The 115,343-nt window shown below is 36.6% G+C and carries 106 protein-coding genes (2 of these 106 only partly in view); 49 read left to right on the top strand and 57 right to left on the bottom strand.

Annotation, left to right across the window (positions count from 1 at the left end; translation table 11 throughout):
- On the top strand, positions 1–435 hold the 3' portion of the coding sequence (locus tag ACQVD9_RS01935; protein ID WP_264747225.1) for a universal stress protein. 498 nt of this gene lie to the left of the window's left edge; the window shows 435 of its 933 coding nt (coding positions 499–933); its start codon lies off the left edge, out of view; its stop codon occupies positions 433–435.
- Between the two features lie 98 nt (positions 436–533).
- Positions 534–1,985 (top strand): pyruvate kinase, encoded by a 1,452-nt coding sequence (pyk, locus tag ACQVD9_RS01930; protein ID WP_264747224.1) that lies wholly within the window; start codon positions 534–536, stop codon positions 1,983–1,985.
- 94 nt (positions 1,986–2,079) lie between these two features.
- Here the strand turns inward: pyk and ACQVD9_RS01925 are convergent, their stop codons facing one another.
- Together ACQVD9_RS01925 and ACQVD9_RS01920 are read right to left on the bottom strand one after the other, a co-directional pair.
- Positions 2,080–2,373 carry a hypothetical protein gene (locus ACQVD9_RS01925; RefSeq protein WP_264747223.1) on the bottom strand — a complete coding sequence of 98 codons (294 nt, stop codon included), beginning with the start codon at positions 2,371–2,373 and terminating at the stop codon, positions 2,080–2,082.
- A gap of 70 nt (positions 2,374–2,443) precedes the next feature.
- Positions 2,444–3,442: a sulfate ABC transporter substrate-binding protein gene (locus ACQVD9_RS01920; protein ID WP_264747222.1), complete on the bottom strand. Its 999-nt coding sequence runs from the start codon at positions 3,440–3,442 to the stop codon at positions 2,444–2,446.
- A gap of 199 nt (positions 3,443–3,641) precedes the next feature.
- Here ACQVD9_RS01920 and ACQVD9_RS01915 point away from each other — a divergent pair, with 199 nt between their 5' ends.
- The 9 genes from ACQVD9_RS01915 to ACQVD9_RS01875 all read left to right on the top strand — a co-directional run bounded on the left by ACQVD9_RS01915 (position 3,642) and on the right by ACQVD9_RS01875 (position 11,809).
- A complete protein-coding gene (locus ACQVD9_RS01915; RefSeq protein ID WP_264747221.1) occupies positions 3,642–4,442 on the top strand; it encodes a hypothetical protein in 801 nt (266 codons plus the stop codon).
- 229 nt (positions 4,443–4,671) lie between these two features.
- A complete protein-coding gene (locus tag ACQVD9_RS01910) occupies positions 4,672–6,864 on the top strand; it encodes a TonB-dependent receptor (protein ID WP_264747220.1) in 2,193 nt (730 codons plus the stop codon).
- Positions 6,864–7,670 (top strand): tetratricopeptide repeat protein, encoded by an 807-nt coding sequence (locus tag ACQVD9_RS01905; protein ID WP_264747219.1) that lies wholly within the window; start codon positions 6,864–6,866, stop codon positions 7,668–7,670. The genes ACQVD9_RS01910 and ACQVD9_RS01905 overlap by 1 nt, the downstream gene beginning before the upstream one ends.
- On the top strand, positions 7,651–8,331 hold the full coding sequence (locus tag ACQVD9_RS01900) for a Fe2+-dependent dioxygenase (RefSeq protein WP_264747218.1): 681 nt from the start codon (positions 7,651–7,653) through the stop codon (positions 8,329–8,331). The genes ACQVD9_RS01905 and ACQVD9_RS01900 overlap by 20 nt, the downstream gene beginning before the upstream one ends.
- Positions 8,332–8,448: 117 nt before the next feature.
- Positions 8,449–8,922, top strand: coding sequence for a peroxiredoxin (locus ACQVD9_RS01895; protein ID WP_264747217.1), 474 nt, complete (start codon positions 8,449–8,451; stop codon positions 8,920–8,922).
- Positions 8,923–9,159: 237 nt separating this feature from the next.
- Positions 9,160–9,786 (top strand): GTP cyclohydrolase II, encoded by a 627-nt coding sequence (gene ribA / locus ACQVD9_RS01890; protein ID WP_264747216.1) that lies wholly within the window; start codon positions 9,160–9,162, stop codon positions 9,784–9,786.
- 17 nt (positions 9,787–9,803) lie between these two features.
- Positions 9,804–10,625, top strand: coding sequence for a cobalamin-binding protein (locus tag ACQVD9_RS01885; protein WP_264747215.1), 822 nt, complete (start codon positions 9,804–9,806; stop codon positions 10,623–10,625).
- 215 nt (positions 10,626–10,840) lie between these two features.
- Complete coding sequence (locus tag ACQVD9_RS01880; RefSeq protein ID WP_264747214.1) at positions 10,841–11,245, top strand: DUF2388 domain-containing protein; 405 nt, start codon at positions 10,841–10,843, stop codon at positions 11,243–11,245.
- Between the two features lie 105 nt (positions 11,246–11,350).
- Positions 11,351–11,809, top strand: coding sequence for an RcnB family protein (locus ACQVD9_RS01875; RefSeq protein ID WP_264747213.1), 459 nt, complete (start codon positions 11,351–11,353; stop codon positions 11,807–11,809).
- Between the two features lie 25 nt (positions 11,810–11,834).
- Here ACQVD9_RS01875 and ACQVD9_RS01870 read toward each other — a convergent pair whose 3' ends face one another.
- From ACQVD9_RS01870 to mrcB, 4 genes are all read right to left on the bottom strand, one after another.
- Positions 11,835–12,236: an NUDIX hydrolase gene (locus ACQVD9_RS01870; protein WP_264747212.1), complete on the bottom strand. Its 402-nt coding sequence runs from the start codon at positions 12,234–12,236 to the stop codon at positions 11,835–11,837.
- 2 nt (positions 12,237–12,238) lie between these two features.
- Positions 12,239–14,248, bottom strand: a complete 2,010-nt coding sequence (gene rep / locus ACQVD9_RS01865) for a DNA helicase Rep (protein ID WP_264747211.1) — start codon at positions 14,246–14,248, stop codon at positions 12,239–12,241.
- Between the two features lie 74 nt (positions 14,249–14,322).
- Positions 14,323–14,946 (bottom strand): hypothetical protein, encoded by a 624-nt coding sequence (locus tag ACQVD9_RS01860; protein ID WP_264747210.1) that lies wholly within the window; start codon positions 14,944–14,946, stop codon positions 14,323–14,325.
- A 32-nt stretch (positions 14,947–14,978) separates the two neighbouring features.
- A complete protein-coding gene (mrcB, locus tag ACQVD9_RS01855; RefSeq protein ID WP_264747209.1) occupies positions 14,979–17,282 on the bottom strand; it encodes a penicillin-binding protein 1B in 2,304 nt (767 codons plus the stop codon).
- Positions 17,283–17,718: 436 nt separating this feature from the next.
- Here mrcB and ACQVD9_RS01850 point away from each other — a divergent pair, with 436 nt between their 5' ends.
- Positions 17,719–18,636 carry an AlgP family protein gene (locus ACQVD9_RS01850; protein ID WP_264747208.1) on the top strand — a complete coding sequence of 306 codons (918 nt, stop codon included), beginning with the start codon at positions 17,719–17,721 and terminating at the stop codon, positions 18,634–18,636.
- Positions 18,637–18,660: 24 nt separating this feature from the next.
- Positions 18,661–19,638 (top strand): NADPH:quinone reductase, encoded by a 978-nt coding sequence (locus ACQVD9_RS01845; RefSeq protein ID WP_264747207.1) that lies wholly within the window; start codon positions 18,661–18,663, stop codon positions 19,636–19,638.
- 170 nt (positions 19,639–19,808) lie between these two features.
- On the opposite strand, the gene tsaC is transcribed toward ACQVD9_RS01845, so the two are convergent.
- The 6 genes from tsaC to grpE form a co-directional block, all read right to left on the bottom strand.
- Complete coding sequence (gene tsaC, locus ACQVD9_RS01840; protein ID WP_264747206.1) at positions 19,809–20,360, bottom strand: L-threonylcarbamoyladenylate synthase type 1 TsaC; 552 nt, start codon at positions 20,358–20,360, stop codon at positions 19,809–19,811.
- Positions 20,360–21,424 carry a uroporphyrinogen decarboxylase gene (hemE, locus tag ACQVD9_RS01835; protein WP_264747205.1) on the bottom strand — a complete coding sequence of 355 codons (1,065 nt, stop codon included), beginning with the start codon at positions 21,422–21,424 and terminating at the stop codon, positions 20,360–20,362. Before hemE ends, tsaC begins: the two co-directional genes overlap by 1 nt.
- Positions 21,425–21,465: 41 nt before the next feature.
- Complete coding sequence (dapB, locus tag ACQVD9_RS01830) at positions 21,466–22,269, bottom strand: 4-hydroxy-tetrahydrodipicolinate reductase (protein ID WP_264747204.1); 804 nt, start codon at positions 22,267–22,269, stop codon at positions 21,466–21,468.
- Positions 22,270–22,278: 9 nt separating this feature from the next.
- Positions 22,279–23,403 (bottom strand): molecular chaperone DnaJ, encoded by a 1,125-nt coding sequence (dnaJ, locus tag ACQVD9_RS01825; RefSeq protein WP_264747203.1) that lies wholly within the window; start codon positions 23,401–23,403, stop codon positions 22,279–22,281.
- A gap of 186 nt (positions 23,404–23,589) precedes the next feature.
- Positions 23,590–25,509 (bottom strand): molecular chaperone DnaK, encoded by a 1,920-nt coding sequence (gene dnaK, locus ACQVD9_RS01820; protein WP_264747202.1) that lies wholly within the window; start codon positions 25,507–25,509, stop codon positions 23,590–23,592.
- Between the two features lie 121 nt (positions 25,510–25,630).
- Positions 25,631–26,173, bottom strand: a complete 543-nt coding sequence (gene grpE, locus ACQVD9_RS01815) for a nucleotide exchange factor GrpE (RefSeq protein WP_264747201.1) — start codon at positions 26,171–26,173, stop codon at positions 25,631–25,633.
- A 334-nt stretch (positions 26,174–26,507) separates the two neighbouring features.
- Here grpE and pyrG point away from each other — a divergent pair, with 334 nt between their 5' ends.
- The 3 genes from pyrG to eno are packed head-to-tail and all read left to right on the top strand — an operon-like array spanning position 26,508 to position 30,312.
- The gene (gene pyrG, locus ACQVD9_RS01810) at positions 26,508–28,139 is read left to right on the top strand and encodes a CTP synthase (protein ID WP_264747200.1); all 1,632 of its coding nucleotides are present in this window, start codon (positions 26,508–26,510) and stop codon (positions 28,137–28,139) included.
- Position 28,140: 1 nt separating this feature from the next.
- Positions 28,141–28,986 carry a 3-deoxy-8-phosphooctulonate synthase gene (kdsA, locus tag ACQVD9_RS01805; RefSeq protein WP_264747199.1) on the top strand — a complete coding sequence of 282 codons (846 nt, stop codon included), beginning with the start codon at positions 28,141–28,143 and terminating at the stop codon, positions 28,984–28,986.
- A gap of 36 nt (positions 28,987–29,022) precedes the next feature.
- Positions 29,023–30,312, top strand: a complete 1,290-nt coding sequence (eno, locus tag ACQVD9_RS01800) for a phosphopyruvate hydratase (RefSeq protein ID WP_264747198.1) — start codon at positions 29,023–29,025, stop codon at positions 30,310–30,312.
- Between the two features lie 45 nt (positions 30,313–30,357).
- On the opposite strand, the gene ACQVD9_RS01795 is transcribed toward eno, so the two are convergent.
- Both ACQVD9_RS01795 and ACQVD9_RS01790 read right to left on the bottom strand, forming a co-directional pair.
- Positions 30,358–31,248: a TraB/GumN family protein gene (locus tag ACQVD9_RS01795; RefSeq protein WP_264747197.1), complete on the bottom strand. Its 891-nt coding sequence runs from the start codon at positions 31,246–31,248 to the stop codon at positions 30,358–30,360.
- Between the two features lie 16 nt (positions 31,249–31,264).
- Positions 31,265–32,209 carry an ADP-ribosylglycohydrolase family protein gene (locus tag ACQVD9_RS01790; protein ID WP_264747196.1) on the bottom strand — a complete coding sequence of 315 codons (945 nt, stop codon included), beginning with the start codon at positions 32,207–32,209 and terminating at the stop codon, positions 31,265–31,267.
- A gap of 149 nt (positions 32,210–32,358) precedes the next feature.
- Between ACQVD9_RS01790 and ACQVD9_RS01785 the strand changes: the two genes are divergently transcribed.
- The 3 genes from ACQVD9_RS01785 to ACQVD9_RS01775 all read left to right on the top strand — a co-directional run bounded on the left by ACQVD9_RS01785 (position 32,359) and on the right by ACQVD9_RS01775 (position 34,235).
- Positions 32,359–32,805, top strand: a complete 447-nt coding sequence (locus ACQVD9_RS01785; RefSeq protein WP_319804743.1) for a phosphate-starvation-inducible protein PsiE — start codon at positions 32,359–32,361, stop codon at positions 32,803–32,805.
- 71 nt (positions 32,806–32,876) lie between these two features.
- Complete coding sequence (locus ACQVD9_RS01780; RefSeq protein ID WP_264747195.1) at positions 32,877–33,485, top strand: GNAT family N-acetyltransferase; 609 nt, start codon at positions 32,877–32,879, stop codon at positions 33,483–33,485.
- 57 nt (positions 33,486–33,542) lie between these two features.
- On the top strand, positions 33,543–34,235 hold the full coding sequence (locus tag ACQVD9_RS01775; protein WP_264747831.1) for an aspartate/glutamate racemase family protein: 693 nt from the start codon (positions 33,543–33,545) through the stop codon (positions 34,233–34,235).
- Between the two features lie 63 nt (positions 34,236–34,298).
- Here ACQVD9_RS01775 and ACQVD9_RS01770 read toward each other — a convergent pair whose 3' ends face one another.
- The 6 genes from ACQVD9_RS01770 to katE all read right to left on the bottom strand — a co-directional run bounded on the left by ACQVD9_RS01770 (position 34,299) and on the right by katE (position 39,841).
- Positions 34,299–35,030, bottom strand: coding sequence for a hypothetical protein (locus tag ACQVD9_RS01770; RefSeq protein ID WP_264747194.1), 732 nt, complete (start codon positions 35,028–35,030; stop codon positions 34,299–34,301).
- Complete coding sequence (locus tag ACQVD9_RS01765; protein WP_264747193.1) at positions 35,027–35,485, bottom strand: DUF1249 domain-containing protein; 459 nt, start codon at positions 35,483–35,485, stop codon at positions 35,027–35,029. The genes ACQVD9_RS01770 and ACQVD9_RS01765 overlap by 4 nt, the downstream gene beginning before the upstream one ends.
- On the bottom strand, positions 35,476–36,126 hold the full coding sequence (locus ACQVD9_RS01760) for an NUDIX domain-containing protein (RefSeq protein ID WP_264747192.1): 651 nt from the start codon (positions 36,124–36,126) through the stop codon (positions 35,476–35,478). The genes ACQVD9_RS01765 and ACQVD9_RS01760 overlap by 10 nt, the downstream gene beginning before the upstream one ends.
- Before the next feature lie 43 nt (positions 36,127–36,169).
- The gene (locus tag ACQVD9_RS01755; protein ID WP_264747191.1) at positions 36,170–36,745 is read right to left on the bottom strand and encodes a UbiX family flavin prenyltransferase; all 576 of its coding nucleotides are present in this window, start codon (positions 36,743–36,745) and stop codon (positions 36,170–36,172) included.
- Positions 36,746–36,824: 79 nt separating this feature from the next.
- Complete coding sequence (locus ACQVD9_RS01750) at positions 36,825–37,460, bottom strand: hypothetical protein (RefSeq protein WP_264747190.1); 636 nt, start codon at positions 37,458–37,460, stop codon at positions 36,825–36,827.
- Between the two features lie 140 nt (positions 37,461–37,600).
- On the bottom strand, positions 37,601–39,841 hold the full coding sequence (gene katE, locus ACQVD9_RS01745) for a catalase HPII (RefSeq protein ID WP_264747189.1): 2,241 nt from the start codon (positions 39,839–39,841) through the stop codon (positions 37,601–37,603).
- A gap of 307 nt (positions 39,842–40,148) precedes the next feature.
- Between katE and ACQVD9_RS01740 the strand changes: the two genes are divergently transcribed.
- Both ACQVD9_RS01740 and ACQVD9_RS01735 read left to right on the top strand, forming a co-directional pair.
- Positions 40,149–41,366 (top strand): aminotransferase class V-fold PLP-dependent enzyme, encoded by a 1,218-nt coding sequence (locus ACQVD9_RS01740; RefSeq protein WP_264747188.1) that lies wholly within the window; start codon positions 40,149–40,151, stop codon positions 41,364–41,366.
- Positions 41,363–41,764: a SufE family protein gene (locus tag ACQVD9_RS01735; RefSeq protein ID WP_264747187.1), complete on the top strand. Its 402-nt coding sequence runs from the start codon at positions 41,363–41,365 to the stop codon at positions 41,762–41,764. The genes ACQVD9_RS01740 and ACQVD9_RS01735 overlap by 4 nt, the downstream gene beginning before the upstream one ends.
- 58 nt (positions 41,765–41,822) lie before the next feature.
- Here the strand turns inward: ACQVD9_RS01735 and ACQVD9_RS01730 are convergent, their stop codons facing one another.
- The gene (locus ACQVD9_RS01730; protein ID WP_264747186.1) at positions 41,823–42,656 is read right to left on the bottom strand and encodes a Tim44 domain-containing protein; all 834 of its coding nucleotides are present in this window, start codon (positions 42,654–42,656) and stop codon (positions 41,823–41,825) included.
- A 157-nt stretch (positions 42,657–42,813) separates the two neighbouring features.
- Here ACQVD9_RS01730 and ACQVD9_RS01725 point away from each other — a divergent pair, with 157 nt between their 5' ends.
- Positions 42,814–43,242 (top strand): VOC family protein, encoded by a 429-nt coding sequence (locus ACQVD9_RS01725; protein ID WP_264747185.1) that lies wholly within the window; start codon positions 42,814–42,816, stop codon positions 43,240–43,242.
- Between the two features lie 9 nt (positions 43,243–43,251).
- Here the strand turns inward: ACQVD9_RS01725 and ACQVD9_RS01720 are convergent, their stop codons facing one another.
- A complete protein-coding gene (locus ACQVD9_RS01720; protein WP_264747184.1) occupies positions 43,252–43,410 on the bottom strand; it encodes a hypothetical protein in 159 nt (52 codons plus the stop codon).
- A 225-nt stretch (positions 43,411–43,635) separates the two neighbouring features.
- Between ACQVD9_RS01720 and ACQVD9_RS01715 the strand changes: the two genes are divergently transcribed.
- From ACQVD9_RS01715 to tcdA, 10 genes are all read left to right on the top strand, one after another.
- Positions 43,636–45,450 carry an extracellular solute-binding protein gene (locus ACQVD9_RS01715; RefSeq protein WP_264747183.1) on the top strand — a complete coding sequence of 605 codons (1,815 nt, stop codon included), beginning with the start codon at positions 43,636–43,638 and terminating at the stop codon, positions 45,448–45,450.
- Between the two features lie 16 nt (positions 45,451–45,466).
- Complete coding sequence (locus ACQVD9_RS01710) at positions 45,467–47,344, top strand: extracellular solute-binding protein (RefSeq protein ID WP_264747182.1); 1,878 nt, start codon at positions 45,467–45,469, stop codon at positions 47,342–47,344.
- A 3-nt stretch (positions 47,345–47,347) separates the two neighbouring features.
- Complete coding sequence (locus ACQVD9_RS01705) at positions 47,348–48,430, top strand: microcin C ABC transporter permease YejB (RefSeq protein WP_264747181.1); 1,083 nt, start codon at positions 47,348–47,350, stop codon at positions 48,428–48,430.
- Positions 48,431–48,440: 10 nt separating this feature from the next.
- Positions 48,441–49,640, top strand: a complete 1,200-nt coding sequence (locus tag ACQVD9_RS01700; RefSeq protein WP_264747830.1) for an ABC transporter permease — start codon at positions 48,441–48,443, stop codon at positions 49,638–49,640.
- Between the two features lie 5 nt (positions 49,641–49,645).
- The gene (locus ACQVD9_RS01695) at positions 49,646–51,274 is read left to right on the top strand and encodes an ABC transporter ATP-binding protein (protein WP_264747180.1); all 1,629 of its coding nucleotides are present in this window, start codon (positions 49,646–49,648) and stop codon (positions 51,272–51,274) included.
- Between the two features lie 3 nt (positions 51,275–51,277).
- Entirely contained in the window at positions 51,278–52,072 is a 795-nt protein-coding gene (fabI, locus tag ACQVD9_RS01690) for an enoyl-ACP reductase FabI (protein WP_264747179.1), read from the top strand.
- Between the two features lie 75 nt (positions 52,073–52,147).
- On the top strand, positions 52,148–53,896 hold the full coding sequence (locus ACQVD9_RS01685) for a DUF1302 domain-containing protein (RefSeq protein ID WP_264747178.1): 1,749 nt from the start codon (positions 52,148–52,150) through the stop codon (positions 53,894–53,896).
- A gap of 94 nt (positions 53,897–53,990) precedes the next feature.
- Positions 53,991–54,332 carry a DMT family protein gene (locus ACQVD9_RS01680; RefSeq protein ID WP_264747177.1) on the top strand — a complete coding sequence of 114 codons (342 nt, stop codon included), beginning with the start codon at positions 53,991–53,993 and terminating at the stop codon, positions 54,330–54,332.
- A gap of 88 nt (positions 54,333–54,420) precedes the next feature.
- A complete protein-coding gene (rnhB, locus tag ACQVD9_RS01675) occupies positions 54,421–55,038 on the top strand; it encodes a ribonuclease HII (RefSeq protein ID WP_264747176.1) in 618 nt (205 codons plus the stop codon).
- Positions 55,035–55,841, top strand: a complete 807-nt coding sequence (gene tcdA, locus ACQVD9_RS01670; protein WP_264747175.1) for a tRNA cyclic N6-threonylcarbamoyladenosine(37) synthase TcdA — start codon at positions 55,035–55,037, stop codon at positions 55,839–55,841. Before rnhB ends, tcdA begins: the two co-directional genes overlap by 4 nt.
- On the opposite strand, the gene lpxB is transcribed toward tcdA, so the two are convergent.
- From lpxB to ACQVD9_RS01580, 18 genes are all read right to left on the bottom strand, one after another.
- Positions 55,831–57,003 (bottom strand): lipid-A-disaccharide synthase, encoded by a 1,173-nt coding sequence (gene lpxB, locus ACQVD9_RS01665; RefSeq protein ID WP_264747174.1) that lies wholly within the window; start codon positions 57,001–57,003, stop codon positions 55,831–55,833. The two genes, tcdA and lpxB, sit on opposite strands and share 11 nt — an antisense overlap.
- On the bottom strand, positions 56,963–57,739 hold the full coding sequence (lpxA, locus tag ACQVD9_RS01660; protein WP_264747173.1) for an acyl-ACP--UDP-N-acetylglucosamine O-acyltransferase: 777 nt from the start codon (positions 57,737–57,739) through the stop codon (positions 56,963–56,965). The genes lpxB and lpxA overlap by 41 nt, the downstream gene beginning before the upstream one ends.
- Complete coding sequence (gene fabZ, locus ACQVD9_RS01655; protein ID WP_264747829.1) at positions 57,736–58,179, bottom strand: 3-hydroxyacyl-ACP dehydratase FabZ; 444 nt, start codon at positions 58,177–58,179, stop codon at positions 57,736–57,738. The genes lpxA and fabZ overlap by 4 nt, the downstream gene beginning before the upstream one ends.
- 59 nt (positions 58,180–58,238) lie before the next feature.
- Positions 58,239–59,285 (bottom strand): UDP-3-O-(3-hydroxymyristoyl)glucosamine N-acyltransferase, encoded by a 1,047-nt coding sequence (lpxD, locus tag ACQVD9_RS01650; protein WP_264747172.1) that lies wholly within the window; start codon positions 59,283–59,285, stop codon positions 58,239–58,241.
- An 11-nt stretch (positions 59,286–59,296) separates the two neighbouring features.
- Positions 59,297–59,800, bottom strand: coding sequence for an OmpH/Skp family outer membrane protein (locus ACQVD9_RS01645; protein ID WP_264747171.1), 504 nt, complete (start codon positions 59,798–59,800; stop codon positions 59,297–59,299).
- A 47-nt stretch (positions 59,801–59,847) separates the two neighbouring features.
- A complete protein-coding gene (gene bamA, locus ACQVD9_RS01640; protein ID WP_264747170.1) occupies positions 59,848–62,202 on the bottom strand; it encodes an outer membrane protein assembly factor BamA in 2,355 nt (784 codons plus the stop codon).
- Between the two features lie 58 nt (positions 62,203–62,260).
- On the bottom strand, positions 62,261–63,607 hold the full coding sequence (gene rseP, locus ACQVD9_RS01635; RefSeq protein ID WP_264747169.1) for an RIP metalloprotease RseP: 1,347 nt from the start codon (positions 63,605–63,607) through the stop codon (positions 62,261–62,263).
- A gap of 21 nt (positions 63,608–63,628) precedes the next feature.
- Positions 63,629–64,804, bottom strand: coding sequence for a 1-deoxy-D-xylulose-5-phosphate reductoisomerase (ispC, locus tag ACQVD9_RS01630; RefSeq protein WP_264747168.1), 1,176 nt, complete (start codon positions 64,802–64,804; stop codon positions 63,629–63,631).
- Between the two features lie 2 nt (positions 64,805–64,806).
- Positions 64,807–65,616 carry a phosphatidate cytidylyltransferase gene (locus ACQVD9_RS01625; protein WP_264747167.1) on the bottom strand — a complete coding sequence of 270 codons (810 nt, stop codon included), beginning with the start codon at positions 65,614–65,616 and terminating at the stop codon, positions 64,807–64,809.
- 3 nt (positions 65,617–65,619) lie between these two features.
- Entirely contained in the window at positions 65,620–66,369 is a 750-nt protein-coding gene (uppS, locus tag ACQVD9_RS01620; RefSeq protein WP_264747166.1) for an undecaprenyl pyrophosphate synthase, read from the bottom strand.
- 10 nt (positions 66,370–66,379) lie between these two features.
- Complete coding sequence (gene frr / locus ACQVD9_RS01615; protein ID WP_201092392.1) at positions 66,380–66,937, bottom strand: ribosome recycling factor; 558 nt, start codon at positions 66,935–66,937, stop codon at positions 66,380–66,382.
- Positions 66,927–67,676, bottom strand: a complete 750-nt coding sequence (gene pyrH, locus ACQVD9_RS01610; RefSeq protein ID WP_264747165.1) for a UMP kinase — start codon at positions 67,674–67,676, stop codon at positions 66,927–66,929. Before pyrH ends, frr begins: the two co-directional genes overlap by 11 nt.
- A 182-nt stretch (positions 67,677–67,858) precedes the next feature.
- Positions 67,859–68,734 carry a translation elongation factor Ts gene (gene tsf / locus ACQVD9_RS01605; RefSeq protein WP_264747164.1) on the bottom strand — a complete coding sequence of 292 codons (876 nt, stop codon included), beginning with the start codon at positions 68,732–68,734 and terminating at the stop codon, positions 67,859–67,861.
- A gap of 108 nt (positions 68,735–68,842) precedes the next feature.
- Entirely contained in the window at positions 68,843–69,583 is a 741-nt protein-coding gene (rpsB, locus tag ACQVD9_RS01600) for a 30S ribosomal protein S2 (RefSeq protein WP_264747163.1), read from the bottom strand.
- 227 nt (positions 69,584–69,810) lie between these two features.
- Positions 69,811–70,575: a transporter substrate-binding domain-containing protein gene (locus ACQVD9_RS01595; RefSeq protein WP_264747162.1), complete on the bottom strand. Its 765-nt coding sequence runs from the start codon at positions 70,573–70,575 to the stop codon at positions 69,811–69,813.
- A 161-nt stretch (positions 70,576–70,736) separates the two neighbouring features.
- Positions 70,737–73,598: an excinuclease ABC subunit UvrA gene (uvrA, locus tag ACQVD9_RS01590; RefSeq protein ID WP_264747161.1), complete on the bottom strand. Its 2,862-nt coding sequence runs from the start codon at positions 73,596–73,598 to the stop codon at positions 70,737–70,739.
- Positions 73,599–73,910: 312 nt separating this feature from the next.
- On the bottom strand, positions 73,911–75,470 hold the full coding sequence (locus ACQVD9_RS01585) for a bifunctional aminoglycoside phosphotransferase/ATP-binding protein (protein ID WP_264747160.1): 1,560 nt from the start codon (positions 75,468–75,470) through the stop codon (positions 73,911–73,913).
- Positions 75,471–75,581: 111 nt separating this feature from the next.
- Positions 75,582–76,001, bottom strand: coding sequence for an META domain-containing protein (locus ACQVD9_RS01580; RefSeq protein ID WP_264747159.1), 420 nt, complete (start codon positions 75,999–76,001; stop codon positions 75,582–75,584).
- 185 nt (positions 76,002–76,186) lie between these two features.
- On the opposite strand from ACQVD9_RS01580, the gene ACQVD9_RS01575 reads away from it, so the two are divergent.
- Positions 76,187–77,404, top strand: coding sequence for an argininosuccinate synthase (locus ACQVD9_RS01575; RefSeq protein WP_264747158.1), 1,218 nt, complete (start codon positions 76,187–76,189; stop codon positions 77,402–77,404).
- 169 nt (positions 77,405–77,573) lie between these two features.
- Positions 77,574–77,966 carry a lactoylglutathione lyase gene (gloA, locus tag ACQVD9_RS01570; protein WP_264747157.1) on the top strand — a complete coding sequence of 131 codons (393 nt, stop codon included), beginning with the start codon at positions 77,574–77,576 and terminating at the stop codon, positions 77,964–77,966.
- 44 nt (positions 77,967–78,010) lie between these two features.
- Here gloA and ACQVD9_RS01565 read toward each other — a convergent pair whose 3' ends face one another.
- Positions 78,011–78,184: a PA3496 family putative envelope integrity protein gene (locus ACQVD9_RS01565; RefSeq protein ID WP_413774174.1), complete on the bottom strand. Its 174-nt coding sequence runs from the start codon at positions 78,182–78,184 to the stop codon at positions 78,011–78,013.
- Between the two features lie 106 nt (positions 78,185–78,290).
- The gene (gene nth, locus ACQVD9_RS01560) at positions 78,291–78,929 is read right to left on the bottom strand and encodes an endonuclease III (RefSeq protein ID WP_264747155.1); all 639 of its coding nucleotides are present in this window, start codon (positions 78,927–78,929) and stop codon (positions 78,291–78,293) included.
- A gap of 230 nt (positions 78,930–79,159) precedes the next feature.
- On the opposite strand from nth, the gene ACQVD9_RS01555 reads away from it, so the two are divergent.
- On the top strand, positions 79,160–80,695 hold the full coding sequence (locus ACQVD9_RS01555; RefSeq protein WP_264747154.1) for a B12-binding domain-containing radical SAM protein: 1,536 nt from the start codon (positions 79,160–79,162) through the stop codon (positions 80,693–80,695).
- Here ACQVD9_RS01555 and ACQVD9_RS01550 read toward each other — a convergent pair.
- A complete protein-coding gene (locus ACQVD9_RS01550; RefSeq protein WP_264747153.1) occupies positions 80,692–81,645 on the bottom strand; it encodes a YbgA family protein in 954 nt (317 codons plus the stop codon). The genes ACQVD9_RS01555 and ACQVD9_RS01550 overlap by 4 nt on opposite strands.
- A 290-nt stretch (positions 81,646–81,935) precedes the next feature.
- Between ACQVD9_RS01550 and ACQVD9_RS01545 the strand changes: the two genes are divergently transcribed.
- Complete coding sequence (locus ACQVD9_RS01545) at positions 81,936–82,274, top strand: YegP family protein (RefSeq protein WP_264747152.1); 339 nt, start codon at positions 81,936–81,938, stop codon at positions 82,272–82,274.
- A gap of 148 nt (positions 82,275–82,422) precedes the next feature.
- Entirely contained in the window at positions 82,423–82,872 is a 450-nt protein-coding gene (locus ACQVD9_RS01540; protein WP_264747151.1) for a GNAT family N-acetyltransferase, read from the top strand.
- Positions 82,873–82,905: 33 nt separating this feature from the next.
- On the opposite strand, the gene ACQVD9_RS01535 is transcribed toward ACQVD9_RS01540, so the two are convergent.
- The 5 genes from ACQVD9_RS01535 to gpmI all read right to left on the bottom strand — a co-directional run bounded on the left by ACQVD9_RS01535 (position 82,906) and on the right by gpmI (position 91,308).
- Positions 82,906–85,215, bottom strand: coding sequence for a hypothetical protein (locus ACQVD9_RS01535; RefSeq protein ID WP_264747150.1), 2,310 nt, complete (start codon positions 85,213–85,215; stop codon positions 82,906–82,908).
- Positions 85,216–85,233: 18 nt separating this feature from the next.
- Positions 85,234–87,081 carry an ATP-binding protein gene (locus tag ACQVD9_RS01530; protein ID WP_264747149.1) on the bottom strand — a complete coding sequence of 616 codons (1,848 nt, stop codon included), beginning with the start codon at positions 87,079–87,081 and terminating at the stop codon, positions 85,234–85,236.
- A gap of 21 nt (positions 87,082–87,102) precedes the next feature.
- Positions 87,103–88,422: a S41 family peptidase gene (locus ACQVD9_RS01525; protein WP_264747148.1), complete on the bottom strand. Its 1,320-nt coding sequence runs from the start codon at positions 88,420–88,422 to the stop codon at positions 87,103–87,105.
- Between the two features lie 33 nt (positions 88,423–88,455).
- Positions 88,456–89,667, bottom strand: a complete 1,212-nt coding sequence (locus tag ACQVD9_RS01520) for a murein hydrolase activator EnvC family protein (protein WP_264747147.1) — start codon at positions 89,665–89,667, stop codon at positions 88,456–88,458.
- 105 nt (positions 89,668–89,772) lie between these two features.
- The gene (gpmI, locus tag ACQVD9_RS01515; RefSeq protein WP_264747146.1) at positions 89,773–91,308 is read right to left on the bottom strand and encodes a 2,3-bisphosphoglycerate-independent phosphoglycerate mutase; all 1,536 of its coding nucleotides are present in this window, start codon (positions 91,306–91,308) and stop codon (positions 89,773–89,775) included.
- A 204-nt stretch (positions 91,309–91,512) separates the two neighbouring features.
- On the opposite strand from gpmI, the gene ACQVD9_RS01510 reads away from it, so the two are divergent.
- The 3 genes from ACQVD9_RS01510 to ACQVD9_RS01500 all read left to right on the top strand — a co-directional run bounded on the left by ACQVD9_RS01510 (position 91,513) and on the right by ACQVD9_RS01500 (position 93,906).
- A complete protein-coding gene (locus ACQVD9_RS01510; RefSeq protein ID WP_264747145.1) occupies positions 91,513–92,115 on the top strand; it encodes a nitroreductase family protein in 603 nt (200 codons plus the stop codon).
- 78 nt (positions 92,116–92,193) lie between these two features.
- Positions 92,194–92,670 (top strand): SsrA-binding protein SmpB, encoded by a 477-nt coding sequence (gene smpB, locus ACQVD9_RS01505; RefSeq protein ID WP_264747144.1) that lies wholly within the window; start codon positions 92,194–92,196, stop codon positions 92,668–92,670.
- 42 nt (positions 92,671–92,712) lie between these two features.
- Entirely contained in the window at positions 92,713–93,906 is a 1,194-nt protein-coding gene (locus ACQVD9_RS01500) for an amino acid aminotransferase (RefSeq protein ID WP_264747143.1), read from the top strand.
- 78 nt (positions 93,907–93,984) lie between these two features.
- On the opposite strand, the gene adeC is transcribed toward ACQVD9_RS01500, so the two are convergent.
- From adeC to ACQVD9_RS01485, 3 genes are read right to left on the bottom strand one after another with little or no spacing between them, the layout of a single operon-like run.
- Positions 93,985–95,490 (bottom strand): AdeC/AdeK/OprM family multidrug efflux complex outer membrane factor, encoded by a 1,506-nt coding sequence (gene adeC / locus ACQVD9_RS01495; RefSeq protein WP_264747142.1) that lies wholly within the window; start codon positions 95,488–95,490, stop codon positions 93,985–93,987.
- A 5-nt stretch (positions 95,491–95,495) separates the two neighbouring features.
- The gene (locus ACQVD9_RS01490; protein WP_264747141.1) at positions 95,496–98,669 is read right to left on the bottom strand and encodes an efflux RND transporter permease subunit; all 3,174 of its coding nucleotides are present in this window, start codon (positions 98,667–98,669) and stop codon (positions 95,496–95,498) included.
- Positions 98,670–98,696: 27 nt separating this feature from the next.
- Complete coding sequence (locus ACQVD9_RS01485; RefSeq protein WP_264747140.1) at positions 98,697–99,845, bottom strand: efflux RND transporter periplasmic adaptor subunit; 1,149 nt, start codon at positions 99,843–99,845, stop codon at positions 98,697–98,699.
- Between the two features lie 383 nt (positions 99,846–100,228).
- Here ACQVD9_RS01485 and ACQVD9_RS01480 point away from each other — a divergent pair, with 383 nt between their 5' ends.
- The 7 genes from ACQVD9_RS01480 (at position 100,229) to ACQVD9_RS01450 (ending at position 108,381) form a co-directional block, all read left to right on the top strand.
- Positions 100,229–100,540 (top strand): DUF2782 domain-containing protein, encoded by a 312-nt coding sequence (locus ACQVD9_RS01480; RefSeq protein WP_264747139.1) that lies wholly within the window; start codon positions 100,229–100,231, stop codon positions 100,538–100,540.
- A 4-nt stretch (positions 100,541–100,544) separates the two neighbouring features.
- Positions 100,545–101,297, top strand: coding sequence for an RsiV family protein (locus ACQVD9_RS01475; RefSeq protein WP_264747138.1), 753 nt, complete (start codon positions 100,545–100,547; stop codon positions 101,295–101,297).
- Positions 101,298–101,325: 28 nt separating this feature from the next.
- Positions 101,326–103,371: an oligopeptidase A gene (gene prlC / locus ACQVD9_RS01470; protein WP_264747137.1), complete on the top strand. Its 2,046-nt coding sequence runs from the start codon at positions 101,326–101,328 to the stop codon at positions 103,369–103,371.
- Positions 103,371–103,628 carry a YheV family putative zinc ribbon protein gene (locus tag ACQVD9_RS01465; RefSeq protein WP_264747136.1) on the top strand — a complete coding sequence of 86 codons (258 nt, stop codon included), beginning with the start codon at positions 103,371–103,373 and terminating at the stop codon, positions 103,626–103,628. The genes prlC and ACQVD9_RS01465 overlap by 1 nt, the downstream gene beginning before the upstream one ends.
- A gap of 20 nt (positions 103,629–103,648) precedes the next feature.
- Complete coding sequence (locus ACQVD9_RS01460) at positions 103,649–104,506, top strand: DUF1444 domain-containing protein (protein WP_264747135.1); 858 nt, start codon at positions 103,649–103,651, stop codon at positions 104,504–104,506.
- A gap of 10 nt (positions 104,507–104,516) precedes the next feature.
- Positions 104,517–104,852, top strand: a complete 336-nt coding sequence (locus ACQVD9_RS01455) for a GlpM family protein (RefSeq protein ID WP_413774186.1) — start codon at positions 104,517–104,519, stop codon at positions 104,850–104,852.
- Positions 104,853–104,922: 70 nt separating this feature from the next.
- Entirely contained in the window at positions 104,923–108,381 is a 3,459-nt protein-coding gene (locus ACQVD9_RS01450; RefSeq protein WP_264747133.1) for a hybrid sensor histidine kinase/response regulator, read from the top strand.
- Positions 108,382–108,432: 51 nt separating this feature from the next.
- Here ACQVD9_RS01450 and ACQVD9_RS01445 read toward each other — a convergent pair whose 3' ends face one another.
- From ACQVD9_RS01445 to choX, 6 genes are all read right to left on the bottom strand, one after another.
- The gene (locus tag ACQVD9_RS01445) at positions 108,433–109,884 is read right to left on the bottom strand and encodes a glyceraldehyde-3-phosphate dehydrogenase (protein WP_264747132.1); all 1,452 of its coding nucleotides are present in this window, start codon (positions 109,882–109,884) and stop codon (positions 108,433–108,435) included.
- Positions 109,885–109,985: 101 nt separating this feature from the next.
- Positions 109,986–110,885 (bottom strand): aspartyl/asparaginyl beta-hydroxylase domain-containing protein, encoded by a 900-nt coding sequence (locus tag ACQVD9_RS01440; RefSeq protein ID WP_264747131.1) that lies wholly within the window; start codon positions 110,883–110,885, stop codon positions 109,986–109,988.
- A gap of 127 nt (positions 110,886–111,012) precedes the next feature.
- Positions 111,013–111,477 carry a hypothetical protein gene (locus tag ACQVD9_RS01435; protein WP_264747130.1) on the bottom strand — a complete coding sequence of 155 codons (465 nt, stop codon included), beginning with the start codon at positions 111,475–111,477 and terminating at the stop codon, positions 111,013–111,015.
- An 88-nt stretch (positions 111,478–111,565) separates the two neighbouring features.
- A complete protein-coding gene (dtd, locus tag ACQVD9_RS01430; protein WP_264747129.1) occupies positions 111,566–112,003 on the bottom strand; it encodes a D-aminoacyl-tRNA deacylase in 438 nt (145 codons plus the stop codon).
- Between the two features lie 11 nt (positions 112,004–112,014).
- Entirely contained in the window at positions 112,015–112,974 is a 960-nt protein-coding gene (gene pip, locus ACQVD9_RS01425; protein ID WP_264747128.1) for a prolyl aminopeptidase, read from the bottom strand.
- A gap of 26 nt (positions 112,975–113,000) precedes the next feature.
- Positions 113,001–113,960 carry a choline ABC transporter substrate-binding protein gene (gene choX, locus ACQVD9_RS01420; RefSeq protein ID WP_264747127.1) on the bottom strand — a complete coding sequence of 320 codons (960 nt, stop codon included), beginning with the start codon at positions 113,958–113,960 and terminating at the stop codon, positions 113,001–113,003.
- 157 nt (positions 113,961–114,117) lie between these two features.
- On the opposite strand from choX, the gene ACQVD9_RS01415 reads away from it, so the two are divergent.
- Both ACQVD9_RS01415 and thiE read left to right on the top strand, forming a co-directional pair.
- Positions 114,118–114,921, top strand: a complete 804-nt coding sequence (locus tag ACQVD9_RS01415; RefSeq protein WP_264747126.1) for a hydroxymethylpyrimidine/phosphomethylpyrimidine kinase — start codon at positions 114,118–114,120, stop codon at positions 114,919–114,921.
- On the top strand, positions 114,918–115,343 hold the 5' portion of the coding sequence (gene thiE / locus ACQVD9_RS01410; RefSeq protein ID WP_264747125.1) for a thiamine phosphate synthase. 204 nt of this gene lie beyond the right edge of the window; only the first 426 of its 630 coding nucleotides appear in the window; it begins with the start codon at positions 114,918–114,920; the stop codon falls past the right edge of the window. The genes ACQVD9_RS01415 and thiE overlap by 4 nt, the downstream gene beginning before the upstream one ends.

Raw genomic sequence — 115,343 nt, 5'->3', positions numbered from 1 at the left:
AAACCAGCCTATTTAGATAATGAGCTAATTACAATTTCTACAGAGCTTTCTAAGATTCTTGGAATGCCTGCCAATTATTTACATAGCTATGCAGCGATGCCTCGTCCACAATTGTTTGGTGGTGAGCAATCAAGAGCTTACGACCAATACTTAAAAGATTTTATTAAAGAACATACGGATGCTTTTGAAAATTTAATGAGCCACTACCCAGACATTGAAAAGAGTCAACAGCATTTATTAGAGGGTTTTGCCGAAGAAGTTATTCCTAATGTTGTTAAAGAAAAGCAAATAGGATTAATGATTATGGGGGCCGTTGCTCGTGGTAGTTTAGATAATTTGTTAATTGGTCATACTGCTGAACGTGTACTTGAGGCGATTGAATGTGACTTATTAGTAGTACATCCACAAGTTAATGGTGGCAAAACTGACGTGTAATATTCACTCTCTGTAACGAAGTAAATATTAGTTATTAATAATTGTGGTTTATAATAGAAAAAACTCTATTATAAACCACTTTTTTTAAGAAGGATTTTATGACTAATCGTCGTACTAAAATTGTTGCTACACTAGGCCCAGCTAGTAGCTCTCCTGAAATGTTAGAGCAACTTATTTTGGCTGGCATTGATGTCGCACGTCTTAATTTCTCACATGGCACACCAGAAGAACACAAAGCTAGGGCAGCATTAGTTCGTAGCTTAGCAAAGAAACATAATCGCTTTGTAGGGTTATTAGGTGATTTGCAAGGCCCTAAAATCCGTATTGCTAAATTTACAGATAAAAAAATTGAGCTAAAAGAAGGTGATACTTTCCGCTTCTCAGTAACACACCCAAGAGATGCTGGTACTAAAGAAGTAGTAGGTATCGATTACCCTGATTTGGTAAAAGACTGTAAAAAAGGTGATGAGCTATTATTAGATGATGGCCGTGTAGTAATGCAAGTTGAACAAGTCACTAAAGATGAATTAATTTGTAAAGTGCTAATTGGTGGTCCTTTATCAGATAATAAAGGTATTAATCGTCGTGGCGGTGGTCTCACAGCACCAGCGCTTACTGAGAAAGACAAAGCAGATATTAAACTAGCCGCAGAAATGGAGTTGGAATATATTGCTGTTTCATTCCCACGCGATGCTTCTGATATGGCCTATGCACGCCAATTAAAAGAAGAAGCAGGTAGCTCTGCATGGTTAATCGCTAAAATAGAACGTGCTGAAGCGGTGGTAGATGATGAGGCTTTAGATGGCTTAATTCTGGCCAGTGATGGTGTGATGGTAGCCCGTGGTGATCTTGGTGTTGAAATTGGTGATGCAGAATTAGTAGGCATTCAAAAGAAAATTATTCAGCATGCACGTCACAATAATAAAATCGTTATCACTGCTACTCAAATGATGGAGTCAATGATTAATAGCCCAATGCCTACCCGTGCGGAAGTATCAGATGTTGCTAATGCTGTATTGGACTATACGGATGCAGTTATGCTATCTGCTGAGAGTGCTGCAGGTAACTATCCCCTCGAAGCAGTAAAAGCAATGGCACGAATTTGTATAGGTGCTGAAAAAAGCCCAATTGCAAGAAAATCAAATCATCGTTTAGGTGAAACGTTTAATCGTTGGGATGAAAGTATTGCTCTTGCCGCTATTTATACGGCTAATCACTTCCCAGGTGTTAAAGCAATTATTAGTTTAACTGATAGTGGTTACACGCCATTAATTATGTCACGTATTCGCTCATCTATCCCTATTTTTGCCCTTTCACCCAAGGCTGAAACGCAAGGTAGAACCACTTTAATTAGAGGTGTACAACCCATTCCCTTTGATCCAGCAGCCTTACCAGAAGATAAGGTAAGTCAAGCCGCTGTAGATGAGTTGGTTAAACGTGGTGCAGTTCAAGATGGTGACTGGGTGATTTTAACAAGGGGCGATAGTTATACACGCCGTGATGGAACCAATACCATGAAAATTTATCGTGTGGGTGATTTAATCGTCTAAATTCTATTGCTATGTTATAGCCCTGCTAAAGGGCTATAACAGTTAAGCTACCCTCTTACTTTTAATGCTCTTCTTGTACTTTTTCTAACAATACTTACAAATTGAAGTATGTATTTAACATCGTCATTGTTACCATCATCATTAATAATAGAATAACAGCAATAATGGCACATAAAACAGTTAATGCTTTTTGCGTACTCGCATCTTGACTATCAATAAAAGGCGATACTTTAGATAATCCTAAACCACCTATAATCGCTAATACCGCCGCTAAGCCATATAATGCCATAGGTGAAGTAAGGTTAACCCCAAAGCCGATAGTCATACCCAAAATAAACCCAATAGCTCCACCAATAACAGCTAATGAAATAGCAAATATATTTCTCATCTTAATCCCATATACAAATAAGCTAGGTTAAACCTAGCTTATTTTAAATGTAAAACTCAAGCAATAAATATTATTGGGAATAAATTTGATCAAATATAGCTCCATCAGCAAAATGTTTTTTCTGAATTTCGTCCCAATTACCAAAGTTTTTCTCTACAGATAAAAATTCAACTTTAGGAAAACGATCAGAAAATTCAGCCAAGATAGCTTCATTTCTAGGACGTAAATAATTCTTAGCAGCTATACGTTGACCTTCATCAGACCACAGATAGTTTAAATAAGCTTCTGCTTGAGCCTTGGTCTTTTTCTTCTCAACCACTTTTTCTACAACCGCCACAGGCAATTCAGCTTCTGCTGAAACACTTGGATATACAACCTCAAAACTGCCTTTACCAAACTCTTTAGCAATCATTTCTGCTTCATTTTCAAAGGTAATTAATACATCACCTTGCTGGTTTTGCATAAAGGTTGAAGTAGCCGCACGTCCACCTGTATCTAAAACTAATACATGCTTAAATAAATCTTTCACAAAATCTTTTGCTTTCGCCTCATCACCACCCTGTTTAAGTATATAGCTCCAAGCAGAAAGATAAGTATAACGACCATTACCTGATGTCTTAGGATTTGGAACAATTACTTCCACTCCATCCTTAACTAAATCAGGCCAGTCTTTAATATTTTTAGGATTACCTTTACGTACAATAAATACAGTAGCAGAAGTAAAAGGTGCACTGTTATTAGGTAATAGTGTTTGCCAATTATCAGGTACTAAATTGCCATAGGTAACAAGCGCATTAATATCTGTTGCCATATTCATAGTAACCACATCAGCTCTTAAACCATCAATTACAGCACGTGCTTGTTTACTTGAGCCACCATGAGACATTTGAATTTTTACACGATCATCCTTATGTTGCTCATTCCAATACTTTTCAAATGCAGGATTATAATCTTTATAAAAATCGCGCATCACATCATAAGAGACATTTAACAACAGCTTATCAGCCCAGATATATCCATTAAAAGACATACCTAATAACAATAGTGAAGCCAGTAAAATTCGTTTCATAAATTACCTTATTAATATTTTTAACATGCAAATAAAACAATAACACTAAAAAACTTATTAGTTTCAGCTTAACACTTTTTTTATACTCTATAAAATTAACAGTTAGTGTAATTTGTTATTAATAAATAACTTGCTGAAATATAGAAAATACATAACAATTTTCACTATCCTTATTAAGATAAAACTTTGGGTATATTAAGTGAAACGCTATCTTGGTTATTTATTAATTATTAATTTGTTTATAACCACATGCCTTTTCTTTTACAGAAATGCATTACCTTCGCCCAGTGCACTTAATCCATTATTAAGAGGGGAACCTTTACAAACAGCCACCTCTAAACAACCCTTTTATGTAAACACTAAAGAATTTCGTTTTTATATAGACCCAGTTTATGAATATACACTGCATGGTCTTGTGGTTAGTAAATATAATGCCAGAAAAAAGTTTATGGCAAGAATTGATAAAGACTTAAATGTTTCTGATCTTTGCGTTATTTGGGGGGATAATGCTTTTCGAGGTGATTATAAGAAAATCACTTTTTGGAGCGGTGAATTTACTTGCTTTGCTAGGTTCGTAGGTAATAAAACTTATTATGCTGAATCCTTAGAGGAAGCAAAACAATTAGTGCAACAGGCCAGACAATCTTTTTTCTTTATCAATGAGCAGTTTTCTAACAATCATTTACTTACTGATAACCCTCAATTAGCTAAGCAGTTAAGAAATGTAAATATTGGCGATCAAATTTCTTTTTCGGGTTACCTTGTAAACTATGGTGCATCGCCCAATCAGATCTATCGTTATACAAGTACTGTTCGTACAGACACTGGCAATGGAGCCTGCGAAACTGTTTATGTAACCTCTTTTATGACATTACAAAAAAATAGTTATCGACAAGCGTTTAATTTATCTTTAATAAGCCTTTTCTGTATATCTATTATTTGGCTTGCTTATCAATTAACTCCTTTTACAACTAAAAATAATCCTGAACAAGATGATTAATAGTTTACTCTGTTCAAACTTGATATTACCTAGCAATTTTTTAAAAATAAAAACCTTAAATTTTAATAGCTTAAAATAAAATTGTATAAATTTATTGCATATCTAAATAAGAATCATTATATTTAGCATTTACAGATTAAGTGACTAATCATCTGATTTAACCTTAAGAAATACATTTCTTGTCGCTATAACGGTTTAGAAGCAACTAACATTAGAGTCCTTTCACACTATGAAAAAACACACAAAAACATCTCTGAGCTTAGCTATGGCATCAGCTAGTTTACCTTTGGTAACTTATGCAGATAATACAAATAATGCTATCGAACTTGATACTCTGACTATTGAAGGTCAACAAGAAACACCTTATCAAACAAAAAAACTATCTTCACCAAAATATACACAGCCATTACGAGATACTCCTCAGAGCATTACTGTAGTGCCTAAAGCAGTAATCGAACAACGTAATGCTATGTCTTTAGAAGATGCTTTATCAAATGTACCAGGTGTTACTTTTAACTCTGGTGAAGGTAATGGTGGTGTAGGTGATAGCATCAATATTCGTGGTTTCAATAGTGGTACTTATGGTGGCTCTAACGTTTACATTGATGGCATCCGTGATTCAGCCTTCTATACTCGTTCAGACATGTTTAATATTGAGCAAGTAGAAGTAATCAAAGGTTCTAGTTCTGCTGCTTGGGGGGCAGGAGTAATTGGTGGTGCTATTAATTTAGTTAATAAAACACCAAAATTAGAAGACTTTGCAACTATTAGTGGTGGTGTAGGTACAGCAGACTATAAACGTTTAACATTCGATGGCAATAAAGTTATTGATGCTGACTCAGGCACTGCTGCCCGTCTAAATATGGTTTGGCATAACTCAGGTATTGATGGTCGTGATTGGTTTGAAAGAGAACGCTGGGGTATTGCTCCATCTATATCTTTTGGTTTAAACACAAATACTCGTAATACTTTCTCTTATGAACATTTAACCGATAAAGGTAATTACGATTATGGTATTCCAACAACTAAATCTGGGAAAAGAGCTAGTAAAGTAAACGGTGTTAAATGGGATGGTTATTTTGGCTACCGCAACTTAGATAGAGAAGATATGCGCACTGATCGTGTAACATGGAAATTTGAACATGATTTCAATGATGCAGTTAGTTTCAATAACCAAGCCGTATGGTCACAGTTACAACGTACTTATACTGTTACAACACCTAGTGGGGCAAATGCTTCATTAAGGCGTCTACAAGGTGTTACTCGTTATACTGATACCCAAACACTTAGTAACCAATCCAATATTATCTGGAAATTTGATACTGCTGGCATTAAGCATACTTTTGTAGCAGGTATGGAACTTACTAAAGAAAACCTTGATTATAAATCAGGTGGTTTACGTTATGGCTCCGCAATGGTTCCTAACAATCCAATTAATCCAGCGCATCCACCTTCACAGTTTGCAGGTAACAAAGAAATTGCTTACACCAGCAAGATCGAAGCAGATGCTACCACCAAAGCATTCTATGTAATGGATACACTTAAATTTGGTGAGCATTGGCAATTGGATTTATCTGCTCGTCAAGACCACTACAAAGCTAGAATCACTGATACGAAAAGCCGTACTAATACAGGTGGTGTATTATCTGCTTGGACAGATGGACAAAATGACACTACTAATGAAAAGCTATTTAGCTATCGTACTGCTTTAATCTTTAAACCTGTTGAATACGGTAGCATTTATGCAAGTTTTAGTACTGCACAACAACCACAGTCTATTCGTATTGTTACCTCAGGTAGTTTAGGGGATGATCTATCTCCAACAAAAGGCAAAACCTATGAAATAGGTACTAAGTGGGATTTATTTGATGAACGCCTTTCTTTAACAGCTGCTATTTTTAGGACTAAATTGGATGCCACTGATTTCGACGATACAGTAGTACCTACTCAGACATATAGCTATAAACAAAAAACTGATGGTATCGAATTAGGTGTAGCAGGTAACATTACTAATCGTTGGTCTGTATTTGCTGGCTATGCTTATATGGATAGTGAAGTAGAAGGTCAAGAAGGTTGGGATGATGGTATTACCCTACCTAATACGCCACGTAACTCAGCTAACTTATGGACAACTTATCAGTTCCCGTATGATATTAGCTTCAGTTATGGTGTTCGCTATGTTGGAGAAAGGAGTATTCCTGGTGGTCGCGGAACAACCATGACTAATGCTTCTAAAACTGTTGTACCTAGTTACACTGTTCATGATGCAGCCATTGCATGGCAAGCTAATAAAAACCTTAACTTAAGGTTAAATATTAACAATATCTTCAACAAGCATTACTGGCGCCAATACAATGGTCGTGGTTTTGGTTTACCTGGCCCAGGACAAGGTGCACAGCTAACAGCTGAATATCGTTTCTAATGGCTGTTAACAACCTTATACAATTTTCCACAGAAACGCCACACCAAGCAGCCGGCTTGGTGTTGGCCATTGCAAAAACAGGAAATGCCAAAGCACAAGCGCAATTGGCGCAAATGCTACTTGATGGAAACGGCATTAAGAAAGATCATGTTTTAGCACTACAGTGGTTCAGCATTGCTGCTAAAAATGGCTACCTACAAGCCATTAATATGCTTGGCCGTTGCTATGAAAATGGTTGGGGTTGTACCATAAACTATACTAAGGCTGCTCAATACTACCAACTAGCTGCTGAAAAAGGGCTTAACTGGGGCATGTATAATTTTGCTAATCTCCTTATCAAAGGTAAAGGGATTACTAAGGATCTGTCTAAAGCATTTGATTTATATTATCAGGCAGCACAAACAGGGCATGCTAAATCCATGAATTTAGTAGGTCGATTCTATGAAGAAGGCTGGCTAGTAGCCACTGATTTAGATAAAGCCATCAACTGGTATAGACGCTCCGCTTCTGCTGGAGACTTTCGTGGCCAATGCAGTTACGCTTCTGTACTGACAGCACAAGGTAAAGTGGATGAAGCTGTTATCTGGTTAAGACAATCTATGCAAACAGCTACCCATGGCTTCTTACAGAAAATGGCTAGAGCCTTATGGCAATCACCCCATAAACCTTTACAAGAAATGGCTATAGAAATGTTTGCTCGTTGTGCTGAAGAAGGTGATCTATCAGATCAACAAGCCTACCAAGACATTCTTCAGAGACAATCTACTCAAACCAAGGAAAATCTATATGCTACTTCATATTCCTAATATCTTTTCTAAACAAGAAATTAGTTATATCCGCTCCCGTTTAGAACAAGCGAATTGGCAAAATGGTCAATTAACCGCAGGGCATATAGCTATTAATTGCAAGGATAACGAACAACTAGACGAAGAAGATCCATTTGCCATTGAACTAGGTGATGAAATTATTAAACGTCTAGGTAATCATCCTCTTTTTATTTCTGCTGCTTTACCTCATAAAGTTTTTCCGCCGATGTTTAATCGTTATAGTGGTGGCGGTACTTATGGATTTCATGTCGATAATGCTATTCGTAAGCCTAAAACCAGTCCTATCCGTGTAAGAACTGATGTATCCTCTACCTTATTTTTTAGTGAACCTGAAGAATATCAAGGTGGTGAATTAGTCATTCAAGATACTTATGGTGAACAACGAGTTAGATTACCAGCGGGTGACTTAGTGCTTTATCCTTCTACTAGTCTTCACCAAGTGACACCAGTTACTCAAGGTACTCGCTATGCTTCTTTTCTATGGACACAAAGCATGATTCGCTCTGATGAACAACGTCGTTTATTATTTGATATGGATATGGCTATTCAAGAGCTAACTAAAGATATACCTAATCATCCTGCAATAGTTAAACTGAGTGGCAACTACCATAACCTGTTGCGCCAATGGGCAGAAGTATAAAACTTACCCTTTATACACTTCTTGCAAAATAACAAGCTGTTAGTAGCCTAAACATTTTAGGCTATTTGCTTTATTATAAATTATCTTAGTCTCTATAAATAAATTTAAGGTAATTAAATGAGCACTCCACAACTAAATAAAGCCATTAAAGATTTTACTGCCGCTGTTACAGGTGAACCTAATACAATAAAACTTGCTGATTTTAAAGGGAAAAATGTTGTTATCTATTTCTACCCTAAAGATAACACTCCTGGTTGTACCACTGAGGGACAAAATTTCCGCGACCTTTATGCTGAGTTTCAAAAAGCTAATACGGTTATTTTTGGTGTTTCACGTGAAAGTATCAAATCTCATGAAAACTTCAAAGCAAAACAAGAATTTCCTTTTGAACTTATCAGCGACCCAGAAGAAGAGCTTTGTAAGTTATTTGATGTGATTAAACTAAAAAAACTCTATGGCAAAGAATACATGGGTATTGATCGCAGTACTTTTTTAATTGATAAAGAAGGCATTCTTCGTCAAGAATGGCGCAAAGTTAAAGTAGATGGCCATGCTGAAGAAGTATTAAAAGCAGCACAGGCACTTAAATAAAGAGATAAATTATAGTTACTGAGGAAAATGGTTACTTTCTCAGCAACTATAATGATACTATGGAAATAATATTTTTATGTTATGATTTATTTACTTATATAAAAATAATAGTGTAAAAAAACTTAAAAACCACGCTCTACTTATTAAACAAAATAAAACTTTTATTAAATTATCTTTACTAACCAGTATATAATACTAGATTACTGTCGGTATTTTTATTAACTTAGGAGCCTATTGGTGTCTGTCGTTTTTGTTGCATCCTCTTTACTACCAACACCTTTTGCAGTGTTTACAATGCATGGTTTTTTAGATGAAGAAACAGGCATTGAACACGTTGCACTAACCCTTGGTGATATCGCCAATGGAGAAGCTGTTTTAGGACGGATGCACTCTGAATGTTTAACGGGCGATGCCTTATTTAGCTTACGTTGTGACTGTGGTTTTCAACTAGAAGCAGCGATGAAGGCCATTGCTAAAGAAGGCCGTGGTGTATTACTTTATTTGCGCCAAGAAGGGCGTGGTATAGGCTTACTAAATAAAATTCGCGCCTACTCATTACAAGACAAGGGTGCTGATACAGTGGAAGCCAATGAACAGCTTGGTTTTCCTGCAGATATGCGGCAGTATGATATGTGCTTACCTATGCTTAATCATTTAGGCATAAAATCCATTCAATTAATGACTAACAATCCTAAAAAGATAGCAGCACTAAAAACTTTAGGTATTAATGTAGTCGAACGTAAACCCATAGAGTTTGGCAAAAACCGCTATAACCAAAACTACTTAGCCACCAAAGCAGACAAGATGGGACATTTATTAGGTCTACAACATCAACAAGAACAATCTGAAGATAGCACACGTTAATTGGTATCACTTAATTTATGCATAGACTAATAAAACTAATTACTATCATTTTTATAGTAAGCACCTGTTCTATTAGTTTTGCTGACTCACAAAAGCTACGTGTCATCAGCTTAACACCTTCTTTAACCGATATAGTTATTGAGTTAGAAGGTGCTGATTTATTGGTTGGGGTATCAGATTATGATAAACAACGTTTACCTATTTTAGAAAAAGCACAGCCTGTTGGTAATTTAGAAGGCTACTCCCTAGAAAAAATAATCAGCTTACAACCAGATGTTATTTTAATTTGGCCTACCAGTATTAAACCTTCACAACAACAACAGTTAATTTCTTTAGGCTATAAAATAGTTGAAACTAATCCTCACACGCTTGATGAGTTAGCCTTACAACTAGCCTCATTAGGTAAAAAAATTGGTAGAGAACAGCAAGGTAAAGAGTTGTCTGAAAAAATGCAAAATGAGCTTACTCAATTGCGTCAACGTTATCATCAAGCAAACCCTTTAAAAGTATTTTATCAGTTATGGGATAAACCCATTTATACCATAGGTAAAAACCAAATTATTGGTGATGCCCTTAAAGTTTGTGGTGCTGAAAATATTTTTGATAATGTTGATTTACCTGCTCCTCAGGTCAATATAGAAAGTGTTCTAGCAAAAAATCCACAAGTGATTATCGCTTCTCAACAATCACTACTTGATGCTTGGTTAGCTTGGCCACAGTTATCTGCTGTAAAAAATCATAAATTATTTATTTTTGATAATGATCGTATTGCTCGTCCTAGTTTTGCTATGCTAGAAGCCACTAAACAATTATGTTCATTATTAAATCAAGACCATTAAATAAGTCCCTATTAATCATTTTCATATAAATAATAACTAAACAATAAATTCTCTTCGTCTAAACAAACTCTATCTCACTCTTTACTTATCATCCAATAATTAGTCACTTGTTAAATCATATAAAACAATGTAAAGATTTAGTAAAATAACAGTAAATTTAAACATTAGTTTGAATAATTTTATTATCATACAACAAAAGGAGTTTGGAGATGATAATGAAAAATATTCTTTTAATCACTTTAATGTTTATACTTATTAGTCCATATAATGTTAATGCTAAAGATCATAATCGTAGGCACCCACCTAATCACCACCATAGACCACACGATAAAAATAAGCATGATAATAACGCTTCTGATGGTGGTGAAGCAGTTGCTATTCTATTAGTAGCCACATCTATTACCTTAACTAGTTATACCATTTACCAGTTACTTACAGAAGAAAAAGAAGATAACAAGCTTGTTTATAGTCAAGCAAAAGAAGATGCTGCCTTTTTTATTGCTACTGAAGGACAACAAACGGGGGTTTATTTAGAAAGTGCTTTTAAACTGTTACGTAATAACTCTGAGCTTTCCAATACTTCTGATATGGAATTAGCTAAAGCTATATTAATAATCTAAATAATCTTGAATTTAATCTAGTAAAATATACTTGCAATTTAAAGATATTGTTTACAATCAATTTATAGTATTTTTATGCCATCTAAACTTCCGTAGAAATTTACTATGAAAAAATCACACGCTCTTATTGTTTTTTTTACCAGTATAGCTCTTATTACATCCAGCACTATTACCTTAGCTAATCCAGGTAATGGTAAAGGTAATAGTGCTAATGCTCACAAAGCACATGGACATAAAAATTTTGATAAGAATAATGACCATAGTTTAATTAATATTGATATGGGTTCACCACAAATTACTATTGATACAGGTGGTATTCGTATTACTATAGGTGATAATAAAGCCTATTGGGGAAATGTAGATGCTTTACCGCCAGGCATTCAAAAAAGATTAGCTCAAGGTAAACCTCTTCCTCCAGGAATAGCCAAAAAACTGGATAACCGTCTAATAGCAAAACTACCTCACTATGAAGGCTATGAATGGATGAGAGCAGGAAAAGATCTATTATTAGTAGTAGCTGCTACAGGCATCATCTATGATGTACTACATGATGTGTTTGATTAATTAACCAAATATTTATGTATTGCTATTATCTTTTCCATAATGGCAATACATAAATATGCATTAAAGGCGCCATATTGATATCTGGAATATCATCATGCGTTATCCAACGCGCCTCTGCTATTTCGGCTGTAGCTGTTAAAGTAGGGCTATCAGGCAACTCTATTCTAAAAAGCTCAGCCTTAACAACAAAGCCTGGTTCATTGGCAGCAGGTGCTTCAAAACTATCAATAAACTTTGGCATTGTTAAAGGAATATCAAGCTGTAATTCTTCTTTTATTTCTCTTACTAATGTTTCGATAGGTTGTTCAGCTTGCTCTATCTTACCGCCCGGCTGCATAAATATTTCTGATCCTTGCTTACGTACCACCAATAATCGATTTAATGGATCTGTAATACATGCAGCAGCAATATAAATAATTTTATTCATTGTTACTTCTTCTTTAATAATTCACGAATATTAGATAATGCCGCATTACCTGTTTCTGCTTTTTGCTCAACAGGTGTATTTTCTAAGCCTTCGTAGCGTAACTCTTGTTGTGGCAATTCTGTTAAAAAACGACTGGGTAAACAATCAATAATCTCACCATATTGCCTACGTTTAGAAGCATAAGTAAGGGTTAAATATTGTTTAGCGCGCGTAATACCTACATAGGCTAAACGTCGCTCTTCTTCAATATTATCTGTTTCGATACTAGAACGATGAGGTAATAACTCCTCTTCCATACCCATTAAAAATACTAGAGGAAACTCTAATCCTTTAGAGGCATGTAAAGTCATTAATTGTACAGCATCATGCTGTTCTTCTTCTGCTTGGCGATCTAACATATCACGCATAACTAATCGTGAGATAGCTTCCTCAATGGTCATCTCACCATCTTCATCACGTTCAATAGTGTCTTTTAATGCCTCTATCAAAAACCAAACATTACCCATTCGCGCTTCGGCTACTTTATCATTAGACGCGTTTTGTCTTAGCCAATTTTCATAATCAATATCCATTACCATACTGCGCAGTACCATAATGGGATCACTCTGACTACATTGTTGACGAATATTATCCATCCACTGAGTAAAACGCTGTAAGCGCTCAACAAAACGTTGATCCAAACTATCTAATAAAGCACGATCACTGGCGGCAGCATATAAAGAAATATGCTGACTATTTGCATAATTACTTAACTTCTCTAGGGTGACTGTACCAATCTCTCGACGTGGCACATTAATCACTCGTAAAAAAGCATTATCATCATCAGGATTAACTAATAACCGTAAGTAAGACATAATGTCTCTTACTTCTTGACGAGCAAAAAAACTGGTTCCCCCTGTAATAACATAAGGAACTTTATGGTGTTGTAATTTCAACTCAATTAATCGTGATTGATAATTACCACGGTAGAGAATTGCAAATTGACCATAGGAACGTTGAGTTTTTAAAGCAATTGCCTGTATCTCTGTTGCTACTCGCTCTGCCTCTGCTTCTTCATTACGGCAACGTATTACTCTGATTAAATCACCATCCCCTTTATCGCTCCATAATTTTTTTTCAAACACATGAGGATTATTGATAATCAAGTGATTAGCACACCTTAAAATACGGCTAGTAGAACGATAATTTTGCTCTAACATAATCACTTTTAAAGAAGGAAAATCTTGTTTTAACTGCATTAGATTTTCAGGTTTAGCACCACGCCATGCATAAATGGATTGGTCATCATCTCCCACCACCGTAAACTGTGCACGGTCAGCCACTAATAATTTGATGAGCAAATATTGGCTAGCATTAGTATCTTGATATTCGTCTACCAATAAATAACGAACTTTATTACGCCAACGTTCTAACAACTCTTTGTTATTTTGAAACAGCTTAACAGGTAATAAAATAAGGTCATCAAAATCCACTGCATTATATGCTTTTAACAAACGCTGATAATGCATATAAAGATACGCCAACATTTGTTCTTGTGAATTACGAGCTTGTTCTATAGCTTGCTCAGGTAAGATTAAATTATTCTTCCAACGACTAATTTTGCTAACCGCTTCATCAACGCCATCATCACCTGCATATTCTTTATGCATCAGCTCTTTTAATAATGACTTAACATCCGTGTCATCAAAAATTGAAAAGCCAGCTTTATAGCCTAATATTTGATACTCTTTACGAATAATATTTAAACCCAAATTATGAAAGGTAGATACAGTAAGGCCACGCCCTTCCCCCTTACGAAGCAAACTACCTACTCGCTCCTTCATCTCCCTAGCTGCTTTATTAGTAAAAGTCACAGCAACAATATGATGGGCTTTAATTCCACACTGTTGAATAAGATAAGCTATTTTTCTAGTAATAACACTGGTTTTACCTGAGCCTGCTCCAGCCAATACTAACAAAGGCCCACTAATATAGTGAACAGCTTCACGTTGGCGTGGATTAAGTGATGACATAATAATTAGAAAGCTTAAGATGAAACAATTAAGGAGAGAATAAGGGGCATTAACTACCCCTTATCATATGATTATTAAACACGTGCTCTTTTTTGTTGACGAGCTTGATCAGCACCTGCTTGATCGCCTTGTTTCTCACGTGCCTGTGCAACTACTTCCCATAGATTTGAGCGTAATTCAGATTGATCAGAAGAAGTATAAGATAATGCCCTTCTAGCTAATTGTTCTGCTACTTCTGCATCACCTTGTTTTAAACGAATTACTGCTAAGGTATAAAGTACTCGTGGTTCACTTGGTGCAATACGTTGTGCACGCTCAGCACTTGCTGCTGCTTCATTAAGGTTACCAGCTTCTTGTTGTTGCCTTGCTGTTGTTAATAAAGCTAACACAGCACCATCTAAAGGTGCACTTCCAGAAGCATTATTATCTAAAGGAATCCCTGTTGGAACGCTATTAGTATCTTGTTGTGCTATAGGCTGAATAGGTTCATCCACTGCTTGAGGTACAGCTTGTGCGATGGCCTCATCACCTGTTTCTTTGGTAATAGGCGTAGTATTTTTTTCGAGAGGATTAGGCTTATTAGATAAAGGTGAACTTGCATCCACAACAGGGATAGAATGAGGTTGGTTAGTACCACACCCTACCAAAACAGCCATTGCACCTAATACTAACCATAATTTTTTTAGTTTAACTCTCATTTTTTAATCCTAAACATTAATAACCTAATATATTAATTTATCCAACCACGTATCCAATCAGTAGTAGAACCATCTGACTTAGTACATGATAACTCAGGCGCTGGTTCAGTCCCTTTTAAATAAGGCATTTGTACCGCATTAGGACACCCCTCTCCAGTACCTACTCCCGTATTAGCATCTACCCAAGCGTAAACCACATTCTGTGGTATAGGGGTTCTAAGTGAAGTAGGACGAGCCTCTTTCATAAAACTAGTCCATACCTGCAATGCCCCTGTAGCCCCCGTTAAAGATGTATTTGAATTATCATCTTTACCAAGCCAAACAGTTGCTAAAATATCTTGTCCAAAACCAGTAAACCAACTATCTTTAGATGAGTTAGTTGTCCCCGTTTTACCTGCTAAATTTGTAGCAGCAGGTATTTGATTATAAGCCGACCGTCCAGTTCCCTCACGCATATTACGTTGCATCGCATATTGTAATAAGTACATTACGCCTGTATCAAAACGTTGTTGTGTTTCAAATGGATAACGTCCTAATGGTTCGCCTTTTGCATTCAATACATTACGAATAGAACGGATAGGTGTATTATAACCACCACTTGCAATGGTTTGATACATGCCAGCCACATCCATTGGCGTCATTGAAGCTGAACCTAACAATATAGCTGGATAGGCTTGATAATCTGCAGCAACACCCAAACGCTTAATTGTTTTCAATACATTTGAAACTCCTATATCCATTCCTATTTTTACAGTAGAGACGTTATAAGAGTGAGCTAATGCTTGATAAAAGAACACATTACCATGATAGCTTCGATCAAAATTTTGTGGTGTCCACTCCTTACCACCCGCCAAAGGCACAGAATAAGGTTCATCTTGCACAACAGTGGTTAAAGTATATTTTTTACTTTCTAACGCAGTTAAATAAACAGCTGGTTTAATTTGTGAACCAATTGATCGAATTGCGTCAATGGCTCTATTAAACCCTACATAATTACGATCACGACTACCAATTAATCCTAACAACTCTCCAGTTGATGGATTTGTAATCACCATTGCTGCCTCTAAATTTTCCGCACGTTTACCTAAACGTTTTAAAGTAGCATCTAACGAACGTTCTGCTTTAATTTGAATAATAGGATCTAAACTTGTGAAAATACGTAAACCTTCACCTGTTAAATCCTCTTCATTGTAGTCTTCTCTTAATTGTCGTTTCACCAAATCAATAAAGGCTGGGAATGAACTGATACCTAACCGACCTTGAGGAATTACACCAAGTGGCGCTGCTTTAGCTTGTTTTGCTTCAGCCGCTGAAATAATATTTTGCTCTGCTAATACATCCAATACTACATTACGACGATCTGTTGCCAACTTTGGATTACGTCTAGGATTATAAACAGAGGGGCCTTTAACCATCCCTATTAACAATGCATACTGTGGTAACTTTAATTCATTAATTGGCTGCCCAAAAAAATACTGACTAGCTAAACCAAAACCATGAATGGAACGTTGCCCATCTTGTCCTAAAAATACTTCATTCAAATAGGCTTCTAAAATTTCTTTTTTATCATAGTGCACCTCTAATAATAAAGCCATTATCGCTTCATTAACTTTTCGTTTTAAGGTACGCTCATTGGTTAAATAAAAATTCTTAACTAATTGTTGGGTTAAAGTACTACCACCTTGCGTTAACTTTCCCTTAACAACATTCGTATAAACAGCCCGACCAATGCCTATCATCGAAATGCCATGATGTTTATAAAAACGTTTATCTTCTACAGCAACTAATGCTTCTACTAACTTTGGTGGAACTTGATCTAATTTAACTAAAATTCTATCTTCATTATGGGTAGGATAAACCCCACCTATCATCATAGGTTCTAACCTAATTAAAGGTACAACATTATTATTTTGATCCGTAATTTGATTAACATTATTACCATTAAAAGAAACATTAACTAACTTTGAAGGCTCTGCACCTTCATAAAATTGAAAGCCACGAATATAAACAGTTACTTGATTAGCATTGACATTAATTTGTCCAACATTAGTAACACTATCCGCCGTTCGATAACCCAATGCATTTAATTCTGTGAGAAAATCTTCTTTAGAAAGTTTTTGGCCTTTAAATAATTCTAATGGACGTGCGTATACCTTAGCAGGGATTGTCCAACGTTTACCCGAAAACTTATCTTGTACAACTGAATCAAGATAAATAATATAAGGTGAAACAATAACAATAGCCACTAAACTTAGCTTAAATAGCCAACTAAAAAAAACTAGCCAGAGACTACGTTTCTTAGTCTTTCTTGTTAACTTTTTTCTCACTTTCTTCATGCAAGTTATTATACTGATTTATCCAATGAACAGATAACTTTTTAACACCAAGAAAATGACTCAAATTATTATAGTTATAAATTGCTAGTAAAAGATTTATAAAAAATAACAAGGGGGGCTTCAGCCTGCCTAAACCAAAACCCCCAAATCGAGGATAAAAATAACAATACAAGTACTATGCCAAACCACACAAATAACAATTTATCAAATAAAATCAACCAATTATAAAAAATAACTTATTACTAATCACTTCATTATTTTACTGCACCGCTACAATACGCCCCAATCCAATGCTTCAAATAAAGATAGCGCACAAAAAGGGGCTTCCTTTCTTGTTGAAAAAAGTTACATAAATTTCATAAAATTACGCTATCATATATTGTAAAAGTTGGTAATAATGAGCCATACCAACTTATTGACACGGGAGCAACGTAAAATGCCATCATCAAAAAAACCAGTAAGAACCCCTCTACATTTACTTCATGATTTAACGGACTCATTAGTTAACCATTTACAAAAAGCCTGTGTACAAGCACAGCAAGAATCAGAAAAGACATTAACCAAGCTAGAAAAACAGCGCGTTAAAATACAAGAGAAACTATTAAAGGCTCAAGAAAAGCTAAAAAAAGTAACAGAATCTGGCAAGTCAAAAGCCAAAAGCAAAGCTAAAAAATCCTTAGCTGAGTTAGAAGCTATTCATAGTAAATTACAGGTTCAACAAAAAAATCTTTTAGACTACGTTAGCACATTAAAAAAAGATTCTGCTAAAAGCTTAGATTTAGCTCAAGGAGTCTCTAAAGTAAAAGAACGTGTTATTGCTTTATTAGAAAAACCTGCAACAACACCTACAAAAACAACTACTGCTAAAAAACCAGTAGCTAGAAAAACAACTACTCGTAAAACAACGACTACAGCAAAAGCTACAACAACCACTGCTGCAAAAAAACCAACTACCCCTAGAACGACGGCAACAGCGACTAAAGCTAAAACCACTAAACCTTCAGCTGCTAAACGCCCAGTAGCAGCGACTAAAGCAACTACTACTCGCTCTACCACAACAGCTAAAACGGCAAAAGCTACTCCAACTAAAACTACTGCAGCAAAAGTAACCGCCAAAAAAGTTACTGCTAGCAAAACAACTACTGTAGCTAAAAAGCCAACTGTAGCTAAAACTACTGCCGCGGCTAAAACACCAGCAACCAAAACAGTAGCAAAAAAACCAACCGCAGTTAAGAAACCTACAGTAGCTAAAGCGACAACTGCCGCTACCAAAAAACCAGTTACAGCTAAAAAACCAGCAGCAAGAAAAGCGCCTGTTGCTAAAAAACCAACAACGACAGGTAATGCTTCTTAATTCATAAAATTAACTGAGGTTATTATGGCAAAACGTATTCAAATATCTCAACATGGTGATGTGGATGTACTTGAATACGTTGATTTCGAACCGAGAGTACCTAAAGCTAATCAAGTTCAAATACGTAATCATGCCATAGGCCTAAATTTTATTGATACTTACTACCGCTCTGGTTTGTATAGTCCACCATCGCTCCCGTCTGGATTAGGTACAGAAGGAGCGGGAGAAGTTATTGCTATTGGTGACTCGGTTACCCACTGTAAAGTAGGTGATCGAGTTGCTTACTGTACAGGGCCACTAGGTGCTTACAGTGAAATCCATACACTTGCAGAATCCCATGTACTTCATTTACCTAATGATATTTCTTTTGAACAAGCAGCTGCTTGTTTATTAAAAGGATTAACAACTCAATACCTTTTATGCCAAACCTATCCTGTAAAAGAAGGGGATATTATTCTATTCCATGCAGCAGCTGGTGGGGTTGGTAGTATTGCATGTCAGTGGGCAAAGGCTATTGGTGCTAAACTAATTGGAACAGCAGGTTCTACAGCAAAAATAGAACGTGCCAAAGCATTAGGTGCATGGCAAGTTATTAATTACCATGAAGAAGATGTTGTACAACGAGTTAAAGAACTTACTAATAATGCTAAGTGTCCAGTTGTTTATGACAGCGTTGGCAAGGACATGTGGGAGAGATCGCTAGATTGTTTAGCACCACGCGGATTAATGGTGAGTTTTGGTAATTCATCTGGTGCTGTAACTGGCGTTAATTTGGGAATTCTTAATCAAAAAGGTGGCCTCTATGTCACCCGCCCTTCACTAGCTTGGTATGCAAATAGTCATGAAAAACTACAAGCAATGGCTAATGAGTTATTTGATTTAATTAGTAGCAAGAAAATAATAATAGATATTAATCAGCGTTTTCCTTTAGCTGATGTAGCTAAAGCACAACAACAATTAACAGCTAGAAAGACCACAGGCTCTACAATATTATTAGTGTAATTTCTATGCATGCGATAATAATAGCAACATAGCCTAACTATATTTTATAAAATTTTTTTTTACTGTATAAAAAGTAAGAAAGTATAATCTTCATGATATGAACCAATCAAAAATCTATTTTTATTAATTGGTGTTAACTCTAATAATATTTTTATACCAGCTATTACTACTTAGCGAACAATCTTACCAGTAATCAAATCTGTTATTTGGCTAGACTTTCTTTCCTTACCAAGTTCACCATTTAATACTGCATCCAACTGACCATGAAAGTACTTTTCTACCATAAGTCTATTTTGAGCACTAGGTTGACCTGCTAAGTTAGCAGAAGTAGAAACAATCGGCCCTGTTAGGTCACATAATGCTTTAACAAGAGGATGATTAGTTACCCTTAAAGCAACAGTTGTATGAGAACCTGTTATCCAATCAGGTACTCTACCGTGATGAGGAACTAACCATGTAAAAGGGCCAGGCCAACTTTGTTGTAATTTAGCTAATTGCTCTTTAGGCAAGTCATGCAAAATAAAATCAAACTGTTCAATTGTGCTAGCGATTAAGATTAACCCCTTTTCTACAGGACGCGCTTTAAGCTCTAACACTCTTAATGTTGCTTGCTCATCCCAAGGATCACAACCTAATCCCCACACACCTTCTGTAGGGTAGGCAATTACTCCACCTTGCTTAATCAAATGAGCAACTTGTTGTATTTGCCAATCACTTGCCATTATTTGTGATAACGAACCGAAAGATCATGTACGGCACTAATAAATACCGCAGCATTATCAGGATTTACTTCTGGTGTAATGCCATGCCCTAAATTAAATACATGCCCAGAACCATTACCATAACCAGCTAAAATACGCCCTACTTCCTCACAAATAGCTGAAGTGTTTGCATAAAGTACTGAAGGATCCATATTACCTTGCAAAGCGACTTTATCACCTACTCTCGCTCTTGCTTGTTTAATATCACAAGTCCAATCTAGACCTAAAGCAGTGGCACCTGTATCGGCCATTGCTTCTAACCATTGACCACCATTTTTAGTAAATAAGATAACGGGAACTTGTCTACCCTCATGCTCTTTAATAAGTCCTTTTACGATTTGCTGCATATAGGATAATGAAAACTCTAGGTAAGCATTAGACGCTAAATTACCACCCCATGTATCAAATATTTGAATCGCTTGTGCACCAGCTAAGATTTGGCCATTCAAGTAATTAATCACTGATCGAGTTAATTTAGTTAATAAGGCATGCACTACTTCTGGCGTATCATAGGCCATGGCTTTAATTTTACGAAAATCTTTACTGGAACCACCTTCAACCATATAAGTGGCTAATGTCCAAGGACTACCTGCAAAACCAATCAAAGGTACACGACCATTTAATTCTTTACGAATAGTACGCACAGCTTGCATTACATAGCCTAAATCTTGCTCTGTATCAGGAATAGGCAATGCATTGACATCCGCCATATTATTGATAACTTTTTTAAAGCGAGGGCCTTCACCTGTTTCGAAATACAAGCCTAATCCCATTGCATCAGGAATAGTTAAAATATCTGAAAATAAAATAGCTGCATCTAAGGGAAAACGTTCTAATGGTTGCAAAGTAACTTCACAAGCTAATTCTGCATTCTTGCATAAACTCATAAAGTCACCCGCTTTTTCACGAGTAGCTCGATATTCTGGCAGGTAGCGGCCTGCTTGACGCATCATCCATACAGGCGTCACATCAACTGGCTGTTTTAATAATGCCCGTAAAAAGCGATCATTTTTTAACTCTATCATTCATACACCTACCAGTTTTTACAAGAAAATAGCAAAAGAGATTAACGTAACCCTAACACATCTTGCATATCGTATAAACCATTTGCTTGACCTTGCAACCATAGTGCAGAACGTAAAGCACCATTGGCATAAATCATTCGATTTGAAGCTTTATGAGTAATTTCTATACGCTCACCTTCTGCAGCAAAAAGTACTGTATGATCTCCTACAATATCACCTGCACGCACAGTAGCAAAACCAATAGTTTCACGCTCACGAGCCCCTGTAAAACCTTCTCTACCATAAACAGCAACATCTTTTAAATTATGGCCTAAGGCATTTGCAACCACTTCACCCATACGTAATGCGGTGCCTGAAGGTGCATCCACTTTATTACGGTGATGTGCTTCTAATACTTCAACATCAACTTCGTCACCCAATACTTTTGCTGCTACATCAAGCAATTTAAAACATAGGTTAATACCAATACTATAGTTAGCAGAAAATACAATGGGTATTTGTTTAGCGGCTTCTGCTATTTGTTGTTTCTGCTCATCAGAAAAACCTGTAGTGCCAATAATAATAGCTTTCTTAGCCTGCACACAAAGTTGAATATTTTTCATGGTTGCTATTGGCTGAGTAAAATCAATCAATACGTCAAAATTATTTAACTGATTTTCTAAAGAAATATCGACAGTTACATCTATTTTACCAATACCTGCTAATTCACCAGCGTCTACACCTTGTAAGCTACTATTAGGTTCAACAATAGCAGCTCCAAGGGTAGTTTTTTCATTATTACAAACAGCTGCTACTAAGTTTTTACCCATACGCCCAGCGGCGCCTATCACTGCTATACGTAACATAGTTATACCTTAAGATTTAAAGCTTTCAAAAAAGTTTTTGACACTTTCAAACCAGCCACTAGCTTGTGGTGTTTGATGAGAAGCGCCATCCATCGTCTCCCGTAGCTTCTCTAATAACTCACGCTGGTCTTTATCTAATTTAACAGGAGTCTCGATAATAACTTTACACAATAAGTCACCTACAGAACCACCTCTTACGGGTTTAATACCTTTACCACGCAAACGGAACATCTTGCCTGTTTGAGTACCATCAGGAATTTTTAGTTTTACCCGACCATCCAATGTAGGCACTTCAAGCTCAGCACCTAATGCTGCATCAGGGAAACTAATTGGTACTTCACAATAAAGATCACGACCATCACGTTGGAATATTCTGTGTTCTTTAACATTAATAACAACATATAAGTCACCAGCTGGACCACCCATCGAGCCAGCTTCACCCTCGCCTGTTAAACGAATCTTATCGCCAGTATCTACTCCAGCAGGTACCTTAACAGCTAAAGTTTTAGTTTCTTGAACTCGACCTTCACCATGACAAACATTACAAGGGTCTTTAATAGTCTTACCACTACCATGACAATCTGGACAGGTTTGTTGAACAGAGAAAAACCCTGCCTGCATTCTTACTTGCCCATGCCCACCACAGGTTTTACAAATTTCAGGGGAAGAACCCGCTTTTGCACCACTTCCATGACATGTTTTGCAATTAACATAAGTAGGAACTTTGATAGTAACTTCTTTACCTTGTACTGCTTCTTCTAAAGTTAAATCTAAGGTATAGCGTAAATCATGTCCACGCTGTGCACCACCTCTACCACGGCGACCACCACCATCACCAAAGATATCGCCAAACATATCAAAAATATCAGAGAAACCCGCACCGCCATTAAAGCCACCACCCATTTGTGGGTCTACACCAGCGTGCCCATACTGATCGTAAGCAGCACGTTTTTGACTATCAGACAATACCTCATAGGCTTCATTAGCTTCTTTAAATTTTTCTTCAGCTTCTTTATTGTCAGGATTACGATCAGGATGGAATTTCATGGCTACCCTACGATAAGCCTTTTTCAACTCAACTTCTGTAACTGTCCTTTCCACCCCAAGAACTTCATAGTAATCGCGCTTTGCCATAACCTCTATACCTGATAACTCTGCTGTCGCTAATAAATAAAAGTGCCACAGCTTAGATGATTTTTTAATAAAAAGAAATGAATAACTATTTTCTTTATTAAGAAAATATCCCCTTTACAAAGACACAAACGCGGGAGAGTTAACTTCCCGCGTTTGCTATTTCATCATAAAGACCAACCCTACTGGTTATTTGTCTTTATTATCTTTTACTTCTTCAAACTCAGCATCTAATACATCATCGCCTTGCTTACTTTGTTCAGCACCTGCATCCTGAGCTTGTCCTTGAGCTTGATCTGCATAAGCTCGTTGCGTGATTGGCATCATTAAGTCATTTAAGACTTTAACTTTAGCTTCAATTTCATCTTTATTGTCTGCTTTAACTGCTTCTTCAACATCAGCAATTGCTTTTTCTAAAGACGCTTTTTCATCTGCTGTTACCTTATCACCTAAGTCTGTGATCATCTTACGTGCCGCATGAGCTGTTTGATCACCTAAGTTACGTGCAGATACTAACTCTTCAAACTTACGATCTTCTTCAGCATTCGCTTCCGCGTCACGTACCATTTTTTCAATCTCTTCATCAGAAAGACCAGAGTTAGCCTTAATCACGATAGATTGTTGTTTACCAGTAGCTTTATCTTTTGCTGAAACGTTTAAAATACCGTTCGCATCAATATCAAAAGTCACTTCAATTTGTGGTACACCACGTGGCGCAGGTGGAATATCAGCCAAATCAAACTTACCTAATGTTTTATTTTGTGCTGCTTGCTTACGCTCGCCTTGTAACACATGAATAGTCACTGCATTTTGATTATCATCTGCCGTTGAAAACACTTGCGATTTCTTAGTAGGAATCGTTGTGTTTTTATCAATTAATGGCGTCATTACCCCACCCATGGTTTCAATACCTAAGGTTAATGGTGTAACGTCCAATAACAATACGTCTTTTACATCACCTGATAATACAGCACCTTGAATAGCAGCACCCATTGCTACTGCTTCATCAGGGTTCACATCACGACGTGGCTCTTTACCAAAGAACTCAGTAACCTTTTGTTGTACTAAAGGCATACGAGTTTGACCACCTACTAAAATTACTTCATCAATTTTGCCTGCATCAAGACCAGCATCCTTTAAAGCAATCTTACATGGTTCAATAGTACGTGCTACTAAATCTTCTACTAAAGCTTCTAACTTAGCACGTGTTACTTTTACATTTAAGTGTTTAGGACCTGTTTGGTCAGCCGTAATGTAAGGTAAATTAACATCTGTTTGTTGGCTAGAAGAAAGCTCGATCTTAGCTTTTTCTGCAGCTTCTTTTAAGCGCTGCATTGCTAATGGATCACCTTTTAGATCCATACCATTTTCTTTCTTAAACTCATCCGCTAAATAATCAATTAATCGGATATCAAAGTCTTCACCGCCTAAGAATGTATCACCATTTGTGGCCAATACTTCAAATTGGTGTTCGCCATCTACCTCAGCAATTTCGATTACTGATACGTCAAAAGTACCACCACCTAAGTCATAAACGATAATAGTGTGGTCACCTTTCGATTTATCCATACCATAAGCAAGTGCTGCTGCTGTTGGTTCGTTAATAATACGCTTAACATCTAAACCAGCAATTTTACCAGCATCTTTAGTCGCTTGACGTTGGCTATCGTTAAAATAAGCAGGTACAGTGATCACAGCCTCTGTTACTGGCTCGCCTAAATAATCTTCAGCTGTTTTTTTCATTTTCTTTAAAACTTCTGCTGAAATTTGAGGAGGCGCCATTTTCTGACCATTTACCTCAACCCAAGCATCACCATTGTCTGCTTTAACAATTTTATAAGGCACTAATTTAATATCTTTTTGTACTACATCTTCATCAAACTTACGACCAATTAAACGTTTTACAGCAAATAAGGTGTTATGAGGATTAGTTACTGCCTGACGTTTAGCAGATTGGCCTACTAAAATTTCACCATCATTTGTATAGGCAATAATAGAAGGTGTAGTACGCGCACCTTCTGCGTTCTCAATAACTTTTGATGTACCATTTTCTAATACAGACACACAGGAATTGGTTGTTCCCAAGTCAATACCAATAATTTTACCCATTTATACTTCTCCTGAAACTTTGATTTAACGCTAATTTCGTTTCAACTAATCAGCGTTTAAAACTGAACTTGTTAGTTAAATAAGGGCTTTTTACAAAATTTCAAGCCCTTTTATTACTTTTTTAAGGTGCTTTACTTACCACTACCATAGCAGGGCGTAATAACCTTCCATTTAACAGATAGCCTTTTTGAAATACTTTTAGCACTGTATTTGGCTCTACATTCGCACTAGGCTCCATAGCCATTGCTTGCTGAGTCTCGGGATTAAATGGTTCACCCTCAGGGCTAACTTCCTCAATTTGAAATTGCTTTAAAGTATCTTTAAACACCTTAAGCGTTAATTCCATACCTTCACGAATAGCTACTACTGACTCATGATCACCTGTTGAAACTTCAATACCACGCTCTAAGCTATCTAATACAGGTAACAACGCTAAAGAAAATTTTTCCAACGCAAATTTATGCGCTTTCTCAACATCTTGTTCAGCACGACGACGCATATTTTGCATTTCTGCTACAGCGCGTAACGCCTGATCTTTAGCCTCTGCTAATTGATCTTCCAATTCAGCAACGCGATTATTTACTGAATCACCCTGTGACGCCTGTTGTTCTTTTCCAGTTTCTAGCTCTGGTAATTCAGACTCTTGCTTTTGCTCATCAGTCATTAGTTTCTCCTTCTAAAACTTGTAGATACTTAATTTAAACTAAGCCTCTTATTTGTACTGTATATGGGGTAACTTTTATAATTTTCAAGAGCCTTTACTCATATTTTTACTTTTTGACACACACCTATTATTTTCAACAAAAATTTTAATCTTCTATAAGATCAATGGACGCCTTAACAACATTAGGGTAAACTATTATCCCGTCTTTAATTCAAAGCAAAATGAGTAGAAATACTTATGATATTTTATGTAACCTACTGAAATACATAAATTTTGCCTTTGTCATTGCTATTTTGGGTTAAATAATTTACCCACATTAATGCTAGGATTTCTCATGACGCGTTATATCTTCGTCACAGGCGGTGTTGTTTCTTCATTGGGTAAAGGTATCGCCTCTGCTTCTTTAGCAGCTATTTTAGAGGCGCGTGGCCTCAAAGTTACTCTTCTTAAACTTGATCCTTATATTAACGTCGATCCTGGCACAATGAGCCCTTTCCAACACGGGGAAGTATTTGTGACCGATGACGGTGCTGAAACAGACCTCGATTTAGGCCATTACGAGCGTTTTGTACGCACTACCATGACTCAAAACAATAACTTCACAACAGGCCGTGTTTATGCAGATGTATTGCGCAAAGAACGCCGTGGTGATTATTTAGGTGCGACTATTCAAGTTATCCCTCATATTACGGATGAAATTAAGCACCGTATTATTAAAGGTGCAGGTGATGCTGATATCGCCATGGTGGAAATTGGTGGTACAGTAGGTGATATTGAATCACAACCTTTTTTAGAAGCTATTCGTCAGTTACGTGTGGAGGTAGGTGCTAAACGTGCCATGCTTATGCACTTAACCTTAGTTCCCTATATTGCTACCGCAGGCGAAACTAAAACAAAGCCTACTCAGCACTCTGTAAAAGAATTACGCTCCATTGGTTTACAACCAGATATTTTAATCTGCCGTTCAGACCATCCTATTGATTTAGCTTCCCGTCGTAAGATTGCTTTATTTACTAACGTAGAAGAACGTGCAGTTATTTCTTTAGAAGATGCTGATACTATTTATCGCATTCCATCTATACTTCATGCCCAAGGTTTAGACGATTTTGTAGCTGAACGTTTTGATTTACAATGTAATACTGCCGATCTATCAGAATGGGATCGTGTAGTTGACGCTAAATTGCATCCAGAAAAAGAAGTAACTATTGCCATGGTAGGTAAATACATGGAGTTACTAGATGCTTATAAATCACTGATTGAAGCATTAACCCATGCAGGCATTGAAAACCGTACTAAAGTAAACCTACGCTATATTGATTCAGAAGATATTGAAGAAAAAGGTACTTCACTATTAGCTGATGTAGATGCCATCTTAGTTCCTGGCGGCTTTGGTTTACGAGGCGTAGAAGGAAAAATTACTACTGTACAATATGCTCGTGAAAATAAAATACCTTACCTAGGTATTTGTTTAGGTATGCAAGTAGCTGTTATTGAATTTGCACGCCATATTGTTGGTATGGAAAAAGCTAACTCAACCGAGTTTGATAAAAATACTCCTTATCCTGTAGTAGGGTTAATCACCGAATGGCAAGATGCTACTGGAGCTACTGAAAAACGTACCGAAGCCTCTGATTTAGGCGGCACGATGCGCTTAGGTGCACAGAATTGTAAACTAGAAAATTCTTCACAAGTCTATAACTGTTACCAAGCAGATATTATTAGAGAACGTCATCGCCATCGTTACGAGGTTAATAACAACCTACTTCCACAATTAATTAAAGCTGGACTAAAAGTAACAGGTCGCTCAGAAGATGGGGCATTAGTAGAAGTTGTTGAAGCTCCTGATCATCCTTGGTTTGTGGCTTGTCAGTTCCACCCTGAGTTTACTTCTACTCCACGTGATGGACATCCATTATTTAGTGGCTTTGTGAAAGCTGCTATTAAACAACATGAGTTAAAAGGTTAATATGAACCAGAAAACAATTCGTGTAAAAAATATAGAGATTGCTAACGATAAGCCTTTTGTGCTGTTCGGTGGCATGAATGTATTAGAGTCTCGTGATTTAGCATTGCAGATTTGTGAACACTATAAAAAAGTTACTGATAAATTAGGTATCCCTTACGTTTTTAAAGCCAGCTTTGATAAAGCCAATCGCTCTTCTATTAACTCGTTTAGAGGGCCTGGTTTAGACGAAGGCTTAAAAATCTTTGAGGATGTAAAAAAAGCTTTCGATGTACCTGTTATTACTGATGTTCATGAGCCTTATCAAGCAGCACCTGTTGCTGAAGTTTGTGAAATTATCCAACTACCTGCGTTTCTTTCGCGCCAAACCGATTTAGTAGTAGCGATGGCTAAAACAGGTGCTATCATTAATATCAAAAAAGCACAATTTTTAGCACCTCATGAAATGAAGCATATTCTTAATAAATGTGTAGAAGCAGGCAACGATCAATTAATTCTATGTGAGCGTGGTAGCAGCTTTGGTTATAACAACCTTGTTGTTGATATGCTTGGCTTTGGCATTATGAAGCAATTTGAATACCCTGTATTTTTTGATGTAACCCATGCTTTACAAATGCCTGGCGGCCGCACCGACTCAGCAGGTGGACGCCGCGCACAAGTTACTGATTTAGCAAAAGCAGGCCTTAGCCAAGGACTTGCTGGTTTATTCTTAGAGGCACATCCCGATCCTGACCACGCTAAATGTGATGGACCCTGTGCATTACCTCTAGACAAGTTGGAGCCTTTCTTAAGCCAACTTAAACAACTGGATGATTTAATTAAATCATTTCCTCCTGTACAAACTGCTTAATGGCCTACAAGGCTGTATTTTGGAGTAACAATAGCAATGGCAAAAATTGTTGATATTAAAGGTCGTGAAATACTAGATTCTCGTGGCAATCCTACGGTTGAAGCAGATGTTATCCTTGACAATGGCATTGTAGGCCGCGCCTGTTCACCTTCTGGTGCATCTACTGGTTCACGTGAAGCACTAGAACTGCGTGATGGTGACAAAGCCCGTTATTTAGGCAAAGGTGTACTAAAAGCAGTAGCTAATATTAATGGTCCTATCCGTGATGCTTTACTAGGAAAAGATCCTGTAGCTCAAGCAGACCTTGACCAAATTATGATTGATTTGGATGGTACTGAGAATAAAGAAAACTTAGGCGCTAATGCAATCTTAGCAGTTTCCCTAGCTAATGCCAAAGCAGCTGCCCAAGCACAAGGCATTCCACTTTATGAACATATCTCTAATCTAAATGGTACACCAAGACAATACAGTATGCCTGTACCTATGATGAATATCATTAATGGTGGCGAACATGCTGACAATAATGTGGATATTCAAGAGTTTATGATTCAGCCAGTAGGTGCGCCAACCTTTGCTGAAGCGTTACGCATGGGTACTGAAATATTCCATAACCTAAAAGCTATTTTAAAAGAACGCAAATTAAGCACTGCTGTAGGTGATGAAGGTGGTTTTGCTCCTGACTTTTCATCTAATGAAGCAGCACTATGTGCGATAGTAGCAGCTATTGCTAAAGCAGGTTATAAACTAGGTGAAGATGTTACATTAGCTTTAGACTGTGCTTCTAGCGAATTCTATAAAGATGGCAAATATGTTTTAGCAGGTGAAGGAAAATCATTCACCTCTGCTGAATTTGCTGACTACTTAGATAACTTGACCAATCTCTATCCTATTATCTCTATTGAAGATGGTATGGATGAATCTGATTGGGATGGTTGGAAAGTATTAACAGATAAAATGGGTAAGAAAACTCAATTAGTTGGTGATGATCTTTTTGTAACCAATACCAAAATTCTACAAGAAGGTATTGAAAAAGGTATTGCCAACTCAATTCTTATTAAATTCAATCAAATTGGTTCTTTAACTGAAACATTAGCTGCTATTAAAATGGCTAAAAAAGCAGGTTATACCGCTGTAATATCTCATCGTAGTGGTGAAACAGAGGATGCTACTATTGCTGATCTAGCAGTGGGTACTGCAGCAGGCCAAATTAAAACTGGTTCTCTTTGCCGTAGTGATCGTATAGCTAAATACAATCAACTATTACGCATTGAAGAAAAATTAGGTGATAAAGCACCTTATAATGGTCGTAAAGAATTTACTAAATAAATTCTCTTACTTAATGCAGGCGCAATGCCTGCATTAAGCTAATTATTATTCTTGATATTTACTAATCTGATAGCCTTTTTCTTGTAATAAACTCAGCAATCCTTTTTCTCCTATCAAACCAACAACATTAATATAAACTAATGTTTTTTCTTTTTTTCCACTAAGCTCATCTATGCTTCTAGCATAAATAACTTTTTTCTGATCTATTACCTCTTTCACTTTACTTAATTTGCTAAAACCACTTTTCTTATCCCATTCATTTATTTGCTCTAAATCACCTTTATAAACTGTTTCGTTATATTCATCAGCTGTAGGATTTTCATTTTTATTATCGCTCAAACAGGCTTTTATATACTGATTAGTATCTGTTCTATCAACTGCCATAAAAAGTTCTCTGTCCTCGAAAAGCTCACTTAACGAGAGAATAATCTTATCTTTTTGTTTCGCTTCATTATACAAAGCTTCTTGTAGTCTAAGACTATAACCTAACTCTCCTGATTCTATAATATATAAAAGAACACATACAGACATTGGCGACAAAGTTTTTAAAATATTTTCAGTAAATAAGGCATTTTTATCTTGATAAGCTAATAACTGTTGCCAAATATCTGCTGACACTTTATCTTTCAAAGACTCTGTCTCAGGTAGTATCTTTAGATTAGCTACATACCAGTTATTAATATCCGCGATAAGCCCATCTGGTACAGTTTGAAAAACTACCTGCTCAGCTTCATTAAGTACTTTTTGATAAGGAGCTGGTAATGGCCATTGTGCAGGCTTAACAAAAGTAGTAATCGCAACAATAGTAATTTGTTGTCCACCTTTTTTAGCTACCCAAATGCCATGTTCTGCATTTACTAAAGTAGTGAAACAACTTAACAATAATATAAAGCTAAGCCTTATTCTGTACTTTTTAATTAATAATTTCTCTATCATAAAACTCCATTCCCTCTTATTTGATATTAGCGATTAATTGTTCTAATAACGGTTGATACAACTCTTTACCCCTTAATTCACCTATCCAATTTTGAGGAATATTACTAATACTATCTCGCAATCCAATAATTCCACCAACAATACAAGCTGTTGTATCGGTATCATTTCCTAAAGAGATGGCATAACGAACTGCTTCTTGATAACAAGAAAAAGTTAATGAGATTTTAACAGCACGCAATGAATCAACCACATAGCCACTACCAGTTGAGGGAATATCATCATCAGGCCGAATATGAAACTCTAGCTCTTGTAAAGCATCATCATTATCCTTATAAATTACACGTAAAAAATCCACTGCTTTCTGCCAAGGATTATTACTTTCATTTAAAACATAACGAGCCACTAAACAATATAAAGCACAACATACTTGTGAGCGTAAATGACCATGAGTGACTAAAGATTGTTGTTGAGCATCTTTAACTAACTCCTCATCTGTTCCTTGATGCCATAAAGCAAGAGGCAATACACGCATTAAAGCACCATTACCATTACTATACACATCATCAGATCCTGCTAAATTTGGTACAACTCCTTGCTTTAATTTACGGATAGCTTGCCCAGTAGCAATACCCACATCATAGACTAAATTATCAACAGCCATATACCCATAGTCATACCAATTAATTAAGCGATTAGCAAAATCTCTTAAATCTAATTGTTTACAGTTTAACAATGAAGCCAATAAGCATAATGCTTGGGCTCCATCATCTGACCATGTAGCAGGTAATATACCCTGATGAGCACGATCAAAACCAATGGGTGGACAATAATCTATTTTATCTAATGGTGGAATTTCATCAGCTGAGTGAAACTCATAAGGCACCCCTAAAGCATCACCAATTAATAGTCCTAATAAGCCGCCAGTAATTTTTTCCTGATAAGAAAGTTTATTATTAATCATTATTAAAATCCTATTTTCTAACCAATATCCTCTTGTTCAAGATTTTAATTTACCTTTAATAAGATTGTCATAATTAATTGCTATATTAAGATAAGTTTAATGGTATAAATATTGCTGTTTATAAGCTAATAAATTATGAGTAATAAGAAATGTCGAAAAATAAAATTGATCAATTTAGAGAAAAATTTAATAACAAAGCAGACTCACTAGGTAACCTCTTTGTTGAAATTTTTCATTATCTCGCGCTATTTGCTGTAGGCGCTATTATTGCATGGGCGGCACTACAAGAACTTTTAGGAATATTTGCTAATAAAAAAGACCTTATTGATGGTATTTTAATGCTGTTTATTTACCTTGAATTAGGTGCAATGGTGGGCATTTATTTTAAAACAAAACGAATGCCTGTCCGCTTTCTTATCTATGTTTCTATTACCGCATTAACTCGTTTATTGATTTCTGATATATCCCATAATCATCAGCCTAATTGGGGTATCATCCAAGTATGTGGCGCTATTTTATTATTAGCCATTGCCGTTCTAATTGTTAGAATCGCCTCTTCTCGTTTTCACGTAAAAGAGGAAGATGAAAGTAGGTAATTATAACATTGATAATCCATACTTCATTTAGTAAGCTTAGTTCTCCTTTTTAAATAACTTATTCTGTCATTATGATCAAGATTGGCTACCATAATCTTCCTGCTGATACTATTGCTGCGGTGGTAACAACACTAGAAATGAAGTCTCCACCACCTTCTCATACTGAACGAAATATATCAGAGTGGAAATTAGAACACTGGCCACAACCAGACTTAAACACTTATCGAGCGTTATATCGCCGTATAGGTGAAGAATGGTTATGGAGTTCTCGACTCATTATGTCAGACGCTGCTTTAGCAGAAATTATCAACAATCCTAAGGTTGAAGTATATGCATTAATTACCCCCAATGGTACAGGGCTTTTAGAATTAGATTTCCGAATTGACAATGAGTGTGAATTAGCATTCTTTGGCGTTTCTTCAGAACTTATAGGTAGTGGTGCAGGAAGGTGGTTGATGAATCGCGCATTAGAACTGGTTTGGTCACGCCCAATAAATCGCTTTTGGGTTCACACTTGTACGCTAGATCATCCTAGTGCACTTAGCTTCTACCAACGCTCAGGCTTTATTCCTATAAGCCGTCAAATTGAAGTGATGGCTGACCCACGAATAACAGGTATTTTATCGAAAACAGCCGCTCCACAAATACCTTGCTTATCTTTTAATGAATCAGAAAAGTAATACCAACTCTGTACAGAAATAACTATTTTTAAAAATTAAAAGGAGACAATGAGTAATATGAAAACCATAGGTTTATTAGGTGGTATGAGTTGGGAAAGTACTACAGACTACTATCGACTTATCAATACCCTTGTAAAACAGCAGTTAGGAGGTTTGCATTCAGCTAAAATTGTTTTATACAGTGTAGACTTTGCTGAAATTGAAACTTTACAACAACAAGGCAATTGGCAGCAAGCAGCTCAACTCTTAACAGAAGCTGCTGTTAATATTGAAAAAGCAAGTGCGGACTTTCTAGTCATTTGTACTAACACTATGCATATCGTGGCAGAACAGATTCAACAAAATATCAATATACCATTAATTCATATTGCTGATGCCACAGGTGAAGCCTTACTAGAAAAAAATATTAAAACAGTTGGATTATTAGGCACAGCTTTTACTATGGAAAAAGAGTTTTACAAAGGACGCTTAACTAATAATTATGGATTAAATGTTATCATACCGAATGAACAGGATCGCCAACAAGTACACCAAATTATTTATCATGAACTTTGTGTAGGTAGTATTAAACCTGAATCAAAACAAACTTATTTAGCTATTATTGATAAATTAGTCGCAGAAGGTGCAGAAGCTATTATTCTTGGTTGTACAGAAATTGGGATGTTAATAAAACAACAAGATACTAAAGTGCCTTTATTTGATACAACATCTATCCATGCTGAAAGAGCTGTTAAATTGGCCTTAACCTAGTAGATATAGAGCCCTCTACTTCTTAAATAGAGGGTGTTATAAATTATCTTTCAATAAATATATTCAAATATTATTTAGCACTTTCCAGCCTAAAAGCAATAAAGGTAAATCTTTAGCATGAATATATTGCTCTGCACCTAATCCCATAGCAGTTTGTAGCAATACACTACAGGCTTTACTCCATTCAGCTACCAGATATACCTCATCGTCATATCCTGCTGGCTTAATAAAAGCATCATCCCCTACTAACTCTCTTGCTCTTTTATGCAATAAATCATTTATTGTTAAAAAACCATTATAAATAGGCGATGCATTTTCACCTTCACCAATAGCTAATGTACCTGTATGATCTGCATCTCGATGCATGGTGGAATTAGTGGTCTTATTTAACCAAGCATTCCATACATTGGCATAAGCCTCTGCACTAATGGGATTTGCTAAAGCTGCTAACTGCTCTATTTGAGGAAGTGTAATCTGACATATATTATCCAACAGCTGGCAAACCCTTTCTCCTGTAGGGCCAAATAACAATGAACAAGGTAATTGTTTTAAAGGCCTAATAGTATTTGCAGCTATATAATCACTGTCTGCACTTAATTGACTATGATCTAAACTCTCTACAACCTCAACAAACCATAAGTCAACAGGCCATTGTTTAACATAAATCGTAGCTACATCATAATGAACAATCCATGGTGTAATTTCACTACTTACTCTTTGCCCTATATGCTGTTGCTGTAAAGCATCCTGCTCATCTCTAGCAGTAAAGACAAAACCATAAATCGCATCATTCATTTATTTAATTCTATATTAGCGACTTCATAGCCAGATGATAAACAACGGATTAACCACTCCTCTAAAAATTGATTAAGTTGTCTTTTCTCATCAGGCTGATGCATTGCTTTATTCGGATATGCATACACACCTCTAAAACTACGGGTATTTTGAGCAAAGGTTATTTCTGCTAATTGTACATCATGATAACAACGAATATAAAGCTGGGGAGCCACCATCCAACCTAATAGACTATCTTGTTTTAATAAGATATAAGAAGTGTATGGGCTATTTTCAAGTACTGTAAAGGTTAAACGTGTTGCTATTTTTTGATCTGCGGTAAAAGCGATGCAACGACTATATCCCGTTTCACGCATTGCTGGCAATAACCGCATTAAGGATGTATAGTTACGCTCATAAATAGCCTGTAGAGCTGAAAGATCAACAACATAATGTTCTTTCTGAGTTACAACCATTGTTTACGAACCTTACTTCTATTAATAATTAACCACTGCAAAGCAATAATACCTGCTGCATTTTGAATTAATCCTTTATTTAAGTTTTTTACTGCCTCTTTAAAGCTCCATACATGGGTACGAATGTCCTCACCCTCTTCCTGTAAACCATGAACACCACCTGCTTTACTACTATCACAAATACCTAAATATAAGTAGATATATTCATTACTCCCGCCCACTGATGGGTAATAACGAGTGATTGGCAATAGTTCTTTAATTTCTAAATTAGCTTCTTCAATCGATTCACGATAAGCCACATTCTCTGGATCTTCACCTTCTTTATCTATGAGACCTGCAACTAACTCTAACATCCAAGGATTAGCACTTTTTTCAACAGCTCCCACCCTCATCTGCTCAACAAAGATTACTTTATCTAACACTGGGTCATAGGGCAGCATACAAACAGCATCTGGACGTACAAATAATTCTCTGGAAAGAATAGGCCCTTCTTCACCAGAAAAAAGTTTATGACGTATTTTTAAACGATCTAATTTATAAAAACCACTAAAACAATTTTCACGTTCAAGAATTTCTACTGCACCACTTTTTAGTGCCGTTGTCTTTTTTAAATCAACAATAGGATCAAAAGGTTTAGTCATTTTTTAAGTAATCTCAACAGTTATCTGATAAATATCTAATGCTCTAAGGTTTAATGTCTTCACCCCAGCGTGGAAAACCAGTCACGTCTAAGCCGAATAAATCTAAAGCTCTTACTACAGAGTGATGTACCATATCATCTAATGATTTAGGTTTATCATAAAAAGCAGGTACAGGTGGCATTACTATGCCCCCCATTTCACTGACTGCTAACATTTGCTTAATATGGCCTGTGTGTAAAGGTGTTTCCCTTAACATTAATACCAATCTACGCCGCTCTTTTAGCACTACATCAGCTGCTCGAGTCAATAGATTAGAAGAAACACAACTAGCAATTTCCCCTAGCGTTCTTACAGAACAAGGAGCAATTAACATTCCAAGGGTTTTAAAAGAACCACTAGAAATAGCAGAACCTATATCACTAATTGCATAATTAACATCTGCTAAATCTCTTACTTCTTCTCTGCTAAAATCTGTTTCATATTCACGGGTTAATTCGGCAGGTTTGGTGATCACTAAATGGCTTTCTACATTTAATTTTTTTAATAGTTTGAGGGCATGCACTCCATATACAAAACCTGTCGCACCTGTTATCCCCACAATAATTCGCTGCTTTGTCATACCAAACCTTTATTACCTATTTTTTAGCTTAATGGGTTGTCAAAGGTCTTTTTTCAACCCAACCACTAAATACTAACCTCTATATTTCTTCCAACACATATTTAACAATGATTTGTTCGGGTATTTCTACTAAACTTACAAAATACACCATATCTTCTAAAACGTTATTATCTTCATCTTTAAAATACCAGATTAAATAATTTTTTAACTGATAAATAACCAAGTCATCATAATTACCAACTTGCTGCCAACCATCTTCCTTATAAAGTTCAGCTAACTCTTGATCTAATAAATTAGAACAATAACTAAACTCTGCACCTTGTGCTACTTGATAATAAAGCATCAATTCTAAAAATGACTGTAAATCAAATTCTAAATTATAACTAGAGCCATCTTCGTCACACTGGAAAACCTTGCCTTGCTGATCGACACCCCAATAACAAACACCTTGGTTTTCTTCTAAAAAAACTAATAAACCATCTTTAATATGCAATTGTTCAGGCAAAGCAAACAGTTGAAAAGCACTCATAAATTGTGGCACCTTACCCACTGTTTGATAGAGGTTTTTCAACTCTGTTGGTAAAGCTTGTTCTAATCTTTGCTCTGTTTGATCTAGTACACTTTGCTCAATACCATCTTGGGCTGTTAATGCTCTACCTAAAAGGCTTTCAGCAATAGTTTGATAGGAGATATTTTGCTTGTTTAGTTGTGTCATGCTGGCCACTTACCATTGTTAATAGATTACTAGATGATAAGTATTAACGATGCCCCCATGATTAGCAATTAATTTATAATTAATTATGTAAAAAAAGGGCCATACATTTTACTGTATAGCCCAAAGGAGTAGCCAAGAATTTAGGCAGGAACAGAACCAATATTTTCCTCTCTGTCCCAAATTCTATGTTGTGCCATTACTTTCAATAAGCTAGCTACTAATTTCTTAGGATCATCATCTAATAACACGCCTGCATCCTCTACTAAATCTGTAGCGGCATCAAATACCTCTTTAGCATCCTCTTGCAAAGCAATGGCTTTTAAATGTTTAAAAGCTTGTAATAGATAGTATTTAGCATCACCATTAGCCGCCAAAGTATCAACATTCTCATTACCTGTAGGCACTAATACTGCATCAACTAATACTGATGGCATACCACTAATAATATCGTCGACCATTAACTCTCCACCTTCACGAGTTTTCACCATACCTGAACGAGGAGCTAATAACACACTAAATACACCTGCTTTAGTAAGTGCATCCTTTATCTTACCGACAGAAGTACCACAAACACCATCTGCCACTAATATCGCTACTTTACTTCCTGCAACTGGGCGCTCTTTATTAGCATAAAGGCTGAGTGCAGGGTCTTTCTCTAATCCATTTACCGCCTTAGGTACAGGATATTTCAACTGCTCTGCTGTTAACTTTATACTTAAATTAGCAGCAACACGTTTAGCTAACTCGCGATCAACACGTGCTAATAAATCAACAATACGTTCTCTAATATATCTTCTAGCTACTTTACCTAACTCAAAACTAAAAGCGCCTACAATATGATCTTGTTCTGCTTTAGTTTGGCTTTGCCAGAATAAACGTGGGTGTGAATAAAACTCAGTAAACGAAGGACTACGCTCACGAATTTTTTGTGCATCTATATGCTCATGATAGCTATCAAAACCACCATCTTTTGCTGCTTCTGGTGTTTCTCTTGGCCAATTGTTACTCACTGAATTAGGCTCATAATTAGCCCCTTGAATCACTTCAGATTGATGGAAACCATCACGCTGATGATTGTGATAAGGACAAACTGGACGATTAATAGGTATTTGATGGAAATTAGCGCCACCTAAACGATGTAATTGGGTATCTCTATAAGAGAAAATACGACCTTGTAGTAATGGATCATTAGAGAAATCAATACCAGGTACCACATTAGCCGGACAGAAAGCCACTTGCTCTGTTTCAGCAAAATAGTTATCTGGGTTACGATTAAGTACCATCTTACCTACTATCTTCACTGGTACTAATGCTTCTGGAATTAATTTTGTTGGATCTAAAATATCAAAATCAAATTTATGTTCATCTTCTTCTGGAATAATTTGCAAACCTAATTCAAATTCAGGGTATTGCCCAGCTTCAATTCGTTCCCAGAAATCTTTACGGTGGAAATCTGGATCTCTACCCATAATAGCGTTTGCCTCATCCCACAATAAAGAAACCGTGCCATATTTAGGTTTCCAATGGAAACGTACAAAATGACTCTTACCTTGTGCATTAACTAAACGATAAGTATGAATACCAAAACCTTCAATGGTACTTAAACTACGGGGAATACCACGGTCAGACATTGCCCACATCACATTATGTAAAGCTTCTGGTTGTAATGAAATATAATCCCAGAATGTATCATGAGCACTTTGCCCTTGCGGTACTTCGTTATGGGGTTCAGGTTTAACAGCATGCACAAAATCAGGAAATTTCATTGCATCTTGAATAAAGAATACAGGCGTATCATTACCCACTAAATCATAGTTACCTTCTTGAGTATAAAACTTAGTAGCAAAACCACGAATATCACGTACTGTATCTGATGAACCTCTACCACCTTGTACAGTAGAAATACGGATAAATACTGGCGTTTTTAATTTGGTGTTGGTTAAGAAACCTGCTTTTGTATATTTTTCTAATGATTCATATACTTGGAAATAGCCATGAGCACCTATTGCTCGTGCATGAACAACACGCTCAGGGATACGTTCACGATCAAAATGCCCCATTTTATCTTGAAAGATAAAATCTTCTAACAATGAAGGACCACGATTACCTGCTTTTAATGTATTTTGATTATTGGCAATTTTAACTCCAAGATTGGTAGTTAATGGTTGCTTATCACCATCTACACGAACTTTATCAAGATCTTTACTTTTATCACTAGTATTTTTAGGTAGTTTTTGTGAGCCAGGGGCGGTTGGTTCTTGACCTGGCAATGTTGGTTTGGGTGTTGGCTTATTAGCTACATCAGAAGGAACTGTGTCTTTAAGATGTGGAGAAACAGCTTCTTTACTAGGCATAGGTGCTTGATGTGACTTTTTATTCATCGTATTGCTCCTTATAATCACTGCAAAATTTTTGCTTAAATACAAGCAAATAGGCTCTGCTACTAACTAAACTTATAAGTAAAAACTTATAATACAATCGATTGTTATCACCGTAGAAAGCCTATGACTTTTATTTATTGGCTAAGCTAATGTTACAAATCATCTACATCTTAATGAGAGTAATGAAACATTTTATTAACTACAATAAGACATTAGCCTTAGAATTAATAAGTTATTGTAGAATTTGACATAACATTTGCTATCAAAAGTAATTTAGCTCTCTACTGTTATTCCTTATAATAAGGCCATGAAAAATACAGACTCTTTAAACTCACCTTGGCGTAAAGACTTTCCTGCCCTACAAAACTTTGCAAAACAAAATATGGTTTGGCTGGATAGTGCTGCTACCTCACAAAAACCTTACCCTGTTATAGAAACTATTACAGACTACTATCAACAGGGATCAGCCAATATTCATCGTGCTCAATATCCGTTAGCACAAAAAATCACTAATGATTTTGAACAGGTTCGGCATAAAGTAGCTCAATTAATAAATGCCCCCACAGATGAGCAAATTATTTTTACGCGTAGTACCACAGAAAGTATTAATCTATTAGCCTATGGTTTAGAAGCTAATCTGCCAAATACAGGCAATATCGTCATTAGTGGTTTAGAACATCATGCCAATCTTTTGCCTTGGCAACGATTAGCACAACGTAAAGGATTAGAACTGGTTATATTGCCATTTACAGCAGATGGTATTATTGATTTACCAGCAGCTCAAGTAATGATTAACAAGCGAACTAGATTGTTAGCGGTTAGCCAAATGTCCAATGTGTTTGGTACGTTACAGCCTATTAAACAACTTATCCAAATAGCTAAGCAACAAGGTGCTATTACTGTTATAGATGGTGCGCAAGGTATTGTACATCAGCCTACCGATGTACAGACATTAGACTGTGACTTTTACGCTTTTTCAGGCCATAAATTCTATGCCCCTGAAGGAGTAGGCATACTTTATGGTAAAACTGAACAACTTGCCAAGTTACAACACTGGCAACTAGGTGGAGAAATGGTACAAACTGCTACCTATCACTCCGCTAATTTCTATCCTGCTCCTTTAGGCTTTGAAGCAGGTACTGCTGCTATTGGCTCAGTATTAGGGTTAGGTGCTGCTATTGATTATCTAAATGCTCAAGATAGAGCGGCTATAGCAAATCATGAAAAAACACTTTTAACCTATCTTATGCGTGAGTTAACTCAACGAGAAGGTGTATGTATTTTAGGCCAACCTGACCAATCACTTATCAGCTTCTATATAAAAGGCATTCATCCAGCAGATTTAAGCCAACTATTAACTGAACAGAATATTGCTATTCGAGCTGGACAACATTGTTGTATGCCTCTTTATAACTCTTTAGGCTTGAGTGGCTCGATTAGGATTTCTTTAGCACTTTATAACAATCAACATGATCTTCAACAGTTTCTTTCTGCATTAGATAAAGCAATTGAGTTATTAGCATGAAGCTTTCAAAAACAGCCCAACAGATACTAGATTCTTTTACTGCTGCTAATGGTTGGGAACAAAAGATGCGTTTATTAATGCAAATAGGCGCAACATTAGAACCTTTACAAGAAAATGAAAAAACAGATAAAAACCAAGTGCAAGGTTGTGAAAGTCAAGTATGGTTAATTGCTGAACAACATAATCAATTATGGCAGTTTAAAGCTTACAGTGATGCACGACTAATCCGTGGCTTATTAGCGGTACTATTAGCCAGAGTAAACAACTTAACTACAGATGAAATTCAGCAAATTGATTTAGAAGATTGGTTTCAACAATTAGGATTAGCCAAACAATTATCAAGTTCTCGACGAGATGGTTTAAGAGCTATTTTTAAAAGCATAAAATCTATTCAATAAACATAAAAAAACGGTAACTGCCTAAGCAAGTTACCGTTTTCACTATGCAAAAATTAAATTATATATTTTGACGAATACCTGCCACTAACCAAGGCTTATTCTCACCTTCTTCACGTTCCATCCGCCAGCTTTCATTGAAAGCTTCACCTTGATCAAAACGAGATGTTTTAGCAACGCCCGTAAAAGTTAAAGTAGCTACTGTTTTTTCAGCATCATTATCTACCCCATCAAGTACTACTTCAAGATTATCAATATAAGTAGACTGGAAACCATCACCAGCTTCTGCACGCTCTTGTTTTAAGAAAGTTAATAATTCAGGTGTCACATATTCTGCAATTTTATCCATTTCATTAGCATCCCAATGCTCTTGTAATGCCATAAAATGCTCTTTAGCAGCCGCCACAAACGAATCAGCATTAAACCAAGTAGGTGCATTGATTACAGGTTCAACAACTGCTGTAGCTGGTCTTTGTGTACCGAATATTGGTGATTGATTATTATCCTGCCCTTGGAAAGTATTAACAGAATTATTAACAGCTTGTTGTTGTGGTTGCATACGACTTCTGATAAAACGAATAATAAAGAAGGCTAGTAAACCAATAACGATAATATCGAAGAAGTTGATACCGCTAAAACCACCCATAAATAATGAAGCTAACAAACCACCAGCCACAAAACCAGCTAAAGGTCCCATCCAACTTCTTCCAGGTGCTGCCTTCTGATTAGGATTAGCAGCAGGTTTATTAGGTGTTGCTTGACGAGTTTGTTGATGAGAAGGAGCTTTACCAAATGAGCGGCCACCACCAAAGCGTCTTGCTTCAGCATCAAAACTCATTAAAACCATGGATAAACTAAGACAAATGATTGCAAAAAAACTAAAAATACGCTGCATTGTGACAAAATCCCCTGCAATAACTGATAAACTTTTTATACTATATGGTGACATATTATTAATATTTCATTACCAATAGTGATTAATTTTGTTTCTTTTCTTTGCAAAAGTCTATCACAGTAGCTAAAGACTATATAGTCTTTAAATAGGAGAAAATATGGAACCAAGGATTAGCATTATTACATTAGGTGTCCAAAGTTTAACTGAGTCTTATAATTTTTATCATCATGGCTTAGGATTTGAAACCAGCGGCACCCCAAAAGATGGTATTTTATTTTTTAAAACAACGGGTTGCTGTTTAGCTTTATATCCCTATCAACAACTAGCTGAAGATGCTTTATTAGAAGCATCAACCAAACCTAGTTTTTCAGGAATCACCTTAGCTCACAACACTCATTCTGAAGAGCAAGTGGAACAAATACTAAAACAAGCTGAGCTGGCTGGTGCTAAAATTATAAAACCAGCCCAAACCACTTCTTGGGGTGGTTACCATGGCTACTTTACAGATTTAGATGGTTATTTATGGGAAATTGCTTATGGCGCAATGTGGCAATTTAATCCTGATGGTAGTTTATTAATTAAATAACACTGTACGCTATTTACTTTTAGTTTTTTTATTAGCCTCATTACCTTGTGGCTTAAATGCTTTGCCACAAGGAGGACAAATAATATCCTCATTCTTTTTATAAGTTTCTTCAGTCACTTGAAAAATCTTGCCACAGGCAGGACATTTAATATCTATTTCTTTGTTCATAACTCACTCCTTAAAGTTAAACCATTAACAGAGAATTAGCGTAGCATTAACAACAAATTAATAATGTTATATGAAAGTCGAGAAAGGACTATAACTTTGGTCATATCCCCCTAGAAATACTTTATTTCTTAACTCACATTTTAAAATAGAAAATAACTAGCCAAGCTAAGGTGAGACAGGTATATTTTATAATTTGAATCTTTAGTAATTAGCGAGTAAGCATTTTTGTATAAAGTAATACTGTTGTTATTAAGTATCATAATAACAAATCAAGTTTTAGCAGCCACCTATGAAAGCCATGGTTATGCACAATTTGGTCAACTTAAATACCCTGCTAATTTTAAAAATTTTGCTTGGGTTAATCCTAAAGCACCTAAAGGCGGTACACTTAAAATAATGGCTACAGGTACTTTTGATACTTTAAACCCCTATTCAATAAAAGGTACTAGCCCAATTGCAACACCTAACTTTTTCCAATATGGTATTACTGAGCTTAATGAAACCTTAATGGTAGGTAGTGGTACTTATGATCCATCAGGAGATGAACCCGCCTCTAACTATGATTTAATTGCTAAAACGATTGAATATCCTGATGATCGTAGTTGGGTTATTTTTAATTTACGGCCTGAAGCTAAATTCCATGATGGCACCCCCATTACAGCCGAAGATGTTGCTTTTTCCTATCACACCCTATTAGAAAAAGGACATCCCCAATATCGAGCAATGCTACAAGATGTAGATAAAGTTCGTATTATGAGCCCCCACCGTATTAGTTTTGATTTAAAAACCGTCGGTAATTCACTCGTTATTTTACGCTTAGGCGAAATGCCTGTTATTTCAAAAAAATATTGGGCTGATAAAGATTTTACAGCAACCACTTTTACTCCTCCATTAAACAGTGGCCCTTATAAAATAGTGAGTGTTGAACCTGGTAGGCGTTTAGTTTTTGAGCGTGTAAAAAATTGGTGGGGAGAAAAATTAGCCGTCAATAAAGGAAAATATAATTTTAATCGTGTAGAGGTTGAATTTTACCGTGATTCAACCGTAGCTTTTGAAGCCTTTAAAGCGGGCGAGTTTGACATTTATATTGAAAACAAAGCTAAAAATTGGCTAACTGCTTACGATTTTCCAGCAGTTACGCGAGGCAACATTATCAAGAAAGAGATCAAAAACGAACTTCCTGCTCAATCTCAAGGTTTATTTTTTAATACTCGCCGCCCAATATTTCAGGATATCAAAGTAAGACAAGCACTAACTTTACTGTTTAATTTTGAGTGGTCAAATCGTACTTTATTTAATAATAGCTACTTACGTAGTGAAAGTTATTATCCTAATAGTGAATTTGCAGCTACAAGTATTCCTACAGGTAATGAGTTACTTCTGCTAGGTGCATGGCGTGATAAGTTACCTGAACAATTATTTACTACACCTTTTCAACTACCTAAGAACCAATTTGGCGGTTTGAGTAGAAATACACTTCGACAAGCTTTTGAATTACTAAAAGAAGCAGGTTGGCATGCTACTAGGGATGGTATGCGAAATAATAAAATGGAATTATTATCTTTTGAAATTTTATTAGTAAATCCTAGCTTAGAACGTATTTTGCTACCCTACCGCAACAATCTAGAGTTACTTGGCATCAATGCAACCATAAGAACAGTAGATCGTGCTCAATATAAACAACGGCTAGATAACTTTGATTATGATATGATTTTAATGACATTACCACAAAGTTTAAATCCTAACTTTGAACAATGGTTATACTTTCACTCCAGCCAAGCATGGGGTAAAAGTAGTAAAAACTATGCGGGTATTAATAATCCTGTAGTTGATGGTCTATTAGTGCAACTACTTGCCTCTCAAACAAGGGAAGCGCAAGTGGCTGCAACTAAAGCATTGGATAGAGTATTATTATGGAATTACTATATGATTCCTAATTGGTATATAGATAGTACTCGTATAGCTTATCGCAATAAACTTGGTGTGGTTAAATCTCCCCCCTATACAATGGGATTACGTGGTTGGTGGTTAAAAAAGTGAGTAGCACATGGTAATAATGACTAATAAAACCCTACCTTTATTATTTATTTTAATATTGAGCCTCATTTGCACTTTAACTCAAGCAAAACCTCAGCATGCCATGACCATGTATGATGAAGCTCCTAAATATCCTGCCGACTTTAAACATTTTGCCTATGCTAATCCTGATGCTCCTAAAGGCGGCACTCTAAGACTTGCTAGCTATGGTGGTTTTGACTCATTTAATAGCTTTATACCAAAAGGTAATCCAGCTACTTACACAGACTTACTTTACGATACGTTAACTATTCAATCTTATGACGAACCTAACACTATTTATGGTCTAGTTGCGGAAAAAATAGACAAAGCGCCAGACTCAAGTTGGGTACGTTTTTATTTACGAAAAGAAGCTAAATTTAATGATGGTCATCCTATAACAGCCGAAGATGTGGTCTTTACTTTTGATATTTTAAAAAAGGATGGTCGCCCTTTCTTTCGCCAATACTATGCTGATGTGAGTAAAGTAATAGTAGAAAATAAACATCAAGTGCTATTTCGGTTTAAGGTTAAAAATAATCGTGAATTACCAATGATTATAGGGCAACTTCCCATACTACCCAAGCACTGGTGGCAAGATAAAGATTTTACTGTAACAAACCTTATTCCACCATTAGGCAGTGGTCCTTATAAAATAGGAAAAGTAAAAGCTAATGCCAGTATTGAGTATGAACGGGTAGATGATTGGTGGGCGAAAGATTTACCTGTTGTTAAAGGTTTTTATAACTTTGATAAAATAATTATAGATTACTACCGTGATATGTCAGTTGCTCTAGAAGCATTCAAGGCTGCTCAGTTTGATTTTAGCTTAGAGTACTCTGCCAAAAGTTGGGCAACCGGATATGAAGGTACTGCCCTAAAAGAAGGAAAGCTGATCAAAAAAGAGCTAACCAATCATAACCCTGCCAATATTCAAGTACTTGCTTTTAATCTTCGTCGCCCCATTTTTCAAGATAAAAAAGTGAGACAAGCTATTAGTCTATTGTTTGATTTTGAATGGTCAAATCGTCAACTTTTCTATAATAGTTATAAACGAGTAAGTAGCTATTTTGAAAACTCCGAAATGGCAGCTCATGAGTTACCTACAGAAAAAGAGCTAGCCATTTTAGAACCTTTCAAAGGGCAAGTACCTGATGAAGTGTTTACTACTGTATTTACTGCTCCCCAGTCAGATGGCTCAGGCATTATTCGAGAACAACAACGTAAGGCTTACCAATTATTACAAGAAGCTGGCTATGAAATTAAAAATGGCAAAATGGTTGATAAAGAAGGTAAACAATTAAAATTCGAATTCTTAATGCACCAAGCAAATCTTGAACGTGTTCTTTTACCCTTTAAGAATAACCTTGCTGAAATAGGCATCGATATGGAAATCCGCCGTGTGGATACTTCACAATTTATCAATCGCCTTCGCTCCCATGATTTTGATATGCTTTCTTATATTTGGGGGCAAAGTAACTCACCCGGTAATGAGCAGCGTAACTATTGGTCATCTTCTAGTGCTGATGTAGTGGGCAGCCAAAATATTCTTGGCTTAAAAGATACTGTTGTAGATAAATTAGTTGAACAGCTAATTCAAGCTGACTCTAGAGAAAGTTTAATTCTCCACGCAAGGGCTTTAGATCGTGTTTTACAATGGGGCTATTACGTAGTATGGAATTACTACACTGATAAATGGCGTATTGCTTATTGGAATAAATTTGGTCAACCTGATATAGCGCCTGACTATGATTATGGTCTGTTTACTTGGTGGGCTTTAGATACTGAGCCCAAAGAAGATAACACCATGCTACAAAATCCCACAACACAACCTGCTTCTAAAACAGAGCAGCCAACTATAGAACAGGTAGGCAAATAATAAATGTCTGATTATATTTTACGGCGTTTACTGCTCATTATTCCTACCTTATTCGGTATTTTGCTACTTAACTTTGTTATCATTCAAGCAGCCCCAGGAGGCCCTGTTGAACAAACTATTGCGCGTTTAGAAGGCTTAGATGCTGCAACAGGTGGTGCCACTGGTCGTATCACGGGTGGTGGTGGTGAAGTTTCAGTTGGTACAGGTTACCGAGGGGCACAAGGACTAGATCCTGATCTAATCAAAGAAATCGAAAAAATGTATGGTTTTGATAAACCAGCAGGTGAACGTTTTTGGATAATGGTAAAAAACTACGCCACCTTTGATTTAGGTAAAAGCTTTTATAGAGATACCAATGTTACTGACCTAATACTAGAAAAGATGCCTGTCTCTATTTCCCTAGGGTTATGGAGTACATTACTAATGTACTTGATCTCCATTCCTTTAGGTATCACCAAAGCCATACGCCACAACAGCAAATTTGATATTTGGACAAGTACCGTCGTTATTATTGGTTATGCCATTCCTGCTTTCTTATTTGCTATCTTATTAATTATTTTATTTGCTGGTGGTAGCTATTTTGACTGGTTCCCATTGAGAGGATTGGTATCCAATAACTTTGAATCATTGAGTTTCTGGGGAAAAATTACCGATTACTTTTGGCATTTAGCATTGCCCATTACCGCCTTAGTAATAGGCAATTTTGCTACCCTTACCTTTTTAACTAAAAATAGTTTCTTAGATGAAATCAGCAAACAATATGTAGTTACTGCACGTGCCAAAGGTTTGACTGAACGACAAGTTTTATATGGACATGTCTTTAGAAATGCCATGTTAATTGTTATCGCTGGTTTTCCTGCTGCTTTTATGGCTATGTTTTTTACAGGCTCACTGCTAATTGAAGTTATTTTCTCTTTAGATGGTTTAGGGCTGCTTAGTTTTGAATCAGCTATTAGCCGTGATTACCCTGTAGTATTTGGTACTTTATTTATTTTTACCCTACTAGGGTTAGTCATGAAGTTAATTGGTGATCTTTGTTATTGCCTTGTTGATCCACGTATCGATTTTGCTAATAGGGAACATTGATATGGGATTAATGACTCGTCTATCGCCCCTAAATAAGCGACGCTTTGCTCAGTTCAAAGCTAACAAACGTGGCTGGTTTGCGTTATGGATATTTATTGCACTATTTGTACTCAGCCTTGGTTCAGAAATTATTGCCAACGATAAACCTCTAGTTTTTCGTTTTGATGGTAATTGGTATTTTCCTGCTTTTGTACGTTATAACGAAGAAGTTTTTGGTGGTGAAATGCCATTACCACTCGAAACTAATTATAAGGGACCTTATATTCAAGAGTTAATTAAAGAGAAAGGTGGCTGGATGATTTGGGCACCTATTCGCTTTAATTATCAAAGTATCGACTATGATATGAAAGTACCTGCTCCCGCCCCACCCTTTTGGAGTTATAAAACAGAATATTTTAAACGTTGTTCAAAAGCGCCTTTCCCTGCATTAAATAGTGCTACCAAGCCACCTGATATAGAACAATTGGCCGAAAAAGCTTCATTACCTGTTGAAACATACAAATTATATTGCATTGATATGCAAGGTAAACCGCCACCAATCCAATCTTGGCATTGGCTTGGAACAGATGACCAAGGTCGTGATGTATTAGCTCGAATTATTTATGGCTTCCGTATTTCTATACTATTTGCACTAACACTTACTATTATTAGTTCAATTATTGGTGTAGTTGCAGGAGCTATTCAAGGTTTCTATGGTGGCTGGATTGATTTAGTAGGTCAGCGTTTTATGGAAATTTGGTCAGGCCTGCCCATGCTTTATATGCTGATCATCCTAGCTAGTTTTGTACAACCTAATTTTTGGTGGTTATTAGGCATTATGTTGTTATTCTCGTGGATGGCATTGGTTGACGTGGTACGTGCCGAATTCTTACGCGGTCGCAACCTTGAATATGTGAGGGCTGCACGCGCCTTAGGTATGCGCAATAGCACCATTATGTTTAAACATATTCTGCCTAATGCCATGATCTCTACCATGACATTTTTACCCTTTATTTTAACAGGCGCTATCGGTACCCTTACTTCTTTAGATTTCTTAGGTTTTGGTTTACCCGCTGGGGCACCATCACTAGGTGAATTAGTAAGGCAAGGTAAAGAAAATTTACAGGCACCTTGGCTTGGTATAAGTGCCTTCTCTGTATTAGCTATTATGTTGTCATTACTAGTATTTATTGGTGAGGCAGCCCGTGATGCATTTGACCCAAGGAGATAATCATCATGGCTGATAATCTAATTGAAATTCGTAATCTATCAGTAGAGTTTACCTCTAACAATACTGCGCGTCGTGTTGTTGAAGATATTAGCTTTGATATTAAAAAAGGGCAAACAATCGCCTTGGTAGGCGAAAGTGGCTCTGGTAAATCCGTCACTGCCCACTCCATTTTAAGACTTTTGCCCTACCCAGCAGCAAGTAATCCAACTGGTACCATCACTTATGATGGTGCAGACTTATTAAAATTACCCCTTAGAAAAATGAGAGCTATTCGTGGCGATAGAATAGCTATGGTTTTCCAAGAGCCAATGACTTCACTAAATCCACTACACAAAATTAGCAAACAAATAGGTGAAGTATTAGCACTCCATATGGGTATGAGGGGAAAAACAGCAGAAGCACGAATTATTGAATTACTCACCTTAGTGGGTATTGAAAAACCTGAAACCAAACTTAATGCTTTCCCACATCAGCTTTCTGGAGGGCAGCGGCAACGGGTTATGATCGCAATGGCACTTGCCTGTGAACCTGAGTTGTTAATTGCTGACGAACCAACTACCGCACTTGATGTTACTGTTCAATTAAAAATTCTTGATCTACTAAAAGATTTACAAGCACGAATGGGCATGGCATTACTTATTATTAGCCATGACCTAAATATAGTAAGACGCATTGCTCACCATGTCTGTGTAATGAAAGAAGGTAAAATAGTAGAACAAAGCAACTGTGAACAACTATTTAAACACCCACAGCACCCTTATACACGCGAGCTGATCGCAGCAGAACCAACTGGTTACCCTTCATCTAAAAAGCTAGGTGCTGAGTTATTAAGGGTCGATGATTTAAAAGTCTGGTTCCCTTTACCTAAAAGATTACTAAGCCGCCAACAAGAATATTTTCGAGCTGTAGATGGTATAGATATTACCCTACGCCAAGGTGAAACATTAGGCATAGTGGGTGAAAGTGGTTCAGGTAAATCAACATTAGGTTTAGCTGTATTAAAACTATTGAAGAGTCAGGGTAAAATTAATTTCCAAGGGCTTGAAATCGACCAATACAGCCAAAAGCAAATGCGCCCGATTCGTCGCCAAATGCAAGTGGTATTTCAAGATCCCTTTGGCAGCCTTAGTCCACGTATGTCCGTTGGACAAATTATTGGCGAAGGTTTAAAAATTCACAACATAGGTTCGCGAGAAGAACAAGAAACTGCTATTATTAGAGCATTAAATGAAGTGGGTTTGGATGAAGATTGTATTAATCGTTATCCTCATGAGTTCTCTGGAGGACAAAGGCAACGTATCGCCATTGCTAGAGCCTTAGCACTTAAACCATCACTTATTTTATTAGATGAACCCACTTCGGCATTAGATCGTACAGTACAAAAGCAGGTTGTAGAACTTCTTAAATCACTTCAAGAGAAGTATAATCTTGCTTATTTATTTATTAGCCATGACTTAGCTGTAGTCAAGGCGCTCAGTCATCAACTGATGGTGATTAAATCAGGGCATGTTGTGGAGAAGGGGCCAGCCGAGCAGCTCTTTTCTTCTCCACAGCATCCCTATACTAAGCAATTATTGGAAGCTGCATTTTTGGCTCCAATTAATGACAATGAAACAGTTCCAAAAGAGGAATAAACTATGGGTTTTTTAACAGGTAAGCGTGCGTTAATTGTTGGTGTTGCAAGTAAATTATCAATCGCTTCTGGTATTGCCGCTGCTATGCATCGTGAAGGTGCAGAGCTAGCCTTCACTTATCAAAATGATAAATTGAAAGGTCGTGTAGAAGAATTTGCTGAAGGCTGGGGTTCTAACAAAGATTTATGTTTTCCATGTGATGTAGCGAGTGATGAACAAATTGAACAAGTATTTGTTGATCTAGGTAAAAAATGGGATGGTATTGATATTATTGTACACGCAGTAGGTTTTGCACCAGGCGATCAGTTAGACGGCGATTTCACCACTGTAACTAACCGTGAGGGCTTCAAAATTGCTCATGATATTAGCTCATACAGCTTTATCGCACTAGCGAAAGCAGGCCGTAAAATGTTAGAAGGCCGTAATGGTTCATTATTAACCCTTTCTTATTTAGGTGCTGAGCGCACCATGCCTAACTACAACGTAATGGGTATGGCAAAAGCTAGTCTTGAAGCAGGTGTGCGTTACCTAGCAGGTAGCCTTGGCCCAGAAGGAACTCGTGTTAATGCTATTTCTGCAGGTCCTATCCGTACTTTAGCTGCTTCAGGCATTAAAAGCTTCCGTAAAATGTTAGCTGCTAACGAACGTCAAACACCCCTTCGTCGCAATGTAACGATTGATGAAGTGGGTAATGCAGCAGCTTTCTTATGTTCAGATTTAGCCTCTGGTATCTCTGGCGAAATCCTTTATGTAGATGGCGGTTTCAACACTACTGCCATGGGTACATTAGAAGACTAATTCTATTCACCATCCAGCTTCTGCTGGATGGTATTACCTTATCTTATTTAACTTTAGCTAGGGAAACACCTAAAGATGCCGTCATACCAGCAGCCTTTTCTTGTTAGCTCCCTATTAATTGCTCTTGTTAGCCTAAATGCAAATGCCCTTCCTTTTAGTATAGGTCCTGTAGAAGGACAGTTTGAAACAGAACTCTCTATTAAAAATAGCTGGTCAACCGCCAAACCAGACCATAACTTTATTGGTCGTAATAATGGTGGCAGAGGTTTAGCTACGACCAATGATAACAACCGATTAAATTTTAAAAAAGGCGATAGCTTTTCCCGTTTATTTAAGGGCAAACACAGTATGCATCTTAAATATGATAATTATGGTTTACTTATTAGTGGTCAATACTGGTATGACTTTGTAGAAAAAAACCAACGACAACCTTTTGCCAATATTAGTGATCATGGTCGTTATATTAGTTCACGATCTTCAGGTGCAGAATTACAACAAGCTTTTGTTTATCATCACTACCAATTAGCTGATAAACAAGGTAGCGTTCGTTTAGGTCGACAACTACTTAATTGGGGAGAGGAACGCTTTATTACAGGTGGTATCAATGTTATTAATCCTATTGATAGCCGAGAGGGTTGGCGTGCTGATATGAATACCCGTGCTGAACGCACACCTGTAAGTTTACTGTCTTTTTCCCAACAACTAACCCAAAACCTTTCTACTGAATTCTTTTACCAACTGGATTGGCGTCCTGCTGCTTCTGAAAATTGTAATTCTTTTTTTGCCACTAATGATTATACAACCCATGGCTGTACCGATAACCTACGTGTACTTCGCTCTACTAATCAATTATCTAGCGCAGATTTAACCAGCCTTACAGGTGTTAATGTAAATCAGGAAGGCATTTTATTACGACATGACAAAGATAAGCGCGCAAAAACTTCTGGACAATTTGGTATCGCTATAAATTATTATGCTGAGCCACTTGCTACTGATTTAGGCTTTTATTTTATTAACTATCATAGCCGCACAGGCTTTATTAATGGTCGCTCAGCTAACCAAGCAGCTATTAATCAAGCTACTGGCTTAGGTCAACTTGCTCCAGAATGGTTAGCTGGACACTCAAGTTACTTTATTGATTATCCTGAAAATATTCATCTGTATGGGATTAGCTTTGCAAAAGATATTAGTGCCGACTTAATTTGGCGTGGTGAGTTAAGTTATCGTCCCAATATGCCCATACAGATCAGCCCTGTTGAGCTATTTAAAAATACCATTGGTGAAACAAATACCTTAACAGCTAATCAAAAAATAAAAGGCTATGACCGTAAACGAGTTAGCCAATTACAAACTAGTTTAACCAAAACAGCTAATGAGGTAATGGGTGCCAAAGAATTTAATTTAACTTCTGCGCTAGGTATGACTTATATTGCGGGTTTAGGTAAGCAAACCCTATATGGCCGAGAAGCTGTATTTGGTAGTAGTTATAATTGTTCCATTGACACGCGTTATTGTGAAAAAGATGGATTCACTACTCGTTTTGCTTGGGGTTATCGAATACAAGGTGAATGGCAATACCAAGATATTTTATTACCCCGCTTAACGCTAAAACCTAGCATCAGCTGGTTACACGATGTACAAGGCTACTCGCCAAGCAATGAAGCCACCTTTGTAGAGGGTCGTAAAGCTATTAGTGTAGGCGTAACAGCTGAATATCTAAAAACCTATTATATCGGCTTAAACTATACTAACTTCTTTGGTGGCCGTTACAATACATGGTCAGATCGAGATTTCGCTAGTTTAGAAATGGGTTTAAAATTCTAAATCAAACTTTTCCACTAAAGTATCCTCTAACCCTCTATTACTCTTTTAAAAAATCACTAAAATATGGCTTTTTATCTACCATAGAGAATCAATCATGCCCGTTTGGTTAATTACAGCAATCATGCTGACTGTATCCAATTTATTTATGACTTTTGCTTGGTATGGTCATTTACGTAGTATGCAAAGTAAACCTTGGATTATTGCAGCTTTAGTAAGCTGGGTAATCGCTCTAGGGGAATACTTAATTCAAGTACCCGCTAATCGAATTGGTTATACCCAACTTTCTTTAGGGCAATTAAAAATTATGCAAGAGGTGATAACACTAGCAGTATTTGTTCCTTTTAGCATTTATGTGATGAACCAACCATTAAAACTCGATTACCTATGGGCAGGCCTCTGTATGATGGGCGCTGTATTTTTTATTTTTCGTAGTTGATCTTATATAACAATAATGGCAATTATATGAAACTGTTATTGATTAAGTTTACTGATATAATTAATCAATTAATATTCAAGGTAACATAATGCAATTAGGACTAGATTTTAATTTAGTGGAAGATTTAATCGCAGGTGTTGATGAGGTGGGAAGAGGTCCTTTATGTGGCCCTGTCGTTACAGCTGCTGTTATTCTTGATCCTACAAAGCCCATTACTGGCTTAAACGACTCTAAAAAGCTTTCAGAAAAAAAACGTGAATCTTTATTTGAAGAAATTAAAGAAAAAGCATTAGCGTGGTCTATTGCTCGAGCAGAAGTGGCAGAAGTGGATGAACTGAATATTTTACACGCAACTATGTTAGCTATGAAACGTGCAGTAGAAAGTTTAGAAATTACTCCCAAATTGGCCTTAATTGATGGTAATAGATGTCCTCAATTAAATATACCTTGTTCCGCAGTTATTAAAGGTGATGCAACCGTACCTGCTATTGCGGCTGCTTCCATTCTAGCCAAAGTAAGCCGTGATAGGGAAATGGTAGAACTTGATAAACAATATCCAGGCTATGGTATAGCTGGCCATAAAGGTTATCCAACAGCCACTCATTTAGCTGCTCTAAAACAACTAGGCCCTACTATTATTCATCGCCATTCATTTGCACCTGTACGAATGGCTGCTGAATTATTTAAAGAAAGAACTTCCTTATGACAGATCCACGTTTTGCAGGCATTGCACGCTTATATGGTGAACAAGGTTTAGCTCGCCTACAAAAGGCGCATATCGCTGTTGTGGGTATCGGTGGCGTAGGCTCTTGGGCAGCAGAAGCTCTAGCTAGAACTGGGGTGGCAGAACTAACTTTAATCGACTTGGACGATATTTGTATCTCCAATACTAATCGTCAACTGCATACTCTACAAACTAATATCGGCAAAGCCAAAGTAGAAATAATGGCGGAGCGTATTCAACAAATTAATCCAACTTGCAAAGTACACTCTGTTATCGATTTTGTTACTCGCGATACTATGGCAGAGATAATCCATAATGATTTAGATGGTGTTATTGATTGTATTGATAGTGTAACTTCCAAAGCAGCCTTAATTGCTTGGTGTAAACGTCGCAAAATCCAAATTATTACAACAGGTGGTGCAGGTGGACAAATAGATCCAACTCAAATCCAAATCACTGATTTAAATAAAACTTACAATGATCCTTTAGCTGCAAAAGTTCGCTCTTTATTACGCCGTGATTATGGTTTCTCTAAAACTGCGGGACGTCATTACAGTGTACCTTGTGTGTTTTCTACAGAACAATTACGTTACCCACAGGCAGATGGTAGCGTATGCCAAGCTAAAGGCTTTACTGGTGATGGAACTCGCTTAGATTGTTCAGGTGGTTTTGGTGCAGTGACTATGGTTACCGCTAGTTTTGGCATGGCGGCGGCAGCTAAGATGGTAGAAAAAATAGTTAATGGTTCTCGTCGCCCTAGCGAGCGACAAACACTTAAGAATTAATTAAGCTAAGCGTTGCTTCAGCAGCTTTCTCAGAAGCATTTTGCCGCAAGGCTAAATGAATAGCTTTAAAACTATCTGTTTGCTCTTTAGTTTTACCTTCTAATAATAGCTGCAATTCAGCAAACAACTGATCAGGTTCGGCTTTATCTTGAATCATCTCTGGCACTAATAATCGTCCTGCCAAAATATTAGGCAAAGAAACATAAGGAGTTTTTACCAAACGTTTAGCAATCCAGTACGTTAGAGAGGCCAATTTATAAGCTACCACCATTGGTCGCTCATAAAGTAATGCTTCTAATGTCGCTGTCCCTGAAGCAATTAATACCACATCACATGCAGCTAAAGCCTCATGAGAATGGCCATCTAATAAGGTAACAGGTAACTTATGAGATACTAATAATTCCTCTATCTGCTCTTTACGTTGCTGATTTGCGCAAGGTATAACAAATTTTGTATTTGGATAATGTTCTAAAATAATATCAGCTGTTTTAAGAAATACAGGTGCTAACCGACTAACCTCTCCTCCTCGACTGCCTGGCATTAATGCAACTACCCTATTATCTTGAAGAATACCTAATTTTGCCTTAGCTGCAACTCTATCAACTTCTAAAGGGATTATATTTGCTAATGGATGGCCTACAAAACAAACTGGCACATCATATTTTTCATAAAACTTAGCTTCAAAAGGAAATAATGTTAGTACTAAATCACATGCCTTTTTTATTTTAAAAACACGTTTTTGCTTCCAGGCCCATACAGAAGGGCTAACATAGTGAATAGTTTTAATACCAACTTCACGTAATTTTAATTCAATACCTAAATTAAAATCAGGCGCATCGATACCAATAAACACATCAGGCTTAGCCGCAATAATATCTTTAATTAATTTAGCACGACGTTTTATAAGTTCGGGTAAACGGCCTAAAACTTCTACCAACCCCATAATAGAAAGGCGTTCCATAGGAAACATGGAAACCAAACCCTCAGCTTCCATTTTAGGGCCACCAACACCAATAAATTGTATATTAGGATGTTGTTGTTTTAGAGAGGCCATTAGGCCAGCCCCTAAAATATCACCCGAAGCCTCTCCTGCCACTAGTGCAATGCAAAGAGGCTTAGTATTAGCGTGTAATTCCACGTTTGGAGTTGATGATTGAGTCACGGAATAAAGCGACCTCAGAATATTGACTAGCTAAGTCAGCTAATTCATTAATAGCTTGTTCTGTTGTTAATCCTTTACGGTAAACAATTTTGTAAGCTGTTCGCAAAGCATGAATAATATTATCAGCAAAACCTTTACGATGTAAGCCCTCAAAATTCATGCTACGTGCTTCAGCTGGATTACCCAATACCAAAACAAAAGCAGGCACATCCTTACTAATAAAAGAAGCCGCACCTAAGAAACTATAAGCACCTATATGGCAATTTTGATGCACTAAAGCATAACCACCCAATATTGCCCAATCACCTACATGACAATGACCTGCAACACCAGAATTATTAACCATAATTACATGATTACCAATTACTGAGTCATGTCCAATATGCACATAAGCCATAATTAAATTATGGTTACCAATAGTCGTTTCACTACGGTCTTGAATAGTACCACGGTGAATAGTGACACCTTCACGAATAATATTATGGTCACCAATTACTAAACGTGTAGGTTCACCTTTATATTTCATATCTGGAGTATCTTCACCTACTGATGAAAACTGATAAATATGATTATGACACCCTATCTTGGTAGGGCCTTTAATAATAACATGAGATTCTACTATTGTTCCTTCACCGATCTCTACATCAGGACCAATAATAGACCATGGGCCAACTTTAACGTTATCCGCTAATTTAGCCTTAGGATCTACAATAGCTCGTGAATCAATCAAACTCATAATTTGCGTTCCGCACAAATCACTTCAGAGGCTGCCACTTCTTTACCATCAACTAAAGCTTGGCATTCAAACTTCCAAATAGTACGTTTAGCACCTAAGAACTTAGCTCTTAATTCTAATTTATCACCTGGTAATACTGGCTGACGAATTCTTAACTTATCAGTACCCACAAAATAATATAGTGTGCCATCAGTAGGCTTCGCATTCATCATTTTAAAGCTTAAAATACCTGCTGCCTGAGCCATTGCTTCTAATACCAATACGCCTGGCATAATAGGATGGTTAGGAAAATGTCCCTCAAAAAACGGCTCATTAATAGTAACATTTTTATAAGCACGGATGGTTTTTACTTCACCCTCGATATCTAATTCTTCGACGCGGTCTACCAATAAAAATGGGTAACGTTGCGGTAAATGTTCAAAAATTTCTTTAATATCCATCTTCATCAATGCGGACCTATCTAATATAATTTAACCGAGCAGTATAGTATAAAAGCTATTTATGATGAACTTTTATTATTTGTACCTAATTCTGCTAATTTCTTTTCTAATTGATGTATTTTATGTGCCATTTCATCTAAGTTTCTAAAACGTGCAACACTTTTACGCCATTCTTTTGAAGTTTGTATAGAAGTACCTGATGAATAAGTACCAGGTTCAGAAATTGACTTTGTAACCATTGACATCCCTGTAAACATAACATTGTCACAAATCTCTAAGTGGCCTGCTATACCTGTATTACCACCAATAATACATCGTTTACCAATCTTAGTACTTCCTGAAATACCACTACTACCAGCCATAGCTGTGTGGTCTCCAATCTGTACATTATGGCCAATCATTATCATATTATCCAATTTTACATCATTGCCTAGAATAGTATCAGATAATGCGCCACGGTCTACTGCTGTATTAGCACCAATTTCAACATCATCGCCTAATGTAACACCACCAATTTGTGCTATTCTAAACCAATTTCCTTGCTCAATAGCAAAACCAAAACCTTCACCACCAAGCACAGCACCAGATTGAATGACTACTCTTTTACCAATTTTTACATCATGATATAAAGTAGCACGAGGTGCGATCCAACCATCTTCACCAATCAAACAACGCTCACCAATAAAGCTATGAGCACCTATCACCGTTCTAGCCCCAACAACTACATCAGCCTCAATAACGGCATAAGCACCAATACTAGCTGTTGGATCAATTTTTGCTGATTCTGCAATAATAGCTGTTGGATGAATACCAGGCTGACTTACAGGTTTTGTATCAAATAAATAAGAAACCTTAGCATAGGTTAGATAAGGATCATCTAATAAAATGGCATTACCAGTAAAAGCTTCTGCAAGATCTACTTTAAGTAAAACAGCACCAGCCTTCGTTTCAGTTAAAAATTTCTTATATTGCGCATTCGCTAAAAAACTTAAATCATTTTCTGTTGCTGTTTGCAAACTAGCCAAACCGCTAATCACATAGTTTGGATCACCTTTAACAGTTCCATTAAATTTTTCAGCTAATTCGGCAAGTGTATATTTAGGCATATTAATTCGTATTATTTCATTTTGTTTAAACGATCAATTACTTGTTTAGTAATATCATACTGAGGCTTTACATCTACTACTGCACCACTTTCTAATACTAAGTCAAAACCACCAGCTTTTAGTGCATCTTCAACTGCTTTATCTAATTTTGGCTTGATAATCTTAAGCATATCTTGATCTGCTTTCATTTTACTATCATTGAGCTCTTTAGACTGCATTTGAAAATCACGGGCTTTTTGATTGAGTTCAAGCTCCAAACGTTCACGTTCAGCCTGCTTCATTTTTGAGCCATTTTTAATTAAGTTGTCTTGTAATTTTTTAGCTTGCTCTTCTAATGATTTCAATTTAGTAATGCGTGGACCAAATCTTTTTTCAGAATCTACAGCATATTTTTTAGCAACATCAGACTCCAATAATGCCATCTGATAATTTAACACGGCTATTTTCATTTCAGCATAAGCTGGAGCACTAAATGCTAGAAAGGCAACTAACGCTAGCTTAGTAAGTTTATACATAAATTACGCTCCTAAAAACCTGTAATATTTTGCTTATAACCAATAAATTAAAAAGTTTGTCCCAATGAGAATTGGAAGATTTGAGTATCTGCATTATCTGGTTTCTTAATTGGCATAGCCAGACTAAAACTTAATGGACCAAAGGCTGTTACCCAAGTTACACCAACCCCTACTGAACTAGCTAAATCGCCAAAATTTGGATTCTTACAATTCTTAGTTGTTGATAATGGGCAATTGTTACTAAACACATTACCTGCATCCCAGAATAGGGCTGTTCTTATGGTTCTTTGATCATTTACAAAAGGTGTTGGCACTATTAACTCTACACCACCTGTAATAAGAATATTACCACCAAATGGGTCGTCATCATCATTCCAATCATCATAGCCTGAATTATAATATCTATAACTTGGTGTACTACGAGGACCTAGTGAACCATCTTTAAAACCACGTACAGAGTTATAACCACCTGCATAATAGTTTTCATAGAATGGCAACATATCAGTTGAACCATAACCATCTCCATAACCTAAATCAGTATGGAAACGTAAGATATAATTATCTGTAATTGGTTTAAAATATTGTGCACTATAATCTATTTTATAGAACGTTAAATCACTACCTGGAATAGCTATTTGTACAGAAGCCGTTTGAGAAGCTCCTCGAGTAGGTAGTAAACCTCTATTTAAAGTAGATTTGCCCCAACCTAAATTAAGTTTATAGTTAAGATAGTTAGAACCATAATCATCTATAAAACGATAAACCTCTTCAGCACTTGCATTACCTGATTTAACTTTATCATTTTGAATAGTTAAACCATAACTTACACTAGATGTTTCACTGATAGGATAACCAAAACTAAAACCAGCACCAAAACTATCCACAGAATAACTAGTATAGTCAACATCTAACTTATCATAATCTGTAGTTCTATAAAACACGTTGTAACCCAAACTAACACCATCTACCGTCCAGTAAGGATTTAAGTAGCTAAAGTTAATATTTGTTTGATAATCACTACGTGTCATACCAATACCAACTTTATTACCTGTTCCTAAGAAGTTATCTTGCTTAATGGAACCACCCAATACCAAACCTGAACTTTGCGCAAAACCAACAGAAGCAGAAATAGAACCTGATGGTTGTTCCTCAACTGTATAATTGACATCAACCTGATCATCTGTACCTGCTACAGGCGCTGTTTCTACTTTTACTTCTTTAAAATAACCTAATCGTTCTAAACGTGTTTTAGATTGATCAATCAAATAGGTAGAAGCCCAACCACCTTCCATTTGGCGCATTTCACGACGCAACACCACATCCTCTGTTTTAGTATTTCCACGGTAGTTAATACGATTAACATAAACGCGTTTACCTGGGTCTACAATAAAGGTAATAGACACTGTATGGTCTTCAGGATGTGTTTCTGGTATACCACGTACATCAGCAAATGCATAACCATCGTTACCCAAACGACGACTTACTAACTCTGAAGAGGTAACCATTAACTTACGAGAAAAGACTTGCCCATTTTGGACTAATAATAAAGAACGTAATGTGTCTTCAGGAAGTTTTAAATCACCCTCCATTTTCACATCACGAATTCGATATTTATCGCCTTCTTCAATATTAACCGTAATATAAACACTTTTCTTATCAGGTGTAATAGAAACTTGGGTAGAAGCAATATCCATATTTACATAACCACGATCCATATAGTAAGAGCGTAGTCTTTCCAAGTCGCCCGATAATTTTTCACGAGAGTATTTATCAGCACTGCTAAAAAAACGGTACCATTTCTTAGTTTTTAATTCAAATAGATTAATTAATGTTTCATCAGGAAAAACGGTATTACCTACCACATTAATATGTGAAATAGAGGCAACAACCCCTTCATTAATATTTATTTTTAAGCGAACACGATTTCTAGGTTCAGAAATAACTTCTGTTTCAATATTAGCGGAATAGCGGCCTTGTGCTACGTATTGACGAAGCAACTCATTACGTACTCTTTCTAGAGTAACTCGTTGGAAGATTTCCCCTTCAGCCAAACCTGCTTGGCGTAGACCTTTTAATAAGTCTTCTGTTTTAATAGCTTTATTACCAGAAATATCAATACTAGCAACAGAAGGTCTTTCAACTACTGTAACTAATAATACATTACCACTACGACTTAACCTAATATCTTGAAAGTAACCTGCCCTAAATAAAGCTTTAGATGCATCAGCAAGACTTGCTTCATCTACTTGGTCACCAATTCTAATGGGTAATGCTGCAAACACACTACCTGCAGAAACACGCTGTAAACCATTAATACGAATATCAGAAATAGTAAAGGACTCAGCATGAACCTCCATTGAGATAAAAGCTGCCAACACCAGCGGTAATAACAAATATTTCATGTTGCCCTTTTAATCCTGAATAATACCTGAACAATAAAAATGAACTTTAAACTTTGCATTATAACCAATTTAAATCATTCATAATAGCAAATAACATTACACCTATCATTAAAAATACACCTATCTGTAATGCCGCACCCTGAATTTCTTCTGATATAGGACGGCCACGGATCCACTCAATAATATAAAATAAGAGATGCCCACCATCAAGCACAGGGATAGGTAATAAATTAAGAATACCTAAACTAACACTGAACAAAGCTAAAAACTTTATAAAATAGATAAACCCCGAATCAAAGCTAGAACCTGCTACCTTAACAATCCCAATAGGGCCACTCAAGTTTTTTACTGACATTTCACCAGTAAACATTTTTTTAATAGACTCTAATGTTAAAAAGGTAAAAGCCCATGTTTGATCTAAAGATTTCACCATCCCATCAATAACACCATAATTAACGTGGCGCACCATTGAGTCAGGCCAAGTAATTTTACCCATTATTTCTATTCCCATATAACCAGCATCTGGCATATTAGGCATAGTTGTTAATGATACTTGTGCGGAATAATCCTGTCCATTACGTTCATAACCTATAACAACACGTTTATTTGGAAATTTTTTTATCTGTTCAGCTAATATTTGCCAATCTGTTATAGGCTCATTATTGAAACTTTTAATCAAGTCTCCTTTCTGTAAACCTGCCTGCTCTGCAGGGCCAGCTTTTACAACAGAGGCTAACATAGGTTCAATTACTGGTCGATAAGGTTCTATCCCTATTCCCTCTAAAGGGTTAGGTTTTTCTAAACCTCGTAGCCAATTATTAATGGCCAATTGATAAGTTCTTTCCTGCAAAGAAGAATCTTTAACTGTAATACTAATATTGCCAGACTCTCCTAAACGTTTAAAAAGCTGTATATTAATATCTTCCCATGTTGCAGTTGCTTTATTATCAACTGCAATTATTTCACTCATAGGCGTTAAACCAGCAGTAGCAGCTATACTTTCGGGAAAAACCTTACCCACTGTAGGTATAGGTACTTTTGCTCCAATTAATGCTAACACCCAAAATAACAGAAAAGCTAAGATAAAGTTAGCTAACGGACCGGCTGCCACTATAGCTATACGTTGACCAACCGATTTACGGTTAAACGTATAAGATAACTTCTCTGGAGGGATTTCTTGCTCTGTCTCTCGCTCATCTAGCATTTTCACATAGCCACCAAGCGGAATCATAGCAATAACATATTCTGTACCACGTCGATCACGCCAGCGTATTAGCGGCTTACCAAAACCAATAGAAAAACGTATTACTTCTACTCCACAGCGGCGGGCAACCCAAAAATGGCCGAATTCATGAATAGTGACTAATACGCCTAGGGCAATTAAGGCTCCTAATAACATTGACATCTAAAATGATTTTTCCTATTTTTATAACTCTTTCAAGTATTCATTTGCATAAAAACGAGCTTGATAATCTTCTTTACCAATAATCTCTAATGAATCTGCTACCACAACAGATTGCTTATTAAGTACATGATCCACTACTTGCACAATTTCTGTAAATTTTATCCGCTCTTGTAAAAATGCTGCAACGGCTATTTCATTTGCTGCATTTAAAATAGCAGGCGCTGTCCCTTGTGCGGTTATCGCTTGTTTAGCCAAACGCAAACAAGGAAAACGTTGTTCATCAGGCTCATAAAAATCTAACTGTGCTATCTTAAATAAATCTAATGGCGCAACTCCTGACTCAATTCGCTCAGGCCATGCTAAAGCTTGTGCAATGGGGGTACGCATATCTGGATTACCTAATTCTGCTAATACACTACCATCCAGATAATCTACCATAGAATGAATCACACTCTGCGGATGAATAACAACCTCTACTTGCTCTGGTTGAGCATTAAATAACCAACAGGCTTCAATAAATTCTAAACCTTTATTCATCATAGTGGCAGAATCAACAGAGATTTTTTTCCCCATTGACCAGTTCGGGTGATTACAAGCTTGTACTGGTGTTACACTTTCTAACTGCTCTATTGGTGTATTACGAAATGGTCCACCTGATGCAGTTAGTAAAATTCGCCTTACTCCAACTGTTGCCAAATCTCCCTTAAAAGAAAGGGGCATACATTGAAAAATAGCATTATGTTCGCTATCAATAGGCAATAAGGTAACATTATGCTCTTTAACTGCCTGCATAAATAAAGCACCAGACATTACTAAGGCTTCTTTATTTGCTAGTAGTATTTTTTTACCTGCCTTAACACCTGCTAAAGTAGGTAATAATCCAGCCGCTCCTATAATTGCTGCCATTACAGCATCTACTTCAGGGTGGCTTGCTATATCACATAATGCTTGCTGACCATATAATACTTCTGTACGAATCCCCTGTTCTATTAATCTTTGTTGTAAGCTTTTTCTATCTAATTCATCAGCCACTACAGCAAAAGCTGGCTGGAATTGTATACATAATTTTTCTAATTCATTTATTCTACTATGCGCTGTTAAAGCAAATGCTTGGTAACGGTCAGGATGTCTAGCAATAACATCTAAGGTGCTTTTACCTATAGAACCTGTCGCACCTAAAACACAAATATGTTGCATGATTAACTACCAAGCACCCAAAGTAATAGTACAGCTACAGGCACAGCAGCAGTCAAACTATCTATTCGGTCTAATACGCCACCATGTCCAGGTAGTAGATTACTACTATCTTTTAACCCAGCTTCACGCTTAAACATACTTTCTGTTAAATCACCTAATACAGAGAAAATGACTAAAATAATTAAACAGACAAGGCTTAACAATAATTTTCCTTGAATAAAATCAGTACTAATGTAAATAAATAATCCAATAATTAAAGCGGCTGCTAAACCACCCCAAAAACCTTGCCAGCTTTTACCAGGGCTAACTTTAGGTGCTAATTTATCTTTACCCCAAGTTCTGCCAGCAAAATAAGCACCAATATCTGCAGCCCAAACAAAGATCATCACACTAAAAATAATCCAATTACCATACTCACCAGATTGCTTTAATAAAATAAGTCCTTGCCATGCTGGCACTAAAATTAATAACCCAATCAAATATTTATAACTATTATTCTTCCAATAATTAGTTGTTTCAGGAAAACCAATTACCAATAACCAAGCGAAACTCCACCAAACAACACCTAACAATACAATAAATCTTGACCATGAAGGCATATTCCAGAGTAATACTAACAAGACCACACAAATAGCGGCATAACCAATACGACTACCAGATTCTTCTAAGCCAACTAATCGAGCCCACTCCCAAGCACCTAAGGTAACCACAATGCCTATAAAAATAGCAAAGGAACCACCTTCTAAGTAAAAGAATCCCCATAGTGCAATGGGAATAAGCACTAAGGCTGTTAATACTCGTTGTTTTAACACAGGTTATTCTCCTTGCTCTATCTGCTCACTAGTCTTGCCAAAACGACGTTGTCTAGCAGAGTAATCAGCTAGTGCAGCTTGCATTGCTTCATGTTTAAAATCTGGCCATAACACATCTGAAAAATAAAGCTCTGTGTAAGCCAATTGCCATAATAAGAAATTACTAACTCTACGTTCACCACCTGTACGGATACAAAGATCTGGTGAGGAAAAAGGAGATGTTACTAGTTTACTTTCAATTAAATCTGTTGTGATATTATCAACTTGTATTTCATTAGCTAGTACTTGTGATGCTATCTTCTGAGTGGCCTGTAAAATATCCCACTGTCCACCGTAATTAGCAGCTATTTGCAAAATAAGACCTTGATTATTGGCTGTTAACATTTCTGCTTCATGCATAGCCTGTTGTAACTCTTCACTAAAGGCCGAACGATCACCAATAATTTTTAACTGTACATTGTGTTGATTAAGTTTTTTGACTTCTTGTTTTAAAGCCCATAAAAACAATCGCATTAAAGCTTGTACTTCAGTAATAGGCCGTTGCCAATTTTCACTGGAAAAAGCAAATAAAGTTAATACCTTAACATTAGCCTCTGCGCAAACTTCAACCGCTGCACGCACAGCAGCAACACCTGCTTTATGACCAGCGGCATGAGGTAATAATCGTTTTTTTGCCCAGCGATTATTACCATCCATTATAATTGCTACATGCCTAGGGACAGATGTAGCTTGAGACTGTTTAGGCATTTTCATTAAAACTAGATTAAACAGCCATTAAATCTGTTTCTTTTTGCTCTAATGCTTTATCCACATCAGCTACAAATTTATCAGTTAGTTTTTGGATTTCGTCTTGTGCACGACGCTCATCATCTTCACTGATTTCTTTTTCTTTTAACAAATCTTTTAATTGAGTAATCGCATCACGACGAATATTACGAATCGCCACCCGTGCATTTTCAGCCTCACCACGTGCTTGTTTAGTATAACCTTTACGGGTTTCTTCCGTTAAAGGTGGCATAGGAACACGAATCACTGTGCCTGCTGAAGCAGGATTTAATCCTAAATCAGACGTCATAATGGCTTTTTCTACAGCCTGTGTCATACTCTTATCAAATACACTAATAGCTAATGTCCGAGCATCTTCCACATTAATATTAGCCACCTGATTTAATGGTGTATCAGCACCATAATAAGAAACCATTACACTATCTAAAATACTAGGATGAGCACGTCCAGTACGAATTTTAGCAAAAGCATGGCCTAATGACTCTACTGTTTTTTGCATGCGTGTTTGTGTGTCTTTTTTGATCTCATTGATCATGCTTTTTTTCCTCAATCAATGTACCTTCGCCGCCACCAACTACAATATTTAGTAACGCTCCAGGTTTATTCATATTAAATACACGAAGTGGCATCTGATGATCCTGACATAAACAAATAGCTGTCAAGTCCATCACCCCAAGCTTACGCTCTAATACTTCATCATAAGTTAAATGGTCAAATTTCTTAGCATCTGGATCTTTAAAAGGATCCGCAGTATAAACACCATCAACCTTAGTAGCTTTTAGTACTACATCAGCATCTATTTCAATAGCTCTTAAACAAGCTGCGGAGTCTGTAGTAAAGAAAGGATTACCTGTACCTGCCGAGAAAATAACTACCTCACCAGATTTTAAATGGCGCATTGCCTTACGACGGTCATAATGATCTGTTACTCCCACCATAGAAATAGCAGACATCACTAATGCTGGAATATTAGAACGTTCTAATGCATCACGCATAGCTAGCGCATTCATCACAGTGGCTAACATCCCCATATGGTCGCCGGTAACTCGATCCATACCTGCTGCTGATAAAGCAGCCCCACGGAACAAATTACCACCACCAATCACCAATCCTACTTGAACCCCAATACCTACTAACTGCCCTACTTCAAGTGCCATTCGATCAAGAACTTTAGGATCAATCCCAAAATCTTCAGACCCCATTAAAGCTTCACCACTAAGCTTCAATAAAATACGTTTATATCGTGGCTGTCTTAATCCCACTTGCTGAGCCATTTTGAATCTCCTGCAGGTAATTTCTAAGCGGCTATATTATTGCGAGCAATATTTGGGGCGTCATTATTCCCAATTGTTGCCTTTTGTTCAAGTTTAATATTGTATTATGGTTTGACAAAAAATAGAAAATAAAAAAGGCTATTCGCCAAAACGAATAGCCTTTTTTTATAAACAAGAAGCTTTTATTGCTTAGTTGCAGCTACTTGAGCAGCTACTTCAGCAGCAAAATCTACTTCCGCTTTTTCGATACCTTCACCTACACCAAAGCGTACGAAAGAAATAATTTCTGCACCATGTTTCTTAGCGTGATCACCTACTTTAACACTATCATCTTTAACAAAAGATTGACCTACCAAGCTTGCTTCGCCTAAGAACTTCTGAATGCGTCCAGCAACCATTTTTTCAACTACTTCAGCTGGTTTACCTTCAATTTTTTCTTTGTTTAGTGCTAAGAATACTTCTTTCTCTTTTGCAACTAGCTCTTCAGAAATATCTGCTGGATTTAATACCGCAGGGTTACTAGCTGTAACATGCATAGCAATATCTTTTGCTAATTCTGCATCACCACCACCTTGTAAAGCAACAAGTGCTGCAATACGGCTATTACTGTGAACATAAGCACCTACAACATCACCTTCAGCCACAGCGATGCGGCGAATAGTAATATTTTCACCAATTTTTTGTACTAATGCTTGTCTAGCCGTTTCTTGAGCTTCTGCTAATTTAGCAACATCAGTAATTTTACCAGCAAAGGCTTTTTCTAATGTATCAGCAACAAACGCCTTGAAATTATCATCACGTGCAACGAAGTCAGTTTCAGAGTTGACTTCAACCATCACGCCATATTTACCATCATCAGCTACTTTAGCCGCAACCACACCATCTGCTGCTACACGACCTGCTGCTTTAGCAGATTTTACAGCACCTGATTTACGTAACTCATCAATTGCTTTTTCAATATCGCCATTTGCTGCTACTAAAGCTTTTTTACATTCCATCATGCCAAGCCCTGTACGCTCACGCAATTCTTTTACTAATGCTGCAGTAATTTCTGCCATGTTTATATCCTCTTAATTTAGCCTGTATTTAATAAACAGTTAGCTATAAAGTGAGAAAAGGGGGCAAAGCCCCCTTAATTTTTTTCAATTAAAGAAAGGCAATAACTATTAACCTTCAGCAGTCTCTTCAGCTGCTTCTTCAATAAATTCTTCAGCTACAGCGCCAGCGCCTTGTTTAGCTTTTAATACTACATCAGCAGCAGTACCTAAATATAACTGAATAGCACGGATAGCATCATCATTACCAGGGATAACATAATCAACGCCATCTGGATCACTGTTAGTATCCACTACACCAATTACTGGAATACCTAGCTTATTAGCTTCAGCGATAGCAATTTTTTCATGGTCAACGTCGATTACAAATAATACGTCTGGTAAACCACCCATGTCTTTAATACCACCAAGACTACGCTCTAATTTCTCTAAATCACGAGAACGCATTAACGCTTCTTTCTTAGTTAATTTATCAAAAGTACCATCTTGAGATTGAGATTCTAACTCACGTAAACGTTTGATAGATTGACGAATAGTTTTGTAATTCGTCAACATGCCACCTAACCAACGGTGATCAACATATGGCATTTTGCAACGTTTAGCTTGTTCTGCAACGATTCTGCTAGCTGAACGCTTAGTACCTACGAACAATACTTTGTTTTTACCTGTTACAGCTTTTTCTAAAAAAGCGATAGCTTGGTTAAACATAGGTAAAGTTTTTTCTAGGTTAACGATATGGATTCTATTACGAGCACCAAAAATGTATTTGCCCATTTTTGGATTCCAGTAACGAGTTTGGTGTCCAAAATGTACACCAGCTTGTAGCATATCACGCATTGATACTTGAGACATTATATTCCTCTATACGGGTTAAGCCTCCATATATCCCAATATTCAACCTGATTAAAGGCACCCAGAACACTGTGTCGATATATGTGTGGTTTGTTTAAAAAATAGCCATAAGGCCGAGTTAAGGGCGCAATTTATACCATATTTTTTATAAAAAGACTAGCACTTTAATGGCTAGTCGCGACTATTTGCGACTAGCCATTAAACCAATTGTGTTAAGTAGTTGTAAATTAGTGACTAGCTAACCACTGATCAATAACGGCTTGATATTCACCAGTAGCTTTGGCTAAGTGTAACCATTGGTCAACGTATTGCTTCCAAATGATATCACCCTTTGGCAACATATAAGCTTTTTCACCATACTGCATAGGCATACTAGGATCAATAGCACATAAATCTGGATGACGTTTTTGTTGATAGAGTGCTTCTGAACTATCAGTAATCATTACCTCATACTTTTTATCCACCAGCTGCTGAAAAATAGCCATATTATCGTCAGATAAAGTTAAATTTGCTTTAGGTAAATATTTGTGTACAAATGCTTCATTAGTGCCGCCTTTTGGTTCAATCAAAGTAACATGGGGCTGATTAATCTGCTCGATGGTTTTATATTTATCTTTATTTTCACAACGTACTAGGGGAATTTTACCGTCAATATCTATAGTATTAGAAAAGAATGCTATTTTTTGTCGATCTAAAATAACCGAAATTCCTCCCATGGCTATATCACATTCACCTTTTAAAAAGTCAGGAGTTAAGGTTTTCCATGTGGTTTTTACCCATTTTACCTCAACCCCTAAGCTTTTCGCTAAGGATTTAGCCATAGCAATATCAATACCTTCAAAAGAACCATCATTATTTACAAAGGTATAAGGCTTATAATCGCCTGTGGTACAAACCGCCAATACCTTCTTTTGCATAACACTATCTAAACGAGACTCTGCAAATACAACTCCAGTGAAGAAGACTAACGTTATAGCAAGCAGTTTTTTCATAGTATGACATCCTTATTTTTACATACAAAGGGATAAAAAGTCAGCTCACTATAAAACAAGTCGTTTATTAATAATCTTGTGCTATATCACAAGCTATTTATTTTATTAGAAAACCTATAGTTTACGGCCTATTTTGAGACTGTAAACTATAGGTTATTAGACTAAGCCTTTTTGCTTTTCTTAGGGGCTGCTGCTTTACTTTTTACTAATAGCGGTTTTAAGAATTTACCCGTCCATGAGTGGGGTATTTCAATTAGCTCCTCAGGTGTACCAGTAGCAATAATCTCACCCCCCTTCGAACCACCCTCAGGACCTAAATCCACCAACCAATCAGCGGTCTTAATGACATCAAGGTTATGCTCAATCACCACCACCGTATTACCATGATCGCGTAAACGATGTAACACCACTAATAACTGCTGAATATCAGCAAAATGTAACCCTGTAGTAGGCTCATCTAAGATATACAAGGTCTTACCTGTATCCCGTTTAGACAACTCGCGCGCTAGTTTAACCCTTTGCGCCTCACCACCTGAAAGAGTAGTAGCACTTTGCCCCAACTTAATATAAGACAACCCTACATCCATTAATGTCTGCAATTTACGGGATAATGCAGGTACTGCCTCAAAAAACGTAGCAGCGTCTTCGATAGTCATTTCCAACACTTCGTGAATGGTTTTGCCCTTGTACTTAATATCTAAGGTTTCACGGTTATAACGTTTACCTTTGCACACATCACAAGGTACATAGACATCTGGTAAAAAATGCATTTCTACTTTAATAACGCCATCACCTTGGCAGGCCTCACAGCGGCCACCTTTGACATTAAACGAGAAACGCCCAACATTATAACCACGTGCTCTTGATTCAGGTACCGCCGCAAATAATTCACGAATAGGGGTAAAAATTCCTGTATAAGTAGCTGGATTAGAACGGGGAGTACGACCAATAGGACTTTGGTCAATATCCACTACTTTATCTAATTGATCTAAGCCTTTAATAGATTCATAAGCGGCCACCTCTAAGGTAGTAGCATTATTTAAGGTAGTTGCTGCTAATGGATACAAGGTATCATTAATTAAGGTAGACTTACCTGAACCAGAAACGCCCGTTACACAAGTAAATAATCCTAATGGTATTCTTAAAGTCACTTCATTAAGGTTATTACCCTTAGCCCCCTTTAAAACTAACTCTTTCTTTTTATTATAGGCTGTGCGTTTTTTAGGCACTTCTATTTTTAATTTACCTGATAGGTATTTCCCTGTTAATGAATCAGGGTTTGCCATGACCTCTTTAGGTGAACCTTTAGCTACAATTTGCCCACCGTGCACTCCAGCACCAGGACCAATATCCACCACATAGTCAGCTAGACGAATAGCATCCTCATCATGCTCTACCACAATAACTGTATTACCTAAATCCCGTAAATGAGTTAAGGTTTTTAGTAACCGATCATTATCTCGTTGATGTAGCCCAATAGAGGGTTCATCCAGAATATACATAACACCAACCAGTCCAGCACCTATTTGACTAGCTAAACGAATACGCTGCGCCTCACCACCCGATAAGGTTTCAGCACTACGTTCTAAAGTTAAATAATCTAACCCTACATTAACCAGAAACTCTAAACGTAAGCTAATTTCTTTAAGAATTTTTTCAGCAATTGCACCTTTCGTTCCCGTTAAAGTTAATCCTGAAAAATAACTATGAGAATCCCCCACAGGTAACGCTACCACTTCAGGTAAAGTTTTCTTACCTACCCATACACAACGTGCTTCTGGACGCAATCTAGCTCCACTACAACTAGGACAAGCTTGGGTACTTAATAGTTTTGCCAAGTCCTCGCGTACACTTTGCGATTCAGTTTCACGATAACGTCGTTCTAAATTAGGTAATACCCCCTCAAAAGGATGCTTACGCTTAACTACGTCACCACGATCATTTAAATAATTAAAACTAATCTGCTCATTACCACTGCCATTAAGCACGAAACTTCGCTGTTTCTCCGTCAACTCTTTAAAAGGCACATCTAAACTAAATTTATAATGGCTTGCTAACGAGTTTAACATTTGGAAAGTATAGGCGTTACGGCGATCCCAACCACGGATAGCCCCCTCACCTAAAGTTAAATCTTCATTAACAATACGTCTAGCATCAAAAAACTGCTTAACACCTAAACCATCACAAGTAGGACAAGCGCCAGCAGGGTTATTAAAAGAAAATAATTTAGGTTCTAATTCACTGATCGAGAAACCACAAATAGGACAAGCAAATTTAGCAGAAAATAAAATCTCTTCTATTTCCTCACCATCCATAGGCGCAATAATAGCTGTATCTTCCGCTAACTTAAGGGCTGTTTCAAAGGACTCAGCCAAACGCTGTTGGATATCTGGCTTAACTCTAAAACGATCAATCACCACATCTATACTGTGTTTTTTCTGCTTATCTAATTTAGGCAGCTCATCTAACTCATATAGTCGACCATCTACTCTAGCTCTTACAAAACCCTGCGCCCGCATTTCTTCAAAAACAACTAAATGCTCACCTTTACGTTCTTTAATAATAGGTGCCAATAACATTAGCTTAGCCCCCTCAGGTAAAGCTAATACTTGGTCAACCATCTGGCTAACAGTTTGTGCCTCTAATGGCGTATCATGATCTGGGCAATGAGGTGTACCTACACGAGCATACAATAACCGTAAGTAGTCATAAATCTCTGTAATAGTTCCCACTGTAGAACGTGGGTTATGCGAAGTAGATTTCTGCTCAATTGAAATAGCTGGCGATAAACCTTCAATAGCATCCACATCTGGCTTTTCCATCATCGATAAGAACTGTCGTGCATAAGCCGATAGTGACTCCACATAACGCCTTTGTCCCTCTGCATACAACGTATCAAAAGCCAATGAGGACTTACCAGAACCAGAAAGCCCTGTAATCACAATTAACTTATCACGAGGTAAGGTTAAATCTATATTTTTAAGATTATGGGTACGTGCACCACGGACTAATATACTTTCCAAAACAGCCTCATTAGAGAAGAGAAATTTTTCGAACTGACTACTATAACACCTGCTTAAAACTAAACCAATTAGCTTTATTGTTAGGTTAAATTTATAAGATAGATAGTAAATAAGACAAGGTTATTTTTTTAAGTTTAAAGTCTTAAACAAAAAAATACCCAGCAAAATGCTGGGTAAAAACCGTGATTAGCCTGATGAGGAGACAAACCAAACAATCTCAAACAGCAGATCGGATACTTTGACTTGCCAGTTGGTCTTGCGATCAACTTAGGTACATATTAATGATAATAATTATCATTTGCAAGAAAAATATTAATATTTATTTTTATCACGTCTTAAATATTGATTAATATACTCTATTAGCTTCTCTATACTCTCTCTATTTTGTGTTTCTACTAAACAGCTTGTCGCCTTCTCTTCAGCGGTCAATGGTTCACGCCATTCTAATTGCTGCTTAACTACTTCAAATGTAGCATCTGAGGGATCATTATTTTCTTGTTCTCGCTTAGCTAAGTTCTTTTCAATTATCTCTAACGGTGCATCACACTCTACAATAAAGAAAGGTACTCCTACTTCTTCTGCTACTTGCTTAGCTTTTACACGTTCCTCATGTTTTAAATAAGCAGCATCTAAAATCACAACATAACCTGCTCGTAAACTATTTTTAGCCAGTTGATATAAATGCTCATAGGTTTTAACTGTTGCTTCTGGACTATAGAGTTGCTCTTTTGGTGTATCAGCACCTAATAAACGTTTACGTTCTACATCACTACGTAATCTTATAGCGCCAAATTGCTCAACTATCTTAGTAGAAATATAACTTTTTCCTACTGCAGAAACACCACAAGTAACTAATAAACAACGGGTAGGAATTAATGTATAACTTTCAGCAAGGTTTGCGTAGTTATAATATTGACTTAATATAGCTTCTCTTACACTTCGTTCAGTCACATGACCCAAACTAAATAAAGCCACTTTAGCACGGACCATAGCCCTATAAGCTTTATAGAATTTCATTATCTCTAGTGATTGGTAATCACCTGTTTCTTCTAGGTAAGTATTTAATAAACGGTTAGCCAATGAATATAATTTTCTATCCTCTAAATCCATTACCACAAAGCCTATATCTGCCGTAACATCTGTCAGTCTAAAAGGCTCATTGAATTCAATACAGTCAAATATCACCACTTGATCATCTAAAATAGCTGCATTATTTAAATGTACATCACCATGACACTCTCTTATAAAACCATTAGCTTTACGTTCAGCCAATAAAGGTTTTAATCTTTCATAGCTACTTTCAGCCCAAGCCTCTAAAGCATCTAACTGAATAAAACCTGCCTTGTCTTCAGGTAACATAGCCCGTATTTGCTCAAAATTTTGCCTAACTGGCGCCATGACTCCTTCAGGCGAACCTAACTCATGAGCTGGAGCTACTTTAGGGGTTGCCAGATGAAATTTTGCAAGTTGCTTAGCTAACTGGTCAATATGTTGCTCTGTTAACTCTCCCCGTGCTTGCAATTGACTTAATAATTGATCTTGAGGGAATTGACGCATTTTTAATACATACTCTATTACTTCACCTTGTCCAGCAATTTGAGGATTATCTTCTGTACCTGTAACAGGCAATACTTCTAAGTAAATATCCTTAGTAAGACGTTGATTTAAACGCAACTCTTCTTCACAAAAATGTTTACGATCAACTAACTGAGTATAGTCTAAGAAGCCAAAATCAACGGCCTTTTTAATTTTATAAGCATAAGGCCCTGTTAATATTACCCATGAAACATGGGTTTCTATCACTGTAAACTGTTCTACAGGATGATCATATAATGAAGGGTTTTGAAGATTCTTAACTAATTCAGCAGTCATAGGTTTTCCCTTTTAATTTTTTTATCAGTTGCATTATAGATGGCTAATAAAGCTATAAAATAAAAAATCCCTAATTACCTAGGGATTTTTTTATTAAACATTGATCACAAGTTATTGTTTTTGATAAGTGAAGGTATGACCGCTACCTTCTAAAATAAGTTGTGGTCCTTTTAACTTAACAGTGGCGCCTGTTTTAAACATATCGCCTAAAGCTGTTTCCATTGCTGCTTCTTTTTCACGGAAACACGCCATACGGGTAGAGGCTAAACCATCACTGGTTAATTTACCTTGATTTAATACTGCTTGCCCAATAAAAGTGTTACAAAGGACACCATGTACTTTTACCTTACCTTCTACACCTGGCTCAAAACCAATAGTCATTGGTCTTTCAGAGGCTTGTACAACCTCACTATCAAAGTTTACTAAGTTATATTTTCCATATAACTCTGCGACAGTAAGACTTGTAGACTTTGTTGTTTGACAACCAACCATTAATGCAGCAACTGCTACAACCATCAATATTTTTTTCATCATTACCCCTTGCTATTTTTTCTAAGAAACAATTAAACCGCAGTTGTTTCTCTATATCAACCCATAAAATGACTTAATTACTCATATTATTTTAGTATGAGTATTTTTATAGTTACTACTGTAAATTCTGTGAATAGTACAGTAAACTCATCAGTTTGATAAAATATTTTTTATGGAGTGGTGGCATGGCAGATGTGAAAAAGGTCGTCCTAGCTTATTCTGGTGGCTTGGACACCTCTGTAATCCTCAAATGGTTACAAGATACCTATCAATGTGAAGTAGTAACTTTTACTGCAGATTTAGGCCAAGGTGAAGAAGTAGAGCCTGCTCGAGCTAAAGCTAAAGCTCTTGGTGTTAAAGAAATTTATATTGAAGATTTACGTGAAGAGTTTGTACGTGACTTTGTATTCCCAATGTTTCGCGCCAATACAATTTATGAGGGTGAATACTTATTAGGTACATCAATTGCTCGCCCACTGATTGCCAAGCGTCTAATCGAAATAGCTAATGAAACTGGCGCAGATGCTATTTCTCATGGTGCAACAGGTAAAGGCAATGACCAAGTACGTTTTGAGCTAGGTGCTTATGCCCTTAAACCAGGTGTTAAGGTAATCGCTCCTTGGCGTGAATGGGATTTATTATCCCGTGAAAAACTAATGGACTATGCTGCCCTGCATAATATCCCTATTGAGCGTCATGGTAAGAAGAAATCGCCTTACTCAATGGATGCTAACTTACTTCATATCTCCTATGAAGGTGGTGTTTTAGAAGACACATGGGCAGAAAATGAAGAAGATATGTGGCGTTGGACAGTATCACCAGAAAAAGCACCTGATACACCTACTTATATTGAATTAACTTATAAGAAAGGTGATATTGTAGCGATTGATGGCAAAGCAATGTCTGCTGCCGAAGTACTGACAGAATTAAATCGTATTGGCAGTGCTAATGGTATTGGCCGTTTAGATATTGTAGAAAACCGTTATGTCGGTATGAAATCTCGCGGTTGCTATGAAACTCCTGGTGGTACAATCATGCTACAAGGCCATAGGGCCATTGAATCTATTACCTTAGATCGTGAAGTAGCACATCTTAAAGACAGCCTTATGCCACAATATGCTAGCCTTATTTATAATGGCTACTGGTGGAGTCCTGAGCGTATCATGTTGCAACAGATGATTGATGAATCACAACAGAACGTTAATGGTGTAGTGCGCTTAAAACTATACAAAGGTAATGTCATGGTTATAGGTCGTAAGTCAGATGACTCTCTATTTGATGCCAATATTGCTACCTTTGAAGAAGATGGCGGTGCATATGACCAAGCAGATGCAGCTGGATTTATCAAACTTAATGCTCTACGCTTAAGAATAGCTGCTTTAAAAGGCCGCAAATTACTATAGCTGTTTCTTTTTTTAGACGAGGCGAGTGGCTGAAGACAGTACACATAGTACCGCTAAGCCATTCAACGATGTATAAAAAACTAGGGTAATAGCTATATAAGTAACACTCCTTTATAAGAGCGGTAACCATGTAGCTACCGCCTTTTCTACTAACCATGAGGTACTACGGATGAGATTATTGCATACCATGTTACGGGTAGGCGATTTGGACAAATCTATCGCTTTTTATACAGAAGTACTAGGAATGAAACTTCTACGCCGTAAAGACTACCCAGAAGGTAAATTCACCTTAGCTTTTGTAGGCTACGGAGAAGAAAAAAACACCAGTGTAATTGAGTTAACCCATAACTGGGATACTAATAAATATGATCTAGGCAATGGCTATGGTCATATTGCACTAGAAGTTGAAGATGTCTACAATGCCTGTGAAACCATTAGAGCGAATGGTGGCAAAATCACTCGTGAACCAGGCCCTATGATGCACGGTACCAGCATTTTAGCTTTCGTTGAAGACCCTGATGGCTATAAAATAGAATTACTATCGCCAGATCGTAACGATTAAAGCATTATTACACTACAAAAAACCCGCTAAATAGCGGGTTTTTTTTAAATATCAAAGTCAAAGTCTGCAATCTGTTTATTAAGACGGCGTTCCTCTAAAATATTATCGATAATACGGCGCTTCGCTAAATTATTTTTAGCGTTATCCACCTCATCATCTCCATCTTCTAACTCATCAGTTAGGAAATCATCATCTAAATCAATATCTTCTTTACTCATCGCCATCACTCCATAAAATGGGGTATTTATGGCGCACCTTATATCCTAAAATCAAAGCATGGTAAAATTAATTTTCTCAATCAGCTTTATTTAATTTATTAATTATTCAAATATCCGATGTTTTTTCTTTGTATTCACAAAGATCTTCTATACAGCAACTACCACAACTTGGCTTTCGCGATTTACACACATAACGACCATGTAGAATTAACCAATGGTGAGCATCTACCAAATACTCTTTAGGAATAACCTTCATTAATTTCTTTTCAACGTCCAATACTGTTTTACCTGGAGCAATATGAGTGCGATTACTTACTCTAAATACATGGGTATCTACTGCCATTACAGCTTGCTTAAATGCTGTATTTAAAACTACATTCGCTGTTTTACGCCCAACTCCTGGTAAAGCTTCTAACTCCTCACGGGTACTAGGCACTTGGCTATTATATTTTTCTATCAGTTGTTGGCATGTGGCAATTACATTTTTAGCTTTACTGTTATACAAACCTATCGACTTAATATATTTACTTAGCCCCTCTACACCTAAAGCAAAAATAGCCTCTGGAGTATTGGCTACAGGATATAATTTACAAGTTGCTTTATTAACACTAACATCTGTTGCCTGTGCAGATAACATAACAGCGACTAACAGTTCAAAGGTAGATTGAAACTCTAGCTCTGTAGTAGGCTGTGGGTTATTCTCTTTTAAGCGGCGAAATATTTCTCGACGTTTTGTAGCATTCATAACAAACTCCCTATACTAAGAATAGAATTATAAGCCTTAACAAACAATCTGCCCAGTTATGACTCTCTTTATAGCTGTTGCTATACAAATTTAGACAAGGCGAATGACTGAAGACAGTACAGCGAGGTTATTCAACGACGTATAAAAATGTAGGGCAATAGCTATAGAACTAGATACCTTACTGCTATACTAGTAAATTAATATTTACACTGGCTCTATTAAATACCTAAATGTCTATTTTATTAACCACCTTAAATGCCCGTTTTGCTCATGCTTCATTAGCATTGCGTTATCTCTATGCCAATATGCATGAGCTACAACAACAAACCGAAATTGTTGAATTCACTATTCAACAAAATGTGGAAGATATTTTAGAAAAAATTATTGAAAAACAACCCACTATCATTGGTTTTTCTGTTTATATCTGGAATATTATAGAAACAACTCAACTGATCAAAGAACTTAAAATATTACGTCCAGAAATTACTGTTATTATAGGTGGGCCAGAAGTTTCTTATGAATATGAAAATACTGAAATATATCAGACTGCTGATTATCTAATTAAAGGTTGGGGAGATATTAGCTTTTATCAACTCTGTCATAAACTACTTAACCAACAAATCATCCCTGAGAAAGCTATCCAAGGTATTCAAGAAAAGCTAGAGAATATTATTCTTCCTTATGACTACTATACAGATCACGATATTAAACACCGCACTGTTTATGTAGAAGCTTCAAGAGGTTGTCCCTTTAAATGTGAGTTTTGTTTATCTAGCCTTGATAAAACAGCATGGACTTTCCCTTTAGAACCTTTTTTACAGGAAATGGATAAGCTTTATCAGCGTGGCTTAAGGCAATTTAAATTTATTGACCGAACCTTTAATCTAAAAAAAGAATTTACTACCTGTATTCTAAAATACTTTTTAGACAAAATTACTAACAATCCTAATGATCCTTTATTTTTACACTTTGAGTTAGTACCTGATCACTTACCTGATGAATTAAAAGAGCTCATCCTATTATTTCCTGAGGGTAGTTTACAATTTGAAATTGGTATTCAAACGTTAAATCCTACTACTCAAGCGTTAATTTCTCGCAAAACTAATTTGCAAAAAGCTCAAGAGAATATTCGTTGGTTATCCACTAAGACTACGGTACATTTACATGTGGATTTAATTGCTGGTCTGCCTGACGAAACATTAGAAGAGTTCGGCAAAGGCTTTAATGAATTATGGGCATGGCAACCCCAAGAAATACAGTTGGGCATATTAAAACGTTTAAAAGGTACGCCTATTATTCGCCATACCGAAACCTATAATTATAAATATAGTTTAACGCCCCCTTACTCTGTATTAGAAAATAAAGATATGCGTTTTGAAACACTAAACCATATTAAACGTATTGCTAAATTCTGGGACTTAATTGCTAACTCTGGACGCTTTAAAAACACCTTACCCTTATTACTTAGAGATGATGCTTTTAATGCTATTTCGGATTTTAGTTATTGGGCATTTCCTAAAGTTAACCAAACTCATGGCATAGCCTTAGATAAACTATTAGCTTTAGTATTTGATTATTTGAATGAACATACTGATCATAGCTTGGAAACTATCCAACAAGCTATGCAACAAGATTTTATTCGTATTGGCACTCATGGTTGGCCAAGATTTTTAGGTGATCCTCCTGAGAACTGGAAAGAGCATTTAATCAATAAGACTAAACAAAAAACATTACCTAAACGACAACAGCAGCATAGTAACGGCTAAAAACCATACCTTAATCTTAATGCTTCTGGATAAGGATTAAAGTACCTTTGTTGTAATAGATATTGATCTGGGTGTTCTGCTAAATAATGCTTTAATAGTGTAATAGGCGCTAATAATGGCTGAATACCTTGTCTATAAAGATCAATTAATTGTGTTAGTTCTTGGCGCTGTTTTGCTGTTAATTGTTTCTTAAAATACCCCTGAATATGCATTAATACATTAGTGTGATTAGCTCTTGTTGCTTTACAACTGAGTAGTGTCATAAATTGATTACGATATTCCACAAAATATGCCTGAAGGGAATCCCACTCAGCAATACGAGCTACAAAACGACCAATTTCTCTATACTGAGATTGTGAATGAGCTAATAGGGTATATTTATAACGACTATGAAAATCTATTAGTTTCGCGCGCGTTAAACCACTTTCTTGCAACTTGTTTAACTCATTAAGTGCAAATACTCGTTCAATAAAATTTTCACGGATAGCGTTATCATTTAACCGACCATCCTCCTCCACAGGTAACCAAGGTATTTGCTTCATCAACTCAGCAGTATAAAGCCCAACGCCCTCTTTACGACAACGGTTACTATTTTCATCGTAGACTTTAACTCGCTCCATACCACAACTAGGTGACTTAGCACATACAATATAACCACTTAGATGGCTTAATGAAGCCACATGTCTTTTAGAAAATGTTCTCATCTTTTCTGTTAAATCAACATTGCTATCATCAGTAAACTGCATAACTACATCATTATTACTTTTTATCAATCGTAATGTTGGGCGAGGTGTTCCTAAACCTATAGCCATTTCAGGACAAACTAATTGAAAATTAGCATAAGCTGATAACTCATCGAGGGCAAAGCCAAAAGACTTATTACCACCATTGTAACGAACATTTTCACCCATAAGACAAGCACTAATACCTATCTGTATCTTATCTATCATTCACTTCTTCTCAAATACTAAAATTTATTTATTAACATTGTATAAGCTCTACTCTAAAAAGATATATCGACTAATGTAGACCACCGACTAAACCTGTCATATAAAAATTTATTACTAATTAATTACAAACAACATACCAAATCATATAGCAATAATCTCTACTCCTCGTAATATCCTGTATTCCATAGATATTCAACTAATTATCTATAGGCTTATGTCTAGTATAAAGTTTTTATATTTAGCTTTATAAATATAGTGTGTTCTATTTAAAACTATTAGAGGAGTCTAGAATGGCTGGTGTCTTTGAAATAAAAAAAGCACGTGACGGGCAATTTTATTTTAATTTAAAGGCTAGTAATGGTGAAATAATTCTTACTAGTGAAATGTACAAACAAAAAGCTTCAGCACAAAATGGTATTGCTTCTGTACAAAAAAACAGTGGTGATGATACCAAATACAGTCGCTTAAAAAGTAAAAATGGTAAGGTTTACTTTACTTTAAAAGCAGCTAATTACCAAGTAATTGGTAATAGTGAAATGTATAATAGTGAAGCAGCTAGAGATAGTGGTATTGAATCTGTTAAGAAAAATGGTTCAACTGCTACTATTAAAGATTTAACAAAAGCATAAAAACTTCTAGCCAACTCTAGGTGCCCTTAATTGGGTACCTAATAGTTTTATTAGTTTATTCCTACCATAATCGCTCAAAATACCTACTTATATTTTATTGTATTTTTTGTCATACTCCCTAAATAAAAGAGATGGCCTAATACAATATATGCAAATTCACCCCATACTTAATCATAAAAAACGTTTTCTTGATTTGTTATTACTAGCAGATGAACAAGAGAGCATGATAGATAAATATTTAGAACGCGGAGATATGTTCGCGCTCTATGATGGTGATCTAAAAAGTATTTGTGTTATTACCCAAGAATCAGCAGATCTTTATGAAATAAAAAATATTGCTACTGTTGAAAAATACCAAGGTAAAGGCTATGGTAAATCATTAATTCAGTATATTTTAGAATATTATAAAAATAAATGTACGACTATACAGGTTGGTACAGGAGAGAGTGACTTAACTATTCCTTTCTATGAAAGTTGTGGTTTTAGATATTCCCATAGAATAGCAAACTTCTTTATTGATAATTACGATCACCCTATTTTTGATAGAGACAAACAACTAATAGATATGATCTATTTAAAATATTATTATAAAAAATAAGGGGTAGTATTTATAACTACCCCCTTATGTTATTTACAGATTATAACGACTAATAATTTCTTGATGAGGCTCTATAGAAGCGCCCACTGCTTCAGCTAAACGTAGCCAATGTACAGGATATTGCCAATCATCTGTGACCTCTTCTAATAATTTATGTAACTCAGCAGGGGCCACATTACTAGGTGCAGTTATAGAGAAAAATATACCTCGTAAAGGTGTTTCATCTAAGTCAAACTGATCCGTCACTTGGTAATTTTGGTTACTATTGACCCACACTCGCCACCCCTTAGATTCCACTAAACGTTCGAAAGCATTAAAAGCTTCATCTCCTGGATAAACACCATCTACAAACCACGTTTGTCCAAAATTACCCTGCTGTAAAGTTTTAATCATTCTATACAGAGGGATAAAGTATTTTCGTTCTTCTTCATCTTCTGGCACAGGTGCTAACTGGGCTGCATCATAAACTACCCAATCATCTACACGCTGTATTTTAGAAGGATGTGCAGGCTCTTTAATAACCGCTGTTACTGGCCCTGTACACCTTGCTAAGTACTCTATAGTTTCACCTTCTTCCAACACCTCAACACGTACCCAGCCCCAATCTTCCTCTATTACTCCCTCAGTGGATTTTAGAGGCAGTTCCAAACGTTTAGCTACTTCTCGCGCCTCCGCCCAATCTTGATTAGCACAGCTATAGGTTAATAAATCCCATAATTCTGATCGAGGATCTTCTATAGTTTTCTCAACAACGACCTGCTGCCATTTCTCTGCTTCCGCAAAGTCTTGTTGGCGTACAGCAATAGTGACTAAGATACGTAATGGACCTAAATAATCAGGTACTAGCTCATGCATTTCTAAACTAAGCTGTTTCGCAGAATCCAATTCATCTTTAGCAAACGCTTGCTGAACACGACACCATAAAGCAATAGTAGGTTGTGACTCTTTGTAATAATTAACTAAACGATCAATCTCTGCTAATTGGTTACTACCCAATAATAAATTTAATAAATAGTAAGCTAAATTTGATTCATGTTGATGATTACGCTCTATATAACCCCATAATAATGTTTCAGCTTCTTTGACTGCATTACATGCTTGCAGTGCTGAACTAGTGATATCTACTAACTGCTCATCATCTGGTCGTTCTGCTACTGCTAACATTAGCAACTCAACTTCTTGCTCAGGGTTACGTCCTGCCTCTTCATTTTGTTTTGCTTGATTATCCAACCATTCCAATAACTGCCCGACAGGAACAGGCAATGCTGTTTTGGCAGACAGCGTATCAATTTTTGCAGATAACTCTGCCAATAATTGATCTGCTCCTAAAGGTGCTCTTAATTTGGGTAGCGTCTCATAAGCAATATTTAATGCCCTTTTAGCCGTCCATACACTACCTCTTGCTAAGGCAACTCTAATTTGTACCTCTGCAACTTCAATTACTCTACGCTGAGCACCAACCTTAACAAAATGATCTAACGCTGCTTGTATTGCACTACCCAATGACCAATTATTTTGTTTTGGATCTTTGGCTAATAAAGCATCCACGGCTCTTATCCAACCTAAATAATAACGAGGTACTACTTCACGCCATGCAGGTAATACTTCCCATGCTTCTTCTGTACGTCCTAATAACGCTAAAATATGAGCTTTAAGAATTTGTCTATCTTGTTTATTAACAGGCCAATCATAACCTTCAATTTCTGCTTCACATTGTTCAATAATAGTAAGGGCTTGTTCAGGCTGATTTAATCTTAATAAGGCTTGTATTTCAAAAGTACGTAATGCTTCACTAATATCTTCACCAGCTGCAACTATTTTTTCTTCTTGTACTTTTAAATAATCTAACGCCTCTTGAGGTTTTCCTTCATCTAATAAAGCATCGGCATATTCACAGGATAAACAATGAAAACAATTCCATTTCGGATTAATACGCTCGAATGTTTCATTACAAACTGCTTTACGCTCTTCCACCCAACCTGGACCATCGATATTAGCATAACAGGCTGATAAGTCTTGTGTTACACAAACTGTTTGTGGGCAAGTAATGGTTTCATCACGATGGGCAAACTCAAATAAAGAAACCACATCAGCTAATGCGGCTTCACCTTCAGATTTATTACCAATACGATTACGCATTTCCCAATGGCGAAAAAATACCTCCAACCAAGGATTTTTTAAACTACGGCTTAATGCAATAGCTTCTGGAATTAGAGCATCCGCTTTACCAATATTAAGATCTAATATTTCAGTAGTGACTTGCTCAATAATACGGCTAGCATGTTCTTGCCCCGCTTCTTCTAAATCGTTTTCTAAACGAATCACCCAATCCCAAATATCCATGTTGTTTCCTCTGTATAATCACAAGTGCGTTAATACGGTTTGTATCGTTTGAGTAAAATCAACCAACGCACGATTTAAATCTAATGTATGGTTATGAATATCATGTCCAGCCATAATAACCTTTAACGATTTTAATAATCTTGCTGCTTGTTCTACATTAGTGTTTTTTGTATGAAATGCTTTTAATAAATCAATAACAGCTTGATTATTTAAATTTATATATAACTTTGCAGTCTCAGTTGCAGTAATCTTTGCTGTAAATTGGCGAGCTAATCGCAAAGCGGCTTGAGATATTTTTTTATCTGCTTCATCTTCTTCTAAACGTTTTTTTAACTCAGCTTCCCTGTCGGCCACTACCACTAAAGGCAATTCAGCAGGCGAAAAACGAGCTGCCACAATGGCTTCTCCATCAGCTAATTGTGCTGTTAACCATTGTTTCTCATCTGCTGCTAACTCAGCCAAGGAAAATAAATGCTGATTTCCTTGTTCAGTACCTAACTCAATTAATTTACACCCTGTACTTGCTGCAAAACGACGTAAAAAGGGTACTACCGCATAACGATCACCCAATGCTACGGGCATTTGTAAAGCTCGAAATAGCGTATCTTCGAAACCTCCATTATTACCTAACATAACATGGATAGCATTATTAGAACGTAACTCTTGAACTGTTAAGTCACCTTGTGAGCTTGGGATGCGGATAGTACTCATTAACAACTCAAATAAACGATCGTCACACAATGAAGCACCCAATAAAGCTTCATTATGACGCTTTAAGATACGCCGCCATATTTCTGGTTGCTTACTAGCTACATCAGCTAGCCCATTAATTAATGCTTCACTCAATGCATATTGCACAGCATGATAACTTTCATCTTTTTGTAAGTCTTCTCGACTAGCAGTAGGCACTAAACGACTTGATTCAATAACTCCACCAATAAACCCAGCCCATGAAGGTAATAGATCACGAGCATCATCATCTAACAACATACCACGCAAGAAGATGGAAAGATTACGATTATCGCTGGTACCATAGGTAGCGCCATCCTGTACCCATAACATGCCTATTGCATCACTTTGCTCAGTTGGATTTACAGGAAAGGTACAAATAGGTTCAAAATTCTGCTCAAATCTTGCAGCAAAACTTAATCTCTTGCGCATTTCCTGCAAAGGATGCACAACTACTGCACTATCTCTCTTTCGCCAAGGTGGAGGTTCAGGATTAATGGGTTCCTTTGCCTCATTGATATAAATGGGTTCATGCAACAATATACAGTAACGACCTAAAATATGATTAAGTGATTCTTGAGTACTTAAAAACAGAAACTCATCTTTTAATTCTAAAATTATTTCTGTTCCTATTGTAGCTCTAGGTTCAACAGCAGTTACCGTATATTGCTCAGCATTAGTTGAGCGGTAACACCAGCCTTTATCAGGTTGTTGATAAGAGGTGGTAATCAAGGTCACTTGCTTTGCTAAAACAAAGGCTGATAAAAAGCCTAAACCAAACATCCCTATTAAGCCTGTTTCATCATCTTGCTGACGAAGTGTACGGGTATAGCCGACACCAACTGTTGCTAGAAAAGTATGGATTTCATACTCAGTCAGGCCAGCACCTGTATCAATGATTCGTACTTGTTTGTTATGGCGATCACCAATAACTGTAATACGTCCTTGATCTTGCCAATTAGGTTGCTCAATACGACGCCGTACCAATGAGTCATGGCCATTTTGCACCAACTCCCTTAGTGCTACCATAGGTGTTGAATATAAATGCTTACTTAATACCTGCATTAAGCCATTAAGATCTACACCCGCCACACAGATTTTCGAATCTACTGAACCACCAATTTGTTGATTAGTCATAAGCTTTGCACACAGTAATTGTTATTTAATCACCTTATCAGTTTCTGTTTTAGTCACTACATTTAAGCCTTTTAATAAAGACAATGCCTGACTTAACTGATAATCTTTATTTTGTAACTGATCTGTGTTGGTTTGAATGCTACTTGAAGGAATATCATTTTTAGCATTATTAAGGTGATTTTGTAAGTCTGCTTCTCTTACTTCAAAATTCACTTTATTTTGTGAAACTGTTGCTTGGGCAACAATGATATCAGGTACAATACCTTGCGCTTGGATAGAGCGTCCTTTTGGGGTGTAATATAAAGCAGTGGTTAATTTTAAAGCTTCTTTTTTATTAATGGGTAATACCGTTTGTACAGAACCTTTACCAAAACTAGTAGTACCCATAATCACTGCTCGTTTTAAGTCTTGTAATGCACCAGCCACAACCTCAGCTGCAGAGGCACTACCATTATTAATTAATACTACTAGCGGTACACCTTTGCTTGGATCACCTGCATTTGAATAAAAACGTAACTCAGTATTAGGTAAGCGCCCTTTGGTATAAACAACTAACTCTTTATCAACAAACTGATCTACTGTATCAATTGAGGCCTGTAATACACCACCAGGATTATTTCTTAAATCAAGCACAATACCCTTTAAGTTAGCATTATTTTGTTTAACCAATTGCGTTAATGCTGTTTTAACCTCTTTCCCTGTATTAGTTTGAAACTGAGAAATACGAATATAACCATAATCTTTCTCTAACAGTTGTGTCTTAACACTTTTGAACTGTACTTTGGCACGGGTTATAGTGACAGTAAAGGGTTTACCTTGTCCCCTTACAATGGTTAAATTTATTTTTTCACCTATTTTACCCTGCATCTTCTCTGACGCATCACTTAATGGCATATCTTTAGTAGGTGTATCATTAATCTTTACAATAATATCACCCGCTTTTATTCCTGCTTTAGCGGCTGGAGAGTCATCAATAGGCGTAACAATTTTGATAAACCCTTCACTTTGTTCTATTTCAATGCCTAGACCACCAAACTGACCTGAAGTTACTTCTTCTAAACTACTATACATCTTAGCGTCTAAGTAAGCAGAATGAGGATCTAAATTACTTACCATGCCTTTAATAGCATTATCCATCAATGTTTTATCATCAATAGGTTCAACATAAGCTGATTTGATTCGCTCAAAAACCTCAACAAATGTACGTAACTCATCTAAGGGTAAAGTACCTTGGTTGGTAGCTGATTTTTCAGGAGTTGTTTGCCCATATGCAACCTGTCCTAATAAAGAACATACAAGTGATATAATCACTAATGGCATAAAACGTTGTTTCACTGGCATAAGCCACTCCTAAGTACTATAAAATTAATTCTATTACCGACACCACAAAACAGGGTTTACCGCTTGACCTTGCTGTCTAATGGAAAAATACAATGCAACTGTATCTATACCACCACTGTTACCAGCTGTTGCTATAGCATCCCCTGTTTTAACTACATCCCCTACTTTTTTTAATAATGTTTGGTTATGCCCATAAAGACTATAATAGCCTTGCCCATGGTCTATAATAGTTAACCAACCTGTTCCTCTTAACCAATCAGAATAAACAACACGGCCTTCATGAACAGCTTTTACACTTGCCCCACGGGAAGCAGAAATTAATACACCATCCCATTTAGTACGACTATCATCACCACGGGTTGAGCCATAATTGGCAATGATTTTGCCACTCACCGGCCATGACAATTTACCCTTAGCCTGTGCAAAATTACCAACAAACCCTGTATTAACATTGGATACGACAGTTTGCCCTTGAGTTTTATTGGTAGTAGTTGTTACTGGTTGCTGTGCTTCACGTTCTCTTGCCTGACGAGCCAACGTTGCATCAATGGTACGCAGTACTTTATTTAATTCGATTTGATCCCTTTCACGTTGCACTATACGATCATTATTTTCTTTAATTTGTTTATTGAGACTCGCTAATACTGCTTGGCGTTTTTTTCTTACTTCCGCTAGTTGGTTACGTTGCTCCTGTAAAGCAGTATTTTGGGTATTTAATTGCTGCTGATAATGCTCCATCTCTTCAGTAATATCTTTTAACTGCTTAACTGTTTCTTGAAATTCTGTTAATTGCACTAATCTAGCTTGGCTTAAATAATCATAATAAACCAATGTTCTTGATACTTTATCTGGCTCTTGTTGGTTTAATAATAATTTTAAATATTCCTGACGACCACTTTCATAAGTAGCCTTTGCCTGACTGGCAAAAATACGTTCTTGTTCTTGACGTTTTTGCTCTGCTTTTTGCTGTTCTTCTGATAACCAAGTTAATTTAGATTCTGTTTCTGTTTGCTCTTTCTTTAGTTCTGCAATTTTTTTCTGTAAGTTAGCTATTTCGGTTTCTGTAGTGCGTAACTGTTTAAGGGACGTACTTTGTTGCACTCTTAGTTTGCCTAATGCTTTTTCTAGCTCAGCAACTTCCTGTTTAGCCATTTCAATTTGGTGCAGAGTATCTCTACGCTCATCAGCCATAATAGGCTGAGCAACAAATAAAGAGATTAAAAGAGCCCAATAAAAACGCTGCATATTAATTAAATACACCCTTAAAAAAGGTTATTTTAACAGTTAGTTAACAGTGACTAAAGCTATAAACAGTCGATTCAGTCACCATTCGATGTTTCAAATTAAAACTTAATCAAAAACAACTAAACTTTGTCCTGTCATTTCTTTAGGAATAGCTAATCCCATTAAGGTCAACATCGTAGGCGCCACATCAGCCAATACCCCTCCTTGTCTAATATGCAATTTACGTTTACCAACATAAATAAAAGGCACATGCTCACAAGTATGGGCTGTATGCGCTTGGCCAGTACTATCATCTTGCATCATTTCAACATTGCCATGGTCAGCGGTAATTAATGCCTCACCACCTACCTTATTAAGTGCATTAACTATGCGACCTATGCAATGGTCTAATGTCTCTACTGCTTTCACAGCAGCATCAAACACACCAGTATGCCCTACCATATCACCATTAGCATAATTAACAACAATAACGTCATAACGTTTTTGTTCTATTGCCTCAACAATATTATCTGTTACCTCATACGCACTCATTTCTGGTTGTAAATCATAAGTAGACACCTTAGGCGAAGGGATTAAAATTCGCTGCTCACCTTTATAAGGCTCTTCACGTCCACCTGAGAAGAAAAAGGTTACATGTGCATACTTTTCAGTTTCAGCAATGCGTAATTGTGTTTTACCTTGTTTGGCTAAATACTCACCCAATACATTATTTAAACTACTGGGTGGAAAAGCACAGTCGGTTTCAATAGTAGCTGCATACTGGGTTAACATCACAAAACCAGCTAATGATGGCACACGTTCCCGTTTAAAACCTGTAAAATCTTTTTCAACAAAAGCTCGGGTTAATTCACGGGCACGATCTGCACGAAAATTCATAAAAATAACCGCATCACCATCATGTACAGGTGCAACATCACCTATACGAGTTGCTTTTACAAACTCATCACTTTCACCACGTTCATAAGCTGCTTGTAAAGCTGAAATAGCATCTTTTGCTATAAAATCAGCTTTATGATCAACCACTAACTCATAAGCCGCTTGTACACGCTCCCAACGATTATCTCTATCCATCGCATAATAGCGACCAATCATTGTAGCAAGACGTCCTTTACCTAATTTAGCAAAATGTTCATTAAGTTTATTAAGCGAATCCTCAGCACTTTTTGGTGGCGTATCACGACCATCTAAGAAAGCATGTACATAAATGTGGTTAGCGCCTTGTTTAGCAGCCATTTCTACCATAGCCAATATGTGATCCTCATGGCTATGCACTCCACCTGGAGAAAGCAGTCCCATGATATGTACAGCTTTATGCTGTTTAATTGCTTTATCTAATACATTGCAAAGTATGCTATTTTTGAAAAAATCACCATCATCAATGGCTTTACTAACACGGGTTAAGTCTTGGTAAACAACGCGACCAGCACCAAGATTCATATGCCCAACTTCTGAGTTACCCATTTGCCCATCTGGCAAACCTACATCTATTCCAGAGCCAGAAATAAGGCCATGGGGGTAGTTTTTTAGTAGATTATTATAATTAGGGGTATTGGCCGCTAAAATAGCATTATATTTAACCTCTTCGCGATGACCAAAACCATCTAAAATCACCAAAACTAAGGGAGAAGCAGAATTAGACATAAATAAATTCTCTAATTAAAACACCATAAAAAAGGGTTATAGTTTAACCTAACACTATTGCCAATATAGCATAATCCTTAATAGATATTGTAAATAGCTGTTATAAAAGCGTTGTATATAATATTACTTTATAATTTTTATTTGCAGTTCATTGGAAATAATGATTAAGTACCCCTAATAGATTACTTTATGCAGAGTAAAATAATGTCAAATATGGATACTCAAGAAATACTAAACTTTCTAAGAACCCGTCGTTCTGCAGCAACACCTACTTTAACAGCACCCGGACCAACACCAGAAGAGTTAACTGATATTCTTAATATCGGCCTACGCACACCTGACCATGGAAAAATCGAACCTTGGCGTCTACTGGTTGTAGAGGGTGATGCAAGAAAAGCTTTAGGCACACAACTAGCAAAGAACTTTGCTCTTGAGAAAAACACGTTAACGGAAAAGCAACAAGAGAAACTAACCCAAATTGTTACCCATACTGTAACAGATGTACCACTTATCATCTATGTTATCAGTTGTATTGATAAAAACTCCCATATACCTGAACTTGAGCAATTACTTTCAGCAGGTGCAGTATGTATGAATATTTTATGGGCTGTTAATGCTTATGGTTATGGCGCCAATTGGATTAGTGGCTGGTTGGCTTATAGTGAGCATACTAAGAAAACCATTGGTATCAAAGAAAATGAAGAAGTAGCAGGGGTTATTTTTATTGGCAGTACAGATAAAGTGAACCCTGAACGAAAACGTCCAGATTTAAAAGAAAAAGTTAACTATTGGTCCGCGACTGAATAATTACTTTTAAATACAGTACTACTGGCAAAATACGCTATACTATGCGGTAGTAGAAATTTTGTAATAGATAAATAAGTTATGGCTAAAAAGAAGAAAGTATCTCCTGGCAATATTGCTCAAAACAAAAAAGCATTTCATGATTATTTTATTGAAGAGCGTTTTGAAGCAGGGCTTGCCTTAACAGGTTGGGAAGTAAAAAGTTTAAGAGCTGGTAAAGCACAGCTTACGGATAGCTATGTACTATTAAAAGATGGAGAAGCATGGTTACTGGGTAGCCATGTTATGCCATTACAAACTATCAGCACCCATGTAGTAGCTGATCCTGATCGTACTCGAAAACTACTCCTTCACAAACGTGAGTTAAGTAAGCTATATGGTGCTGTACAACAAAAGGGCTATGCCTGTGTTGCGCTATCACTGTACTGGAAAAAACACCTAGTAAAATGTGAAATTGCACTTGTGAAAGGTAAAAAAGATTACGATAAGCGTCATACTGAAAAGGAAAAAGATGCCAATCGTGAGATACAAAGAGCTTTCCGTAAAGAGCAACGTTAAAACATTATCTATAAACCAATAAAATAATAGTAGGAGATGCAAATGTTTAAGCAAGTTGATGCCTATGCTGGTGACCCTATTTTTTCTCTAGTAGAGCAGTTTTATCAGGATACTAAAGAAGAGAAAGTAAACCTTAGTATTGGCCTTTATTACAACGAGCAAGGTCAAGTTCCACAACTGCCTTCTGTTAAACAAGCATTAACTACTATTCAACCTGAACAATTAAAAAAACCAACCCTTTATTTACCTATGGAAGGGCTAGCAGAATATCGCTCTGCTGTGTTACCGTTATTATTTGGTAATGACCACCCTTGCTTAAAGGAAAATAGAGTAGCCATTGCACAAACACTAGGCGGTTCTGGTGCATTAAAAATTGGTGCTGATTTTTTAAAAAAATATCATCCTAATGCAACTGTATGGGTAAGTAATCCTACATGGGAAAACCATAAAGATATTTTTGCTGGTGCTGGTTTCAAAGTAAGCACTTATCCCTACTTTGATAATAAAACCTTGAGTGTTAATTTCGAGGAAATGGTAAATTGTATTAAACAAGCAGCACCTAATGATATTATTTTACTTCACCCTTGCTGCCATAATCCAACAGGCGCTGATTTAACAAACCAGCAATGGGATGCTTTAATTCCTATACTGCAAGAACGCCACCTTATTCCTTTTCTAGATATTGCTTATCAAGGGTTTGCAGAGGGCTTGAACGAAGATGCTTATGCTATTCGAGCAATGGCTAAAGCTGGACTTTCTTTGTTAGTTTCCAATTCTTTCTCCAAAATCTTTTCCCTCTATGGTGAACGCGTTGGTGCATTAAGTGTAGTATGTAAAGACCAAGAAACAGCAGAGCGTGTACTAGGACAATTAAAGGCAACCGTGCGTCGTAATTACTCTAGTCCTCCCTGTTTAGGTGCTACTATTGTTGCTAATGTATTAAATGATGAGCAGTTAAATAATACTTGGCGTATGGATCTACAACAAATGCGCTTACGTATTCTAAATATACGTAATTTACTTGTAGAAAAATTACAACAACATAATATTACTGATACTGAACATTTTATTAAACAGCGTGGTATGTTCAGTTATACGGGCTTTTCAAAAGAACAAGCTATTAGTCTGCGTAAAGAATATGGTGTTTATATTCTTGATAGTGGTCGGATGTGTATGTCTGGCTTAACTGAAAATAATATTGACTACGTGGCTAAGGCTTTCGCTGCTATAAATTAGATGTATAAAATTAATCTAAAAAAATTGCTCTTCATATAATTAAATATGATGGAGCAATTTTTATTTATGAGTCATTAATTAACGTCTAATTTTCTTTGCTTCAATATCTATTTTCTGTGGTGTAGTTATACTGATAGCTGTCTCTTTAGATTCAGCAGCTTGTTGTGATTGACTATTCATTTCCTGCCAACCACCACCTAATGCTTTATAAAGATTAACTTCACTGGTTAATTGAGCTAAACGTACGTTAATTAAATTTTGTTGAGAACTAAATAACTGACGTTGTGCATCTAATAAAGTAATATAGTTATCAATACCTGCCTGATAACGTTGATCTGCTAAATCATAATAGGTTTGGTTAGCTTCTACAAAATTACTTTGAGAGATTACCTGATCTTTGTAAGTCTCACGATCTGCCAATCCATCAGCCACCTCTCTAAACGCCGTTTGGATAGTCTTCTCGTAATTCGCTACATTAATATCTTTTTGTACTTCAGCATAATCTAAATTACCTTTTAAACGACCTGCTGTAAAAATAGGTAAATTAATCGTAGGCTGGAATAGCCATGTACCTTGACCATTACTAAATAAATTAGAAAAGTTGGTACTCATTGTTCCCACATTACTGGTTAAAGAAATACTTGGGAAAAATGCAGCACGTGCTGCACCAATATTTGCATTAGCCGCCATTAACTGATGCTCTGCTGCAATAATATCTGGACGATTCTGCATTAAATCAGAAGGTAACCCTGCAGGTATTTCTTTAACGTATTGCAGTTTAAAACTATTATCTTTCATATTTTTAACATTATCTGGTAAATCACTACCTAATAATAATGTTAATAAATTTAAATCTTGCGCGACCTGACGTTTATAGGTAGCTAAATTAACTTTTGCCCCCTCAACAGCTGTTCGTGCTTGTGCCAAATCTAAGCTTGAAGAAACCCCCACTTCATTACTACGTCTAACTAGGTCATAGTTATATTCATAGTTTTGTAATGTTTCTTCTGTTAACTTAAGTAATGCCCTATCGGCTTGCAACGTTAACCAAGCATTAGCTACGCTAGCAACTAAAGTAATTTGGGTATTACGTTGTGCCTCTTGGGTAGCTAAATATTGTTGTAATGCCGCCTCATTCAAGCTACGAATACGCCCAAAGAAATCTAACTCATAAGATGTAATACCTAGCGTCACACCCCATGAACTATTAACCCTAGAGTCACCAGTACCTGATAAATCTCCTGGCAAATGTTGACGAGAACCTGTACCTGTAGCACCAATATTAGGGTAAAGCTCAGATCGTTGAATACGATACTGTGCTTCATAAGCGGCTACGTTTAGAGCTGCAACACGTAAATCCCTATTGTTAGCTAAAGACATTTCTATTAGTGATTGTAATTCTTTATCACTAAAAAACTCGCGCCAGCCTAAATCTACATAAGCCCCTTGTTGGCCTTTAGGATAGGCCTCTCCTGTTGGCCATGTATTTGTTACTGGTAAATTAGGTCTTTGATAATCAGGCATTAAAGTACAGCCTGTTAAAGTAACCGTCATAACCATAATTGATAATAATGACTTTCTCATTTGTATTAATCCTTCAACTGTTCATGTCTAAGCTGTTCTTTTTCTTTGTTTGTTTTAATCCTAAACAATGAACTGACTAGTACATAAAATAATGGAATCCAGAAAATAGCCAAAATCGTTGCCGACAGCATACCACCTACAACCCCAGTACCAATAGAGTGCGCACTACCAGCACCAGCTCCACTTGAAATTGCCAATGGAACAACCCCTAAAATAAAGGCTAGCGACGTCATAACAATAGGCCGTATCCGCATACGACATGCCTCTAATGCTGCATCTACTAAACTTTTACCATTTTCATGGAAAGCTTGCGCAAACTCAACAATTAAAATAGCATTTTTAGAGACGAGTCCAATAGTTGTTAACAACCCCACCTTAAAGAATACATCATTGGTTAATCCTCTTAACTCCGTAGCAACAACTACACCTAAAATACCCAGTGGTGCTACTAAAATAACCGCAAATGGAATAGCCCAACTTTCATAAAGGGCGGCCAAACAAAGGAATACAACTACGCCAGCTAATGCATATAAAGCAAGCTCTTGAGCTCCCGCTAATTTTTCCTCATAAGACAAACCTGTCCAAGAGAAACCAACCCCTTTTTCAGACAACTGTCCTACTAAACGTTCCATTTCATTCATAGCATCACCAGAGCTATAACCTGCGGCTGGGTCACCCACAATCTCTACAGCAGGTACACCATTATAACGCTCCAATTTAGGAGAGCCTTTCATCCATTCGCCTCTAACCAAATTAGCTAATGGAACCATTTCGCCTTTATTGTTACGTACATACCATTTTTTAAAGTCTTCTGGTGTCATCCGCGCATCAGCACTAGCTTGTATATATACCTTTTTGACACGTCCCCGATCAATAAAGTCATTAATATAACTACTACCCCAAGCTATAGATAACGTTTGGTAAATATCAGATAAAGCTATGCCATAAACACTAGCCTGTTCTTCATCAACATATATTTTATATTGTGGTTCATCATCCATACCATTAGGACGGACAGTAGCTGGGTTTAATATTTTACTTTGCCTTGCCAACCCTAATAATTCATTACGTGCTTCCATTAATGCTTCATGTCCAATACCACCTTGGTCTTGGAGGAACATATCAACACCACCAGAGTTACCTAACTCCATAACTGCTGGAGGAACGACAGCAAATACTTGACCACCTAAAAATCTCTCATCCGTAAAGAAAATTCTCATAAGACGACCTGATACCGCCTGAACACTTTGATCCGCATCTGGTCGTTTATCCCAATCTTTTAACATGATGAATGCTAAAGCAGAACTTTGTCCACGACCAGCAAAACTAAAGCCTGTCACTGTAAATACAGAGTCAACATTCTTTGCTTCCGTTTTTAAAATAGTTTCACGCATTTCGTCCACTATTTTTTGTGTTTCTTCTGCAGGCGTTCCCGCCGGTGTTTGCACCATTGCAAACAAGACTTTCTGGTCTTCTTGTGGCAACATCTCTGTGGGAATTGCTCTAAACATAAAGACAATAACCGCGCAAACACCTGCATAAAGCAATACAAATAACACTCTATTTTTTAATACCTTAGCAACCCCGCCTACATAAATTTTAACTGACTTTTCAAAGGTTCTATTAAACCAACCAAAAAAACCTTTTTTATGTTCGCCATGCTCATCTCCCTCTTTAGGAGGGCTTAACATAGTCGCACAAAGGGCTGGTGTTAAAATCAATGCCACTAATACAGAGAGCACCATTGCAGAAACAATAGTGATCGAGAACTGACGATAAATAATACCCGTTGCACCACCTAAAAAGGCCATAGGAACGAATACTGCTGAAAGTACCATTGCGATACCGACCAATGCTCCCTGAATCTCATCCATGGATTTCTTTGCTGCTTCTTTAGGTGGCAGTTTTTCTTCCTGCATCACCCGCTCAACGTTTTCCACTACAACAATAGCATCGTCTACCAGCAAGCCAATGGCTAGAACCATTGCAAACATGGTTAATGTATTAATTGAAAAACCAAAAGCAGCTAACACACCAAAGGTACCTAGTAATACCACAGGCACAGCGATAGTTGGAATAAGTGTTGCTCGAAAGTTCTGTAAGAACAAGAACATCACAAGGAATACTAAAACAATCGCTTCAAATAAGGTATGCACCACCATAGTAATAGAGGCAGATACAACTGGCGTACTATCATAGGGGTAAACAACCTCTACGCCATCTGGAAAGAAAGGCTCTAATTGAGCAACAGTAGCACGTACAGCTTTTGCCGTGTTTAATGCATTAGCACCCGTAGCTAATTTAAGAGCTATACCAGAAGCTGGATTACCATTATACAAGGCTGTAATCGCATAGTTCTCACCACCCAGGTTGATATCATCAGATACATCTTTTAGACGAACTTGAGAACCATCTGTTTGTACTTTTAAAAGTATATTGCCAAACTCTTCTGGTGTTTGTAGTCTAGTTTTACTAACAATCGTCGCATTAAGCTGAGTACCTGGTAATGCAGGTAAACCACCTAGCTGCCCAGAAGAAACTTGAATATTTTGTGCTTTAATTGCATTACTAACATCAATAGGTGTTAATTTATAATTATTTAATTTAGCAGGGCTTAACCAAATACGCATCGAATATTGCGCACCAAACACTTGAAAGTCACCAACACCAGGGGTACGAGCAATAGCATCCTGCATATTAGAAACAATATAGTTACTAAGGTCATAGTTGGTCATCGAACCATCTTTAGACACTAAACCTACTACCAATAAGAAGTTAACTGTTGACTTAACAACACGAATACCCTGTTGTTGTACTTCCATTGGTAGCAAAGGTGTAGCTAATTGTAATTTATTTTGTACTTGTACCTGAGCGATATCTGGATCTGTACCTTGCTCAAAGGTAACTGTAATGGTCATACTACCATCTGAGTTACTTTGTGATGACATGTAACGCAGATTATCGATACCATTCATTTGCTGTTCAATAACCTGTACTACAGTATCTTGTACAGTTTCTGCTGAAGCACCTGGATACATTACCGAAATACCAATGGCAGGTGCTGAAATACTAGGGTATTGGTTCACAGGCATACTAACCAGTGACAAACCACCTGCTAACATAATCACCAAGGCAATTACCCAAGCAAAAATCGGGCGGTCAATAAAAAACTTAGACATAAATTATTTTCCTGGATTACCTATGTTTTACTCGTTGCCTTCTGAATTAGAATTACCATCTTGTTTATTGCTTGCTTGGCCTTGTTCTATTGGATCTACTTTTGCACCTTGTCGGATCTTCTGTAGACCCTTGACAATAACTCTATCATTCTCTTCTAAGCCCTTGTTAACTAACCATTGATTATAATTAGCTACTCGTGAAACATCTAATATACGTTGTTCAACTTTATTTTCTTTATTCACAACCATCGCAGTCGCTTCACCCTTTACGTTACGGGTAACGCCTAACTGAGGAACAAGAATAGCATTTTGTCGAACACCTTCTTTTAAACGAGCATGAACAAACATACCAGGTAATAATTTATTTTCTGGATTTTTAAAAATTGCTCGCAACGTAACACTACCTGTGGACTCATTAACAGACACTTCTGAAAACTCTAACTCACCTTCGTGCTCATAGGTTGTACCATCTTCTAAGATCAATACAGTTTTAGCAGCATTTTCACCCACTTTCTCCAATTGCCCCTTTGCTAACTCTTCTCGTAATAGAAGAATGTCCTTTGAAGGTTGAGTAATATCTACATAAATAGGATCTAATTGATTAATGGTTGTTAGAGGATTGGCTTGTCCTGTTGTAACCAAAGCACCTTCTGTTACTAATGAACGGCTAATACGTCCAGAAATAGGCGCCAATACTTTGGTATAACGCAATCTAACTTGAGCTGTTTGCAAACTTGCTTGCGCCTGTAATAAGGCAGCTCGAGCATCATCATATTGTTGTTGGCTAACAGCTTTTGATGAAACCAATGATTTATAACGCTTTTCTAAAGCCTGTGCAGAAGCGAGGTTAGCTTGAGCACTTTTTACATCTGCTTGGTAAATAGCAGGATCTATTTGATAAAGTTGATCCCCTTCTTTAACTTCTCCACCTTCTTTGAAAAGTCGCTTAAGGATAATACCTTCTACTTGAGGCCTTACTTCTGCTACACGATAAGCCATTGTGCGACCAGGTAAATCTCTTGTTAGAGTATACGGTTGTGCTTTAATAGTAACGACTTCTACTTTTTGTGGTGGCTGCTCTTGTTGTTGTTCATTACCTTTTCCACATCCTGCTAACAGCAGTATAGATAATGATAACGCAGAAATCCATATAGAACGAGTTGGTTTTAGTTGCATAGAAAAAACCTCAGCCACAGAAGAGGACTTAAAAATATAGCCTGAAAACAAAAAATAACAAAATGATTGCTAACTTTACTTACATTCAGCAGTGTTTGTAAACAACTTCTTTTAATAAATCTCTGTTATTTTGCTAAAGAATATTTCAAATAGTTTCAAACACTAGTTAGAATAAAAACAAATACAAAACATACAACAATAGAGGATTCTATCTTGCCTTATATAGGAGTTTACGCCCATTATAAACAATAATGTATATGAAGCTTAATAGAATAACACTATTGTCTTAATAGTTTTAGGATTTTTTACAAACTTGCTCAATAACTCTCATAAAAGGTGGTAAACTTAACTATAAAATAGCATCACACAAACAGAGTTATCTCATGAAATATATCTTAATGATTGGTTGTTTATTACTAGTTACTGCTTGTTCTCAACAGTCAACCAAACCTTCTACAGAAGATACTCAATTAGCAACAGATCAGCCAAATAACGCTGACACCACTGTCATTACCTATCAAGAAGGTGACAATACTATCGAAGAGCGTCGTATAAAAGGTTTTATTTACTCAGTTAAAGTGACACCTAAACATGGTAAACCTTATTACCTTGTTAATGCTGATGGAGATAACAACACATTAAAAAATGGCCGTCCTCAAGAAAAAATCCCCTCATGGACATTATTTAGTTGGTAGAAGAATGACAAGGTTCCCTTATTTTTTAATAATTTTTTTATTACTGACTCATCTAGGGGGCTGTAGTTATTTAAATAGAGACAACACCTCTTCCAAAAACTTAAATATTGACCCAATCAACTGGCAAGAGCAACAGACAGGATGTGAAGCCTCTACTCTAATTGATAATTCCTGTCCTAGCTTCAAACTTTCCAGTATTTCCTTTAAAAAAATACCAACGCTTAATCAATTAATTGAAACTCGCCTTTTAGAAGTAATGAATGCACCGTCTAATATTTCTTTGCATAAGTATCTAACAAGCTTTCTAGCTAAAGCTAATCAGGGCGATCACCTAATAATTAACGTTGAGTTATTGGAAGAAAGTAGTGTTTTTATTGTATTAGAACTTTCTGTACAAACAGCGCCTGCCACCAGTCAATATAATCCTAAAAAATTTACCATTATTAATTTCGATAAGCAAAAACAACAAGACATTACCCTAGCCAAAGCTATTCACCCAGATAAAACACAAACCTTTTGGTCTATTGCACAAATTTCGTATAATCAATGGCTTGAAGCTAATCAATTGCTAAATAATAAAATGTTTCAAGAAGATTGGCCGTTTGTTGAAACCACACATATTGCCTTATTGTCTAAACAAGCAATATTAAAATATGATGCTAATACTTTAGCTCCTTATGCAATGGGTGAACCTCAATTATTTATCCCCTATGAACAATTAAGAGATATTATCAAACCCATCTACTCACCCCATTAAAGTAACCAATTTACTTGAGATTTAAACCGTGACCCAAACAAATCCTCTTTTAACAAATTTCGATTTACCACCTTACTCAGAAATTAAAGCAGAGCATGTTGAGTCTGCTATTGATAGCGTACTAGAAAGTAATAGAACAGCTATTAAAAATTTATTGGAAAACCCACCGACAGAGTTAAGTTGGGAAAACACTGTACTATTATTAGATGAAATAGGGGAAAAACTGAGTCATACCTGGAGTCCTATTAGTCATCTTAATGCTGTAATGAATAATGCAGAACTACGTAACGCTTATGAAGCTTGCTTACCTAAGCTCTCTGAGTATTCCACAGAAATGGGACAAAATAAGCAGCTATTTGAACGTTATCAAGCTTTAAATAACAGCCCTGTAGCTAAACAATTCTCAACCCCACAACAAACTATTTTAAAACATACGTTAAGAGACTTTCATTTATCAGGTATTGATTTACCCGTTGATAAACAAAAACGCTATGGTGAAATTCAAGCTAAACTATCTGAATTAAGCAGTAAATTTTCTAATCAACTATTAGACGCAACTCAAGCATGGACAAAACATATCACTGATGAACAAGCACTAACTGGCATTCCTTCATCAGCTAAATCGCAAATGGCACAAGCCGCACAAGCCAAGAACTTAACAGGCTGGCTAATTACTTTAGAGTTTCCTTGCTACTATGCCGTTATTAGTTACGCTGATGATAGAAAGCTTCGTGAAGAAATTTATCAAGCCTATTGCACGCGTGCTTCTGATCAAGGGCCAATAGCTAATAAATTTGATAATGGCCCTATTATGCAAGAAATATTAGCATTAAGACATGAATTAGCCCAATTACTAGGCTTTGCTAATTATGCTGAACTTTCTTTAGCTGACAAAATGGCTGAAAATCCTCAGCAAGTATTAACCTTCTTAAATGATTTAGCCAATCGTAGTAAGCCTTTTGCAGAGCAAGATCTCAAAGAATTACGCAACTATGTTGCAGAGCAAGGTATTACGGATATGCAAAGTTGGGATGTTAGCTATTATAGTGAAAAACTAAGAGAGGCTCGCTATAGCATTTCTGATGAAACATTACGCGTTTATTTCCCTATTGATAAAGTATTAACTGGGCTATTTACATTAGTAGAAACACTTTACAACATTCAAATTTCAGAATTACACAATTTTGACACATGGCATCCTGATGTAAGGCTATTTGAAATCAAAGAGCAAGGCAAAACGATTGGTCGCTTTTTCTTTGATTTATATGCTCGCTCCAATAAAAGAGGGGGAGCATGGATGGATGGCGCCCGTGATCGCTATCAAAACAGTCAAGGACAAATCATTACGCCAGTAGCTAATTTAGTTTGTAACTTCATGCCTGCTAGTGAAGGTAAACCTGCACTATTAACACATGATGAGGTGACTACTTTATTTCATGAATTTGGCCATGGGTTACACCATATGCTTACCCGTATAGAACACTTAGGGGCATCAGGTATTAATGGCGTAGCTTGGGATGCAGTGGAGTTGCCTAGTCAATTTATGGAAAACTGGTGTTGGCAAGAAGAAGGATTAGCCCTTATTTCTAGCCATTATGAAACAGGTGAACCTTTACCTAAAGACTTACTGGACAAAATGTTAGCTGCCAAGAACTTTCAAGCTGGCTTAATGATGGTGCGCCAGCTAGAGTTCTCCCTATTTGATTTTGAGCTACACACTTTCTATGGTGATAAAACGGTTGAACACGTATTAAATGATGTACGTGAACGAGTAGCAGTATTAAAACCACCAGCTTACAATCGTTTTGCTAATAGTTTTGCACATATTTTTGCAGGTGGTTATGCTGCTGGTTATTACAGCTATAAATGGGCTGAAGTACTATCTGCTGACGCATTTTCCCGCTTTGAAGAAGAAGGTATACTTAATCCAGAAACAGGCCGCTTATTCCGTGAAACTATTCTAGCCAAAGGTGGTTCTCAAGAGCCTATAGAGTTATTTATTGAGTTTCGAGGTCGTGAGCCAAGTATAGAACCGTTACTACGTCACTCTGGTTTTATAGAAGAGGTAGCCTGATGAAAACACCTAAACGTTTTATTGCAGGGGCAGTTTGCCCCTCTTGCAAAGAAATGGATAAACTAATGATGTGGTCAGAAAATAATGTACCACATAGAGAATGTATGGCCTGTGGCTTTATGGATACATTAGATGAGCAAGGGTTAAGTATACCTGCTGAACCCTCAACACGCATTGCTCAACCTACTCCTATAGCACAAGAGTCAAAACCTATCCGCTTTTTTCCTAATCCTAAATTAAACAAGACGTCACACTAGCCATCAGCAAGGAGGCAACTATGGGATTTTTTTCAAAACTGTTTGGCAAGACAAACTCACCAGCAAAGCTATCTAAAAAAGAACTTACAGAAGACCTTGTTAAACAACTTAAACACGCTAATCCTGATATTAATGCTACTATCTTAGACGCTGATAATCCTGACAAGATAAGTGTCAGTATTGAACGTCCAGAAGGTGAACCTATTATTTTTTATCCCGACAACCTTTATTATGCTTATCTACAAGGTAATGAAGATTTTGATGCTTATAAAAACAATATTATTCAAAATATCTGCGATATATTCCATGCAGTAAACGAAGAACCTATTTTGCTACCTGCTATTAAACCTATCAGCTGGCTCGATGAAATCTATCGAGCAATTCGTCAGGCTGATCCAAATGCAGAAAAAGACCCTTTAGTTTATCTTCCTTTGGCAGGTGATTTAATCATTGTTTTTGCTTTAGATATGTCTACACGCATGTCTTACCTTTATCAAAGCCAATTAACAGAATATTCAGCTAATAACGATCTACAAGCTATTTATCAACAAGCATTAGAAAACTTTAAATCTAAGCTTGATCATATAGAAATACATACTTCAGATATTGGTTCTACCCTCTGCCTTGATGGTAATTATGATGCCAGCTTAGTGTTAATGCTTGATCAACTGTTGCCTAGCCTTGAGCTAAAAGGCGAACCAATTATTGCGATAATCGCTCGTAATCAATTAATTATTGCTGATAGCAATAATCCTGAACAAGTTTCTATGCTTAATCAATATGCAAAACAACAAATACAAGAAGCACCTTATGCACTCTCTGCCGAGTTATTTTGCCTAAAAGATAATAAACTTAGCCTATATAACTCACTGCAATAAAATATAAATGATCTCTTTAATTCTAAAATGTATTATGGGCGTTATTGCTGTGCTGCTAATCGCCCTTTTATCTAAATCTAAAAGCTTTTATATAGCGGGCTTAATCCCTTTATTTCCAACATTTGCATTAATTGCACATTATGTTATTGGAACAGAAAGATCACTAAATGATTTACGAGCTACCGCATTATTTGGTATATTCTCTCTCATTCCATATGCTGTTTACTTATTCGCCGTATATTGGTTAAGCATAAAAACAACATTAACTATAACACTTATTACAGCTACACTTTTGTGGCTAATTGCTGCCATTATTTTGTTATGTTTTTGGCAATTTTTTCATTAGTTGAAATTAACCATTATTAATTTCTAACTAATGTATTAAAGTTAAAGAACTATTGCTAAAGGATTATTATATGTTGTGGCACATTTGTATCATTATTACAGCACTAGTGATCTATACAGTTTTACTTTATGGCTCCAACATATATGGTTCTAGTCGTTCATCTTCTTTATCACCAACACCAAGAAAACTTCTCTACAGTCTATCCTTCACAGTATATGGCAGTGGTTGGATATACCTAGGCATCACTGAAAGTGGTAATACCCATTTATGGGACTTCCTTCCCTTATTTATTGGACCAATTTTTATATTTGTTTTTTTCCATCGTGTTCTCGTTAAAATACTCGTTATCAGCCAACAAGAAAATGTAACCTCCGTCCCAGATTTTATTGCAAAACGTTATGGTAATAGTAAACCTTTAGCAATCATTGTAACTATTCTCTGCCTAGTAGCTTTTATTCCTTATATTACCTTACAACTTAAAGCAACTATTACTATCATTGCTGTATTTTTCGAACAAAGCATAAGTTACTCTTTTACCACCCAACATTATCTGACTTTAATTATTTTACTCATTTTTGCCTTTCTAATTGTTACTATTGCAGGTAAACAAGGAAATATTGTTGAGGGACAATATAAAAGTTTACTTTTTACTTCTACTGTTGGTGCCACATTAAAATTACTTGCTTTTATTAGTGTTGCCATTCTTGCCTGTTATTTACTCTCTTCAGGTATTAACAATACAGGAAAACCAATTAATCTTGAGTTATTTAAAGAAGTTTTTCGAATTCATAAATTAAACCCTGCAGAGCTTATATTACAAACAATGATTATTATGATGGCTATTGTTTGTATTACCTATCTATTTCAAACCGGTGTTACCAAAGCACAAAAGCCAAAAGATTTAGATTCCGCACGTTGGATCTTTTCACTTTATTTACTGATTATGGCTATCTGTGTAGTACCTATCATTATGGCAGGCTATCTACTGCAAAATGATATTGGCGACCAATATTGGCTTATTACCATACCTATGTATGAGTCATCAAACCTACTAATTTTACTTGTTTTATTAGGTGGTTTTTCTGCAACTGTAGGTTCAACCATTATTTGTTGTTTTTCTTTATCAAGAATAATTTCTAATCGTGTATTTTTAAATAGCCAATCATCTTTATCAAATCTCTCTGTTCAACAGCTACAACGATTTCGTTGGATGTGTAGTATCCTTATTCTAGCATTGGCTACGGCCTGTTATCTTTGTCTTTCACCCAATAATAGTTTAAGTGATATTGGATGGATTTCCTTTGCTGGTATTGTTCAACTATCGCCAGCCATGGTAGGGGCACTGTATTGGAAGCCAGCTAATAAACAAGGTGTGCTCGCTGGACTTATAATAGGTGCAGCTATCTGGTGTTATACACTGATGTTGCCTTTACTATTACAAAAAGATATTAGTAATTTTTCTATAAATAGTTTACTTGCATGGTTGCAATACCTTTTACCAATTAAGTTATCCTATATAACTTTCTGCACTGTGCTAGCCTTATTAGTTAATTTTACTATCTTTGTTTTCTTTTCTCTTATCTCTAAAAAACGAGTAACTGAGCATTGGCAAGCAACTAAATTTATTAATCAAAATATTAATATTGATGACAACACCTTAGTAGTGAAACTAGAAGATTTAATTGCACTTACTGCTCGTTTTATTGGTGAACGAAATACTTTAGAGCTGTTTGAAAATTTTGCAGAGAAACAGCAATTATCCTTTGATTTATCTAGTAATGCTGACCCAGAGTGGATCTATTACACAGAACATGTGTTAGCAGAAAGGTTAGGAAGCTCTACTGCCAGAGCAATGGTTAAATCAGCCATTGAAGGCCATGAAATGCAAATGGAAGATGTTTTACTTATTGTAGATGAAGCATCTGAAGTATTGCGTTTCAATCGATCATTATTACAAGGTGCTTTAGAACATATCACACAAGGCATTAGCGTGATAGATAAATCACTACATCTTGTGGCATGGAATCAGCGTTATATTGATTTATTTGATTATCCTGAAGGACTTATCCAAATAGGTAGGCCTATTGGTGATATTATTTACTATAATGCCAAACGAGGTATGTGTGGTACTGATAATTCTGAAGAGGCTGTAGTTTCTCGGTTAAAATGGTTATCTTTTGGTAATCCACATAAATCTGAACGCGTATTCCCTAACGGTCGAGTTATTGAAATCATTGGTAATCCTATGCCTGGTGGTGGATTCGTAACCAGCTTTACAGATATTACCGCTTATCGACAAGCAGAGCGTACATTACAAGAAATTAATGAACACTTAGAACAACGTGTTAATAAACGCACTAAAGAATTATCCAAATTAAACACAGCACTTATTAAAGCAAAAAGTAATGCAGAACAAGCCAATGAATCCAAAACCCGCTTTCTAGCGGCTGTAAGCCATGACTTAATGCAACCATTAAATGCTGCTAGGCTGTTTGCCTCCTCTTTGACACAAGAACATTTACCAGCCACTGCTAAAGAATTAATACATCATTTGGAATCATCACTGCATTCTGCAGAAGAATTAATCTCTGATCTATTGGATATCTCTCGACTAGAAAGTGGGCGTATTACACCAAAGAATGAAACAATTGCATTAAACGATTTGTTTAACACACTCAATACAGAACTATCTGCTTTAGCACCAGAGGATATTACTTTTAAAGTACATCCCTGTAGTTTATTTATAAAAAGTGATAGTAAATTATTAAGACGTATTTTACAAAACTTTCTAACCAATGCTTTCCGTTATGGAGAAGGTAGAATAGTTTTAGGCGCTAGACGCATTAAAGATCATGTGCGGATTGAGGTATGGGATCAAGGTAAAGGTATCCCTGAAGATAAGCAAAAAATTATTTTTGAAGAATTCAAACGGTTAGATAGCCATCAAACACGTGCAGAAAAAGGGCTAGGCTTAGGTCTTGCTATTGCTGATGGTTTTTGTAAACTACTTGATCATCCAATTACTGTTCGTTCATGGCTAGAGAAAGGTACTGTTTTCAGTGTCACTGTGCCTATTGAAGACACTCCCTTAATGCTTGACACAGCACAAATTGATGAAATATTAGCGCCTGCTGTAGCTAACAAGCCAAAACCATCAGCAGTCGCTGTATTATGTGTAGACAATGAGGATACTATTTTAACGGGCATGAAAACGTTATTGTCTCGTTGGAACTGCATAGTTAAAACAGCTCGTAATCAACAAGAATGTGAAGAAATATTAACTAGTGGCTTTAAACCTCAATTATTATTAGTTGACTACCATTTAGACCATGGTTATATAGGCACAGACCTAATAAAATTGCTTCGTGAACAATTAAATAATCCTAAACTACCCGCTATTATCATCAGTGCAGATAACTCACAAGAACTGGCTGATGAGCTACAAATGGCAGGGCTGGATTTCATTAAGAAACCACTTAAGCCTGCTCAATTAAGAGCGCTTATTAGCCTACATGTAAACTTAAAATAATAAAAAAGGCATGTATAAAACATGCCTTTTTATTACTTATACATTCTTAAATTAAGATTTAGGAAAAGCTAAGCGTCTTACATTGGCAATATTCTCAACAATACGAATAACTTGTGAGCTATATCCGTACTCATTGTCATACCATACATAAAGAACAGCATGATTATCAGTACAAATAGTTGCTGCAGCATCAACAATACCTGCATGACGTGAGCCCACAAAATCACTAGAAACTACTTCTGTTGAATCAATAAAATCTATTTGTCTATGTAATTTAGAGTGTAATGCAACATCTCTTAAGAAGTCATTTAACTCTTCTCTAGAGGTTGATTTACCAAGATTTAAATTAAGAATAGCGAGTGATACATTAGGTGTTGGTACACGAATCGCATTACCTGTTAACTTGCCTGCTAATTCAGGTAGCGCTTTAGCTGCTGCTGTTGCTGCACCTGTTTCCGTAATTACCATATTTAATGGTGCACTACGTCCACGACGGCTTCCTTTGTGGAAGTTATCAATCAAATTCTGGTCATTAGTGTATGAGTGGACGGTTTCTACATGACCATTCTCAATACCAAATTGATCATTAATTACTTTTAATACAGGTACAATGGCATTAGTAGTACAAGAGGCAGCAGAAAGAATCTTATCATCTTTGGTAATTAAACTATCATTTACACCATAAACGATATTCTTTAATTTACCTTTACCAGGTGCCGTTAGAATAACACGTGACACACCTTTACATTTTAAGTGTTGGCTCAAACCTTCTTCATCACGCCATTTACCAGTATTATCAATAACAATCGCATTGTTAATACCATATTGGGTATAATCTACTGTACTAGGCTCGCTTGAGTAGATGACCTGTACTAGATTACCATTAATTGATAATGTATTATTTTCTTCGTTAACTAACACGGTACCATTGAAAGCACCATGCACAGAGTCACGTCGTAATAGATTGGCACGCTTCTCTAAATCATCATCTGAGCCCTTACGTACGACAATAGCACGTAATCTCAAACCATCACCACTACCTGTTCTTTCAATCATAATGCGCGCAAGCAAGCGTCCAATACGACCAAAGCCGTAAAGCACAATATCCGTACCACAATCTGTTTGTTTATCAGCTGGCTTATCTATGATATCGGCCAACTCTTTGCGTAAGAACTGTTCTGGTGTTAATGATTGCTCTTCACGGTACTTGACAGCTAACTTACCAAGATCAATAGAAGCAGAACCTAAATTAAGCTCTGTCATGATTTTTAATAAAGGATAAGTTTCTTTTACAGAAAGTTCTGCTTCACTACCAAAACGATAATGGGTGGCGGCATGAGTTTGTAAAATAGAGACAACAGACTGATTGATTAGGCTAAAACCATAAATTGATGTAACAACATGATTATTACGATACAGCTGACCTACTAGCGGGATCATTGTTTCAGCTAACGCTTCACGATCCGTCCAATCAGTAAGACATTGTTGTGATGTTTGAGACACTAGGCACCTTCCATTTGTTGATTAGAGGATAAATGGTTGCCCTATTATGCCAAAAATAAGGCCATTCCATCAATGAAAAGGAATGGCCTTTACTAGGAAATTTAAATAATCCAAATAATCCAAATCACAAAGGCCAGTAATAACCACTGTTCAAGGTAATAACGGAAACGGTTTCTTTTCTTTAATTCTTTTCCACGCTCACGAATTTTATAAAGAAAACCAAAAGCTTTATTAATACCACCTAGTTTATCACCATCTTCATTAGGAGAAGCAGCAGCTCCTACTACATTTTTACCTACCCAATGATTAAATTTGGTTGCCCATTTATATTTTAAAGGCCGATCCATATCACAGAAGAAAATTAAACGGCGATGATCTGTCATATTTTCAGCATGATGAATATACGTTTCATCAAAAATAACACCTTCACCATCACGCCATGAATATCGCTCACCATCTACTTCAATAAAACATCTATCATCATTAGGTGTATCAAGTCCTAAATGATAACGAAGAGAACCCGAATAAGGGTCACGATGCGTTACTAAACGTGCTCCTGGTGGTAACTCAGTAAACATAGCGGCTTTAACGGTTGGAATATCTTTCACTAACGCTGTAGTAAAAGGACATAACTCCATAGCTGAAGGATGGCTATCGCCATACCATTTTAAATAAAAACGCTTCCAGCCCTTGCGGAAAAAAGAGTTAAAACCTGCATCATCGAGCTTATCAGAACCTTTTACTTTACCAGCCTCTAATAAACGTTCACCTTCTTCTTTAATTTTCTGCCAATTTTCCTCAAAAACCTTTAATTCAGGATAAATATCTGTTGAATAATACGGTTGACTAGGTAATTTAGAAGTTAAATAAATAATAGAATTTAGTGGTGCTAAGAAAGTTGAATGATCTTTTATTTGGCGAGACCATTTATGACGAACACGACCACGATAATGAACAAATAGAACACTAGCTATTAACAATCCTACAATGATAATTTTCAATTGCTGTACCCACCTACTATTCTAATCAAAATATAATAAGCTACTTCTATAATACTTTAAATAAAACATTATACTAATAGCGAATAGTTTGTCCCCTAATTCCCTCAAATAGAACGACAAATACCTGTTAAATAATATGTGATTCTTTAGCTAATGCATTAAAAATAACAAGCTGTTTAGAAAAATCACCATATTGCTCTTTATCCGCATAGTAATTTGACTGATGTTCTGCTACATATTTAGCTATTTCTATTAGTTTTGGATAAATTTCTTTCACATCCATAGGGCTGATATGTAATTTATTTTCTAATAAAGTAAACAAACCTGCTGCTGCTAGTGCTCGATTCTCTGGTTGTAAGCCTGGTAATCTCTCTACTTGCAACACATAATCAGCAAAAACACTGGCATAATAATGAAAAACCTTTGGAGGCATAAAATGTAGTCCATCTACACAACGATCTATTGACTCCACAAAAACCGACTTTAAACTTTCTGCATCTTTCCCTGCGTATAAATCATATGCTTCTTGACAGTCTAGTTCCGTTTGATAATCAGCCCAATCAGCCTCTGTTGGTATGGTAGTGTTAATCACTATTACATCCTCAATCAATTAAATTATTACTAAACACGATATTAATTAAAATTTATTACTTGTTCACAGGCGTAAATCAATGATAAAACTAAACATCCAATAAAAAAGTTACTGGACCATTATTTATCAAATGAATTTGCATATTAGCACCAAAACAACCTGTTGCAACAGGTGTATATTTCTGTTTTGCTTGTACTAATAAATAATTAAATAATTCCTCTCCTAAAGCAGGAGAGGCTGCGGTAGAAAAACTGGGGCGTAATCCACTTTTAGTGTCTGCAACTAGAGTGAATTGTGATACCAACAACAATCCACCATTAATATCTGCCAATGAACGATTCATCTTATCATTTTCATCAGTAAAGATACGATAGTTTAATAACTTATGTAGCAGCTTATCAGCTTTTGCTGGTGTATCATCTGGTTCAATTCCTACTAATGCAAGAATACCGATACCAATTTCACCTATTGTTTTATCTTCTACTGCCACACGGGCTTCAGTTACTCGTTGAATTAAAGCCTTCACTCACTTATCCCTTATTTTTCAGTTAATAGCTTTTCAGCCATAGCATGTGTAGCTTTTACTAAGGCATCCACTGTACCCACCTCAAATGCTGAATGGCCTGACTCACGAATAATATTAAGCTCACTATTTGGCCATAACTTATGAAGTTGCCAAGCATTATCGAGGGGACAAATCACATCGTAACGACCATGAACTATAATACTTGGAATATGGGCTATTTTGTCCATATCACGCAGTAATTGATTAGGTTCTAAAAAAGCATTATTTATAAAATAATGGCATTCTATACGAGCCATAGCTAAGGCTTTTTTAGTTTCCAGAAAACTTTGTGTAATTTTAGGATTAGGCGCTAAAGTAATAGTACTTCCCTCCCAACCTGACCAAGCTCGTGCAGCATTTAATTGAGCAATCTCATCAGTACCCGTTAAACGCTTATAAAAAGCTTGTACTAAATCACCACGTTCCACTTCTGGAATAGGTGCAATATAATCTTCCCAATAATCTGGGAATAAATAACTAGCACCTTTTTGATAAAACCATTCAATCTCAGTTGGTCTGCATAAAAAGATGCCCCGTAAAATCAATCCTAAGACTCTTTCAGGATGCGTTTGTGCATAAGCTAATGCTAAGGTAGAACCCCACGAACCACCAAACACTACCCACTTATCAATAGCTAACTCTTTACGAATAAGCTCAATATCTGCCACTAAATCCCAAGTCGTATTATTTTCCAAAGAGGCATAGGGTGTTGAACGACCACAGCCACGTTGATCAAACGTAATTATTCGATAAATAGTGGGATCAAAAAAACGGGCACTATTTTCATCACATCCACCGCCAGGTCCGCCATGTAAAAATAACACTGGCAGACCTGTCATAGAACCACTCTCCTCAATATATAGTACATGAGGTGATTGCACAGCTAACTTATGTGTAGCATAAGGCTTTATCTCTGGAAACAGTGGCTGCATGATTTTTATTGATCCCTTATCAAATTTTACTGCGCTAAATATTTATCAATAGCTACTTTTCCATCTTCACCATTAGTACTTTTAATACCTACAAGCCATTGTTTAAGCACTTCAGGATGTTTTTTCAAATACTCTTTAGCTGCTTTTTTAGCAGGTACTTTATTTTCTAAAATTTCTGTCATTAATTCACTTTCCATTTCCACTGTAAAACGAATTTGGCTAATTAAATTAGCTTCTGCTGGGCAACGTTTTTGAAACTCAGGAGAAATAATAGTAAATACTTTAGCACTACCATAATTAGGACCAAACACCTCATCTCCATCAGCTAAATATTTCAACTCAACCTGACTGTTCATCGGGTGTGGTTCCCAAGCTAAAAACACTATAGGTTTGTTGGCTTTTACTGCTCGTTTAACTTGGCTAATCATAGCTGCTTCACTAGACTCTCTTAACTTAAAATCACTTAAATTAAATAAGTTATCCTTGATCATCTTTTGAATTAACAAATTACCGTCATTACCTGCTTCAATACCATATATTTGCGCGTTTAAATCCTTTTTAAATTTGGCAATATCTTTAAATGATTGCAAGCCTGCCTCATAAGTATAAGCAGGTACGGCTAATGTGTATTTAGCCCCTTCCAAGTTGGCTTTTTCAGGAATAATGATTGTCTTATCTTTAACAAAAGGCGCTGCAATACCATCCATTGAGGGAGACCAATAACCTAAAAAAGCATCAACCTTACCCTTAGCAACACTAGTAAAAGCAATGGGAACAGAAATAATAGGAGCACTAACCTCATAACCAAGCCCCTCAGCAACCACTGAAACCATAGCAGTAGTAGCACTAATATCAGCCCAACCTGTTTCAGCTAATTTAATATTTTGACAAGCCAAAATATCTTCTACTGGCTCATCTGCCCAACTTACTAAACTTGTTGCTAACCCTAATAATCCTACACATATTATTTTACTGAGCTTATTCATTCTCTCTCCCCTGCTATCGCAGCAACTTAGTTAATGCTAAAACAACCATACTATGATTTTAGGTAAATAGCAAAATGGTCTGTATTAATTTAATATATACTTTAGACCATCAATCTTGTATTTTACTCTATTACTCTTAATAAACTGTGCTAATACTATGATCCATAATACCCCACCCTCAAGACCTATTGTCCTTTGTTTATCTGGCCACGACCCTAGTGGTGGAGCAGGTATTCAAGCTGATATTGAAGCTATTTTGGCACAAAACTGCCATGCTGCTCCCACCGTAACAGCCCTCACTGTACAAAATACAGTTGATGTTACTGATTTTAGAGTATTAGACAGAGAATGGGTATTGGCACAAGCCAACGCTGTGTTACAAGATATGCCAGTTTCCTCTATTAAACTTGGTATGTTAGGTAATATGGAGATGGTTGACACTATTATTGAAATAGCCAACCAAAATCCTCACTTACCATTGGTATGTGACCCCGTATTAAGAGCTGGTGGTGGTGGTACCTTAGGTAAAGGTGATATCGCTTATGCTATTCGCGAAAAACTATTCCCACTGGCGACTATCAGTACTCCTAATTTACCTGAAGCGCGTATTTTAGCGGAACTGCCTGCAGGCTCAGCAGATGAATGTGCAGAAAAATTATTAAAATACTGCAAACATTTACTGATTAAAGGCGGCCATGAGTCAGACCCTGTAATCTCTAATCGCCTCTATACTCAGCAGGGCGAAAAACATATTTTTACCTGTGCACGCTTACCAGGCAACTATCATGGTTCAGGTTGTACGCTAGCAAGTGCATTAGCAGGACGCTTGGCACTAGGAGAAGAACTAATCAGTGCAGTAAAATCTGCCCTTGATTATACGTGGCGAACACTACGGGATGCAGAAGCACCTGGCCATGGACAGTATATTCCCCGTCGTTTGCCGCTGGATTTCTGTTCATGATATTAGCAGGGCTCTATGGAATTACTGATAATAAGTTATTAGCTGATGGTCGCTTACTACCCTATGTAGAGGCTGCACTACAAGGCGGTATGAAAGTTTTACAATATCGTGATAAAACTCAAGATACACACCGCCGTTACCAAGAGGCAAGCGCTTTACTGACACTATGTAAGCAATATCAAGCTCAGTTAATTATTAACGATGATGTACTACTCGCGAAAGAGCTAGGTGCAGGTGTGCATTTAGGACAAGAAGACGGTTCTATCCAAAAAGCGAGAGAGCTACTTGGCAATACAGCTATTATAGGTGCAACTTGCCATGGCAGTATAGCATTAGCTCAACAAGCAAAAACAGAAGGTGCTAGTTATTTAGCTTTTGGTCGCTTCTTTGCTTCTAAAACAAAACCAAATGCTAAACCTGCT

Source organism: Entomomonas sp. E7T21 (assembly GCF_058693955.1).
This window is presented reverse-complemented; position numbering and strand designations above follow the sequence as displayed.

Excerpts from the sequence above, each read along its gene's own strand:
- ACQVD9_RS01860 (WP_264747210.1), bottom strand. The coding sequence starts at position 14,946 with ATGAGAGTTAAACTAAAAAAATTATGGTTAGTATTAGGTGCAATGGCT.
- ACQVD9_RS01535 (WP_264747150.1), bottom strand. The coding sequence starts at position 85,215 with ATGGATATTTGGGATTGGGTGATTCGTTTAGAAAACGATTTAGAAGAA.
- dapB (WP_264747204.1), bottom strand. The coding sequence starts at position 22,269 with ATGTTACGTATAGCAGTGATAGGCGCCGCTGGGCGTATGGGTAAAAAC.
- smpB (WP_264747144.1), top strand. The coding sequence starts at position 92,194 with ATGGCTAAAAAGAAGAAAGTATCTCCTGGCAATATTGCTCAAAACAAA.
- ACQVD9_RS01595 (WP_264747162.1), bottom strand. The coding sequence starts at position 70,575 with ATGAAAAAACTGCTTGCTATAACGTTAGTCTTCTTCACTGGAGTTGTA.
- lpxA (WP_264747173.1), bottom strand. The coding sequence starts at position 57,739 with ATGAGTTTGATTGATTCACGAGCTATTGTAGATCCTAAGGCTAAATTA.
- ACQVD9_RS01685 (WP_264747178.1), top strand. The coding sequence starts at position 52,148 with ATGCCGTCATACCAGCAGCCTTTTCTTGTTAGCTCCCTATTAATTGCT.
- ACQVD9_RS01525 (WP_264747148.1), bottom strand. The coding sequence starts at position 88,422 with ATGCCAGTGAAACAACGTTTTATGCCATTAGTGATTATATCACTTGTA.
- ACQVD9_RS01850 (WP_264747208.1), top strand. The coding sequence starts at position 17,719 with ATGCCATCATCAAAAAAACCAGTAAGAACCCCTCTACATTTACTTCAT.
- tcdA (WP_264747175.1), top strand. The coding sequence starts at position 55,035 with ATGACAGATCCACGTTTTGCAGGCATTGCACGCTTATATGGTGAACAA.
- ACQVD9_RS01730 (WP_264747186.1), bottom strand. The coding sequence starts at position 42,656 with ATGCAGCGTATTTTTAGTTTTTTTGCAATCATTTGTCTTAGTTTATCC.
- pyk (WP_264747224.1), top strand. The coding sequence starts at position 534 with ATGACTAATCGTCGTACTAAAATTGTTGCTACACTAGGCCCAGCTAGT.
- ACQVD9_RS01775 (WP_264747831.1), top strand. The coding sequence starts at position 33,543 with ATGAAAACCATAGGTTTATTAGGTGGTATGAGTTGGGAAAGTACTACA.
- ACQVD9_RS01720 (WP_264747184.1), bottom strand. The coding sequence starts at position 43,410 with ATGAACAAAGAAATAGATATTAAATGTCCTGCCTGTGGCAAGATTTTT.
- gpmI (WP_264747146.1), bottom strand. The coding sequence starts at position 91,308 with ATGTCTAATTCTGCTTCTCCCTTAGTTTTGGTGATTTTAGATGGTTTT.
- ACQVD9_RS01785 (WP_319804743.1), top strand. The coding sequence starts at position 32,359 with ATGTCGAAAAATAAAATTGATCAATTTAGAGAAAAATTTAATAACAAA.
- mrcB (WP_264747209.1), bottom strand. The coding sequence starts at position 17,282 with ATGAAGAAAGTGAGAAAAAAGTTAACAAGAAAGACTAAGAAACGTAGT.
- fabZ (WP_264747829.1), bottom strand. The coding sequence starts at position 58,179 with ATGGATATTAAAGAAATTTTTGAACATTTACCGCAACGTTACCCATTT.
- ACQVD9_RS01900 (WP_264747218.1), top strand. The coding sequence starts at position 7,651 with ATGCTACTTCATATTCCTAATATCTTTTCTAAACAAGAAATTAGTTAT.
- ACQVD9_RS01530 (WP_264747149.1), bottom strand. The coding sequence starts at position 87,081 with ATGACTAATCAACAAATTGGTGGTTCAGTAGATTCGAAAATCTGTGTG.
- nth (WP_264747155.1), bottom strand. The coding sequence starts at position 78,929 with ATGAATGCTACAAAACGTCGAGAAATATTTCGCCGCTTAAAAGAGAAT.
- ACQVD9_RS01415 (WP_264747126.1), top strand. The coding sequence starts at position 114,118 with ATGATCCATAATACCCCACCCTCAAGACCTATTGTCCTTTGTTTATCT.
- rseP (WP_264747169.1), bottom strand. The coding sequence starts at position 63,607 with ATGTCAATGTTATTAGGAGCCTTAATTGCCCTAGGCGTATTAGTCACT.
- ACQVD9_RS01460 (WP_264747135.1), top strand. The coding sequence starts at position 103,649 with ATGGGATTTTTTTCAAAACTGTTTGGCAAGACAAACTCACCAGCAAAG.
- ACQVD9_RS01765 (WP_264747193.1), bottom strand. The coding sequence starts at position 35,485 with ATGGTTGTAACTCAGAAAGAACATTATGTTGTTGATCTTTCAGCTCTA.
- rep (WP_264747211.1), bottom strand. The coding sequence starts at position 14,248 with ATGTCATCACTTAATCCACGCCAACGTGAAGCTGTTCACTATATTAGT.
- ACQVD9_RS01880 (WP_264747214.1), top strand. The coding sequence starts at position 10,841 with ATGAAAAATATTCTTTTAATCACTTTAATGTTTATACTTATTAGTCCA.
- ACQVD9_RS01780 (WP_264747195.1), top strand. The coding sequence starts at position 32,877 with ATGATCAAGATTGGCTACCATAATCTTCCTGCTGATACTATTGCTGCG.
- ACQVD9_RS01845 (WP_264747207.1), top strand. The coding sequence starts at position 18,661 with ATGGCAAAACGTATTCAAATATCTCAACATGGTGATGTGGATGTACTT.
- ACQVD9_RS01645 (WP_264747171.1), bottom strand. The coding sequence starts at position 59,800 with ATGTATAAACTTACTAAGCTAGCGTTAGTTGCCTTTCTAGCATTTAGT.
- rpsB (WP_264747163.1), bottom strand. The coding sequence starts at position 69,583 with ATGTCTCAAGTATCAATGCGTGATATGCTACAAGCTGGTGTACATTTT.
- ACQVD9_RS01520 (WP_264747147.1), bottom strand. The coding sequence starts at position 89,667 with ATGCAGCGTTTTTATTGGGCTCTTTTAATCTCTTTATTTGTTGCTCAG.
- ACQVD9_RS01480 (WP_264747139.1), top strand. The coding sequence starts at position 100,229 with ATGAAATATATCTTAATGATTGGTTGTTTATTACTAGTTACTGCTTGT.
- ACQVD9_RS01925 (WP_264747223.1), bottom strand. The coding sequence starts at position 2,373 with ATGAGAAATATATTTGCTATTTCATTAGCTGTTATTGGTGGAGCTATT.
- pyrH (WP_264747165.1), bottom strand. The coding sequence starts at position 67,676 with ATGGCTCAGCAAGTGGGATTAAGACAGCCACGATATAAACGTATTTTA.
- ACQVD9_RS01680 (WP_264747177.1), top strand. The coding sequence starts at position 53,991 with ATGCCCGTTTGGTTAATTACAGCAATCATGCTGACTGTATCCAATTTA.
- grpE (WP_264747201.1), bottom strand. The coding sequence starts at position 26,173 with ATGACTGATGAGCAAAAGCAAGAGTCTGAATTACCAGAGCTAGAAACT.
- ACQVD9_RS01870 (WP_264747212.1), bottom strand. The coding sequence starts at position 12,236 with ATGAATAAAATTATTTATATTGCTGCTGCATGTATTACAGATCCATTA.
- ACQVD9_RS01885 (WP_264747215.1), top strand. The coding sequence starts at position 9,804 with ATGCATAGACTAATAAAACTAATTACTATCATTTTTATAGTAAGCACC.
- ACQVD9_RS01735 (WP_264747187.1), top strand. The coding sequence starts at position 41,363 with ATGAAGCTTTCAAAAACAGCCCAACAGATACTAGATTCTTTTACTGCT.
- ACQVD9_RS01580 (WP_264747159.1), bottom strand. The coding sequence starts at position 76,001 with ATGAAAAAAATATTGATGGTTGTAGCAGTTGCTGCATTAATGGTTGGT.
- ACQVD9_RS01710 (WP_264747182.1), top strand. The coding sequence starts at position 45,467 with ATGACTAATAAAACCCTACCTTTATTATTTATTTTAATATTGAGCCTC.
- ACQVD9_RS01705 (WP_264747181.1), top strand. The coding sequence starts at position 47,348 with ATGTCTGATTATATTTTACGGCGTTTACTGCTCATTATTCCTACCTTA.
- choX (WP_264747127.1), bottom strand. The coding sequence starts at position 113,960 with ATGAATAAGCTCAGTAAAATAATATGTGTAGGATTATTAGGGTTAGCA.
- ACQVD9_RS01895 (WP_264747217.1), top strand. The coding sequence starts at position 8,449 with ATGAGCACTCCACAACTAAATAAAGCCATTAAAGATTTTACTGCCGCT.
- fabI (WP_264747179.1), top strand. The coding sequence starts at position 51,278 with ATGGGTTTTTTAACAGGTAAGCGTGCGTTAATTGTTGGTGTTGCAAGT.
- pip (WP_264747128.1), bottom strand. The coding sequence starts at position 112,974 with ATGCAGCCACTGTTTCCAGAGATAAAGCCTTATGCTACACATAAGTTA.
- frr (WP_201092392.1), bottom strand. The coding sequence starts at position 66,937 with ATGATCAATGAGATCAAAAAAGACACACAAACACGCATGCAAAAAACA.
- ACQVD9_RS01545 (WP_264747152.1), top strand. The coding sequence starts at position 81,936 with ATGGCTGGTGTCTTTGAAATAAAAAAAGCACGTGACGGGCAATTTTAT.
- ACQVD9_RS01500 (WP_264747143.1), top strand. The coding sequence starts at position 92,713 with ATGTTTAAGCAAGTTGATGCCTATGCTGGTGACCCTATTTTTTCTCTA.
- ACQVD9_RS01565 (WP_413774174.1), bottom strand. The coding sequence starts at position 78,184 with ATGAGTAAAGAAGATATTGATTTAGATGATGATTTCCTAACTGATGAG.
- ACQVD9_RS01725 (WP_264747185.1), top strand. The coding sequence starts at position 42,814 with ATGGAACCAAGGATTAGCATTATTACATTAGGTGTCCAAAGTTTAACT.
- ACQVD9_RS01750 (WP_264747190.1), bottom strand. The coding sequence starts at position 37,460 with ATGACACAACTAAACAAGCAAAATATCTCCTATCAAACTATTGCTGAA.
- ACQVD9_RS01575 (WP_264747158.1), top strand. The coding sequence starts at position 76,187 with ATGGCAGATGTGAAAAAGGTCGTCCTAGCTTATTCTGGTGGCTTGGAC.
- ACQVD9_RS01550 (WP_264747153.1), bottom strand. The coding sequence starts at position 81,645 with ATGATAGATAAGATACAGATAGGTATTAGTGCTTGTCTTATGGGTGAA.
- pyrG (WP_264747200.1), top strand. The coding sequence starts at position 26,508 with ATGACGCGTTATATCTTCGTCACAGGCGGTGTTGTTTCTTCATTGGGT.
- ACQVD9_RS01770 (WP_264747194.1), bottom strand. The coding sequence starts at position 35,030 with ATGAATGATGCGATTTATGGTTTTGTCTTTACTGCTAGAGATGAGCAG.
- tsf (WP_264747164.1), bottom strand. The coding sequence starts at position 68,734 with ATGGCAGAAATTACTGCAGCATTAGTAAAAGAATTGCGTGAGCGTACA.
- ACQVD9_RS01555 (WP_264747154.1), top strand. The coding sequence starts at position 79,160 with ATGTCTATTTTATTAACCACCTTAAATGCCCGTTTTGCTCATGCTTCA.
- bamA (WP_264747170.1), bottom strand. The coding sequence starts at position 62,202 with ATGAAATATTTGTTATTACCGCTGGTGTTGGCAGCTTTTATCTCAATG.
- ACQVD9_RS01760 (WP_264747192.1), bottom strand. The coding sequence starts at position 36,126 with ATGACTAAACCTTTTGATCCTATTGTTGATTTAAAAAAGACAACGGCA.
- gloA (WP_264747157.1), top strand. The coding sequence starts at position 77,574 with ATGAGATTATTGCATACCATGTTACGGGTAGGCGATTTGGACAAATCT.
- adeC (WP_264747142.1), bottom strand. The coding sequence starts at position 95,490 with ATGAGAAAGTCATTATTATCAATTATGGTTATGACGGTTACTTTAACA.
- ACQVD9_RS01475 (WP_264747138.1), top strand. The coding sequence starts at position 100,545 with ATGACAAGGTTCCCTTATTTTTTAATAATTTTTTTATTACTGACTCAT.
- dnaJ (WP_264747203.1), bottom strand. The coding sequence starts at position 23,403 with ATGGCAAAGCGCGATTACTATGAAGTTCTTGGGGTGGAAAGGACAGTT.
- ACQVD9_RS01905 (WP_264747219.1), top strand. The coding sequence starts at position 6,864 with ATGGCTGTTAACAACCTTATACAATTTTCCACAGAAACGCCACACCAA.
- ACQVD9_RS01510 (WP_264747145.1), top strand. The coding sequence starts at position 91,513 with ATGTCAAATATGGATACTCAAGAAATACTAAACTTTCTAAGAACCCGT.
- katE (WP_264747189.1), bottom strand. The coding sequence starts at position 39,841 with ATGAATAAAAAGTCACATCAAGCACCTATGCCTAGTAAAGAAGCTGTT.
- ispC (WP_264747168.1), bottom strand. The coding sequence starts at position 64,804 with ATGCAACATATTTGTGTTTTAGGTGCGACAGGTTCTATAGGTAAAAGC.
- hemE (WP_264747205.1), bottom strand. The coding sequence starts at position 21,424 with ATGATAGAGTTAAAAAATGATCGCTTTTTACGGGCATTATTAAAACAG.
- ACQVD9_RS01700 (WP_264747830.1), top strand. The coding sequence starts at position 48,441 with ATGACTCGTCTATCGCCCCTAAATAAGCGACGCTTTGCTCAGTTCAAA.
- ACQVD9_RS01490 (WP_264747141.1), bottom strand. The coding sequence starts at position 98,669 with ATGTCTAAGTTTTTTATTGACCGCCCGATTTTTGCTTGGGTAATTGCC.
- eno (WP_264747198.1), top strand. The coding sequence starts at position 29,023 with ATGGCAAAAATTGTTGATATTAAAGGTCGTGAAATACTAGATTCTCGT.
- tsaC (WP_264747206.1), bottom strand. The coding sequence starts at position 20,360 with ATGGCAAGTGATTGGCAAATACAACAAGTTGCTCATTTGATTAAGCAA.
- dnaK (WP_264747202.1), bottom strand. The coding sequence starts at position 25,509 with ATGGGTAAAATTATTGGTATTGACTTGGGAACAACCAATTCCTGTGTG.
- ACQVD9_RS01875 (WP_264747213.1), top strand. The coding sequence starts at position 11,351 with ATGAAAAAATCACACGCTCTTATTGTTTTTTTTACCAGTATAGCTCTT.
- ACQVD9_RS01795 (WP_264747197.1), bottom strand. The coding sequence starts at position 31,248 with ATGATAGAGAAATTATTAATTAAAAAGTACAGAATAAGGCTTAGCTTT.
- ACQVD9_RS01920 (WP_264747222.1), bottom strand. The coding sequence starts at position 3,442 with ATGAAACGAATTTTACTGGCTTCACTATTGTTATTAGGTATGTCTTTT.
- ACQVD9_RS01910 (WP_264747220.1), top strand. The coding sequence starts at position 4,672 with ATGAAAAAACACACAAAAACATCTCTGAGCTTAGCTATGGCATCAGCT.
- kdsA (WP_264747199.1), top strand. The coding sequence starts at position 28,141 with ATGAACCAGAAAACAATTCGTGTAAAAAATATAGAGATTGCTAACGAT.
- ACQVD9_RS01450 (WP_264747133.1), top strand. The coding sequence starts at position 104,923 with ATGTTGTGGCACATTTGTATCATTATTACAGCACTAGTGATCTATACA.
- lpxD (WP_264747172.1), bottom strand. The coding sequence starts at position 59,285 with ATGCCTAAATATACACTTGCCGAATTAGCTGAAAAATTTAATGGAACT.
- ACQVD9_RS01585 (WP_264747160.1), bottom strand. The coding sequence starts at position 75,470 with ATGACTGCTGAATTAGTTAAGAATCTTCAAAACCCTTCATTATATGAT.
- uppS (WP_264747166.1), bottom strand. The coding sequence starts at position 66,369 with ATGAAAATGCCTAAACAGTCTCAAGCTACATCTGTCCCTAGGCATGTA.
- ACQVD9_RS01695 (WP_264747180.1), top strand. The coding sequence starts at position 49,646 with ATGGCTGATAATCTAATTGAAATTCGTAATCTATCAGTAGAGTTTACC.
- ACQVD9_RS01740 (WP_264747188.1), top strand. The coding sequence starts at position 40,149 with ATGAAAAATACAGACTCTTTAAACTCACCTTGGCGTAAAGACTTTCCT.
- ACQVD9_RS01465 (WP_264747136.1), top strand. The coding sequence starts at position 103,371 with ATGAAAACACCTAAACGTTTTATTGCAGGGGCAGTTTGCCCCTCTTGC.
- ACQVD9_RS01755 (WP_264747191.1), bottom strand. The coding sequence starts at position 36,745 with ATGACAAAGCAGCGAATTATTGTGGGGATAACAGGTGCGACAGGTTTT.
- ACQVD9_RS01540 (WP_264747151.1), top strand. The coding sequence starts at position 82,423 with ATGCAAATTCACCCCATACTTAATCATAAAAAACGTTTTCTTGATTTG.
- rnhB (WP_264747176.1), top strand. The coding sequence starts at position 54,421 with ATGCAATTAGGACTAGATTTTAATTTAGTGGAAGATTTAATCGCAGGT.
- ACQVD9_RS01790 (WP_264747196.1), bottom strand. The coding sequence starts at position 32,209 with ATGATTAATAATAAACTTTCTTATCAGGAAAAAATTACTGGCGGCTTA.
- ACQVD9_RS01485 (WP_264747140.1), bottom strand. The coding sequence starts at position 99,845 with ATGCAACTAAAACCAACTCGTTCTATATGGATTTCTGCGTTATCATTA.